The organism is Streptomyces sp. SudanB5_2050 (assembly GCF_964272335.1).
In the GTDB taxonomy this organism is placed as follows: Bacteria; Actinomycetota; Actinomycetes; order Streptomycetales; family Streptomycetaceae; genus Streptomyces; species Streptomyces rochei.
This window is the reverse complement of sequence record NZ_OZ186760.1, coordinates 6,820,875-6,936,217: the sequence shown is the minus strand read 5'-3', so window position 1 is coordinate 6,936,217 and position 115,343 is coordinate 6,820,875. Positions and strand designations below refer to the sequence as shown.

Sequence of the window (115,343 nt, the reverse complement as noted above, 5' to 3'; positions counted from 1 at the left end):
AGGATCCCGACATGTCCGATGCGGTAGGTGGCTGTACCCGGCCACGCACCCCTGTCACCGAGGCCGAGGTCGAGGCGCTGGTCCACGGCATCTGCTTCAAGACCGGCCCGCCCCGGCGCCTGGGCGTCGAAGTGGAATGGCTCGTCCACGAGGCGAGCGCGCCCCGGCTCCCCGTGGCGCCCGAACGACTCGAGGCGGTCTACGCCGCCCTGCGGACCGTGCCCCTCAGGTCCGCGCTGACCGTCGAACCCGGCGGCCAGTTGGAACTCAGCTCGCTGCCCGCCACCTCCCTGACGGAGTGCGTGGACGCCGTCTCCGCCGACCTCGACGCCGTCCGCGCGGTACTGCGCGAGGACGGTCTCGCCCTGGTCGGCCTCGGCCACGACCCCTGGCAGCCCACGCCCCGTCGTTTCCTGCGGCAGCCGCGCTACGACGCCATGGAGGCGTGTCTGGACCGCACCGGCCCCGCCGGGCGCTTCATGATGTGCACCTCCGCCTCCGTGCAGGTGTGCCTGGACGCCGGACACGAGGAGCCCGGCCCGCTCGGGCACGTGCGCCGCTGGTGGCTGGCCCATCACCTGGGCGCGGTCCTGCTGGCCGCGTTCGCGAACTCCCCGCTGGCCGGCGACCGGCCCACCGGCTGGCGGTCCACCCGCCAGTTGCGCTGGACGCAGATCGGCGCCGGCCGGGCCGGCGGCCCCCCGCTGGACTCCGACCCCCGCGCCGCCTGGACCCGGCACGTCCTGGACTCCCCGGTGATGTGCGTGCGCCGGGAGGCCGGCCCCTGGGAGGTGCCGGAGGACCTGACCTTCCGCGAGTGGACCCGGGGCCGCTCGCCCAGGCCACCCACCCGGGAGGACCTGGACTACCACCTGACCACGCTCTTCCCACCGGTCAGACCGCGCGGCCACCTGGAGCTGCGCATGATCGACGCGCAGCCCGGGGAGGACGGCTGGATCGTGCCGCTCGCCGTGACGGCGGCGCTGTTCGACGACCCGGAGGCCACCGAGACGGCCTACCGGGCGGTGAAGCCGCTCGCCGAGCGCACCCTCGGCCTGCCCGCCCCGCACAACCCGCTCTACCAGGACGCGGCCCGTCTCGCCCTCACCGACCCGGAGTTGCGCGAGGCCGCCGCCACCTGCTTCACCGCGGCGCTCGCCGCACTGCCCCGGATCGGGGCCGCGCCCGCGATCACGGAGGCCGTCGCCGGGTACCTGGAGCGCTACGTCCTGCGGGGCCGCTGCCCCGCCGACGACCTGCTGGAGATGCCGGACGGCGCGAGCCGTGGCCCGTACGGGAGGGAGACCCGCACATGACCGACCCCGCCGTGGACACCGCCACCGACACCGCCACCGGCCCCCGGTCGGCCGCCGGGGCCACCGCCGAGCAGCCCGCCGACGCCGAGGCGCTGCGCGAGCGGGCCCTGGCCACCCTGGTCACCGCCCGAGAGCGCACCACGCTGCTGACCAGTTGTGTGGAAGGCCCCGACCTGACCGCCCAGGTGTCGCCGCTGATGTCCCCGCTGGTGTGGGACCTGGCGCACATCGGCAACCAGGAGGAGCAGTGGCTGCTGCGCGCCGTCGCCGGGCACAAGGCGATACGGCCCGAGATAGACAGCCTCTACGACGCCTTCGAGCACCCGCGCGCCGAGCGGCCCAAGCTGCCGCTGCTCTCGCCGGAGGAGGCCCGCCGGTACGCGGCCGACGTGCGCGGACGGGCACTGGACGTGCTGGAGGGCACCGCGTTCCACGGGACCCGGCTGACGGAGGCCGGCTTCGCCTTCGGGATGATCGCCCAGCACGAGCAGCAGCACGACGAGACGATGCTCATCACGCACCAGCTCCGCAAGGGCCCGCAGGCGCTGACCGCGCCGGACCCGGACCCGGTGCCCCTGTTCACCGGCCCGGCGGAGGTCCTGGTGCCCGGCGGGCCGTTCGTGATGGGCACCTCGACCGAGCCGTGGGCCCTCGACAACGAACGGCCCGCGCACCGGCGCGAGGTGGCCTCCTTCCACCTCGACACCACTCCGGTGACCAACGGCGCGTACCAGGCGTTCATCGACGACGGCGGCTACGACGACCCGCGCTGGTGGGCGCCGGAGGGCTGGGACCACATCCGCCGGCACTCCATCACCGCCCCGCTGTACTGGCGGCGCGACGGCGGGCAGTGGCTGCGGCGGCGCTTCGGCGTCACCGAGGTGGTGCCGGCCGACGAACCGGTGGTGCACGTGTGCTGGTACGAGGCCGACGCGTACGCCCGCTGGGCCGGGCGGCGGCTGCCGACCGAGGCGGAGTGGGAGAAGGCCGCCCGGTACGACCCGGCGGGCGACCGGGTGATGCGCTACCCGTGGGGCGACGCCGACCCCGGCCCGGAGCACGCCAACCTCGGTCAGCGGCACCTGCGCCCGGCGCCCGCCGGCAGCTACCCGGCCGGTGAGTCGCCGCTCGGCGTACGGCAGTTGATCGGCGACGTCTGGGAGTGGACGTCGAGCGACTTCACCCCGTACCCGGGCTTCAGGGCCTTCCCGTACAAGGAGTACTCGGAGGTGTTCTTCGGCTCCGACCACAAGGTGCTGCGCGGCGGTTCCTTCGCCGTGGACGCGGTGGCCTGCCGGGGCACGTTCCGCAACTGGGACTATCCGATCCGGCGGCAGATCTTCTCCGGGTTCCGCACCGCCCGGTCGGCGGAGGTCTCCTGATGTGCCGTCACCTGGCCTACGTGGGGCCCCGGGAGGCGATCGGCCGGCTCGTGGTGGCGCCGCCGCACGGCCTGTACCGCCAGTCCTGGGCGCCGCGCCACCAGCGGTACGGCACGGTCAACGCCGACGGCTTCGGCGTCGGCTGGTACGCCGAGGGCGACCCGGTGCCGGCGCGGTACCGCAGGGCCGGGCCGATCTGGGCGGACCAGTCCTTCGCCGACCTGGCCCGGGTGGTGCGGACCGGCGCGCTGCTGGCCGCCGTACGGGACGCGACGCTCGCCGGCGCCGACGCGGAGGCGGCGGCGGCCCCGTTCGCCGCGGGCACCTGGCTGTTCAGCCACAACGGCGCCGTGGCCGGCTGGCCCGGTTCGCTGGCCGGGATCGCCGGGACGCTGCCGGCCGGGGACCTGCTGGACCTGGAGGCCCGCAACGACTCGGCGCTCGTGTGGGCGCTGGTGCTGGCCCGGCTGCGCGCCGGGGACGACGCGGGCCGGGCGCTCGGCGAGACGGTGACGGAGGTCGCCGCGGCGGCCCCGGCCTCCCGGCTCAACCTGCTGCTGACCGACGGCGCCACGGTCACGGCCACCACCTGGGGCGACACCCTGTGGTACCTGGCGCGGCCCGGCGGCGGCACGGTCGTCGCCTCGGAGCCGTACGACGACGACCCGCGCTGGCGGGAGGTCCCCGACCGCACCCTGCTCACGGCGAGCGGCACGGAGGTGCTGCTCACCGCCCTCAAGGACCCGGGCGGCGACGCCCTCGCAGACGCTTACGCCTCCCCGAAGGAGCCCCGCACGTGAGCCCGTTCCGTGTCACCCGCACCCTGCCCGAGGACGCCACGGACGCCGCCCTGCGCGACGACGTCCTGGCGGGGCTGACGAGCACGCCGAAGTGGCTGCCGCCGAAGTGGTTCTACGACGCGCGCGGCAGCGAGCTGTTCGAGGAGATCACCGCGCTGGACGAGTACTACCCGACCCGCGCCGAGCGGGAGATCCTGGTCGACCGGGCCGGCGAGATCGCCGCGGCGACCGGTGCCCGGACCCTGGTGGAGCTGGGCTCGGGGTCGTCGGAGAAGACGCGGTTCCTGCTCGACGCGCTGACCGGGCTGCGCGGCTATGTGCCGGTCGACGTCAGCGAGAGCGCGCTCACCCAGGCCGGACGGGCGCTCGCCGCCGAGCGCCCGGACCTGCGGGTGCACGCGCTGATCGCCGACTTCACCGCGGAACTGACGCTGCCCGACACGCCGGGCCCCCGGCTGGTGGCGTTCCTCGGCGGCACGATCGGCAACCTGCTGCCCGACGAGCGCGCCGCCTTCCTGTCCGGCGTCCGGGCCCTGCTCTCCCCCGGCGACGCCCTCCTGCTGGGCGCGGACCTGGTCAAGGACGAGCGGGTGCTGGTGCGGGCGTACGACGACGCGGCCGGGGTGACGGCGGCGTTCAACAAGAACGTGCTGTCCGTGGTCAACCGGGAGCTGGACGCCGACTTCGACCCCGCCGCCTTCGCGCACGTGGCGCTGTGGAACGCCGAACGGGAGTGGATCGAGATGCGGCTGCGCTCCCTGAGCGCGCAGACGGTCAAGATCCAGGCGCTCGACCTGGCGGTGGACTTCGCGGCCGGGGAGGAGCTGCGCACCGAGGTGTCCGCGAAGTTCCGCCGGGAGGGCGTGCACGCCGAGCTGGCGGAGGCCGGACTGGAGCCGGCCCACTGGTGGACGGACGCGGCGGGCCGGTTCGCGCTGTCGTTGAGCGTGGCGCACTGAGCGCGGGGCGCCGAGCCCGGCCGCGCGGTCGACCGGCCGCGCGGGCCGGCGGCCCGGCCGCGCGGGTCAGCGGGCGTCCAGGTCCAGGAGTTCGGTGATGCGGTCGGAGGTCCTGCGGGCCTCCGACTCCGCGTCGCTCCCGGTGAGCACCTTCGTCATGTACTCCTTGATCGGGTTGTCCGCCTCGACCGCGCCCCACCGGGGCGTACCGGGGGTCGCCCGTCCCCGGGCGGCGCCGGCCGCCATCGCGGCCACCCCCTCCTCGCCCGCGACGGCGTCGGCGAGCGATTCCTTGTTCGGGACGTAGTTCATGGTGCGGGCCAGTTCGGTGTTCCACTCGGTGCCGGCCAGCGCCTCGACGACGGCGAGGGCTCCGTCGTGTTCGTCGGTGTTCTTCGGCACGACGAGGTCCGAGCCGCCGGTGAAGACGGCGCCGGGCCGGCCGGCGGTCTTGCCCGGCACCGGGAAGAAGCCCAGCTTGCCCTGGAGCCCGGGGTTCTCCTTCAGGATGGTCTGGGCGAGGCCCGGCACGGCGACGATCTGCGCGACGCTCCCCTTGGCGAACACGCCGGCCTGCGGGGGGTGTTCCTCGTCGGCGTCGACCGGGCCGTCGCCCAGGGCCTGCAGCTCGCGGTAGAAGTCCATGCCGCGCAGGGCGGCCTCGGAGTCCAGGGTGCCCCGCCAGGTACCGCCCTCCTCCACGGCCAGTTCGCCGCCCTCCTCCCAGATGAAGCCGGAGAGCGTGTACCAGTCCTGGCCGGCCAGGTAGATGCCCTGGGTGCCGCCCGAGTCGAGCTTCTCGGTGACGGTGAGCCACTCCTCGCGGGTGCGGGGCGGCTCGTCGACCCCGGCCCGCTCGAACAGGTCCTTGCGGTAGATGACCACGCGGTTGGCGGCGTACCAGGGGATGCCGTACTGCTGGGACATCCACTTGCCCGGTTCGGCGAGGCCGGGCAGCCAGTCCTCCATCCCCCAGTCCCGCATCGACTCCAGGGTCAGGTCCTGGAGCCGGCCGCCCTCGGCGTACTGGGGGACCTGGGTGTTGCCCACCTCGATGACGTCGGGTCCGTCGGTGCCGTCGGCCTTGAGGGCGGCCTGCACCTTGTCGCCGATCCCGGTCCACTCCTGGATCCGGACGTCGAGGTCGAGGTCGGGGTGCGCGCGCTCGAAGTCCTCGGTGAACCGCTTCAGGAAGTCGTCGGAGGCGCTGCCCTTCATCAGCCAGAGGGTGACGGCACGTCGCTCGCCCCCGTCCTCCTGCGACATCAGACCGCAGCCGCTGAGCAGGGAGGCGGATACGCAAGCGAGGGCGAGGAGGCGACGTCTCACGGAGGGTCCTTCTGTCTGACGCACAGGGCGCGGACGCGGACACGGGTGTCCTGCGCACGCGAAGGGTGACCCGACGTGGGGGACGAGCCCGAAGCTCGAACGGGTGTGATGTCAGGGATTTTGGTATGTACCAATGCGGAGGTCAAGGGGTGACCGTCGGTTGCCCCGCCGGGCTCCGACGCCTCGCGCCGCGTCGCGGCTTGGGGCACGGTGGAAGGACACGGCACACCGCCGCCCCGCGGAAGGGAGCACCCGCATGTCGAACCACACCTACCGGGTCACCGAGATCGTCGGCACCTCGCCCGACGGCGTCGACCAGGCCGTCCGCAACGGCATCGAGCGTGCCTCGCGGACGCTGCGCAAGCTGGACTGGTTCGAGGTGACGCAGGTGCGCGGTCAGATCGAGGAGGGACGGGTCGCGCACTGGCAGGTCGGCCTGAAGCTCGGCTTCCGCCTGGAGGAGACGGACTGACGGCGGCGGGACCGCGCGCTCAGGTGCGGCCCTCGCGCTCCTGGGCCACCCGCAGCTCGGCGGACCGGGCCGCCCACCGCGCCCGGACCACGGTGAAACCGGCCCGTTCGGCGTCGTCGCAGACCAGTTCGTCGTCGTCCACCAGGACCCTGATCTCGCGGGTGCGCGCGAGCCGTCGCAGGATCTCCAGCTTGGTGCGCCGGGCGGGCCGCCGGTCGGCGTCGCCCCGCATGTGCACGGGCCCGTCCGGCAGACCGTGGGCGGACAGCCAGTCGAGCGTGTCGCGCCGGCAGCGCTCGGGACGCCCGGTCAGATAGACGATCTCGCACTCCTCGGCGCTCTCCCGCACCAGCGCGACGCCCTCCGCCAGCGGCGCGTCGTGCGGCGCGGCGGCGAAGAACGCGTCCCAGTCGCGGGGGCGGCGCTCCAGGAACCGCTGCCGGTGCGCGGTGTCGGCGAGGGTGTTGTCCAGGTCGAACACGGCCACCGGAGGCTTGTCGGTGCGGGTCATCCGCCCACCCTAGAACGGCTGCCGGGAATCCTGGCGCCGCGCGGGCGTTAAACCCGGTGTGAGTTCAGTGATCGCGTCCACCCGCCTCTCCGTCCTCGACCGCTCCCGCGTCCGCGAGGGACACACCGCCGCCGAGGCGCTGCGCGACACCGTGGCGCTGGCCCGGGAGGCGGAGCGGCTTGGCTACCACCGGTTCTGGGTGGCGGAGCACCACGGCGTGCCCGGCGTGGCCGGTTCGGCGCCGACCGTGCTGGCCGCCGCGGTCGCCGGTGCCACCCGCCGCATCCGGGTCGGCACGGGCGGCGTGATGCTGCCCAACCACCGGCCGCTGGTCGTCGCCGAGCAGTTCGGCGTGCTGGAGTCGCTCTTCCCCGGACGGATCGACATGGGGCTGGGCCGCTCGGTGGGCTTCACCGACGGCGTGCGCCGGGCGCTGGGCCGGGACAAGGAGGACGCCGAGGACTTCGACGCCCAACTGGCCGAGCTGCTCGGCTGGTTCCGGGGCACCTCCCCGACCGGCGTGCACGCCCGCCCGGCGGAGGGGCTGACCGTGCCGCCGTTCGTGCTGGCCATGGGCGAGGGCGCGGCCGTCGCGGCCCGGGCGGGACTGCCGATGGTCATCGGGGACCTGCGCGACCGCGAGCGGATGCTGCGCGGCATCGAGCGCTACCGCGCCGGGTTCCGCCCCTCCGAGTGGAGCGCGGAGCCGTACGTCGTCGTGTCCGGCACGATCGCGGTGGCCGACAGTCCCGAGGCGGCCCGGCGGCTGCTGCTGCCGGAGTCCTGGTCCATGGCGCGGGCACGCACCCGCGGTTCCTTCCCGCCCCTGCCCCCGGCCGAGGAGGTCGAGGGGCGGCCGATGACCGCCAAGGAGCGCGACCTGTACGAGTCGGGTCTCGCCGGGCACCTGGCCGGCACCGAGGAACAGGTCGCCGAGGCGCTGGAGTCGCTGATCGGGGCGACGGGCGCGCAGGAGGTCCTGGTGACCACGAGCACCTACGACCGCGGGGCCCTGCTGGACTCCTACCGGCGGCTCGCCCGCGTCACCGGCAGGGAGCCGGTCGCCGTCCCGGCGTAGAATCGCGGGGTTTGTCCCCTCCCCCGGTTCCGGCCCGGGGCCGAAGAGCGTACGGAGTTCCCCGCGATGCACAGCCCCCACGATCCGTACGTCCGGGTGCGCGACGCCCGTGAGCACAACCTCAGGGGCGTGGACGTGGACATCCCCCGCGACACGGTGGCGGTGTTCACCGGTGTCTCGGGGTCGGGGAAGTCGTCGCTGGCCTTCGGGACGGTGTACGCGGAGGCGCAGCGGCGCTACTTCGAATCGGTCGCGCCGTACGCGCGCCGGCTGATCCACCAGGTCGGCGCCCCGAAGGTCGGCGAGATCACGGGCCTCCCGCCGGCCGTCTCCCTCCAGCAGCGCCGCACGGCGCCGACGTCCCGTTCGTCGGTCGGCACGGTCACCAACCTCTCCAACTCCCTGCGGATGCTCTTCTCCCGGGCCGGCGACTATCCGCCGGGCGCGCCGCGGCTCGACTCGGACGCCTTCTCGCCGAACACGGCGGCCGGGGCGTGCCCGGAGTGCCACGGCCTCGGGCGGGTGCACCGTACGACCGAGGAGCTGCTGGTCCCGGACCCCTCGCTGTCGATCCGGGACGGTGCGATCGCCGCCTGGCCGGGCGCCTGGCAGGGCAAGAACCTGCGGGACGTCCTCGACGCGCTCGGGTACGACGTGGACCGGCCCTGGCGCGAGCTGCCGGCCGAGCAGCGTGAGTGGATCCTGTTCACGGACGAGCAGCCGGTGGTCACGGTGCACCCGGTGCGGGAGGCGGGCCGCATCCAGCGGCCGTACCAGGGCACGTACACGAGCGCCCGCCGCTATGTGCTCAAGACCTTCTCGGACACCAGGAGCGCCACGCTGCGGGCGAAGGCGGAGCGCTTCCTGACCAGTGAGCCCTGTCCCGTCTGCGGCGGCGGGCGGCTGCGGCCCGAGGCCCTGGCGGTGACCGTCGGCGGACGCACCGTCGCCGAGCTGGCCGCGCTGCCGCTGACCGAACTCGCCGGGGCGCTGCCGACGGACGGAGAGACGGCCCGGGTGCTCACCGCGGACCTCACCGCCCGGATCGCGCCCGTCGTCGAGCTGGGCCTCGGCTATCTGAGCCTGGACCGCCCCACGCCCACGCTGTCGGCGGGCGAGCTGCAGCGGCTGCGGCTGGCGACGCAGCTGCGCTCCGGCCTGTTCGGCGTGGTCTACGTCCTGGACGAGCCGTCGGCGGGGCTGCACCCGGCGGACACCGAGGCGCTGCTGACGGTGCTGGAACGGCTCAAGGCGGCGGGCAACTCGGTGTTCGTGGTCGAGCACCACCTCGCGGTGATGCGCGGCGCCGACTGGATCGTGGACGTGGGCCCGCGGGCGGGCGAGCACGGCGGGCGGGTGCTCTACAGCGGTCCCGTCGACGGGCTGGCCGGCGTGGCGGAATCCGCGACGGCCCGTCACCTCTTCGACCGCTCCCCCGCTCCCGTCCGCACGCCGCGCACCCCGCGGGGCTCGGTGACCGTCGGCCCGGTCGTCCGGCACAACCTGCGCGGTGTGACCGCCCGCTTCCCGCTGGGCGCGCTCACCGCGGTGACGGGCGTGTCCGGCTCCGGGAAGTCGACGCTCATCGGCGAGATCACCGAGGAGCTGCCGGGGGTGGGCCGGCTCGTCTCGGTCGACCAGCGGCCGATCGGACGCACCCCGCGCTCCAACCTGGCGACGTACACGGGACTGTTCGACGTGGTGCGCAAGGTCTTCGCCGCCACGGACGAGGCGCGCGAGCGGGGTTACGGCGTCGGCCGCTTCTCCTTCAACGTGTCCGGGGGCCGCTGCGAGACCTGCCAGGGCGAGGGATTCGTCAGCGTGGAGCTGCTGTTCCTGCCCAGCACGTACACGCCGTGCCCGGACTGCGGCGGGGCGCGCTACAACCCCCCGACGCTGGAGGTCGCGTACCGGGGGCGGAACATCGCCGAGGTGCTGGACCTGACGGTGGAGGGCGCCGCGGAGTTCTTCGCGGACACGCCCGCGGTCGCGCGCAGCCTCGCCGCCCTGCTCGACGTGGGGCTGGGCTACCTGCGGCTCGGTCAGCCGGCGACGGAGCTGTCCGGCGGGGAGGCGCAGCGCATCAAGCTGGCGAGCGAACTGCAGCGGGGGCGGCGCGGGCACACCCTGTACCTCCTCGACGAGCCCACGACCGGGCTGCATCCGGCGGACGTCGAGGTGCTGATGCGGCAGCTGCACGGGCTGGTGGACGCGGGGCACACCGTGGTCGTCGTGGAGCACGACATGACCGTGGTGGCGGGCGCCGACCACGTCGTCGACCTCGGGCCGGGCGGCGGTGAGGCGGGCGGCCGGATCGTCGCCGAGGGTTCCCCGGCGGAGGTGGCGCGGGCCGACGGGAGCGCCACGGCGCGGTATCTGGCCGAGGCGCTGCACGGTGGGGGGCGCCGGTGAAGCCGGGCCACCGGCGCCCCGCCCCGCGGTGAGGGGCGCGGAGGGCTACTCGCGGCCCGGCCGCCTCTCGTCGTCGAGGCGTGCCGACTCGTCGTCGAACCGCGCCGCGTCGTCGTCGAAGCGCTCCGTCTCCGCCTCGATCCGCTCCTTGCGCACCCGGCCGCGCACCACCTCGTCCTCGACGTGCTCCTCGGTGACCATCCGGACGCGCTCCACCGGGACCGTCTCCGTCTCCACGACGGGGCGCTCCTCGTGCAGCGTGACCTCGTGCTCGGCCTCGCTGATCTCCGGGCCGGCCAGCGCGTCACCGCGGTTGGCGTCGGTGATCGGCTCGCGCTCCACCCGGACTTCCTCGTGGCTCACCGGAACGGTCTGCTGGACCTCTTCCGTCACCACGTACTTGCGCAGCCTGGCCCGGCCCGACTCACGCCGTTCGACGCCGACGTGCATCTGCTCCTCGGAGCGGGTCATGGCGTCGTCGCCGCGCATGCCGGTGCGGTCCGCGCCTTCCTGACGGCCGGTCATGCCGCCCGCCGTACCGGCGGTGCCGGCCATGCCGGCCGTGCCCGCGGCTCCCGCCGCTCCCGCGGCCGAGGCGGTGCCGGCCGGTCCGGGGCCGGCGGCGAAGCGGCCGTCGTCGGTGCGCTCGGCCTCCGAGAGCACGCTGTCCCAGTTGATGCCGTAGTAGTCGTAGAGCCGGTGCTCTTCCGACTCGGACAGATGGCCGCCCGCGTCGACGTCGACATTGGGTGCGTCCTTGACCTGCTCCTTGCGGTAGGGGACCTCCAGGTGGTCCTGCACCACCGCGGCGTCGCGGATGGGGATGAAGGACTCGTTGGAGCCGAACATCCCCGTCTTGACGCTCACCCACTCGGGGCGCCCCGTCATGTCGTCGAAGAAGACGTGCTTGGCGTCGCCGATCTTGTTGCCGTCCCCGTCGTAGACCGGATGGTCCAGGACGTTGGCGATCTCTTCACGGGTGATCATCTGGCATCACCCTCCTTCCGGAGTGCCTGCCTTCCGGATGTCCGCATCAGAAGCAGAAAAACGGAACATAAGTCACAAAGTACGCATACTTTTCGAGTGTGCTTTCCCCGGGTGACCGCGGCCCGGCGGCTCCGCGGCCCCGGCGAGCGACCGGCGGTCGCGGTACCGGCCGGGCGGCAGGGCCGGGAGCACCTCGACCTCCGCGGTCAGGCCCCGTGCCGACGCCACCCGCCACAGCGAGGCGAGCAGGGTGTCCTCGCCCACGAACGCGGGTGCCGTGCTCACCGTCCGCTCCCCGCCCCGGTAGCCGATGCGGACCGGCTGGACCGGCACCCCCGCGTCCAGGGCGGCCTGGAACACGGCCCGGCGGAACCGGCCCTGCGCCCGGCCGCACCAGGTGCTGCCCTCGGGGAAGGCCGCGACCGCGGCGCCCTCCCGCAGCGCCCTCGTGACGGCGGCGACCGTGCCGGGCAGGGCCCGCAACCGGTCCCGTTCGATGAACAGCACGCCCGCGCGCGCGGCGAGCGGTCCCGCCACCGGCCAGCGCCGGACCTCGCTCTTGGCCAGCATCCGGGCGGGGCGCACGGCGGCGAGCAGCGGGATGTCGAGCCAGGAGACGTGGTTGGCCACGAGCAGCAGCCCCCCGGAGGGGGCGGCGGCGCCCGTGAACCGCACCCGGACGCCGGCGGCCCGCACGATCCACCGGCACCAGCAGCGCACCAGTGCGGCCGGGGCGCGGCCGCGCAGCGGCGTGAGGGCGACCGCGACGCCGGCGAGCAGCAGTACGGCGACCCCGGTGAGCCGCAGTACCGCGCGCGGCAGGGTCCGGGCGGCCGGGAGCGGTTCCACGCAGGTCCCCGGGGTGCAGGGGGCGGTGGGCAGCCAGGCGTTCATCAGGCCGGGACGAGGGAGAGGAAGTGCCGCAGGTAGCGCGGGTCGACCCGGTTCATCGGCAGCAGCACGTACAGGTCGGCGACGCCGAAGTCCACGTCGTGCGCCGGCTCGCCGCAGACCCAGGCGCCGAGGCGCAGATAGCCGCGGAGCAGGGCGGGCAGCTCGGTGCGGCCGGCGGGCACCGACGCGGCGCGCGGGACCCAGGGGAGCAGCGGCCGCACCCGGTACTCCTCGGGCGCCAGGTGCTTGGCGCGGACCCGGTTCCAGGTACCGGCGGCGAGGGCGCCGCCGTCGGCGAGCGGGACGGAGCAGCAGCCCGCCAGCCACTCGTGGCCCCGTTCGGTCATGTAGCGGGCTATGCCGGCCCAGATCAGCCCGACGACGGCGCCGTCGCGGTGGTCGGGGTGGACGCAGGAGCGGCCGACCTCGACCAGGCCGGGCCGGATGGCGTCCAGCGCCGCGAGGTCGAACTCGCTCTCCGCGTAGAGCCGTCCGGCGACCTCGGCCCGCTCGGGCGGCAGCAGCCGGTAGGTGCCGACGACCTGCCCGGTCGTCTCCTCGCGCACCAGCAGGTGGTCGCAGTACGCGTCGAAGGGGTCGATGTCGTACCCGGGCTGCGGGCTCGCCAGCAGGGCGCCCATCTCTCCGGCGAAGACGTCGTGGCGCAGCCGCTGCGCGGCCCGCACGTCCTCCTCGTCCCGGGCGAGGGTCACGGTGTAGCGGCGGGGGGAGGCGGGCTTCGGGGGGCGGTCTGCGGTCAGTACGCCGGTCATGGGTGCTCTCCTGGGGCGGTCCACTGGACGCGGGGCGGTCCGCCACAGTTCTTCCGACGCCGGCTGTACTGCGCGTGACCGGCGCCGGGAGAGCGGGTGTGCGCTTGCTGAATGCCGGGCGCGCATGCGAGACGGGGCCGGGAGGAGCACCTCTCCCGGCCCCGCCCGTCCGCACCTTCCGGCGAACGTCCGTGGGGCTACTTCCCGGCCGCCTTGCGCGTGGCCCGCAGCCACTCCTTGTTCATGCTGGTGATGGAGACCAGCGGGATGCCCTTGGGGCAGGCCGTCGCGCACTCGCCGGTGAGCGTGCAGCCGCCGAAGCCCTCGTCGTCCATCTGCGCCACCATGTCCAGCACCCGGGTCTCCCGCTCGGGCGCGCCCTGCGGCAGCACGTTCAGGTGGTTCACCTTCGCGGAGGTGAAGAGCATCGCCGCGCCGTTCGGGCAGGCGGCGACGCACGCGCCGCAGCCGATGCACTCGGCGTGCTCGAAGGCGAAGTCCGCGTCCGGCTTCGGCACCGGCGTGGCGTGGGCCTCGGGGGCGGCACCGGTCGGCGCGGTGATGTAGCCGCCGGCCTGGATGATGCGGTCGAAGGCCGAGCGGTCGACGACCAGATCCTTCACGACCGGGAAGGCGGCGGCCCGCCACGGCTCGACGTCGATGGTGTCACCGTCCTTGAAGGACCGCATGTGCAGCTGGCAGGTGGTGGTGCGCTCGGGGCCGTGGGCGTCGCCGTTGATGACCAGCGAGCAGGCGCCGCAGATGCCCTCGCGGCAGTCGTGGTCGAAGGCGACCGGCTCCTCGCCCTCGAGGATCAGCTCCTCGTTGAGGGTGTCGAGCATCTCCAGGAAGGACATGTCGGGCGAGATGCCGTCCACCTCGTACGTGGACATGGCACCTTCGGCGTCGGCGTTCTTCTGCCGCCAGACGCGCAGGGTGAGCTTCATGCGTAGCTCCGCTGGGTGGGGTGGACGTACTCGAAGACCAGGTCTTCCTTGTGCAGGGTGGGGGCCTCGCCGGTGCCGGTGAACTCCCAGGCGGCGGCGTAGGCGAACTCGTCGTCCTTGCGGGCCGCCTCGCCGTCCGGGGTCTGGGACTCCTCGCGGAAGTGGCCGCCGCAGGACTCGGAGCGGTGCAGCGCGTCGAGGCACATCAGCTCGGCCAGCTCCAGGTAGTCGACGATGCGGTTGGCCTTCTCCAGCGACTGGTTGAACTCCTCGCCGGTGCCGGGCACCTTGATCCGCCGCCAGAACTCCTCGCGGATCTGCGGGATGCGCTCCAGGGCCTTGCGCAGTCCGGCGTCGGAGCGGGCCATGCCGCAGAACTCCCACATCAGCTCGCCCAGTTCACGGTGGAAGGAGTCCGGGGTGCGGTCGCCGTCGACCGACAGCAGCAGGTTGAGCCGGTCCTCGGTCTCGGCCAGCACCTCCTGGACCACCGGGTGGTCGGCGTCGACCTCCTCCTTGTGCGGGTTGCGGGCGAGGTAGTCGTTGATGGTGGCCGGGAGGACGAAGTACCCGTCGGCCAGGCCCTGCATCAGCGCGGAGGCGCCGAGCCGGTTGGCGCCGTGGTCGGAGAAGTTGGCCTCACCGATGGCGAACAGGCCGGGGACGGTGGTCTGCAGGTCGTAGTCGACCCACAGTCCGCCCATCGTGTAGTGCACGGCGGGGTAGATCCGCATCGGCACCCGGTACGGGTCCTCGTCGGTGATCCGCTGGTACATGTCGAAGAGGTTGCCGTACTTCGCCTCGACGGCCTTGCGGCCCATGCGCTCGATCGCGTCGGCGAAGTCCAGGTACACGCCCTGGCCGCCGGGGCCGACGCCCCGGCCCTCGTCGCAGACGTTCTTCGCGGCGCGGGAGGCGATGTCGCGGGGCACCAGGTTGCCGAAGGACGGGTAGATGCGCTCCAGGTAGTAGTCGCGCTCGTCCTCGGGGATCTTGTTCGGCGGCCGGTCGTCGCCCTTGGCCTTCGGCACCCAGATCCGGCCGTCGTTGCGCAGTGACTCGCTCATCAGCGTCAGCTTGGACTGGTGGTCGCCGGTGCGCGGGATGCAGGTCGGGTGGATCTGGGTGAAGCAGGGGTTGGCGAAGTACGCGCCACGCCGGTGCGCCCGCCAGACGGCGGTCGCGTTGGAGTTCATGGCGTTGGTCGACAGGTAGAAGACGTTGCCGTACCCGCCGCTCGCCAGGACCACCGCGTCCGCGAAGTAGGTGTCGATCTTGCCGGTGATCAGGTCCCGGGCGACGATGCCGCGCGCCCGGCCGTCCACGACGATCAGGTCCAGCATCTCGGTGCGCGGGTGCATCTCGATGTTGCCGGCCGCGATCTGCCTGCTGAGCGCCTGGTAGGCGCCGAGCAGCAGCTGCTGGCCCGTCTGGCCGCGGGCGTAGAAGGTGCGGGAGACCTGGACGCCGCCGAAGGAGCGGGTGTCGAGCAGGCCGCCGTACTCGCGGGCGAAGGGCACGCCCTGGGCCACGCACTGGTCGATGATCTCGACGGAGATCTGCGCGAGCCGGTGCACGTTGGACTCGCGGGAGCGGAAGTCGCCGCCCTTGACGGTGTCGTAGAAGAGGCGGTGGACGGAGTCGCCGTCGTTGCGGTAGTTCTTCGCGGCGTTGATGCCGCCCTGCGCGGCGATGGAGTGGGCCCGGCGCGGGGAGTCCTGGTAGCAGAACTGGACGACGCGGTAGCCCTGCTCGGCCAGGGTCGCGCCGGCCGAGCCGCCCGCGAGACCGGTGCCGACGACGATGACGGTCTGCTTGCGCCGGTTGGCGGGGTTGACCAGCTTCGCCTCGAAACGGCGCGTGTCCCAGCGCTCGTTGACCGGCCCGGACGGGGCCTTGGTGTCGGCGATCGGCTCACCGGTCGTGTAGTCGGCGTAGGTTGTCATGTCAGCTCACCACTCCGGTCATGACGCCCACGGGTACGGCGACGAAGCCGATCGTGAGCAGCAGCGCGAGGACGTTCGCGGTCGTCTTCAGGGCGCGGTCGCGGGTACGGCTGCCGGCGCCGAGGGTCTGGGCGGCGGACCAGAAGCCGTGCCGGATGTGCAGGCCGAGGGCGAGCATCGCGACGATGTAGATCGTGTTGCCGTACCAGGTGGAGAAGGTGTCCACGACGTTCTGGTAGGGCTTGCCGGTCTCGAAGCCGCCGGAGTGCACCGTGCCGGTGGTCAGGTCCAGGATGTGCCAGACGATGAACAGGCCGAGGATGATCCCGCCCCAGCGCATGGTCCGCGTCGCGTAGTCGGCCCGCTTCCTCTTGTGCACGTACTTGCTGGGCCGCGCCTTGATGCCGCGGCGGCTGAGCTGGAACGCGGAGACGGCGTGGGCGACGACGGCCACGACCAGCACCACGCGGATCAGCCACAGCGTCCACTCGTAGTGCATGAACGGCTCGCCGACCGTGCGCAGCCAGTGGGCGTACTCGTTGAACTCCGTGGTCCCGAAGAAGATCTTCAGGTTTCCGATCATGTGGGCGACCAGGTAGAGCAGCATGACGAGACCGCTGACCGCCATCACTGTCTTCTTGCCGACGGTCGAGTCCCACACGGTGCGCGCCATGGACGGCCGTCGGTCCGTCCGCGTTGCCAGAGCCATGTCACAAGACGCTACGGGGACGAGGGGCCATCGGTCCAAGACATGGTCCGCCTCGTTTCCATAGGCTCTCCCTATCGCCCGGTTACGCTGGGGGCATGCAGTTGCAGCAGCTCCAGTACTTCGTCGCGGTCGCCGAGACCCGGCACTTCACCCGGGCCGCGGAGACCGTGCACGTGGCGCAGCCCTCGCTGTCCCAGCAGATCAGAGCGCTGGAGCGGGAGCTGGGCGCCGACCTGTTCCTGCGGGCGCGCGGCAACATCACGCTCACCGACGCCGGGGAGGCCCTGCTCCCGCTGGCCCGGCGCATCCTGGCCGACGCGGACACCGCCCGGCACGAGGTGCTGGAGCTGGTGCAGCTGCGGCGCGGGCGGGTCCGACTGGGCGCCACCCCGAGCCTGTGCACCGGGCTGCTGCCCGACGTGCTGCGCGCGTTCCACGACCGGTATCCCGGCATCCGGCTCATGATCGAGGAGAGCGGCTCGCACGATCTGGTGCGCGAGCTGGCGCGGGGCGCCCTCGACCTGGCGCTGGTGGTGCTCCCGCTGCCCACCGCCTCCCCGGCGCTGACCACGGTGGAGCTGCTGCGGGAGGACCTGGTGGTGGTGTCGTCACCGGAGTCACCCCGGCCGGGCGGCGGCCGGCGCGCCGTGCGCATCGCGGACCTGGAGGGCGAGCGGCTGGTGATGTTCCGGCACGGCTACGACCTGCGGGAGCTGACCGTGGCGGCGTGCCGCGCGGAGGGTTTCGAACCGGACTTCGCCGTGGAGGGCGGGGAGATGGACGCGGTGCTGGGGTTCGTGCGGGCGGGGCTGGGGATGGCGGTGGTGCCCCGGATGGTGGCGGCGCGGTCGGGGCGGGGGCTGCGGGTCACTCCGCTGGCCCGGCCGGGACTGTCCCGGACGATCGCGCTGGCGCACCGCAGTGACGTGGCTCCGCCCCGGGCGGCTCGGGAGCTGCAGCGGATGCTGTTGGAGCGGTGACGGTCTCGCTGGGCGCAGGCAGTCGGAGCGGTGACGGTCCCCCTGAGCGGAGGCAGTCGGAGCGGTGACGGCCCCCCTGGGCGCAGGCAGGGCCCGGCGGCGCCGTGGGATGGGCGTTCGCCGAGGTGCCGCGACCCGTGGCGGCGTACGCCCACGCGTCGCGGCCGCACCGTCTCACAGCCCCGCCCCCGAAGGGGGCGCTCCCCTAGGCGCCGGTGATCAGGCACCCCGGGGAGCTACGCCGTGGCGTCGACCAGCGCCAGTTCGTGCAGCCGCTCCGGCGGGCCCGGGCGGGCGTAGTACCAGCCCTGCGCCGTGTCGCAGCCGAGTATGCGGAGCTGCTCGGCCTGGGCGCCGGTCTCCACGCCCTCCACCGTGACCGTGAGGTCGAGGCTGTGGGCGAGGGAGACGATGCCCTCGACGATCTTGAGGTCGACGGGGTCGGCGGGGAACCGCTGCATGCTCTGGGTGAAGGAGCGGTCCAGCTTGAGGACGCTGACCGGGAGCCGGCGCAGGTTGGCGAGGTTCGAGTACCCGGTGCCGAAGTCGTCGAGGGCGATGTCGACGCCCATCTCGGCCAGCCGGCGCAGCGGCTTCAGCAGGTCGTCGTCGGCGCCGATCAGGGCGGACTCCGTCACCTCCAGGCACAGCGCGTCCGGGGCGACGCCCGTGCGCTCCAGGATGTCGACGGTGTCCTGGACCAGCCCGGGGTGGGTGAGCTGGCAGGGCGAGAGGTTGACGTTGATGCGCAGCGGACCGGCGGAGGTCGTCCCGCCGTACCGCTCCCGCCAGAGGCGGGCCTGCCGCACGGACTGCTCCAGGACCCAGCGGCCCAGGGGCACGATCAGCCCCGTGCGCTCGGCGAGCGGGATGAAGCGGTCCGGGCCGAGCACGCCGTGCTGCGGGTGCAGCCAGCGCACCAGTGCCTCGGCGCCGCGCACACTGCCGTCGCCGAGGTGGACCAGCGGCTGGTACTCGATGAAGAACTCGCCGCGCTCCAGGGCCGCGGGCAGCGCGGTCGTCAGCCCGTGCCGGGTGATGACGCGGGCGTCGGCCTCCGGGTCGGCCAGCTCGAAGCGGTTGCCGCCCGCCGACTTGGCCCGGTACATGGTGATGTCCGCGCTGCGCAGCACCTCCGCCGGGCTGCGCTCCCCCGCCGGGCCCTCGACGATGCCGATGCTGCCGCGCACGGTCAGTTCGCGGCCGTCGACGCTGATCGGGGCGTGCAGCGCGTTCATGATGCGCCCGGCGAGTTCGTCGACCTCGTGCCGGGTGTCGGGCCCGGTGGTCAGGGCCACGAACTCGTCGCCGCCGAGCCGGGCGACCATCTCGCCGGGTGCGGTGGCACAGGACTGCAGACGGTCGGCGACCTCCACGAGGAGACGGTCGCCGGCCGCGTGGCCGAGGCTGTCGTTGACGGCCTTGAAGCCGTCGAGGTCCAGGTAGCACAGGCCGAAGCGCTGTCCCGGTCCCGCGTTCAGGGCCTTCTCCAGGCGTTCGAAGAAGAAGCTGCGGTTGGGCAGTCCGGTCAGCGCGTCGTGCGTGGCCTCGTAGCGCAGCCGCAGGTTGAGCAGCCGGCGCTCGGTGGTGTCCTCCATCAGCGCGAGCTGGTACTGCGGCGTGCCGTCGGCGTCGCGCAGCAGGGAGACGGTGAGGTTGGTCCACAGGACGGTGCCGTCGGGCCGGTAGAAGGCCTTCTCCACGTGGTAGTGCTCGCGCTCGCCGCGGACCAGCTCCTCGTAGAGCCGCCAGGTCTGGGGCGCGTCGTCGGGGTGCGACCACTCGCGGACCCTGCGTCCGCGCATCGTGCGCTCGGTGATGCCGAACATGCGGGTCAACGCCCCGTTGACCTGGAGGATGTTGCCGTCCAGGTCGGCGATGCCGATGCCTATGGCGGCGCCCTCGAAGACCGCCCGGAAGCGGGCCTCGCTGGCGTGCAGCGCCTCGGCGACCACGCCCTGCGCCTTCAGCGCGGCCTGTGCGATGGCCTCCTGTTCGGCCAGCGTCCGGGCCCGCAGCGCTCCGGCGAAGCCGGCCGCCATGGCGTGCTGGAGCCGGGCCGAGCGGGCCCGCAGGTCCTCGGGGTCGCCGTCCTCGCCGCAGTAGAGCACCAGATAGGCGTCCACGCAGTCCAGGGTCCGGGCGAGCGCCTCGGGATCGGTGCAGTGGGAGTCGACGAGCGCGGCGCCGACCGCTCGGGCCTCGTCGGCGTCGAAGCCCCGGGCCCGCAGCGCCGCACTGAGTCTGCGGGCCAGCGGGAGCAGTTGCTCCTCGAACTCGGGCCGGGTCGACGACGTGGAGGTCACCGGGAACACGGCCCGGCTCCAGATCGTCGCGAACCGGCGCAGTCTGTCCTCCGGTCCGCCCGGCTGTGCCGTCACGCCGTACGCCCCACGCCGGCGAACCCCGAGAACGCGTACGGGTCCTCGTCCTCCGGCTCCCCCTCGGGCCGCCAGCGCGGCATCGGAACCAGTCCGGGTTCCACCATGTCGTACCCCTCGAAGAAGCGCGCGATCTCCTCGCGCGAGCGCATGATCAGCGGGTTTCGGATGTCCTTGTACACGTCCACCGCGCCCGAGGCCCGCTCGGCGGGCAGCGGAACACCCTCGTACGAGGCGTGCGTGAGGACGAGCATGCTGCCGGGCGCCAGGGCGCCGCTCAACTCGGCCACCGCACCGTACGGGTCGTCCGCGTCCTCCACGAAGTGCAGTATGGCAACCAGCAGCAGGGCCACCGGCCGATTCAGGTCGATCAGCCGCTCCACCTGGGGGCTGGCGAGGATGTCGTGCGGCTTCAGGAGGTCGGCGGCCACCACGCCCGCGTCGTCGTGGCCCGCCAGGACCGCCTCGCTGTGGGCCACCGCGACCGGGTCGTGGTCGACGTACACGACGCGGGAGCCGGGGCGGCTGCGCGCGGCCACCTCGTGGACGTTGCCGAAGGTGGGGATGCCGGAGCCGATGTCCAGGAACTGGTCGATGCCCTCGGCTGCCGCGAAGCGCACGGCGCGGCGCATGAACGCCCGGTTCGCCTGCATGATCTTGGGGAGGCCCGGCATGAACTCCATGGCCCTGCGGGCCGCTTCCCGGTCGACCTCGAAGTTGTGCGAACCGCCCAGGTAGAAGTCGTACATCCGGGACACGCTGGGCACCGAGATGTCGATGCTGCGAGGGGCCCAGGCGGGACGCTCCATCTGGCTCTCCAAGGCGTTGGCGATCCGGTGTTCGAGCTGAGGCTACTGATCGTCCGCCAAACGGGCGAGTCCAAACGGAAATTGACCGTCCGTTCCCGGTCACTGCCTGGGGCACGTGCCAGGCGCCGGGGGCGCCCCGGTCACGCCGCGGCACGCGAACGGGGCCGCCCCCTCCGCCTGGGTGCGGAGAGGACGGCCCTCGGGCCGGGCGCCGGAGCGTGACGGGCGGGAGGCCGCTACTTCTTCGGCGCGCCGACCGGCTTGCCGTCGGGCGAGACGGCGTACCACGTGCCGCCGACGCCCTGACCGTTGGTGTCGCCGGGCTTCTCGTCACCGGCGAAGGTGTAGATCGGCCAGCAGTCGACCGTCTGCTGCTCGGCGCCGTCGGGCCGGGTGAAGGTCATCAGGTCCTTCTTGACGACGCCCTCGGTGTCGTTCGGCTCCACGGGTGCCACCACCGGCCACTTCTCCAGGCAGGCGCCGGTGCAGGCCGACACGGGCTTCGGCCAGGCCTCGTCCTTCATGAAGCGGTAGACGGTCATCCCGTTCTTGTCGACGACGATCTCGCCGAGCTTCGGGTCGTTCCGGGTGGACAGTCCGGGCGCGTCGTCGGCCTGGGCCTTCTTGCCGTCGGCGGCCAGCGCGAACCACTTGCCGCCCACCCCTTGGCCCTTGACGTCGCCGGCGGCGGTGTCCTTGGCGTAGCGGTAGGCCGGCCAGCCGCCGATGGTGAGCTGCTTGGTGCCGTCGGGCCGGGTGACCTCGCCCAGCAGCTTCTCGTCGATGCCCTCGCCGGCCAGCGCGTCGTCGGCGGCCACGGGCGGCCAGGCGGCGGCGCAGTCGTTCTCGCAGGTCGTCTTGGGCGGCTCGGCGGTGTCGGCGTCGAACCGGTACAGGGTGCGTCCCGCTCCGTCGGTCACCAGCTCACCGATCTCGGCGTCGGTGGTGACGGACAGCTTGCCCGCGGGCTGGGGCGCCTTCGCCGACGCCTGCGCTCCGGCGCCGTTGCCGGTGCCCTGTCCCGCGCCGGCCCCGGCTCCGATGTCGCCGACGTCACCGGGCGCGGCCGTGGCGCCCACGTTCTGGCTGCCGGTGGCGCCGCCGCCGTCCTGGCCGCACGCCGTCGTCAGGGCCAGCACCACCGCGGCGCTCGCCACGAGTGAGGCGCTCCGCCAGGAGGTCTTCATCGTCAATCCCCGATCGTCACGAAGGTGTTGGGGCGGCTGCGCGCCGCCGCACGACACTGGGTACGCACATGGGCGCCGCTCGTGTTCAATCCGGGCGAGGATTTCTTCCGCCGCCGGGACGGGCCGACGGCCTCGCACACGGATACGCACCCCGGCGCGAGCGAAGGCGCGCAGGTCAAACCGCCGACCTCCCCGCATACCCCCTTCGGGTCAATCGTCCGGTAATCACGACTGCTTCCCCGTGCGGGGCCTTCATGATCTGCTCGTGCATGGACCCGAACCGACCCGATCCGCCTGTGCCGGACGGGTGTTGGCCCTGGTGACGCTGACGTTCACGCTCGTCGGCGCGCCGATCGGCCCGGCGCGGGCGGACGCCTGCGCGTACGCCTCGACCGGACCCGGCGGCACCGACGCCGTGGCGATCGCCGGCAGTGGCTCCTGGCCCACCTTTCCCTCGTGCCCCGAGCCCACACCGCCGCCACCGCCGCCACCGCCGCCCAAGCCGACGCCCCCGCCGCCTCCCGAGCCCACTCCCCCACCGCCCGAGCCCACTCCCCCGCCGCCTCCCGCGCCCGAGCCCCCGCCTCCGCCCGCCCCCGGTCCCGAGCCGCCACCCCCGCCACCCCCGCGGCCGGCGCCGGAACGGCCCCGGCCGGCACCGACCCCGCCGCCGGCGCCCGCCCCCGCGCCCTCGCCGGACCGGCCGGCTCCGCCCGCGCCGGCCCCGTCGACCACGCCCGCACCCACACCCCGGCCGTCGCTGAGCCCGGTGCACTATCCGCGCTACCGGGCCGCCCGGCCGCAACAGCGGTCCTCTCGCGGGGCCACCTCGCCGCTCGTCTTCGTCCTGCTCATCACGGTGCCCGCGGTGGTAGCCGTCGCCGCGCTCCGTGCGCGCTGATCCCCTGGAGCCTCTCGTGCCGGAATGGCTTGTTCTCACCCTCGCGATGCTGGCGGCGTGCGCCGTGGTCGTCCTCATCACCGTCGTACGGCACCGCCGGGCGTCCGACGACGAGGACATCACCGAGACCCCGGACGTCATCGAGTACATGACGATGTGGATCGGTGTGGTGTACGCCATCGTCCTGGGCCTGGCCATCGCGGGTGTCTGGGAGGCGCGCAGCGCCGCCCAGGACCACGTCCAGGCGGAAGCGGTCGCGCTGCACGAGATCTCGGAACGCGTCCGGGTCTATCCACCCGACGTCCGTGACCGCATCCGGGAGGATGTCAACGCCTATGTCGGACACGTCGTCACCACCGAGTGGAAGGCGATGGCCGACCGGGGCGAGGTGACCGAGCGCGGCACCGAACTCCTCGACCGGGTCCGCGCCGACGTCACGGACTACGAGCCCACGTCGGACTTCGAGGCCCAGGCGTACCAGCCGCTGGTCGACCAGGTGACCGCCGCGGACCAGGCCCGCATCGCCCGCGCCGAGTCCACCGGGGCGACGATGCCGGGCGTGGTCTGGTTCGGCCTCATCACGGGCGGAGTCGTCACGGTCGGGATGGTGTTCGCCCTGCAGATCCGGCGCACGGCACGCGAACTGGTCCTCGCCGGACTGTTCTCGGCGCTGATCGCCTTCCTGCTGTTCCTGATCTGGGACTTCGACGCACCGTTCAGCCGCGGTGTGGCGGCGTCCACGGAGCCCTTCCTGAACCTCTTCCCGGGGGCGGGCGACTGAGGAAGACCCCGCGCCGGGGGGCGTCCGACACGCCGTCGGCGTCCCCTGTGCGGCCCACACCTCTGCCCCATATGCACGACACCGATCGCGCGGGACACTCCGCCTTCCTAGCGTTTCGGGCATCGAGGTGCATTCCTGGCGCGAGCGGAACAGGTCCGCCCGCTGCTCCTCGGGGACCCGGAGGATTCACCATGCGCGCGATACCCGCCGCCTCGGTCGCACTGCTGGGCGTCGCCGCCCTCTCCGCCTGTGTACCGGCCGGGGCGGCACCGGGCCACGGTTCGACGTTCGGCTTCACGGTCTCTCCCGCCGTCGTCGCGCCGGGCGGCGAGGTGACGCTGGGGGTGGGTCGCGCCGCGGGCGGCTGCAAGGGGCGGGTCACCGTCACGTCGCCGGTCTTCGACCCGGTCGCCATCCCGCGGCACGAGTACTCGGCCACGGCACAGGTCGACCGGGACGCCCGGCGCGGAGCCGTCTACGACGTACGGTTCTCGTGCGAGGGCCGGACGGAGACCCTGGAGCTGACCATCGCGGGCGGCCACTCCGGCCACCCCACCCACGAGCCGCGCCACCCCGAGAAGGGCGTGCACGCGGGCGAGGGCGGCAGTGTCGCCGGGTTCGACGTCAAGGAGATCGGGCTGGGCTCCCTGCTCATCGCGGGTTCGGTCGGCGCGGCGTGGCACCTCTCGCGCCGCCGCACCGGCGAGGACGCGGCCTGACCCGTCCCGCGGACCCGCGGAAGACACCGCCCCCCCCCGGAACGCGCAGAACACGGAACACACAGAACGCACAGAGCACACAGAACACGCAGAGAGGTTCGCCCCGGGCAGGGAGCCCGGGGCGAACCTCTTCGTCCGTGCGGTCGTCCTCGTCCGTGCGGTCGTCCGGGAGGGCGCGCGCGCGTCGTGAAGGCCGTGGACGCGACGCCGTGCGGACCCCGCCCGTGGACGGGAGGGCCCGCACGACGACGTGCCGGGGCGGTCAGATGCGGCGCTCGGCGCGTCGGCGCATCCAGAACACGCCGCCCCCGGCGACGGCCGCGGCGACCAGCCCGCCGCCGATCGCGATGTCCGTCGAGGTGGCCCCGCTGGTGCTGCTGCCGCCGATGCCGCCGCGGACGCCGCCGATGACGGTGAAGGCGGCCGGGCGCGTCAGCCGCCTGCCCGAGCAGTTGACGGTGATGTCGTAGGAGCCCGGGCGGGCGTCCTCCTTGATGGTGGCGGTGCCCTTGGACGTCTCGTTGGCGCCCCGGACCGGGGTCAGGTGGGTCGTCCGGAAGGCGTCCGAGGTCATGGTGCCGCCCTGGGGGCAGCCGTCGACCGTGACGGTCATCTGGCCGCCCCGGGCGATCACGCTGGGCAGGGCGACGATGTTGCTCGGCTGGTTGTGGTCGCCTCCGGCGGTGGCCGTGGGGGCGGCCAGCCCGAGGACAGCGACCGCGGCGCCGGCTGCCGCGAGGGCACGAGTGTTGCGCATCTGATCCTCCGCGGAAGACGCCCCGGGACCCGTCCCCGGTCGATCGGCGAGAAAGCGCCTCCCAGAAAGACCCTCAGTTGCCGTGCCCGGCCCCGCATTTCGGGAATGGTCCGTCCTGGTGAGGGGGGTGCGGGCCCGGAAGCCCGGCGGCGGGTATCCCCGCAGGTCACGGACCGTCAGGGAATTCCGCCGGGTCCGTCCCGGATGGCTCACGCCGGGGCGCGTCCGCCACCCGTTCGCCACCGCCCCGTCGCCGGTCGGGCGTGCGGCGCTTAGCGTGCCCGTATGCGCGAACGACACGGCGACGGCCGGGTCGAGAGGGGATGGCCAATGGACGCTTCCGAGTGGGCCGAAGAGGAGGAGCGGCGCAGGAAGCGCGCTCCCTGGGGCGTGATAGCGCTGGTGCTGCTCACCGGGCTGGCGCTCATCCGGAACGGTTCGGGGGAGTTCGACCAGGGCCCGCCCCAGCCGGCGTCGGCCGCCGCCTCGGACACCCGGGTCGCTCAGGGCGACGCGGCCGCCCCGGGCCTCGCTCCCCTGCCGTACTCGGTGCCGGACCGGGTCGGCATCCCGGCCATCCAGGTCGACGCCCCGATCATGCCGGTCGGGCTCGACGCCGAGGGCTGGGTCGACGCGCCGCCGCCCGAGGACCCGAATCTGGCCGGCTGGTTCACCGGCGCGGTCACTCCCGGGGAGAAGGGCACCGCGGTCGTGGTCGGCCATGTCGACAACGAGCAGGGTCCCGCCGTCTTCTACGGGCTGGGGGCCCTGAAGAAGGGGAACAAGGTCGAGGTGCACCGCCAGGACGGGAAGACGGCGGTCTTCGAGATCTACGGCATCGAGGTGTTCGCGAAGGACGATTTCCCGGGCGACCGGGTCTACGCGTCCAAGGGCGGCCCGGAACTGCGGGTGATCACCTGCGGTGGCGGTTTCTCCAAGCAGAACGGTTACGAGGGGAACGTCGTCGCCTTCGCCCGCATGACCGAGGTCCGCTGAGCGGTCCCCGGCGCCGCGGGCGGGGCGGACGTCAGACGAGCCGTCGGCGGGGGACGGTGAGGTGGTAGCCGGAGTCCAGCAGCTCGGGAAGGTACCTGCGCAGGGCACGGACGGTCTGTGAGCGGTCGCCCCCGGCGTCGTGCGAGAGCACCACGACGCCGGGGGCGGCGCCGTCCTCGACCCGTTCGACGATGGTGCCGGTGCCCGGGGTGGTCCAGTCGAGGGTGTCGACGGTCCAGGCGAGGGGTTCCATGCCCAGTTCCGCGCCGAGCTGGAAGGCGGCGCGGTTCCACGCCCCGTAGGGGGCCCGGAACCAGCGGGGCGGCTCGCCGTAGGCCCGCTCGACGACCTCGCTGGTGCGCTCCATCTCGGAGCGGATGCGGCGCCGGGTCAGCCGGGTCAGCAGCGGGTGGGACCAGGTGTGGTTGCCGACGACGTGTCCCTCGTCGGCCATCCGGGACAGCAGGTCGCGGTTGTGGTCGGCCATCTCCCCGCAGACGAAGAACGTCGCGCGCACGTCGTACTCGGCCAGCGTGTCCAGGATGTCCGGGGTGTAGCGGGGGTCGGGTCCGTCGTCGAAGGTGAGCATCATGACGCGGCCGCGGCCCGACATGCGCAGGATCGGCTCGCTGCGCACCGGGGGCCGCCGGAGCGCCTCCCGGGGCGCGCCGTAGCCGGTGAGGGGCTGGAGGCGGTAGGCGGACGGTTCGAGCGGGCGGCGGGCCGCGGGCCCCGGGGCGGGGGCGGCCGCCGGGGCCGGTCCGTCCGCCGAGCCCACCGCCAGCGCGCCGGCGGTGCCGGCCGCTCCGACGGCCGCGGCGCCGGCCAGCAGTGCGCGGCGCCGGGTGAGCAACTGATCCTTCTGCATGACTCATCAGTCGCCCGGCGAGGGTCCGGCGCACCTGAGAAACACCGGGGCGGCGGCACGGAACCACCCGCACGGACCAAGATCGGGAGCGGCTTCGATAACCTCACCGCGTGACGGAACAGCACGCCCGGCAGTTCGAGCGGGGCACGGACGGACCCAAGGTCATCGTCGTCGGAGTGGACGGCTCCGACTCCTCGCTGCGGGCGGCGGCCTACGCCGGCGGTCTGGCCCGGCGGCAGCACGCGCTGCTCGCCGTGGTGTACGTCCAGCCGGTGCTGGCGGCGGGTGCGGCACTCGGGGCGCCGGTGGTGGAGACGACCGACGAGATCGCCGAGGAGCTGGTGGCGCAGATCCGGGAGGCGACCGAGCGGGCCAAGGGGATATTCGAGGTCCGCTGGGAGTTCCACACCTTCCGCGGCGACCCGTACAACGGTCTGGTGAAGGCGGCCGACGAGCTGAAGGCCGACGCCGTCGTCGTGGGCGCCTCGGAGCAGGCCGGGCACCGGATCGTGGGGTCGGTCGCGGTGCGGCTGGTGAAGGCGGGGCGCTGGCCGGTGACCGTGGTGCCATAGCTCCGGCCGGAGTGGCGTGTGCGTCGTGGCTTCCGTCGCGGGCGTGTGTGAGTCATCATGATCCACCGTCAGCCGTTTGCCGTTCACAAAGAGGTGAGGCGCATGGCCGGGTTCCGTATGGGCGAGGGCGTTCTCCGTCGCAAACCCATCGAGCAGATCGAGGACACGGAGGGCGGCGAGGGCTCCGGCCTGCAGCGGACGCTGGGACTGTGGCAGCTGACCGCGATCGGTGTGGGCGGCATCATCGGTGCCGGAATCTTCACCCTGGCCGGCACGGTGGCCAACGGCACGGCGGGACCGGCGGTCCTCGTCTCCTTCCTCATCGCGGGCGTCGCGAGCGCGGCGGCGGCGCTGTCGTACGCCGAGTTCGCCGGCATGATCCCGAAGGCGGGCTCGGCCTACACCTACGGGTACGCGGTCCTCGGTGAGCTGGCGGGCTGGTTCATCGGCTGGGACCTGCTGCTGGAGTACACGGCGATCGTGGCGGTGGTCGCGATCGGGATCTCCGGCTACTTCAGCTTCCTGGTCGGGGAGATGGGCGCCGACATCCCGAACTGGATGCTGGGCGCCCCCGGTACCGGCGACGGCCACCGGGTCGACCTGTTCGCCGCGCTGCTGTGCCTGCTCATCGCGTACCTGCTGAACCTGGGCATCAAGAACGCGGCCCGGTTCGAGATGGTCGTGGTGGTCCTGAAGGTGTTGGTGGTGCTGCTGGTGATCGCGGTCGGCGTCTTCCACATCGACACCTCTAACTACAACCCGTTCTTCCCGTACGGGGTCGGCGGGGCGTTCACCGGCGCGGCGACGGTGTTCTTCGCGGTCTTCGGCTACGACGCCATGTCGACGGCCGCCGAGGAGTCCAAGGACGCCCAGCGGCACATGCCGAAGGCGATCATCTACTCGCTGGTCATCTCGATGGTGCTGTACGTGGCGGCCTGTCTGGTGCTGACCGGCATGCAGCACTACACGGACATCGACCCGGAGAGCGGCTTCTCGACGGCCTTCAAGTCGGTGGGGCTGAGCGGTCTGGCCGACGTGATCGCGGTGGGCGCGATCATCGGCATCCTGACGGTGATGTTCACGTTCATGCTGGGCGTGACCCGGGTGTGGTTCTCCATGTCGCGTGACGGTCTGCTGCCCAAGTGGTTCGCCAAGACGCACCCGACGCGCCACGTGCCGACCCGGGTGACCTGGATCGTCGGTGTCGCGTCCGCGCTGATCGCCGGGTTCCTGCCGATCGGCGAGGCGGCCGAGCTGACCAACATCGGCATCCTGCTGGCCTTCGTGGTGGTGTGCGCGGCGGTGATCGTGCTGCGCTACCGGCAGCCGGAACTGCCGCGCACCTTCCGTACGCCGTGGATGCCGTTCGTGCCGGCGCTGGGCATCGTCTTCTCGATCTGGCTGATCACGTTCCTGCAGTGGCAGACGTGGGCGCGGTTCGCCGTGTGGTTCGCGCTCGGCCTGGTGATCTACTTCGGTTACTCGTACCGGAAGTCGGAGCTGGCGCGGCGGGGTTAGAGGCTGCGGAGGAAGCCCGAGACGATCTCGTCGAAGACTTCCGGCCGCTCCATGTTGGGGTAGTGCGCGGTGCCTTCCACAGTGGTGGAGCGGCCGTCCGGGACCGTGCGGGCGAGCCGTTCCGCCTCGGCGATCAGGTCGGGCGCGTCCAGGGCGCCGTTGACCGTGAGGACCGGTACGTCGATCTTCGGGACGCGGGACCAGGTGCCGGTCATCGGCACGTGGTGGTTCTCCTCGTCCGGGGTGTGCTTGGCAAGGGTGCCGAGGGCCATCTCGCGCAGCCGGGCCAGAACGCCGGGGTCGACGTCGTCGAGGGTGCGGTGCTCGCCGGGCACGAAGCGCAGGAAGGCGGTGACCCAGCCCTCGACGTCACCCGCCCCCAGCGCGCGGGCCTGCTCGGCCTGCACCTGCCGCACCCAGGGGTCGGTGTACTCGAACTCGCTGGTGGCCGCGCCCGAGACCACCACCGCACGGACCAGCTCCGGGTACTCCAGCGCCGTGTCGGTGGCGATGGCCCCGCCCATCGATACACCGACGAGCACGGCGGGCCCGGCGTCGAGGTGGCGCAGCAGCGCGGCGAGGTCGTCGGCCCAGCGGAACGGCCGGGTGGCGTTGGCCGAGGCGCCGTGGCCGCGGACATCGGGCGCGATGACGCGGTACCCGGCGGCGAGAGCCGGGATCTGTGCCTCGAAGACGCGGTGATCGACGAATCCGGAGTGCAGCAGGACGACCGGGTCCCCGGCCCCGGTGTCGCGGTAGGCGAGGTCCCCGTCCGAGGAGGGGAAGAAGCACAGATCCGACGCAGCAGTCATGACAACCAAGGTGTCATCCTGACTCCGCTTTGGCAACCCAGGTGTCATGATGGCGGGGTGAAGGACACCGACACCCCCCTCCCGCCGGACGCGCTCGCCCGGCGCCTCACCGAGGTCTACGACCTGGTCGGCCCCCTCTACCGGCGCGCGCAGCGCGGTGTCGAACAGGGCCTGGCCGCCCACGACCTGTCCGTCGGGGTCCGCGCCGTGCTGACGCTGCTCCACCGCAACGGGCCGATGACCGTGCCCCAGATGGGCCGGGCGCAGGCGATCAGCCGGCAGTTCGTGCAGCGCATGGTCAACGAAGCGGCGGCGCGGGACTTGGTCGAGAGCATCCCGAACCCGGCGCACCGGCGGTCGTCGCTGATCCGGCTGACCGGGCCGGGCCGGGACGCCATCACCGCCGTACTGGACCGGGAGCACCGACTGCTGCGCGACGTCGGCGGCGACCTGACCGACACCGACGTCGCCGCCTGCCTGCGGGTGCTCGGGGCGATGCTGACGGCCCTGGACCACGTGGACGACGCCTGACCCGCGCTACTTCCCCATCACCAGGCCGTCCTCCGCCGCGCCCCGGCTGAGCACGATGTCGCGGATGCGGTCGCGCACGGCCTTCACCTCGGCGCCCTTCTCCAGCGCGCGGTTGAGGTTCACGACCCGGCCGGCGTCGACGTCGAACAACTGCGGGACGAACTCGGCCTTCGTCACCCGCCAGCGCTCGCCGGGCCGGGCGGGCGGGGCGAAGGTGAAGCGGCCGATGGACGACTGGTTGCCGCGCGGGTCGCGTTCGCCGTCGCCGTTGATCATCTCGCCCGCGATCTGGTCGCCCATCCCGTAGACCACCCAGGTGCCGTTGACCTTCTCGTACGCCTGGGGCACATGGGCGTGCGTACCGAGGATCAGGTCGATGTCGGGGCGCTCGCCGGTGCGGGCGGCGGTCAGGCTCCGGGCCAGCGTCAACTGGTCCTGGTCGGGTTCGTCCTGCCATTCGGTCCCCCAGTGCAGGGACACGACGACGACGTCCGCGCCGGCCTCGCGGGCGGCCCGGGAGTCCGCGACGATCCGCTCCTCGTCGATCATGTCCACCGCCCAGGGCTGCCCGTCGGGCAGCGGATGGCCGTTGGTGTGGAGGGTGTAGGCGAGATGGGCGACCTCGGCCCGGCCCGCGCGCAGGACGGTCGTGGTGTGCGCCTCCGTCTCGGAGCGCGCCGTCCCGGCGTGCCGCACGCCGGCGCGGTCGAGGGCGTCGAGGGTGCGGCGGATGCCGTCGGCGCCGTCGTCGACGCTGTGGTTGGAGGCGGTGGAGCAGCCGTCGTAGCCGGTGGCGGCCAGCGCCTCGGCCACTTCCGGCGGGGACTTGAACAGGGGGTAGCCGCTGTAGTCGCCGTTCGCGCCGTACACGGTCTCCATGTGGCACAGGGCCAGGTCGGCGCCGGAGACCACGGGCCGGGCGCCCGCCAGCATGGGGCGGAAGTCGTAGCCCGCGCCGCCCGCGTCGAAGCGGGCCCGGTCGATGATCGAGTCGTGCGGCAGCACGTCGCCGGAGGCGACCAGGGTGAAGGCGCCGGTGTCCGCGGCGGACGGTGCCGGGGCCGGTGGCTTCGGCGGTTCGTGGTCGCGGGCCTGACAGGCCGCGCCCGCGGTGAGGAGGGCGGTCAGGGCCAGGGCCACCTGCCGACTGCGTGTGATCATCCGTTCACTCCGCTGGGGTCGCACACACCGGGAAAAGTCACATTTACCGACAAACAGGTAATGGGTCCCCTGTGGCCCCGGGCGGCTGCGACACGCTCATTAGCCCGTCCGGCGTGCGCGAACGGGGTGCGCCGACCGTTCGTCGAACCGTTCGTCGACGCGATCGACCGTCCGTCGCACACCCGTGCGCGCGCCCTGTCCCCCGACGGCCCCCTGCGGTGCCATACGGCCATGACGGCCGGAAACACCCTGATGGACAGGACCAGCGAGACGACCGCCGAGCACGAGCTCGCCGCACTCCAGCGCGAGCATGGCCGGCCGCTCTTCGCGCTGCTGCTGCGGCTCAGCGACGGAGACCGGCAACGCGCCGAGGACCTCGTGCAGGAGACCCTGGTGCGCGCCTGGCAGCACCCCGAGGCCCTGCGCGCCGACGACTTCGACTCCGTACGGCCGTGGCTGCTCACCGTGGCCCGGCGGCTGGCGATCGACGCGCGCCGGGCCCGGCAGGCGCGCCCCGCCGAGGTCGGCGACGCCGTGCTGGAGAACGCGCGGGTCTGCGCCGACCACGCCGAACGGGCCGCCGCCGCCCTGGACGTGCGCGAGGCTGTGAAGACTCTCACTCCCGAGCACCGTGAAGTCCTGGTGCTGGTGTATTTCCAAGGGGCGAGCGTGGCGGAAGCCGCGGCGGCCCTGGGCATCCCACCCGGTACCGTGAAGTCCCGCGCGTACTACGCGCTGCGCGCCCTGCGCAGGGTGCTACCGGGATACGCCGCCGACCTGCGGTGAAACCGACCCGATGGTCAAACCTCCGTAAAGCGCCTTGCCCGGGACCCCGGTTGAGTAATCGGCTGTCCTCATCCGTGTTCCGGACGGGGGCCCATGACCCGGGTCGGGCGACGCGCACGCACCGGAGGAAGGCAGGAAGGGATGCTGCACAGAGGTCAAGAGAGCACGGACGGCACGGGCGGCGGCGAACTGACCGTTCCCATGGCGTGGTTGTACGCCGAGTACATCGCCGACGAGCTGCTGCGGACCGGCGACCTGATGCCGCCGACGTCCTTCGAGTTCCGCGCCGGACGCGACGCGCTGGCGCTGACCGTCTTCCTGTCCGACACCGAGGACGAGCTGAGCGGCATCCGGGTCATCACCCGGCTGGAGACCTGGCTGTCGCTGACCGCCTACGACCAGCCGTGGCAGGAGTGGGTGCGCCTGCGCCTCGCCGAGGTCACGGCCGACGCCGTCGCCGCCGGCCGGCACTCGCCGGACCTGGACATGGCGCGGGCCGCCTGGCGCTGGCTCGAGGAGACCGAACTGCTCGCCCCGGACCTCGACGCGGTGCCCGGCGGAGCGCCGGTGACCGGCGAGGACGAGGGGCCGAAGGTGTGGACGCCGGCCTGGCAGCTGGGTCTGCCGCTCGGCCACCTCGCCATCCACCTTTTCTGATTTCCTCGGGCAGGGACCAATCCGCCGGCTCCGCCGCTCCGAATCCCTCGGGCGCGATTCCGCGGGTGGCTTGAGTGATTCGGCTGTCCGGTGCGTACGGGTGGGAGCACGGAGTGACCCCACCCCCACCCAACGGCACGAGGATTCGGCATGAGGTCCCTGGAGAGGCATCGTGACGTCGGCGCCTACGCGCTCGGCGTGCTGGACGAGGCGGACGCGTTCCGCTTCGAGGACCACCTCATGGAGTGCCCGCGGTGCGCGACGCAGGTGACCGAATTCGGCCCCGCCACCCGCCAGTTGATGTTGTACCGGCAGGCGACGCCCCGTCCCGTCCACCCCATGGCCAGGCCCGGCCCGCGCCTGCTGGACCGGCTGCTGGGCGAGGTCGCCGCCCGTCGCCGGTCGGGCCGCCGGCGTGTGTTGTACGCCGTGGCCGCCGCGGTCGTGTGCGCCGTGGCCGGTTCCGGCGCCGTCCTCCACGCGGGCCCGGCGGACGCACCCGGGGTGCGGCTCACCGCCACCGACGAACGGTCGGGGGTGTGGGCGCGGGTCTCGGCCGAGGACCGGGCCTGGGGCACCGGGGTGGAACTCACCGTCAAGGACGGGGCGGGCCCGCGGCCCTGCCGGCTGGTCGCCGTCGGCCGCGACGGCACCGAGCAGACGGTCACCAGCTGGATGGTCCCCGGGCGCGACGACCGGCCGAGCACGATGCGCGGCGGGGCCGCCCTGCACACCGACCAGATCGCCCGCTACGAGGTGCGGACCGCCGACGGGGAGCGTCTGGTGACGCTGCCCGTCGGGTGACAGCGCGCCGGGCGACCGTCACTTCAGCAGCCGGGACAGCCTGCGGTCCGCCAACGGCTTGCCGCCGGTCTGGCAGGTCGGGCAGTACTGGAGCGAGGAGTCGCTGAAGGAGACCTCGCGGATCGTGTCGCCGCACACCGGGCAGGGTTCGCCGGTGCGGCCGTGGACGCGCAGCCCGCTCTTCTTCTCGGACTTCAGCCGGCCGGCCGCGACGCCCCGGGAGCGCTCGACGGCCTCGGTGAGCGTGGTGCGCAGCGCCGTGTACAGCCGGGCGGTCTCCTCGTCGGTGAGCGAGGCCGCCCGTTTGAACGGGGACATCTTCGCCGCGTGCAGGATCTCGTCGCTGTAGGCGTTGCCCACGCCCGCGATCAGGCTCTGGTCGCGCAGGGCCCCCTTGAGCTGCCGCCGCTCGCCCCGGAGGAGGGCGGCGAAGCGCGCCTCGTCGAAGTCGTCGGCGAGCGGGTCGGGGCCGAGCCGCGCCACACCCGGCACCTGCTCCGGGTCGGCCACGACATGGACGGCGAGCCGTTTCTGCGTGCCCGCCTCCGTCAGGTCGAAGCCGGCCCCCGTGTCGAGGGCGACGCGCAGGGCGAGCGGACCCTTGCCGGGGCGGGGCGGGCCGTCGGGCAGGCTGTCCCGCCAGTGCAGCCAGCCCGCACGGGCCAGGTGGGTGACCAGATGCGGGCCGTCGGCGGTCTCGACGTCGAGGAACTTGCCGTGCCGGTGCACGGCGGCCACCCGGTGGCCCTCCAGCGCGGTGAGCGGCGGGTCGTACGTCTTCAGGACGCTGATCGCCACCGGCAGCACCCGGACGATCTCGCGGCCGGTCAGGTGCTCGGTCAGGAAGTCCCTGAGCGCCTCGACCTCGGGCAGTTCTGGCATACGTCCAGGGTGCCACCGGGGACCGACAGTGCCAGTGGGACGGCCGGGACTCAGCCCGTGCGGTGGGAGACCACGAACTCGGACCAGACGCACTTGCCGCCGCCGCGCGCCTCCACGCCCCACACGTCGGCGAGCGTCTCGACCAGGAGCAGCCCCCGTCCGGAGACACCGTCGTCCCCGGCCTCCCGGCGGCGCGGCAGGGCGCTGGAGGAGTCCTCGACCTCGACCCGCAGCCTGCGGTCGGTACCGGTCAGCAGCCGCAGGGTGACGACCGCCGAGCCCTCGGTGTGCATCAGGGCGTTGGTGACCAGCTCGTCGGCGACCAGCTCGATCTCGTCGCTCTGGCCCGAGGCCCCCCAGGCGCGGACGGCGGCGCGGATCATGTGCCGGGCCTCGGTCAGCGCCTCGGGATCGCCCGGGGAGACGTGCTGCTGGAGCCGGCCGAAGGTCCTCGGAGCGCCCGTGCCGTGGCGGCGCAGCAGGAGCAGCGCCACGTCGTCGTCGCCCCGGCGCTCCTCGGCCACGTCGATGAGCCGGTCCGCCAGGTCCCGCACGTCCTGCGGACCCGAGGCGACCAGCGCGGTCAGGACCTCGATGCCCTCGTCGAGGTCGGCGCCGGGCTGCTCGACCAGGCCGTCGGTGCACAGCAGCAGGGTGTTGCCGGGGTCCAGCTCGACGGTGGAGACCGGGTAGGCCAGGCGCCCGAACTCGGCGGACAGGCCGAGCGGCAGTCCGCCCTCGACCGGGGCACGGCGGCAGCTTCCGTCGCCGTACCGCACGAGCGGGTCGATGTGCCCGGCGCGGACCACCTGGACCACCCCGGTGGCCAGGTCTGCCTCCGCGTACAGGCAGGTCGCGAAGCGGTCGGTGTCCAGTTCGTGGAGGAAGACGGAGGCCCTGGCCATCACCGTGGCGGGCGGGTGGCCCTCGGCGGCGTAGGCCCGCAGGACGATGCGGAGCTGGCCCATGACGGCGGCGGCGTGCGTGTCGTGCCCCTGGACGTCGCCGATGACGGCGCCGACCCGGCCCCCGGGCAGCGGGATCAGGTCGTACCAGTCGCCGCCGATGTCCCGGCCGAGGGCACCGCCGATGGAGGCCGCGCGATAGCGGACGGCGACGTCGCAGCCGGGCACGCTGGGGATGGTGCGCGGCAGCATCGCCTGCTGCAGGCCCTCGGCGAGGTCCATCTCCTGCTCGTAGAGCATGGCCCGCTGCAGGCTCTGCGCGATGCCGCTGCCGAGCGCGACGAGGACGTTGCGGTCCTCCGCCGAGAAGCCGTACCGGTCGCTGTAGAGCAGCCCGATGGCGCCGATCGGCCGGGCCTGGGCGATCAGCGGCAGGTAGGCCGCCGCGGTGATGTTCAGATGGGTGATGTGCTGCCAGAGCAGGGGGTAGCGTTCGGCGAACTCCTCCGGCGACTCGATGAAGCGGGGGCTGAGGGTGCGCACCGCCTCGCTCATCGGGTAGGGCTCGTCGATCCGGGTGACGCGGGTGCCGGGGACGAAGGTGTTGTCGGGACCGTCGGCGACCAGCCGGATGCGGCCCGCCTCGACCAGGCCCATGACGAGGCTGGTGGCGCCCAGCCGGGTGAGGCCGTGGGTGTCCCGCAGGACCTCGATGACCTCGTCCACCGTGCGGGCGTGCGCGAGGGCGGCCGTGGCGAGCTGGACGACGTTGGTGAGCCGGCGGCGGGCCTCGTCCTGGGCGGCCTGCTCGCGACGGGCCTCGATGTCGGCGATCTCCTGGGTCGCGTCGCGGACGATCCCGATGATCCGGCGGGGGCGGCCGGTCTCGTCCCGGCGGATGTAACCCTGGGTTCGGGTCCAGCGCAGGGTGCCGTCACGGCGGCGCAGGCGGAAGTAGGTGCCGTAGTTCTCGCTGCCGTCCTTCATGGCCCGGGCGACGATGGTGTCCAGCCGGCGTCCCTCGGCCGCGGGAACGCGCACCGACAAGGACTCGGGCCGTCCGTCGTACTCCTCGGGGCGCAGGTCGAACACCTCGTGGGCCTGGGCGTCCATGTGGAACAGTCCCGTGTCCAGGTCCCAGTCGAAGCTGCCCATGCGGTTGAGCGCCAGGATCGGGTCCGGGTGGGCGGGCCAGTCGTCCGGGAGTGACGGGGCACTCGCTGCCCGATCAGCCATGCGCCCTACCTTGCCAGGATTCGTCCGATTCTTCGACTCCGGCTGGGCCGCCCGGGGCGTCGGACGAGGGGGCTCCCGGCCGGCCGGGGTACACAGTGCGTGGTGGTACGAGAGGAGCGCGCGCCGTGGAGTGGTTCACCGCACCCGAGTACGGGACGGCCCGGCTGGTCTTCCAGCGGGGTCTGGCCGTCATGTACGTGGTCGCGTTCCTGACGGCGGCCCTGCAGTTCCGTCCGCTGCTGGGCGAGCGCGGTCTGACGCCGGTGCCGCGCTTCGTCGAGCGGGTGCCGTTCAGGAAGGCGCCGAGCCTGTTCCAGCTGCGCTACTCGGACGGTCTCTTCGCGGGTGTGGCGTGGACAGGCTGCGCGGTGTCGGCGGCGCTGGCGGCGGGAGTGGACTCGCTGCTGCCGCTGTGGGGCGCGATGCTGCTGTGGCTGGTGCCGTGGGTGCTGTACCTGTCGATCGTCAACGTGGGACAGACCTGGTACTCCTTCGGCTGGGAGTCGCTGCTGCTGGAGACCGGCTTCGTCGCCGTCCTCCTCGGCAACGACGAGGTGGCGCCGCCGGTCGTCGTGCTGTTCCTGCTGCGCTGGCTGCTGTTCCGGGTGGAGTTCGGGGCGGGGCTGATCAAGATGCGGGGCGACGAGTGCTGGCGGAAGCTGACGTGTCTGGACCACCATCACGAGACCCAGCCGATGCCGGGTCCGCTGAGCTGGTTCTTCCACCACCTGCCCCGGCCGCTGCACCGTGTCGAGGTCGCCGCGAACCACGTCACGCAGCTGGTGGTGCCGTTCCTCCTGTTCGCCCCGCACCCCGTCTCCACGGCCGCCGCCGCGCTGATGATCGCGACCCAGCTCTGGCTGGTGCTCTCGGGCAACTTCTCCTGGCTCAACTGGATCACCATCGTGCTGGCCCTGTCGGTGATCCGCTTCCCGGCCGATCCGCCGGACGTCGCGGCCGCGCCGCTCTGGTACGAGGTCGTGGTCCTGGCGGTGGCGGCGCTCCTGGTGTTCCTGAGCCACCGGCCGGTGCGCAACATGATCTCCCGCCGCCAGGTGATGAACCGCTCCTTCGACTCGCTCCACCTGGTCAACACCTACGGCGCCTTCGGTTCCGTCAGCCGGGTGCGGTACGAGGTGGTGGTCGAGGGCACCGCCGACGAGGTGGCCAGGAAGGACGGCGACTGGCGCGCGTACGAGTTCAAGGGCAAACCCGGTGATCCACACCGCTGGCCGCGCCAGTTCGCGCCGTACCACCTGCGCCTGGACTGGCTGATGTGGTTCGCCGCGCTGTCGCCGTCCTACGCCGGGCCGTGGTTCGGCACCTTCGTGGAACGGCTGCTGGAGAACGACCGCGCCACGCTGCGGCTGCTGCGCCGCTCCCCGTTCCCGCCCGACGCGCCGCCGCGCTTCGTGCGCGCCCGGCTGTTCCGGTACCGGTACACGACCTGGCGGGAACTGCGGGAGACGGGCGCGTGCTGGGAGCGGACGTACGTGCGGGAGTACCTGCCGCCGACCCGGCTCACCGGGAAGCGGTGAGCCGGGTCCGCCGGAGGCGTCAGGCGCGCTTCAGCCGCAGGGTCATCAGCTGGAAGGGACGCAGCCGTACGGCGATCCGGTCGCCGTCCGCCTCGGCCGCGGCCTCCTCCCCGGCGAGCGGACGCTCCAGCAGGTCGGTGACCGCCACGCCCGCGACCGGGAAACCGGCCGTCAGGGTGGCCCGCGCCCGGCCGCCGTGGGCCTCGTGGAAGCGGACCACGACGTCGCCGCTGCCGTCGTCGGCGAGCTTGACCGCGGTGATCACGACCGCGTCCCGGTCGACCGAGACCAGCGGCGCCACCTCGCCGGCGCCGGTGACCCGGCGCTCGGGCAGGTTGATCCGCCAGCCCTCGCGCACGGCGTCGCCGATGCCCGCGCCGGGCACCAGCGCGTGCCGGAAGCGGTGCACGCCCTGGTCGGTCTCGGGGTCGGGGAAGCGCGGGGCGCGCAGCAGGGAGACCCGGACGGTGGTGGTCGTGCCTTCGTCGCCGTCGGTGCGGACGGTGCGGGTGACGTCGTGGCCGTACGTCGAGTCGTTGACGACGGCGACGCCCCAGCCGGGCTCCTCCAGGTGGACGAAGCGGTGGTTGCAGGCCTCGAACTTGGCCGCCTCCCAGCTGGTGTTGGTGTGGGTGGGCCGGTGGAAGTGCCCGAACTGGGTCTCCGAGGCGTACCGTTCGGCGTGCACGTCGAGCGGGAAGGCGAGCTTGAGGAACTTCTCCGTCTCGTGCCAGTCGACCTCCGTGTCCACCTCGAGACGCCGCTCCCCGGGCGGCAGGGTGAGCACCTGGGTGACGCGGGAGGAGCCGAAGGAGCGGACGATCCGCACCGAGGCGCCGTCGTCGCCGGGGGTCACCTCGTCGGCGTCGTTGAGGTCGGTGACCGTGTTGCGGTAGAACGCGTCGACGTCCCAGGCGTCCCACATGTTGGGGAAGTCGGGGTGCAGCTGGAGCAGGTTGCCCGCCGTGCCGGGCGCGATGGTCTCGCGGTCGGCGGTCAGGTCGTACGCCGACACCACCAGGCCGCGTGCGTCGATCTCGACGCGGAGCAGGCCGTTGTCGAGGACGTGCCCGCCGTCGGGCCGGGGGGCGAGGCCGGTGCGGCCCTCGGCGACGACGGTGGCGGCGGCGCCCGCCCGGACGCCGCTGCGGGGATGCGGGGCGGAGTTGAAGACCAGCGGAGTGTCGCCCTCCCCGGCCAGGGCGCGCTGGGCGGCGTCGACGATGCCGTTCAGTTCGGCGGCGACCCGGTCGTAGGTGGCGCGGGCCTCGCGGTGCACCCACGCGATGGAGGAGCCGGGCAGGATGTCGTGGAACTGGTGCAGCAGGACGGTCTTCCAGATGCGGTCCAGGTCGTCGTACGGGTAGGGGAACCCGGTGCGGACGGCCGCCGTCGCCGCCCACAGCTCGGCCTCGCGCAGCAGGTGTTCGCTGCGTCGGTTGCCCTGCTTGGTCTTGGCCTGGCTGGTGAGGGTGGCGCGGTGCAGTTCGAGGTACAGCTCGCCGACCCAGACGGGCGGGTGCGGGTTCTCGGCCTCGGCCTTCTCGAAGAAGGCGTGCGGGGTCTCCCACTCGACCGTCGCCGAGCCCTCCAGGTCGCGCAGGCGGGCGGCCTTGGCGACCATCTCGCGGGTGGTGCCGCCGCCTCCGTCGCCCCAGCCGGTGGGGGCCAGGGAGTGCCGGGCCACCCCCTTGTCCTTGAAGTTCCTCGCCGCGTGGGCGATCTCGCTGCCCTTCATCGAGCAGTTGTAGGTGTCGACGGGCGGGAAGTGGGTGAAGATCCGGGTGCCGTCGATGCCCTCCCAGCGGAAGGTGTGGTGCGGGAACTTGTTCGTCTGCGACCAGGAGATCTTCTGCGTCAGCAGGTACTTGGCGCCGGCCGCCTTGATGATCTGCGGCAGTCCGGCCGCGAAGCCGAAGGTGTCCGGCAGCCACGCCTCGTCGTTCTCGACGCCGAACTCGTCGAGGAAGAAGCGCTTGCCGTGCACGAACTGGCGGGCCATCGCCTCCGATCCGGGCATGTTGGTGTCCGACTCCACCCACATGCCGCCGGCCGGCACGAACCGTCCGTCGGCCACGGCCTTCTTGACCCGGGCCCACACCTCGGGCCGGTGGTCGCGCACCCACGCCCACTGCTGGGCCTGCGACATGGCGAAGACGAAGTCCGGCTCGTCCTCCAGCAGGGCGGTCATGTTGGAGGTGGTGCGGGCCACCTTGCGCACGGTCTCGCGCAGCGGCCACAGCCACGCCGAGTCGATGTGCGCGTGACCGACGGCGCTGACGCGGTGCGCGGAGGGGACGGCGGGGGCCGACAGCACCTCGGTGAGGCGGGAGCGGGCGGCTCGCGCCGTGCCGTTCACGTCCTGGAGGTCGATGGCGTCCAGCGCCCGGTCCACCGCGCGCAGGATCTCCCAGCGGCGCGGCGACTCCACCGGCAGCTCGGCCATCAGCTCGCCGAGCACCTCCAGGTCGAGCACCAGGTTCCACACTGTCTCGTCGAGGACGGCGAGGTCCATGCGGGCGAGGGTGTACTGCGGCTCGCTGCCCGCGGTGTCCTTGTCGCCGAGCGGGGTGGGCACGAAGGGGTGGTAGTCGAGGATGACCGGGTTGGAGGCCGCCTCGATGTGCAGGCGGACCTCCTCGCCGCCCTCGACGGGGGCGCCGATCCGCACCCACTGGTTGCGCGGGTTGAGACCCTTCACCGGGGTGCCGTCGGGCCGGTAGACCAGGCCCTCGCACTGGAAGCCGGGCATGTTCTCGTCGAAGCCGAGGTCGAGGATGGCCTCGACGGTCTTCCCGGCCCACTCCTCGGGCACGGTGCCGGTGACGCGGAACCAGCTGGTGCCCCAGGGCGCGCCCCAGCGGGCGCCCACCTCGACGGGTTCGGGTTCGGCCGCGAGTCCCTCCTCGACCGGCACGGGCTCGCCGGGCGCGTTCCAGACGGCCACGTCCAGGGGCACGGACTCGGGGTACACGGCGGGGCGGACGCGCTCGTCGAGGACGCGCTTGAGGCGGGCTTCGACCAGGTTGCGGTCGTCATGCATGCGGGTGCTCCGGGGTCGGTGGGGCGGGTGGTTACCAGGAGTGGGTGACGGTCGCGGGAGCGGACGTGGTGTACAGCTCCCCAACGGCGCGCACTTCGAATCGTGCGGCGCGCTCGCCGGGCTCGGGCCGGAGCCCGCCCGCGAACCAGGCCCGCTGGCAGGTGCCGCCGAGGAAGCGGCGGGTGCCGTCGGGCAGCACGCGGTGGAGGATGTGGTGGCGCAGGTCGCCCGGTGGCCGGTTCCAGGCGAAGCGCAGGTCTCCGCCGCTCGCGGCGGTGACGCGCAGGGCCGTGGGGGCGCCTGGGGTCTCCGGTGCCCGGTCGCGGACGGCGAGACCTCCCAGTCTCCATCGCACGGGCCCCTGGGCGGCGGTGAGCCGGACGCCGATGGCGTGCAGTGTGCCGGTGCGGTTCCGTCCGTCGTTGCGTCTGCCGTGTCGCGTGCCGGTCGGCGTGCCGGTTCGCGTGCCGGTCAGCCCCGTGAGCGGGACGGTCGCCGTCTGCCAGCCGTTGACCGACTTCACCGTCCTCGCCGCGGTCACCGGCAGCCACCGGTACGGCGGTGCCGCGCCCGGTTCACCGGCCTCTTCCGTGGCGACGGCGAGTTCGACCGTCACCGCGCCGGCGTCCGTGCGGTGCGTCAGCTCGACAACGGTGTTCACACCCATGGGACACCGGGTCGCGTAGAGGTCCAGTACCGTCGGCGCGTCGAGTTCACCGTCGACCAGCACGCTGCTGCCACCGCGCCAGGCGTCCGCGAAGTCGAAACCGACGGTCGGACGCGTGCCCTCGGTGCGGACCACCCATCGCCGCGCGGGCATCCGGTCCTGGAGTCCGAGGTGGTTCCACGCCGCGTCCGAGGTCACGACGCCCTCCTCGTACCACCGCAGCCCGTGCCCGGTGTTGAAGCTGCTGGCGAACGGCAGGGACGTCACCGTCGACCGGTCGGCGACCGACACGGCGGGCGCGCGCCAGGAGTCCCCGCCGTCCGGGCGGGACGGGTCGAGCGACTCGCCCGTCCAGAACCGGTCGTCGGCGGCGTGGAAGTCGCCCGGTGTCCGCCGGTCCTCGGGGAGGTGGTTGCGGGTCCACTCGGGCCGGTACAGGCCGATCGACGTCGTGTGCGCGCCGTCCCGCGGCACGATCGCGTCCCAGTTCTCGGAGGTGTTCCAGCCGTTCGCCTCCACGTCCACGCCGGCCCACAGCTCGTAGCGGCCGCGGCCGAGCCCTTCGGCCCGCTCGCCCGAGGAGGCGAGGCGGTCGGCCGTCCAGCGGAAGTCGACGAACATGGCGTCGGCGGCCTCGAAGAACGCCTGGTTCCGGTCGTTCAGGGCACCTTGCCAGCTGACCGCGCCGTCCACGGTCATCGAGTCGTACCAGGTCACCCGCTGTCCCTTGGCCGAGGCGAGGGACTTCAGCTCCCGCAGGAAGCTCCGCATGTCCGCGCCGAGCGCGGCGTCCCCTCCCCCGGTCTCCGCGTTGACGAACCAGCCGTCGAAGCCGTACGCCTCGGCGACCGCGACCAGTCGCCCGGCGAGCGGGTGACGTCCCGCGGCGTCCTTCTGCACCAGGTCGCGGGTCCAGCGCAGTTGGCCGCCGTAGGCGGCGGGCGGCAGGAAGACGTTGCCGAGGACGGGTACGCCGTGGCGGTGGGCGGCGTCGACGACGGGCGCGTTCGGGGCGAGGATCAGTCCCTCGCCCGAGGAGCCGCCCCAGAAGACGAGTTCGTCGACGTACGCCCAGTGGGTGAGGGCGTAGTGGTCGGCGGTGGCCGAGCCCTGGGAGGGGTTGCCCGCGGTGGGGCCGAAGGAGACCAGGGCCTGGATGCGGGCCTGCCCCGCGCGGGCGGTGGTGTTGGCGGGGGTCGGGGTGAAGCGGTCGGCGAGCGGCACGGAGGCGGTGTTGAAGGGGAGGTCGGGGTCGTCGGCCGCGCGCCACTGCTTGAGGCTGCGCCAGGTGATGCCGTCGCCCGGGGTGCCGGACGGCAGCGAGTCGGGGAACCAGTAGGAGGCGTACGGCTGGAGCGGTGCCGCGGACCGGGCGGGGCTCCCGGGTGCGGCGCTCGCCGAGCGCGCGGACCACAGGGCGGCGGCGGTGCCCGCGCCGGCGAGCAGGACGGTGCGTCGGGTGGGGTTCACGAGCGGGTGCCTCCTTGGCGAACCGGTGATCCGTCGGGCCCGTGCGGGGTGGGGAGTACCTGGTCGGGGGTGACGACCTCGGTGATGCCGCGCGCCGTGAGGTGGCCGGTGTCCGCGGCGCGCGTGTCGAGGACGGTGGTGGGGCGGGCGCCGTCGGCGACCAGCCGGAAGAAGGCGTCGAAGACGGCGCCGCCGGGTGCGCAGGCCGAGCGTGCGGCGGGGTCGGCCGGGACGGTCAGCGCGGTGGTGCGCGGTGCGGGGGCCGGGCGGGTCCCCGCGGCTGCCGCGCGGGCCGCCCGGGCCAGGACCCGGGCCGCTTCCTTGGGACGCCGGTCGTTGGTGAGCAGCCCGAGCCCGTACTCCAGCTCGGGGAAGTCGGCCAGCGAGCGGGACACGTCGTGGGAGCACCACCAGGTGACGCCCCACAGGTCGGGGCAGTCCAGCGCGTTCTCGACGGTCGCCTCGGTGAAAGCGGCGGCGTGCTCGGCGGGGACCAGGGGCGCGGGGGCGCCGACCTCCTGCAGCCACACCGGGCGGTGGGGGTCGTCGGCCCATGCCTTGCTCAGCTCGACCAGATAGGCGGCGTGGTGCTCGCTGGGCACGGAGGCGCGGCCGTGGCGCTGGGCGGTGCCGTTGAAGACCCAGGAGTGCACGGCCGTCACGGCGCCCCGCCGGGCGGCCTGGGCGGGGGTGAAGGGCTGGTCGTCCTGGTACCACGTCGCGTCGTACTCGGCGTGCAGGTGCGTCCGCCCGGGGGCGCCCTCCTCGCAGGCGGCGAGCATCCGCTCCAGCCAGGCGTCGATCTGGTCTTCGGTGGCCCGGTCGGGGTCGGGGTGGGGCCCGGCGGAGAACTGGTTGACCTCGTTGCCGAGGGTCATGCCGAGGAAGTTGGACCGGCCGGCCAGGGCGGCGGCGAGGGTGCGCAGGTAGGTGGCCTGGCCGTCGAGGGCGTCGGGGTCGGTGAAGAGGTTGCGGCGGTGCCAGGTGCGGGTCCAGGCCGGGAGGAAGTCGAAGCTGCTCAGGTGGCCCTGGAGGCCGTCGACGTTGACGTCGAGGCCCCGCTCGCCGGCCGCGTCGACCAGCGCCACCAGGTGCTCGACCGCCCGCCGGCGGACGAGGGAGCGGTTGGGCTGGAAGTAGGGCCACAGCGGGAAGACGCGGATGTGGTCCATGTCCAGTGCGGCGATCGAGTCGAGGTCGGCGCGTACGGAGTCGAGGTCGAAGTCGAGCCAGTGGTGGAACCACCCCTCGCTCGGGGTGTAGTTGACGCCGAAGCGCACGGCAGAAGGCATGCGGTGTCCTTGTGAGGGGGAAGCGGGTGGTTCAGCCCTTGACCGCGCCCTCGCCGACCCCGCGGAAGAAGTACCGCTGGAGGCAGGCGAAGAGGACGATCAGCGGCGCCACGGCGATGATCGTGCCCGCGGCGACGAGCCGCTCGTCGTTGGCGAAGGTGCCGTGCAGGTAGTTGAGACCGATGGTGAGCGTGAAGTTGGCGGGGTCGCTCAGCACGATCAGCGGCCACAGGAAGTCGTCCCAGGACCCCATGAACGCGAAGATCGCGACGACCGCGAGGGTGCCCTTCACGGCCGGCAGGGCGATGCGCAGGAACCGCTGCCAGACGTTGGCGCCGTCGACGTAGGCCGCCTCCTCGATCTCGTAGGGCAGGTTGAGGAAGGCGTTGCGCATCAGCAGCACGTTGAGGGCGCTGACGCAGCCGGGCAGCAGGACGCCGATCAGGGTGTTGTTGAGGCCGAGTTCCCGCATGGTGGTGAACTGGGCGATGATGATGCCCTCGACCGGGACGAGCATGGTCAGGATGAAGACCAGGGTGGCGACGCGGCGGCCCCGGTAGCGCAGCCGGGCCAGGGCGTAGCCCGCGAGCGCGGCGCCGACGCAGTTGGTCACGACGTTGGCGAGGGCGACCTTCAGCGAGTTGAGGGCGTAGTCCCAGACGGGGATGGTCTCGGCGACCCGCTCGTAGTTGTGCGGGGTGGGGTCGGAGGGCAGGAACCTCGGCGGGGAGCTGAAGATGTCCTCCGTCGGGCCCTTCAGCGAGGTCGACAGCTGCCACAGGAACGGGCCGACGGTCAGGGCGAGCACGCCGAGCAGCAGCAGGTAGCGCAGGACGAGTTCCCACACGCGTATCCGCCGGCCGTTCTCGTCGGTGATCCGGGGCTCGCGGGCGGTGGCGGCCGGCCGCTGCGGGGCGGGGCGGACCTTCTCCAGGACGCTCACGACTCCTCCTTCCGGTCGGCTCGCAGCACGAGCAGCATCAGGACGAGGGTGACGGCGAAGACGACGACGGAGATGGCCGAGGCGTACCCGACGCGGCCGGTCAGGCCGGTGCCGGTGCGCTGGACGAGCATGACGAGGGTGGTGTCCTCGCCCGCCGGGCCGCCGCTGGGGCCCGCCATCAGGTACACCTCGGAGAACACCTTGAACGCGGCGACCGAGGCCAGGGCCGCGACCAGGACCATGGTGGAGCGCACGGCGGGCACGGTGACGGAGAGGAAGCGGCGGACGGGGCCCGCGCCGTCCACCGCCGCCGCCTCGTGCAGTTCGCGGGGCACGTTGGCGAGCGCCGCGAGGTAGATGATCATGTAGTAGCCGAGGCCCTTCCAGACCGTGACGGCCATGGCGCTGAGCAGGATCAGCCACTGGTCGCTCAGGAAGCCGATCCGGCCGACGCCGACGGTCTCCAGCAGCGAGTTGACCAGGCCGCGCTCGTCCAGCATCCACACCCAGATCAGCCCGACGACCACGATCGAGGCGACGACCGGGGTGTAGAAGGCGGACCGGAAGAAGGTGATGCCGGGGATGCTCTTGTGCACGAGCAGCGCGAGCAGCAGCGGCAGCAGGACGAGCGCGGGCACGACCCCGAGGACGTACAGGGAGCTGTTGCGCAGGCCGATCCAGAACATGTCGTCGTGGAGCAGCTCGCGGAAGTTGGCCAGGCCGACGAACTCGCCCGGGACCAGGGTCCGGCGGTCGGTGAAGGCGTTGACCAGCGTCGAGACGAACGGGTAGAGGATGAAGGCGCCGGCGATCAGCAGTCCTGGCGCGGCGAACAGCCAGGGGCTGGTCGGCAGTTGGCGTCGGATCCGGCGCGCGCCGGAGGACACGGCGGTGCTGGCCATGAAGCTCAGCCCTGCTGCTTCAGGAGCCGGTCACAGCTCTTGACAGCGTTGTCAAGAGCTTCCTTCGGGCTCTGCTTGCCCTGCAACGCCTTGGCGACCTCGTTGCGCAGCTCGGTCTTCATCTGCTCGCTGAACAGCACCGGCGTGTAGTTGACGGCGGTCTTCAGCGACTTGGCGGCCGCGACGCGGACGCGGGTCTCGTCGGTGCCGTCCTCCTCGGTGAAGTACGGGTCGTCCAGCGAACCGGCGGTGCTCGGGAAGATGGCGACCTGCTTGGCGAACGACATCTGGTGCGCCGCGTCGGTGACGAAGTGCGCGAAGGCCACCGCGGCGGGCTTGCGGTCGCTCTGGGAGTTGACCATGAGGCCCATCACGTACATGTTGACGTGCCCGGTGCTGGTGATCTGGTCGGTGATGCCGATGTTCTCGTACAGGCTCGGCGCCTGCTTCTTGAAGTTGGCGAGGTCGAGCGCGCTGCCCGGGTTCATGGCGACGGCTCCGGTGAGGAACTTCTTGCCGGAGGACTCGGGCGTCGCCGTCAGCGCCTGCGCGTCCAGGGCGCCCGCGTCGTACAGCTCCTTGTACCGGGTGAGGAGTTCGACGCCCTTGGCGTCGTCGAACGTGAAGGCGGTGCCCTCCTCGTTCATGAGCGGTACGCCGTAGCGGCCGAAGTCCTCGATGGTGGGCACGTTGGCCAGGGTGGCGACCTCGCCGTCGGTCTTCTCGGCGATCGTCAGGGCCGAGTCGAAGAGGTCGTCGTACGTCTTCGGCGGCTGCTCGGGGTCGAGTCCGGCCTTCTCGAAGAGCGTCTTGTTGTAGAAGAGCGGGCCGGTGTTGAGGTACCAGGGGAAGGCGTAGGTGCCCTCCGTGCCCGGTATCCGGTGGCTGGCCCAGGCGCCGTCCAGGTACTCCTTCGCGTACTGGCCGGCGGCCTTGTCCAGATCGAGGGCGAGGCCGGCCTCGGCGAGCGGGGCGACGAGGTCCGGGGAGACGTTGACGACGTCGGGCAGGGTGCCGCCCGCCGCGTCGGCGCTGATCTTGTCGGCGTAGCCCTCGCCGGGCTGGTCGACCCACTTGACGTCGGTCCCGGGGTACTTCTTCTCGAACTCGGCGATCAGGCCCTCGAAGTAGTCCTTGAAGTTGGCCCGCAGGTTCCAGGTCTGGAAGGTGATGTCGCCCTCGACCTTGCCCGAGGCGTCGGTCGAGCCCCCGCCGCCGCCCCCGGAGCCGCAGGCGCTCAGCGGCAGGAGGAGGGCGGCTACGGCGGCGACGGCGAGTGTTCTGCGCGAGGTGGGCACGGTGACACGTCTCCCTGAGGACGTCGGCGGTGGGATGCCGACGACGATGCACGCCCCGTTCGGAGAAAGTCAATGGATTCACGGGAACTAATGCGCCTCAGCTCGCATTAGTCCAGGTCAGATGGGTTATAGACCGACACTTGCCATCCCTGACTAATGCGCTTTAGGATCTTTTCACTCAAGCGCTTTAGCTCACGCAGGGAAGAAAGGAACGCGCATGTCGGCCAAGCGGCCCGCCGCGCGCCGGCCGACGATGAAGGACATCGCACGGCGGGCCGGCGTATCCGAGAGCGCGGTCTCCTTCGCGCTGAACGACCGGCCGGGGGTCTCCGAGGTCACCCGTGACCGGGTCCGCCGGGTCGCCGAGCAGCTGGGCTGGCGGCCCAGCACGGCGGCGCGCGCGCTGTCCGGCGAGGGCGCGGCCACGGTCGGCTTCGTGCTGGCCCGGCCCGCGCACACGCTCGGCGTGGACTCGTTCTTCCTGCAACTGGTCTCCGGCATCCAGGAGGTGCTGGCGCGGCGCCATCTGGGGCTGCTGTTCCAGGTGGCCGAGGACGTCGAGGAGGAGTGCGGGGTCTACCGGCGCTGGTGGGCCGAGCACCGGGTGGACGGGGTCCTGGTGGTCGACCCGCGCACCGACGATCCGCGACCGGATCTGCTCGACGGACTCGGGCTGCCGGCCGTCGTGATCGGCGGGGCGCCGGACGAGCGGCACCCGGGGCTGTCGACCGTGTGGGCGGACGACGCCGGCGCGATGACCGCGCTGGTCGACGGGCTGTTCGCGCGGGGCCACCGGCGGATCGCGCACATCGCCGGGCTGCCGGGCCTCGCCCACACCGAGCGCCGGATCAGGGCCCTGCGCGCCGAGGCGGAGCGGCGGGGGCTGACGGAGGTGCAGTCGGTGACCACCGACTACTCCGACGCCGAGGGCGCCGCGGTCACCCGCCGGGTGCTGGAGGCCCCCGCTCCCCCGACCGCCCTGGTCTACGACAACGACGTGATGGCCGTCGCCGGGGTCGCCGCCGCGGCCGGTCTCGGCTTCTCGGTGCCGTCGGACGTGTCGGTGGTGGCCTGGGAGGACTCGGCGCTGTGCCGCATGGTCAAGCCGTGGCTGTCCGCGCTGTCCCGGGACAGTGTGGAGTTCGGCCGCACGGCGGCGACGGAGCTGACCGCCCTGCTGGACGGCGGCCCCGCCCGCACCGTCCGGGTCCCGGTGCCGCGGCTGATCGAACGGGACAGCACGGGCCCGGCCCGGCGGGCCTAGGCGGATGTGACCGGTCCGCGGGTCCCGCGCTCTCGACGCGGAGGTGTCCGGACGGGCAGAGTGCATCCTGCGTACTCGCCAGTAATCCCGTCCCTCCGCATCCCGAGGAGCCCCCGTGACCGACTGGGCCGGCCGGACCGCCGCCGAGATCGCCGCCGCCGTCCGCGAGAAGCGGGCCACGCCCCGCGAGGTGGTGGCGCGGCACCTGGCCCGGATCGAGCGGCTCGACGGCCGGATCGGCGCCTTCCGCGCGGTGCGGGCCGAGGCGGCGCTCACCGAGGCCGACGAGGTCGGCGCCCGCGGCGACCTGGGCGAACTGCCGCTGGCGGGCGTACCGGTGGCGGTCAAGGACAACCTCGCCGTGCGCGGGGAGTCGGTCCGGGTCGGCTCCGCCGCGACGCCGGACGCGCCGGCCGGGTCCGACCACGTCACCGTGGCCCGGTTGCGGGCGGCCGGCGCGGTGGTGGTGGGGTTGACCAACGTGCCCGAGTTGTGCGTGTTCGGCACCACCGACGGCGTGCACGGCACCGCCCGCAACCCGTGGGACCCGGCCCGCTCGGCGGGTGGTTCCTCGGGCGGCAGCGCTGCGGCGGTGGCCGCCGGGATGGTGCCGCTGGCGCTCGGCAACGACGGAATGGGCTCGCTGCGCATACCGGCGGCCAACTGCGGCCTGGTCACCCTCAAGCCGGGGCACGGCGTGGTCCCGGCCGGCATCGGCGACGGCGACTGGTTCGGGATGTCGGAGAACGGCCCGCTGGCCACGACGGTCGAGGACCTGCGATTGATGCTCGCGGTCCTCGCGGACACCGCCCTCCGGTCCCGCGAGGACCCTGGCGCCCTCCGCGTCGCCGCCTCGCTGCGCAGCCCCCTGGCCGGCGTCACCGTCTCCCGCCCGTACGCCGACGCCGTACGGGAGGCGGCCGGGGTGCTGATGAAGGCGGGGCACCAGGTGCGCCGGGCCGAGCCGCCCTACCCGGCGTCGCTGGGCGCGAGCGCCCTGGCCCACTGGACGGCCGGCACGTCCGTGGACGCGCGGGAGCTGGACCGGCGGCTGCTGTCCCGGCGCACGAGGGTCCACGCGGCGCTCGGACGGCCCCTCGTCCGCCGGGCCGCCGCCGGCGCGGCCCGGCAGGCGCTGCGCGATCGGCTGGAGCCGTTCTTCGCCGAGTACGACGTCCTGCTCACCCCGGCGCTGGCCCGCCGCTCCCCGCGGGCCGCCGCCTGGCACGAGCGCGGGTGGCTGCGCAACATCGCGGCCAACTCGGCGTACTCGCCCTTCACGCCGCCGTGGAACCTGACCGGCTGGCCCGCCATGGCGGTGCCGGTCGGGACCCTGCCCTCGGGCGCCCCGACGGCCGTGCAGCTGGTGGGGCGGCCCGGGTCGGAGGCGACGCTGCTGGAGCTGGCGGAGCGGATCGAGGCGCTGCGTCCCTGGCGGCGGACGGCGCCGCTGGACTGACCGGCGCCCTACAGCGCCCGGTACATGACGTGCAGGCCCACCCGCCCGTGGCGCGGGTGCTCGAAGGCGTCCGGCACGGTACCGAGGACGGTGAAGCCGAGGAAGGTCCACAGCCGCACGGCGGGATTGGTCTCGACGACGGCGTTGAAGACCATGCCCCGGTATCCCTCGGCGCGGGCGGCGGCCAGGACGTGCTCCGCGAGGGCGCGTCCGGTGCCGCGGCCGGCCCGGTCGGGGTCGACCATGAAGCCGGCGTTGGCGATGCGGGCGGCGGGGCCGCCGTAGTTGGGAGTGAGGTAGGCGGAGGCGACGACGGCTCCGGTGCCGTCCTCGGTGACGTAGACGCGTTTGGCGGGGTTCATCCACAGGGCCCGGGCGTCCTCCTCGGAGGTGTCCGGGTCCCAGGCGTAGGTCTCGCCGGCGGCGACGATGCGGTGCCAGAAGGGCCAGATGTGCGGCCAGTCGTCGGCCGTCGCTTCCCTGATCAGCATGGGCGTGAGTCTCGCACGCCCATGCGCGCGGCACGTCCGGTGGGTTCAGTCCACGCTGGGCAGGATGTGCGGCTCGGCGAGGTCCTCCTCGTAGCCCGCGAGGCGGATGGGGGCGGACCTGGCCCACACGTCGAGGCTGCCGATCTCGCCGGGCCTGCGGCCCGCGCGCTCGGCGCGTTCCTTGGGGCGTTGTTCTGGACTCGTCGTCTCCGGTGTCACCGCGCACTCCTTATGTGTCGGGTCACCCTCGGGGCCCGCAGGCCGGTCTGCCGTCCGGCGCCCGGCGCCCGCTCGGGTGTGGTCGAATGCAGTTCGGACGCGGTGGCGCCGGCAACTCGTGCGGGAGCGGGCCGGGGTGAACCGGCTCGTCCCGTGACGGACCTCGGGTGTGGGCCCCGGGTGTGGGTAGGACCCTGTGCTGGCGTCCGTCCGCTCCAGATTAACCAAATGAGCGGGGGTGCGCTCTATGGGGCTCAAAACATGGGACAACCATTGCCCTTGACTCCCCGCGCAGTTGACCCGAGTATGGCCCGTTTCGCCCGCTTGTGCACCGCACGTAACTCACCCGTTCGGCCCACCACGGCGACCACACTTTCGCATGCCGACGGCGCCGGGTCGCGCAGTTCAGACGCCGTTGGCTGGGGCGCAAGCTCGCCATGTTCTGCTGCCGGTCGGCAACGGCTGTCTCGTGGGAGGACCGAGGCATGGAACTGCGCAGCGTCGAGGAGCTGATGGACCTGCTGTACGCCTGCCGGGGCGAACAGCCCGCCGGGGAGCACGGCGGCGGGCCGGGGGACCCGCACGGGCACGCGCTGCGCACCGCCGCGCTGCTGCGCCGCCGCCGTCCCGCCGACAAGGAGCTGCAGGTGGCCGGCCTGGTCGCCCCCGTGGGCCGGCTGCTGTGGCCGGACGGTCCGGCGGGACGGGCCGCCGAGGCGGTGCGACCGCTGCTCGGCGCCCGCGTCGCCCGTCTGCTGCGCCGCGGCGCCCGCCCCGGGGACTGGGCGCACGACGACGACCTGTCCACCCTCCGTCAGGCTCAGGAGGAGGCCCGCACGGCGGTGTTCGACGCCGGGGTCCTGGAGGACTGGCGCACGGTGCTGGAGCTGACGGCCGCGCGCAACTCGCGGCTGGGCGCGGTCGACTGAGGGACGCGCCGGGAGGGCGCGCGGAGTGCCCGAGGTCCGGGTGGCCGCGCGGTGCCCCCGACGGGCGCAGGCCCCCGGGCGGGCCTGTATGGGATCGAACCACGAAGTACGCGTGACCGGCGCACCGGGCACACCGGCGCTCGCCCCACGGTAGCGGCGGCAGGGGCGGGCGGGCCAGGGAATTGACACGCCCGGTCCGCCGCCGCGCTCACCACTTGCCGGGCGCGTAGTCCTTCAGGAAGACGCCGTACAGGTCCTCGCCCGCCTCGCCGCGCACCACCGGGTCGTAGACGCGGGCGGCGCCGTCGACCAGGTCGAGCGGGGCGTGGAAGCCGGCCTCTGCCAGGCGCAGCTTGTCGTAGTGGGGCCGCTCGTCGGTGATCCAGCCGGTGTCGACCGAGGTCATCAGGATGCGGTCGGTGTCGAACATCTCCTGGGCACTGGTCCGGGTCACCATGTTCATGGCCGCCTTGGCGGCGTTGGTGTTCGGGTGGCCGGCGCCCTTGTAGCCGCGGGCGAACACCCCTTCCATCGCCGAGACGTTGACGACGTAGGCGCGTCCCGAGGCGGCCCGGCGCGCGGCCTCGGCCATCGCCGGGCGCAGCTTGCTGATGAGGATGAAGGGCGAGGTGTAGTTGCACAGCTGGGTCTCGAGCAGTTCGACCGGGGAGATCTGCTCGATGGTCTGGACCCAGGTGTTGGTGTCGACGACGTCGGGCAGCAGCCCGCCCGCGTCGATGGCGGTGCCCTCGCGGTGCCGGACCACGCTGGCGTTGCCGGCGACCAGCGCGAGGTCGGCCACCTTCTGCGCGTCCAGGCCCGAGGTGCCGACGGGCAGCGCGGCCAGGCCGTCCACCGCACCGGAGTTGAAGGCGCCGATGACGTGGTGGGCGGGCAGTTCCCCGGCCGGCAGCGGGGCGCTCTCACCCTCGACGAGCGCCGCGTAGGCGGAGGGCAGGCGCCGTACCGTCTGGGTGGCGTTGTTGATCAGGATGTCGAGCGGGCCCTGCTCGGTGACCTGGTCGGCCAGGGCCACGGCCTGGGCGGGGTCGCGCAGGTCGATGCCGACGACCTCCAGGCGGTGGATCCAGTCGGCGGAGTCGTCCATGGCCGTGAAGCGGCGGATGGCGTCCTTGGGGAACCGGGTCGTGATCGTGGTGTGGGCGCCGTCGCGCAGCAGCCTGAGCGCGATGTACATGCCGATCTTGGCCCGGCCGCCGGTCAGCAGCGCGCGCTTGCCGGTGAGGTCCGCGCGCGCGTCGCGGCGGGCCCGGTTCTCGGCGGCGCAGTCCTGGCAGAGCTGGTGGTAGAAGTAGTCGACCTCGACGTACCGCGCCTTGCAGACGTAGCAGGAGCGGGGACGCTGGAGTATCCCCGCGATCGTGCCCTCCTCCGTGCGGGAGGAGGGCAGGATGCCCTCGGTCTCGTCGTCGATGCGCTGGGCGGAGCCGGTGGCGGTGGCCTCGGTGACCGCCTTGTCGTGGGCGGTCTTGGCGGCCCGGCGCTCCTGGCGGCGGCGCTGCTTGACCATGCGGTAGATGTGCGAGGTGGCCCGGCGGACCGCGATCGCGTCCGGGTGGTCGACGTCCAGCTCGTCGAGTTCCTTGAGCACGTCGAGGCAGACGGCGAGCCGTTCGGGGTCGATGCCGGGGCCGTACGCGGACGGGGTCACCTCGTCCGTGGTCGCCGAACCGTCCTGTGTCACCGTCATCGCCGTCGCCGTTCCCTGATCACCGTCGCGGCGCTCCGGGAGGCGACCGCTGTCGAACAGCGGATTTTATTCAGCGCCGGGCCCGGAACCAAACCCGCGGGGGTCAGGGACGGCAGGCCGTGAGCAAGGTCTCCACCTCCTCGGTCAGGGCCCGGGCGAACCGGTCGAGGTCCGGCACGGCCTTCGCGTCGGCGACCAGGCCGTAGTGGACCCGTCCGCGGTACGTCGAGACGGCCACCGCCAGGGCGTGGCCGCGGGCCAGCGGCGCCAGCGGGTAGACCTCGGTGAGCGGGTGGCCGCCCAGGCGCAGGCCGAGGCTGGGCAGGGGCACGCTGGTGACCAGGATGTCGAACCAGAGCCGGGCGGCGCCCGAGACCAGCGGCCCGCCGAGCCGGTGGCCGAGCGCCGGGACGTGGTCGGCGAGCAGGGCGACGGCGCCGGCGCCCCGGCCCGGGCCGGCGTCCTTGTTGCGGTCCATGGCGGAGCGGACCGTGCCGAGGCGGGAGAGGGGGTCGGGGTCGCCGACCGGAAGCCGTATCAGGTACCCGGAGAGCCGGTTGCCCTGGGGGTGGGCGGTGCGCGGACGGCGCTTGGAGACGGGGATCAGGGCGCGGGGCGCGACGCCCTCGCTGCCGTCGCCGCGCTCGTCCAGCCAGCGGCGCAGGGCACCGGCGACGACCGCGATCAGTACGTCGTTGACGGTGCCGCCGGTGCTCTTGCGCACGTGGTGCACGTCGTCGAGGTCCACGGCGACGCCGGCGGTGCGGCGGGTGCCGGAGGACGCGGCGGTGAGCGCGGGCGAGGAGCGCACGTCGAGGGTGGACAGGGCCGCGGCGGCGCCGATGTCGAGGGCGCGGCCCGCGTCGGACAGGGCGCCGCGCAGCCGCTCGGGCAGGGCGCGGACGTCCGGCAGCAGTCCGCGCGGCGGCTCCTCGGGGCGGGGCCGGGGGGCGGGCAGGTCCATCGGGTCGAGGACGCCCGCCGCGAGGGAGAGGGCGCGCAGGCCGTCGGCCAGGGCGTGGTGGAACTTGAACAGCACGGCGAAGCGGTCGCCGTCCGCGCCGGGCAGCACATGCGCCTCCCACGGCGGCCGGCCGCGTTCCAGCGGGCGTTCCATGAGGCGGCCGGCCCGGGCGTGGAAGTCCGTCGTCGGGGCGTGCAGCCGGACGTGGTCGAGCGGGTCGAAGTGCGGGTCGGGCTCGCGGGTGGCGCCGCCGAAGGCGAAGGGGCGGCGCAGTGCGAGCGGCGGCTGCCAGGTGTCCCTGATCCTCATCCGCAGGCCGGGCACCGCGGGGGCGCGGGCCGCGAGCAGGTCGGCGGCGTGGGCGCCCGCGGTGGGCGAGCGGGCCGTGAAGACGCCGAGCGCGCCGAGGTGCATGGGGTGCGCGGCGGACTCGATGTTCCAGAACGCCAGGTCGAGGGGAGCGAGCGGATCGGAAGTCAAGGGCGTGCCTCGCAAGGACGTCGGGTGAACAAGCAGTCAATCGCCCTTCGCCGATTACGGTCAAGTACGATCAGGCTACGCACAGTTAACAGCAGATTAAAGTCCCGCCCCTGGGAAAGGGGCGGGACTGCGGTGATCACTGGGGCGGGCGCGCTCACTCCTGTGCGGGCGGCGCCGTCCGGCGCGAGGTTCCCACCCGGACGGCTGCGGGCCGACCGTGGACCGAGCGCGCCGGTCGACGGTCGGACCCGCCGGCCGCTCAGGCGGTCGGGCAGCCCGCGGGAACGGGCCGGGACGCGTCCTGGATCAGGGCCTCGTGGGCGGCCTTCACCCGCTCCACGTCCGGCTTGAGGACCTTGCGGTCATAGGTGGTCAGGCCGTTCAGCTCTCCCTCGACATCCGAGATCTGGGTGTAGACGGCGCCGTTGCTGCCCCGGCAGACCAGGGCGCGCACCTCGTCGAGCTTGGTGAGGTAGTCGTCCGTGTACGTCTCGGGGTCGACGTCGACGTACGACTGCTGCACCGACCAGGCGTGCCCGGGCACCGCGAGGCCGAGACCGCCGTACTCGCCGGTGACCAGGGCCCGTCGGCCGTCCGGGGAGGGCGGCAGGGCGGGGCTCGGGTAGCCGTGCTCGTCCATGAGGTCGCCGGCGCCGCCGTCGGCCCCGAGGTTCAGGCCGGACTGGTTGTTGACCAGGCGGGTCGGGTCCCAGGACTTGGCCTGCTCGGCGACGCGCTTGATGTCGTACTGGCCCCAGCCCTCGTTGAAGGTGACCCACATGATCACCGACGGGCTGCTGATGTGCTCGTCGATCATCTCCTTCATCTCCCGCTCGTACTGGGCACGGGCGGCGGTGCCCGGGTTCTTCCCGGCCGTCATCGCGGGCATGTCCTGCCACACCAGCAGTCCCAGCCGGTCCGCCCAGTAGAACCAGCGGTCGGGCTCGACCTTGATGTGCTTGCGCACGGAGTTGAAGCCGAGCCGCTTGTGCAGCCTCAGATCGTGCGCAAGGGCCTCGTCGGTGGGCGCGGTGTGCAGGCCGTCCGGCCAGAAGCCCTGGTCGAGGGTGGCCATCAGGAAGACCGGCTCACCGTTGAGCATCGTGCGCGGCACGCCGTTCACCTTCTCGACGGCGACGGAGCGCATGCCGAAGTAGCTGTCGACGCGGTCCCGGCCGACGGTGACCTTCAGGTCGTACAGGAACGGGTCGTCGGGCGACCACAGGCGCGGGTCGCGGATCCTCAGGGTCAGCGGCTCGCCGGTGCGTCCGCTCACCGTGGCGACCTTACGGTGTCCCGCGTACGCCGTGGCGCGGACCGGTACGCCGTCGCGCACGCCCTGCGGCTCCACGGTCAGGGTGCTCGCGGCCCCGTCGACGCGCGGGGTGAGCTTCAGGGAGTCGACGTGGTCCGGGGCGACCGGCTCCATCCAGACGGTCTGCCAGATGCCGGAGCTGGGCGTGTACCAGATGCCGCTCGGGTCCAGGCGCTGCTTGCCGACCGGCGGGTTCTCGCCGTCCGCCGAGTCGGTCGGGTCGTGGACGCCGACGATCAGCTCCTGCGTACGGCCGGGCTTCAGCGCGTCGGTGACGTCGGCGCTGAACTTGTCGTAACCGCCCTTGTGGTCGGCGACCTCGACGCCGTTGACGTACACCTCGGAGTGCCAGTCGACGGCACCGAAGTTGAGCTTGAGGCGCTTGCCGTGACCGATGTGCCAGTCGCGGGGCACGGTGAAGGTGCGGCGGTACCACATGCGGTCCTCGTGCCGCTGGATGCCGGAGAGCTGGGACTCCACCGGGTACGGGACGAGGATGCGCTCCTTCAGCTCCTTGCCGACCGGCGGCTCCTCGCCGGCCTCGGCGGCGGCGAACTGCCAACGGCCGTTGAGGTTCTGCCAGTCGTCGCGGGTCAACTGCGGGCGCGGGTATTCCGGGAGGGCGTTGTCCGGGCCCACCTCGTCGGCCCAGTCGGTGCGCAGTTCGTAGGTGGACTTGTTGCCGCCACTGCTCCAGAAGGCGCTGACAACGTTGCCCTCGGCGTCGGCGAGGCCGCCCTCGCCGTCGTAGCGGACGTCGGCGGTGCCGGGTGCGTCGCCGTCCTTGTTGCCGACGACGGGCTGGTCGAGAGCGACGAGGAGGGCGGTCGGGTCGGCCGGGTCGACCTTCGCCTCGCCGAGCGGCCACCGGGCGCCGCCGATCACCGCTTCGAGGTGGTCGGCGAGGCCGGCGGGGGCGGTCGCGAGCGGGCGGGGGAAGTCGAGCTTGAGGGTGCGGCCGGTGGCGGTGACGGTGGTCGCGGTGGCGCCGTCGTAGTCGAAGCCGTCGGGCAGGCGGAACGCGGACTGCGGGACGGGCTCCTTGCCGCCGCCGGGCTCGGTCCAGCGCAGGTGGAGGTTGGAGCCGCCGTAGTGCTCGAAGTACTCCAGCTTGATGTCGTAGGACCGGCCGGCCGTCAGCTCGACGGGCTCGGCGAACTGTTCGCGGTCCCAGTCGTCGACCCAGTGGTCGATGGCGAGCCGCCCGTCGATCCAGAGGCGGAAGCCGTTGTCGCCGGTGATCGAGAAGGTGTGGGCGCCGGTCTTCTCCGGCACCAGCTTGCCGGTCCAGCGGACGCTGACGTCGTCCGACTGCCCGGTGGCGAAGCTCAGACGCGGTTCCAGGGTGTCGAAGTCGAGCTGCGGGTCGAAGCCGGTGGCCTTCAGCTCGTGGAAGTCGAAGGCGCCGGGGGCGGACTGGGTGTAGTACTCGCCCTTCAGGCCGTGGATCTCGGCGGTGTCGTCGGCTGCCGCGCTCGCGTGCGGCACGGCGGCGAGTGTGCCGACACCGAGTGCGGCGGCCAGCAGTAACGCCAGGCGGTCTCTGAGTCGTTTGGTGCGCACGGACCCTCTCCTCGGAACGGGTGGTGGCCGATGGCTCAGGACATCGATGTCATACATCGATGTAACGCAGAGGTGCAGAGGCATGACAGCACGGAATCCGCCCGACGTCCAGGGACATGACAACAGCCCCGGGCGTCACGCGCGTTCCGCCCCGCCCGGGGCCGCCGTCCGGCCCTCACGGCACCCGCTGCCCCTTGCCCAGCGCGATCACGCCCCCCTTGGAGACGGTGTACAGCTCGGCGTCCCGTTCCGGGTTGACGCCGATCGTCGCGCCGGGCGGCACGTCCACGTTCTTGTCCAGCACCGCCCCGCGCACCACCGCGCCCCGCCCGATGTGCACGTTGTCGTGCAGCACCGAGCCCTGCACGACCGCTCCGGGGTCGACCACCACGCCCGGCGAGAGCACCGACCGGGTCACCTGCCCCCGCACCAGACAGCCCGCGCTGATGATCGACTCGCCGGCGATGCCGCCGGCGTTGAAGCGGGCCGGGGAGAGCTGGGCGGAGTGGGTGTAGATCGGCCAGTCGCGGTTGTAGAGGTTGAAGGCGGGCCGCTCGGCGATCAGGTCCATGTGGGCGTCGTAGTAGGAGTCGAGGGTGCCGACGTCCCGCCAGTAGCCCTGGTCCCGGGTGGTCTCCCCCGGCACGTGGTTGGCGCTGAAGTCGTAGAGCGCGGCCTCTCCCCGGTCGGTGAGCTGCGGCAGGATCGAGCCACCCATGTCGTGCACCGAGTGCTCGTCCTCGGCGTCCCGGTGCAGGGCCTCGACCAGGGCCTTGGTGGTGAAGACGTAGTTGCCCATCGAGGCGAAGACGCACTCGGGGTCGTCGGCCAGACCGGGCGGGTCGGCGGGCTTCTCCAGGAAGCCCGCGACGGTACGGCCGTCGGAGCCCGGTGTGATCACGCCGAAGGACGAGGACTCGCCGCGCGGGACCCGTATCCCGGCGACGGTCACGCCCGCGCCGGACTCGATGTGCTGGGCGAGCATCTGACGCGGGTCCATCCGGTACACGTGGTCGGCGCCGAACACCGCGACGTACTCGGGCTGTTCGTCGTGGACCAGGTTGAGGGACTGCAGGATGGCGTCGGCGCTGCCCAGGTACCAGCGCGGGCCGAGACGCTGCTGGGCGGGGACCGGGGTGACGTAGTTGCCGAGCAGGCTGGACATCCGCCAGGTGGTGGTGATGTGCCGGTCCAGGGAGTGCGACTTGTACTGGGTGAGGACGCAGATCCGCAGGATGTCGCCGTTGACCAGGTTGGACAGCACGAAGTCGACAAGCCGGTACGTGCCGCCGAAGGTGACCGCGGGTTTGGCGCGGTCCGCGGTCAGGGGCATCAGGCGTTTGCCCTCCCCGCCCGCCAGCACGATCCCGAGCACCGAAGGACCTCCACGACGCATGGCCGCTCCCCTCACCCTCGTTCACCCCGACTGCCCCGGGCGGGGCGGCCTAAGCCTGCTTGAGGATCTCCTCGTAGAGCCGGACGGTGCGGCGGGCCACCACGTCCCAGCCGAACTCCGCCACCGCCCGCGCCCGGCCCGCCTCGCCCATCCGCCGGGCGGCGTCCGGGTCGCCGAGGAGGGAGTCGAGGGCCCGGGCGAGACCCGCCTCGAAGTCGCGGTCCACGTCCGCGGTCCCGGACGCGTCCCTCGGGACCAGCACCCCCGTCTCACCGTCCGCCACGACCTCGGGGATGCCGCCGATCCGGGAGGCCACGACGGGCGTGCCGCAGGCCATCGCCTCCAGGTTCACGATGCCGAGGGGCTCGTACACGGACGGGCAGACGAAGACGGCGGCGTGGGTCAGCAGTTGGATCACCTCGGGGCGCGGCAGCATCCGGGGGATCCAGTGCACACCCTCCCGGGACCGGCTCAACTCGGCGAAGAGCTCCCGGAACTCCCGGTCGATCTCCGGGGTGTCCGGGGCGCCGGCGCACAGCACGAGCTGCGCGGCCGGATCGATGGCGCGCGCGGCGCGCAGCAGGTGCGGCACGCCCTTCTGGCGGGTGATGCGGCCGACGAACAGGACGTACGGGCGGGAGCGGTCGAGGCCGATCCGGTCCAGGGCGTCGGTGCCGGGGTCGGGCCGGTAGAGGGTGGTGTCGATGCCGTTGTGCACGACGTGGACCCGGTCCGCCGCGATCGCCGGGTAGCAGGCGAGGACGTCCTCGCGCATGGCGCCGGAGACGGCGATCACCGCGTCGGCGCTCTCCACGGCGGTGCGCTCGGCCCAGCTCGACAGCGCGTAACCGCCGCCCAACTGCTCGGCCTTCCAGGGGCGCAGGGGCTCCAGCGAGTGCGCGGTCACCACGTGCGGCACGCCGTGGAGGAGCTTGGCGAGGTGGCCGCCGAGATTGGCGTACCAGGTGTGGGAGTGGACCAGCTCGCGGCCTTGGAGGGCGGCGGCCATGGCGAGGTCCACGGAGAAGGTGCGCAGCGCGTCGTTGGCGCCGTCGAGGGCGGACCAGGAACGGTGGCGCAACACCCCTTCGGTGCGGCCCTCGCCCCAGCAGTGCACGTCCAGGTCGACCAGGCGCCCGAGTTCGCGGGCGAGGAACTCCACGTGGACGCCCGCGCCGCCGTAGACGTCCGGCGGGTACTCGCGGGTCAGCAGTCCCACACGCACCCGGAACCTCCCGTGCTCGGCGGCTGGTCCCCTCATGGTCACCCGGACGGGGCGTCTGGGGAAGGGTGCGTGAGGGGTGAGGACCGAGGAGGCGCGGGCGGAGAGGGGAAACAGCAGTCGCCGCAGACCCCCGATCCGGGCACCCGGTAGTAGAGGCAGCAGCTGCGGCGCCGGAAGGCGATGCCGTCCCGAGCGGCGGTCAGGGTGCCGGTTCCGGCGAGCAGGGGGTGGGCGAGGAGACCGGCGGTCAGGGCGCGGGCGCGTTCGGCGGTGTCCGGTCGGCCGGCGCGGCGGGCCCAGCGGTCCAGTTCCCGGCCGGCGCCGGCCAGCGCGGAGGCCGCGTTGCCCCACAGCAGCCCGGTCGCGACGCGGTACCGGGCGTGCACGGCCGCCGTCAGCGGCGCGATGTGGTCGCGGAGCACGACGCCCGCGGCGGTGGCCGCGTCGCCGGGCAGGGGTCTCACACCGGTGAGCCAGAGGTCGTCGGGGGCACTCGCGTCGGGGTCCCAGCGCAGCAGTCGCGGAGCGAGGTACGGGACCCGGCCGTAGAGCGCGGCGCACCCCAGCGTCACCGACCACAGCCGGGCCGCGAGCCCCTGGTGAGCCACGGAGGCGGCGACCCGGGGCTCGGGGGCACACAGTGCCGCGGCGACCTTCCGGACGCGGAAGGTCAGGGGGTTGTGAGGGTGCGGGGGGTGGGGGTGGGGCGTGGGGTGCGGTCGGGGGTTTATCGCGCCGTCGGCGTCGGTGCCAGGGACGGTGTCGGCGTAGGCGTCGGCGAGGGTGGGGAGCGGCGGGCTGCCCGGCTTCGGTGGCACCGTGTGCAGGAGGAAGAAGCCGCCGAGGGGGCGGAGGGCCGCGAGGCCGGGGTCCAGGTCCATGTCCGATTCCGAGTCCGAGTCCGTGTCGGGGGCCGCTCCGGGGGCCGCGTCGAGGCCCTGGTCGGGGCCGCGTCGCAGTCCGCGTCGAGGTCCACGGGGAGCAGTAGTATCAGGGCCCCTAGGGACTTAGGTCAGGGGCCCGGGCCGTCAGGCGCCCACCCTGGGGAGGACGGCGGCGCTGTCGTACTCCATCGGCAGTAGGACCCAATGAGTGCTCAGGGACGACGACGGGAAGCTCCCGGGACGGCATCGTGTTGTCCATGGAAGACGACCGTTCGCCGCGTCGGGCCGAGAGCCCCCGCCTCACGCAGAGGAGCAGCCGATGAGCGCCCTCGCGTTGTCCGTGCTGCTGTCGCTCGTCTCCGCCGTGGCGTACGCGGGCGGAGCGATCGTGCAGGAGCAGGTGGCGGCGTCCTCCCCCGGTGCTCAGTACGCTCCGCTGCGCCGGCCCGGCTGGTGGGCGGCGGTCGCGCTCAACGGCCTCGGCGGCCTCCTGCACGTCGTGGCCCTCGCCCTCGGCCCGCTGAGTCTGGTGCAGCCGCTGGGTGCCCTCACCATCGTGTTCGCGCTGCCCATGGCGGCGCTCTTCGTGGGCCGCAGGGCCGGAGCGACGGCCTGGCGGGGCGCGTTGATGGCGACGGTCGGTCTCGCCGGTCTGCTGGCCCTGGTCGGCGCGTCCGACGCGCAGTCGCTGGACACGGCGCAGCGGATCGCCACGGCCGGGGTCACCGGCGCGGTGGTCGTCGCCCTGATGATCGCCGGGCGGGCCGCCCACCGGCATCCGGCGGTGCGCAGCATCCTGCTGGCCACCGCGTCCGGCATCGCCTTCGGCATGTCCTCGGTCTTCACCAAGTCCGTCGCGGTCGACTGGACCGGCGGCGTGTCGGCCGCCGACCTGCCCTCCATGGCCGTGATCGGTGTGCTCGCCACGGCCGGCATGCTCCTGTCCCAGGCTTCGTACCGGGGCGCCGGTCTCGCCGCACCGCTGGCCACGCTCACGGTCGTGAACCCGGTGGTGGCGGCGGTGGTCGGCATCACGATGTTCGGCGAGACGTTCCGCTACGGCACGACGGGCACCGTGCTCGCCCTGGGCTGCGGCGTGGTGGCCGCGGGCGGGCTGATCCTGCTGACGACGGAGCGGATCGCGCGGGAGGCCGCCGAGGAGGCGGCGTCGACCGCAGCTCCGGACGGGGTGATCGTGCCGGACGAGGTGGTCGTGCCGACCGGTGCGGTCGTGTCAGCTGAGGCGGTCGTACCGGCTGAGGCGGTCGTGCCTGTGGCCGAGACGGTGGCGGCCGGGGCCGCGGTGGCAGGGACCCCCGTGGCAGCCGCTCTGGCAGGGGCCGCGGTGGTCCCGGGCCCCGCCGAGGAGCGGTATGAGGGGCGACGGGCGCCGGTGCGGAGCGAGGCTCCGCTACCCGTCCCTCAGGTCTCGTACGGTCCCTTGTACGGAGGCCCCTTCATCCCGCCCACCGTGTTCGACCGGCACCGGGTGCGGATCAGATCCTGACCCCGCCGGCCCGCAGGTACGCCACCGGGTCGACGTCCGAGCCGAAGCCGGGCCCCGTCCGCACCTCGAAGTGCAGATGCGGGCCCGTGCTGTTGCCGGTGGAGCCCGAGCGCCCGATCCGCTGCCCGGCGCCCACCGACTGGCCGTCCTTCACGGAGATCGCCGAGAGGTGGGCGTACTGCGAGTAGCGGCCGTCCTCGTGCCGGACGACCACCTGGTAGCCGTAGGAGCCGCCCCACCCCGCGCTGACCACCCGGCCCGCGGCGACCGACTTGACCGAGGTACCGGTGGGCACGGCGAAGTCGACGCCGGTGTGGTAGCCCTTCGACCAGGAGGAGCCCGCCTTGCGGTAGGGCGTGCCGGTGGAGGCGTCGACGGGGGCGACGACGGCCTGGTGGGGAGCGGCCTTCGCGGCGGACTTGGCGGCCTTCTGAGTACCGCCGTCGGGAGCCGACTTCTTCGGCGCCTTCTCCGGCTTCTGCTTCTGCTGTTGCTTCGGCTTCTCCTGTTGCCTCGGCTTTTCCTGTTGCTTCCGCTCCGGTTCGGCCTGCCGTTTCCGCGGGGATTCCGGGCGGGGCGCCGTGGCGGTCCGCCCGTCGCGGAGGGCCAGGCGCTGGCCGGGCAGGATCAGGTCGGGGTCCGCCCCGATCTCGGCGCGGTTGGTCTCGTACAACCCGTGCCAGCCGCCGCGCACCTGCTGGGCGTCGGCGATGCCCGACAGGGTGTCGCCGGTGACGACCGTGTACATCTGGGCCTTGCCCGCCCGGGACTGCGGTGTGGTCTGTGGCTTGACGTCCTGTACCGGGTCGGACTTCCGGGTGGGGGACTTCCGGGACTCGGACTTGCCGGAGCCGGACTTCGCCGGGCCGGACCTGTCGGACTCCCCGGTGGACGGGGCGGACGCCGGACGGATATCGGGCGCGGCACCGCCCCGGGCCAGTCCGGCACGCTGGGAGCACACCGGCCAGGCACCGGGGCCCTGCCCGTCCAGCACCTTCTCGGCGATGGCGATCTGCTGGTCCTTGGTGGCCAGGTCCGCGCGCGGGGCGTACCGCGTGCCGCCGAACGCCTCCCAGGTGGACTGGGTGAACTGCAACCCGCCGTAGTAGCCGTTGCCGGTGTTGATGTCCCAGTCGTTGGTGGACTCGCAGGCGGCGACCTTGTCCCAGGTCTCCACGTCGGCCGCCTGTGCCGTGCCGGTGCCGACGAGCGGGAGCGCCAGTCCGGCGCCGCCCGCGGTGACGGTCAGGGAGGCGCGGTTGATCCTGTTCGGCTGATACCGGCGGTGCCGGCCGCGTACGGCCATGGGGGTCCCCCTCGACAGTGCGTCAGGAGCCGCAAAAGTATGCGCCGGTAACAGGCCATGACAAGACGGCAATCGGCCGGTTGGCCACCGCAAGTGGCGGATAACGGACTCCGGTTGGCCGATCGGAGGTGAGCCGGGTGAGGCTTCCGGCCCCCTTAGCGCGTACTGGATTCCGCCGGGCCAGGAGGTGCGTCCGGCGTACCGGCACGTCAGGATGGTCGGGCGACGGAACCGGCCATACTGGCGGGCACGAACGGCACCACGGACACCAAGGTCACTAGGAGCCATCCTCATGAGCAAGACAGCGCAGATCGGCGTCACGGGCCTCGCGGTCATGGGCCGCAACCTCGCCCGGAACTTCGCCCGCAACGGCTACACGGTCGCGTTGCACAACCGGACCGCGTCCCGCACGCACGCGCTGGTGGAGGAGTTCGGGAGCGAGGGCGACTTCGTGGCCACCGAGACGGCCAAGGAGTTCGTGGCGGCGCTGGAGCGGCCCCGGCGTCTGGTCGTCATGGTGAAGGCCGGTGACCCGACCGACGCGGTGATCCGTGAGTTCGCCCCGCTGCTGGAGCCCGGTGACATGATCATCGACGGCGGCAACGCCCACTTCGCCGACACCCGGCGCCGGGAGCGCGAGCTGCGCGAGCAGGGCATCCACTTCGTCGGCACCGGCATCTCGGGCGGTGAGGAGGGCGCGCTGCACGGCCCGAGCATCATGCCTGGCGGCTCGAAGGAGTCGTACGACTCGCTCGGCCCGATGCTGGAGAAGATCTCGGCCAAGGCGGCCGACGGAGCGCCGTGCGTCACGCACGTGGGCCCCGACGGCGCCGGACACTTCGTGAAGATGGTGCACAACGGCATCGAGTACGCCGACATGCAGCTGATCGGCGAGGCGTACCAGTTGCTGCGGGACGTAGCCGGGTACTCCCCCGCCCGGATCGCCGACATCTTCCGCACCTGGAACACCGGCCGCCTGGACTCGTACCTGATCGAGATCACCGCCGAGGTGCTCTCGCACGTGGACGCGGCGACGGGCAAGCCGTTCGTGGACGTCGTGGTCGACCAGGCGGAACAGAAGGGCACGGGCCGCTGGACGGTGCAGATCGCCCTCGACCTGGGCGTGCCGGTCTCCGGCATCGCGGAGGCGGTCTTCGCCCGCTCCCTGTCCGGTCACTCGGCGCTGCGCGACGCCTCCCACGGCCTGGCGGGTCCCAAGGCGGCGCCGCTCGGCGAGTCGGAGGCCGGGGCCTTCGCCGACCGGGTGGAGCAGGCGCTGTACGCGTCGAAGATCGTCTCCTACACCCAGGGCTTCCACGAGATCGCGGCGGGCAGCGCGGAGTACGGCTGGGACATCGACCTCGGTGCGGTCTCCGCCCTCTGGCGCGGCGGCTGCATCATCCGGGCGGCCTTCCTGGACCGCATCCGCGCCGCCTACGACGCCCGCCCGGACCTGCCGAGCCTGCTGTCGGACGACACCTTCGCGCGGGAGATCGCCGAGGCCCAGGACGACTGGCGCGAGGTACTGGTCTCCGCAACCCGCCAGGGTGTACCCACGCCGGGCTTCGCCGCCGCCCTCGCCTACTACGACGCCCTGCGCGCCGAGCGGCTGCCGGCCGCGCTGACGCAGGCGCAGCGGGACTACTTCGGGGCACACACCTACCGGCGCACCGACCGCGACGGCGCGTTCCACACGCTGTGGGGCGGGGACCGGTCGGAGGTCGACGCGTAGGCCGTACCGGTCGTACGGCCGCCTAAGACGTACCGGTCGTACGGACCTGCTCCCCGTACGGATCCCCTCCCCGTACGGATGCGGACCGTCGCCGCTGCGTCCGCGCCCTGCCGCGTCAGGTGAGCGGCGGCCCCGGCTCCGGGTCGGGCACCGGCTCCGGTCCCGGCGGGATCGGGGACGGAGAGGGCTCGGGCGGGCCCGGGTGCGGGGGCGGTGGCTGCGGACCGGGGCCCGGAGGCTGAGGCGTCGGCTGCGGTCCCGGGCCGGGAGGCTGAGGCGTCGGCTGGGGTCCGGGGCCCGGAGGCGGGGGCGGGGGCGTCGGTTCCGGGCCGGGGCCGGGGGTCGGCACCGGGTCCGGGTGCGGCTGGGGCTCCGGGTCCGGCCCAGGGGTGGGTCCCGGTGTGGGACCGGGCGGGACGGGATCCGGATACGGGTTCGTCATGGCTGCTGTCCTCCGGCCAGTCGGTCGACGTCGGCTCTGGACTTGTCCCCCGCCTACCCGGGGGCCGTCTCCCCACTCACCCCTCCGCGCGAACGCGCCGGGCCCAGGTGGCTCAGAGGTACAGGGCTCAGCGGCTCATAGGTACCGGGACCGAGCGGCTCGGACGCGCTGGGCCCAACGGTTCAGAGGTACTGAGACCAGGCGGTTCGAAGACGAGGGCGGGCTTCACCGAGGGGCCCGCGCCGTCCGGTCCTCACTCCGTCCGGTAGTCACTCCGTCCCGTACTCACTCCGTCCGGTACTCACTGCCGCCGCCGCAGCGGCCAGTCCGGGGCCGGGGCTGGCCAGCACCGGCACGGCGGCCCCGGTCCGCTCACCGGCCGGTGCCATGGATGCCTGCGCCAGGACGATCACGTCGGCGTCGGTGACGGCGTCCGCCGCGTCGGCCACCAGCCGCAGGTAGCCCTCGGTGTCACCGGCCTCGAAGCGCTCCCACGCGCCGTCGACCAGGCGGGACCGCACCTCGACGGCACGCCCGGCGCGCCGGGCCTCGTCCTCGACGAGCGCGGCGGTGGGCGCGAGCGTGCTCCGGAGGGCGGCCAGGACGACGACGCGCGAGCCCGCGACCACCGCCGCGGCGGCCATCGGCCGGTCCACCCGCAACACCGGCGCCCCGGCGTCGCCGGCGACCGCCTCGGCGACCTGGCCGATGGTCGAGCAGGTGCACAGAACGGCCCGCGCCCCCTCGCCGACGGCCCGCAGCACCGCCTCCCGGACGGCGCCGGTGACCGCCGCGGGCCCGTCGCGCCGCGCCACGTCCAGCAGCTCGGCGGCGACGTGGTGGCGCAGTTCCAGACCCGGGTGCGCCGCGTCGCGCAGGGCGTCGAAGACGGGGACGTGCACGGCGGAGGTGTGCAGCAGCGCCAGCAAGCATGCCCCCCGTGTCAGTCGGTCGTCGTCGGCGTCAGAAGCGCCCGGGGTGGGCCACGAGCCATTCCTTCGCCGCGCGCAGCAGCTCGGGGTCGGCCGCGGGCGCCTCGTCCGGATGACGCTCGGCCCACTTCACGACGTACGGGCACAGCGGCGCCACGACGACGCCCTCGCGCCGGGACAGCGCGTACAGCTCGCGCGCCAGCGAACCGGCGATGCCCTTGCCCTCGTGGGCCGGCTCGACGATGGTGTGCACGGGGACGAGGGCGCGCTCGGGGGCGTCCAGCACGAAGTACTCGATGCGGCCGACGACCTCGCCGTCGCCGATCGCCTCCAGGCGGCCCGCCGCCCGGTCGTCCCGGATCTCGATGTCGCTCACGGCCACGCTCCTCGTCCGCGCAGTTCGGTTCGTCAGGCCGAGACGGCCTGCGGGCTGCGTTCCTGGTCCGACCCCGGCACTGGTGCGGACGGGTCGGCGCCGAGGGCGACGATACGGTTGTCGCCGTCCACGTGCACGACCCGCGGCCGCAGGGACCGCGCCTCGGCGTCGCTGACCTGAGCGTAGCTGATGATGATCACCAGGTCGCCGGGGTGGACGAGGTGGGCCGCGGCCCCGTTGATCCCGATCACCCCGGACCCCCGCTCCCCCTCGATGACGTAGGTCTCGAGCCGGGCGCCGTTGGTGATGTCCACGATGTGCACCAGCTCGCCGGGCAGTAGATCGGCGGCGTCCAGCAGATCGGCGTCGATGGTGACGGAACCGACGTAGTGCAGGTCGGCCTGGGTGACGGTGGCGCGGTGGATCTTGGACTTGAACATGGTGCGCAGCATGTCGGACTCCTGGAAGACGGCTCCCTGCCTGCTTTGTGCAGGTCAAGGGCACGCTCGACCTTACACCGGTACCCCCCTCCGATGTTTGTGAGGAACGTCGCTCCAGTCGGACTGGATGGCTTCCCAGGGCCTGTGTCAGGGACGGTGCCCTTGCGGCGAGGAGTTTGATCACGCTCTGTACGTTGGCGTAAGCGGTGCCTTCGCTGATCCGGAAACCCGCGGCGAGCTTCGCGTAGGTCGTGTGCTCGCGCAGGTAGACCAGGGTGATGGGCGCCTGCGGAAGCGTGCCTCGCCCGGGTTCTTGTGGCTCAGGCCAGGACTTCGGTGCAGTTCGTCATGCAGACGGACGGCTCACCTGCGATGCATGGGCGTGCCCCGGAAGGCGGACCACCAATTGACGGAAGCCGGTCTCGCAGCCGCCCTCTGCTCACGCCTCCGGCAGGGTCGGCTGCGACCACTGCACCGGTTGCACCGGGCCCCCACCCAGCAGGCTGCGCAGCACGTCCCCGTCCCCCTCGCCGAATGGTCGCAGGAGGCGGAGCGCCGTCCCCAAGAGATCGGCGTAGATGAGCAACGCCCGAGCGCCTGGTGGGCCGGCCGTCTGCGTGGAGAAGTTACACCTCAGGGCATACCCTCCGGGTGTCACGGCCAGGGCCTCCACGACTCCTTCCTCCTGCCCCAGTGCCGCGCTGATGCCGTCCAACTGCGGGTCGTTGGTGACATCTTCACCGGGCGAGTCATATCCGATACTCCGGTTCGGCGTCATCATGCGAATCGACGTGAGCGTGATGCCGTGCCTGTTCGCCCGCTCACGTACCTCCGCCAGTAACGGAACCTCACGCTCCTCAGGAAACTCCAGGTCCTTGCGGCTGCCGGCGATGTACGCGACGAAATCCGGACCTCGCAGGGCCAGTCGCCCTCGGTCCACCGTCCAGCGCCAACCGCCGCCCGCCCCACGCCCCTCGACGACCATGCAGACATGGGCCTTCCAGACACCGACAGCGCTACGCATGAGGTGTTGCAGGTTTTCGGTGTCCGTGATGCCGCTGTCGAGCAGCGGCTTGATGTCCACAAGCGGCTGGATACGCCGCCAGAAATCTTCGTCTTCGATCTCCTCCGAGGACAGCAGCAAATTCAATGACGTGGCATCAAGGGACGAGCGCAGCGGCACATCACCCGGGAAGTCCGTCATCGATCGGCCGCTGCCTTGCCACATCGCGGCCATGAAAGTGGCAAGCCGATGCGCCACGCCCGGGGTCGTGCGACGGCTGAGCGTGGTGAGGGCGGCACGCGTCGGGGCCTCCCGGCCCTCACGGGCCGCACCGACTCCCAGGTCCACCGAGGCGAGGAACTGTTCCACTTGTTCCTGTCTCATGATCCCGCGGCCGCCTTCGACGATCGCGTCGGAAGCCAGTGCAACCGGCGAGCGGGTCGTCGAGTGGGGAGGCAGGGAACCGAGTCCGAAGGGGTCCAGAACGAGCGTCTGTCGCTCCCCCGCGATGTCGTCCAGTCGGGTCCATGAAGGGCCCTGCCCGACCTGCCCCAGCGGCACGACGAGCGGTTGCTGCTCTCGTTCGAGCAGCAACACATCGTTGGCGAGGAGAATCGGATCGGATGAAGTCCGGAGATAGACGCGCCGTTCAGCCACACCGCGACCGTTCCTCCACCTCATCAACAGGTCCGGAACGTAAGTGTGGTTGAAGAAGGGGGTTCGGACGATCTTGGCGGAGGGATGCACTGCAAGCAGTCGGCGCTGCACCACGTCCTTGACCCGTTCAACGGCCTCGCGGGGGTCAGGGTGGTCAAGTGCGCGATCGATCTCGGGTGCGACTGGTGTCACCATGACGTCTTCCCCTGGCTGTTGTAGAAGCGGGCTACGACTCCACGCCAGTCGTCAAGCGGAACGAGCTTCTCCTGCTTCTCAGACATGACCACGATCCAGAGCCGCGCCGACAGCTCATCGACGATCTCGTCCTTGATCAGTTCCCGGGCTTCGTCTGGATCTTCCGTGCCCAAAGCACGAGCCGACTCGGCGAGAACGGCTTCCCGGACCGTGTCCGGAGCCGTGAGCACATCCCAATCGCGTGCGCGGAACGGCGCCCAGCTGATCCACATGTAGTGATCACCGAGCATATAGTCCTTGCTGAGCGCGACGTAGCACTTGGCCAGAAAGCTCTTGTACTCCGTACCTTGATCACTTGAGTTCCGTCGCCATTTGATCTCGGCACAGAACATCTGGCCATCCCAGTCTCCGCCACGCATGACCCCGCCGAGGTCGTAGGAGAACTGCTTCTCATTGCCGTGCGGCCAGTGGAGGGTGAGTTTTTTCGCCCAAGCGCCGTCCGTATTGGTGTACGACTGGGCCACGCGCATGGTGCCCTCAAGCCATCTTTTCGCCCGCTGGACAGCCTCTGCACCTACAAGGTGCGCTTCTTCACCTGGCACCGGAAAAGGGTGCCCCAGCAAAGTTTCCGCTTCAAGTGGTCGAAATCGGCCAGCCGCTCACCGGCTTGCGGCGTGCGCCCCGCCGCGTACTGCGCGCCACAGAGCGGTGCACTCGGACCATGCCCTACCCCCTGCGTCTGCACGCCACATGGCCCTCTGCCGGGGAGAATCAGCCTGCCCTGCGGAGTGTCTGGGAAAATCGACCGTGTAAACTGATCGTTTCAGAATGAGTTCAGCCGCGAGTCTTGTGCTCGACGATCTTGGTCGGCAAGGTGTCCCTGGTGCGCGCTGATCTCGTTCCTGACGACCTGTGGGAGCGGGTGGCCCCGCTGCCGCCGCCCGCTCCCGAACGGCGCCGTCGCCACCCCGGGCGGCTGCGCGTTCCCGACTGAGTGGCACTCGCCGACGTCATGTACGCACTGCGGACCGGTGTTGCATGGCGTGATGTCCCCGCGGAGACGGTGGGCTGCTCCGGGTGACGGCTTGGCGCCGGCTGCGCGAACGAACTGAGGCTGGCGTCTGGCCGCGCCTGCACGCTGCCCTGCTGACCGAACTGCGCCGCGCCGATCTGCTGGACCTGGACGACCGCTCCGTGGACGGCTCGCACGTCCGGGCCCTCAAAAGGGGAGGACCACGTTGGACCCTCGCCCGTCGACCGCGCCCGCCCCGACTCCAAGCACCATCTGATCGTCGACCGCCACGGCGCCCCGCTCGCCGTCACCCTAACCGGCTGCAACCGGCACGACGTCACCCAGCTTGTGCCACTGCTTGACGCCGTCCCGCCGATACGGGGTCTGCGGGGACGCCCCCGCCGCAAGGCCCGGCTCCTGTGTGCCGACCGGGGCTACGACTTCGACAAGTACCGCCGCCTGCTGTGTAAGCGCGGCATCAAACCCATGATCACCCGACGCGGCGTCGTCCACAGCTCCGGACTGAGCAAGGTGCGCTGGGTGGTCGAACGCGCCTTCGCCTGGCTGCACCAGTTGAAATGGCTCCGGACCCGCTACGAGCGACGTGCCGAACTCCATCAGGGCCTGCGCGAACTGGCCTGCAGCCTAATACGCCTCCGTCGCCTACGAACCTCATCCTGAAGCGATCAGTTGGCTACGCTGAACCACCCCGGCCGCACCTCGGTCAGAAGCGGTTGCAGCGACCGCACTGCGGTCCACAGGTCCTCGTCCGTGACGTCAACAGGCTCCGGCAGGCTCAGCCCATACAAGCGCAGCCGCCAGAGGTCGAAGACTTCGCTCCCGTCGGCTGCGAAGTCCACATCGACCTCGGTGCCGTCGTAGCTCACGAATCGACACCCTGCCCCATGAACCTTGTAGGAGTAGGTGCCGACATACCCATTCCGGCTGATGATCCGGCGCGAACGGACCAGGCCGAGGACATCTGCGAGTCGCTCAAGCGAGGGGATCGCCGCCCTCATGGCCTCGTCAATTGCGTTCAGAGCGTGGACGTAACCAAGCACGAGCTCCCGTGCAGCCCCAACCTGTTCCATACGGCGTCATCCCCCCTGAGCCCGTGGCTGAAAGGATTGTTCCATGGGACCGCCAGCGTCTCCGCAGGACGGCATTCTAAAACGATCAGTAAGACAGCGACATCGTGAAATCCCCGGCAATCCGAAAAGCCGCAATTCAGCCCAGCTCGTGCAAACCTTTGCACAGGTCAGCGGGGTGAAGGCGACGACTTCAAGAAGTTCTCCTTGCCCACCTCAAGAGCCAGACGTCACCGTTTCTTCCATCAGGCGGCTGCCCAGAGGCCGGCGCCCAGGGTCCGGCGCGCCTTGGTGATCATGCCCGGCATCACGTGCCGGTAGGTGCGGTACGTCTCCTCGGAGCAGATGGACGCGATGACCGCCTCTCAGGCGTTCTCGTCATGGATCCGTGCGCCCAGGCCCTCCGCCCATTCCAGCGCCCACGCCTTGAGTTCTTCGATCTGCCGGGGGGTGAGCCCGTACGCGGTGTAGTCCTCATCCTCGTACCAGTCCGCGCCGATCAGCCGGTCCCGGAGGTCTTCAAGGCTGAACTCGTCGTGAGCGCGACGGCGGCCCAGGGATTCGAGGTCGGCGGTGGAGCGGTGGCGGGAGGCAGCCTGGACGTCGATGAGGTCGCGGACGGTGCCGCGGTCGGCGAGAGCACGGACCTTGGTGCCGATCACGTCGTCGAGGGAAAGAACGGGGCCGTAGGGGGTCTGGGCAGGCGGAGCCCAGAACGCCTCCTTGAGGACGTCGACCTCACACTCCTCGCCGGTGCCCGGATCGGTGACGAGAAACCGGCCGCTGAGCGGATCTGTCTGGACGTGCGTGGTCCGCCATCCGCGCGCGCTGAGGCCGGCTGTGAGTGAGGCGACGATCTCCTGCATCGGAGCGGGGTTCTCGGTGGCGACGTCGAGGTCACGGCTGAAGCGTTCGACCAGACCGTGGGCCTGCACGGCGTATCCGCCGGTGAGGACCAGGGGGTAGGGGGAGCCGAGGTCGAGGATGTCGGCGAGGAGACGCTCGTGGAGCGGAGTGAGCTTCACGCGGCGCTGGTGTCGGCCGGAGCAGTGCGGAGCAGCTCGGGGAAGGCATCCTCCCAGACCTCGCGGATGTAGGGACTGATCAAGCGCCGCAGCACGGGCCACTGCTCGGTGAGCAGCCGGTGGTGCAGGAGGGCCATCAGGTCCTCGCGCAGTCCTTCGGCGAGGACGGTCCGGTAGAGCGTCATGCGAGACTTTGGACGGTCCAGGCTGTAGCTCGTCCGCCCGGACCAGACGATGTGGAGCGGCAGATCCACGTCGCCCTCGACGGGGCCGGTCAGCTCCTGCAAGCGCTCGGGCAGCCGGCTGCGGTAGCGGTCCCGCAGCACCTCGGCGCGGGGGGCGGTGAGCGTCGTGTCCATGCATCCAGTATTGCTGCTGGGAGGCGGCGGCATGGCGGATACGGGGGTGCCTGTCGTACGTACGGGTCGGGCGCCCGCCCTCCCCTCGACCATCTCAGCGAGGGCGCGCTAGCGCATCATCGCCTACCCGTGCAGGCCCGGGCAGCCCGCCCACAGGCGCGGGTGATCATGACACAGCAGGTCATGCGGAGGGTCGCCGCGGTGGAGTCGGCTGCGGCTTCGGTCTCGGTATCGGAAATGACGACGGTGCCGAAGCCGAGGCCCATGGCGCCAGCGCATGCCGCGGACGAGCTGTCGAGTAACGCAGCGAACGTCCCAAGCGGGAGCCAGGCACCTGTGTCCAGGTCCCCCGTCATGGCGGCCACCTGGTCAGCAAGCTGGGATGCTCCCGCGCCCGATGCTGACCGTTTGCTGACCTGAGTGGGGTCATCAAGCCTCTGACCTGCAGAACGCCCAAATGCTAGATCTTGGACTTGAACATGGTACGAAGCACGGAGAAACTCCCGATGTGTCTGCTCCCTGCCTGCTTCTGCCGGTCAAGGGCGGTGTTCGAAACGGTTCAGGGCGGGTCACCGGGCCGCTCGGGAGCGTCGCCGCGGGGGCGTAGGGGGCCTTAGGGGTTGGCCGGGGGTGCCTCGTGTCCGCAGCATGGCCGGTGATCGTGCGGCCAGAGAGGAATCAGCCATGGCGGGAGCCACCACCGACGGCGCGAGCTGGGTCCGGCTCTATCACCCTTCGCCGGCGCCCAAGGCGCGGGTCGTGTGCTTTCCGCACGCCGGCGGGTCGGCGTCCTTCTTCCACCCGGTGTCCAGTGCCCTGCGGCCCGACATCGAGGTCCTGGCGATCCAGTACCCCGGGCGCCAGGACCGGCGCGGGGAGGCCCCGATGACCGACATCGGCGAGCTGGCCGACCGGGTCTTCGAGGCGCTGCGCCCCCAGCTCGTCCGTGAACCGCGGCCTGCGTTCTTCGGCCACAGCATGGGCGCCACGGTGGCCTTCGAGGTGGCGGTGCGCATGCGGCGGGAAGGGCTGGCGCCCACCGTGCTGATCCCGTCCGGGCGCCGTGCTCCCTCCGAGCGGCGTTCCGAAGACGTCCACCTGCGGGACGACGCCGGTCTGGTGGCCGAGATCCGCAAGCTGAGCGGCACCGACACCCGGCTGTTGGACGACGAGGAGATGCTGAGCGCGATTCTCCCCGCCGTGCGGGCCGACTACCGGGCCATCGAGCGGTACGTCGGTGCGGCCGACGCCGTCGTCGACTGCCCGGTCGAGGTGTTCGTCGGCGACACCGACGAGCAGGTCACGCTCCAGGAAGCGGACGCCTGGCGCCGGCACACCATCGGCGACTTCGCCGTCCATGTCTTCCAGGGCGGCCACTTCTACCTCACCGCTCGCGCCGCCGAGACGATCGAGCGGCTCGCCGCCACGGTACGGGCGTACGCCTGACGGGTGCGGCGGGGCTGAGGTACTGGCTGCGGCGGGTCGGCGCTGTTTCTCGATCACCCGTCTGACCAGCCATGTCGTCGTTTCCGTGGGCTGTTCCGGGCGGCCGGCCCTAGGGGTGGTTAGGGGTGTTTGGCCGCCTTAGCCGAATCTAGCCTGACGCCGAGGTGGCGCGTCTTGACGACCCCTTCCTCAGAAGTGTGCACCGCGGTGCTGCGCGATGAGTGCTGTGCGGTGCTGTGCGGCAATTCCTCACGTACCGGAACAGTGGAGTGCGCGGATGAGCGAGTCCAGGGATCTCATTCCTGACGAGGTGGCGGGCGGCGAGGGGCCGGGCGACGGGGAGGCGCTGGTCCGGCGGTTGCGGAGTCTGCCGGCCTCGGCCCGTGAGGCCCTGGTGCTGGACCTCGTACGCACCCGTGCGACTGCCGTCGTGGCCGCGCTGGCCCCCGGTGACGTGGACACGGTGGAGGCCGAACTACCGTTCCAGGAGCTGGGGTTCGACTCGCTGGCCGCCGTCGAACTGCACGCGCAGCTGGTGTCCGCCACCGGGGTGGACCTCCCGGTCACCATGGTCTTCGACCATCCGACGCCGCTCGCGCTGGCCCGCTTCCTGTCCGGTCGGCTGCTGGGCGACGACCCTGCCGCGAGGACGGCGGGGTCGGGTTCTCTCGCCCCGGTGGACGTCGATCCGCACGAACCGATCGCCATCGTCGGCATCGGCTGCCGCTTCCCCGGCGGCGCGACCTCGCCCGACGCCCTGTGGCGCCTGGTGGCCGAGGAGCGTCACGCCCTGTCGCCGCTGCCCACAGACCGCGGCTGGGACGTGGACGACCTCTACGACCCCGACCCCGCCACGCCCGGCAAGAGTTACGTACGCGACGCCGCCTTCCTGGAGGGCGCGGGCGGCTTCGACGCCGAGTTCTTCGGCATCGGCCCGCGCGAGGCCTCCGCCATGGACCCGCAGCAGCGGGTGGTGCTGGAGCTGTGCTGGGAGGCCCTGGAGCACGCGGGCGTCGATCCGCACTCCCTGCGCGGCAGCCGCTCGGGTGTCTTCATCGGCGCGGAGCCCCAGGAGTACGGCTTCCGCCTGCACGAGGCCCCCAACGGCCTGGACGGTTACCTACTCACCGGCATCGCGCCCAGCGTGGTCTCCGGCCGCGCCGCCTACACGCTGGGCCTGGAGGGACCGACCCTCACCGTGGACACGGCCTGTTCGGGCTCCCTGGTGGCACTGCACCTCGCCTGCCAGTCCCTGCGCCAGCGTGAGTGCGGCCTCGCCCTGGCCGGCGGTGTCGCCGTCATCGGCAGCCCCGGCGTCTTCACCTCCTTCAGTCGGCAGCGCGGGCTCGCCCCGGACGGCATCTGCAAGCCGTTCGCGGCGGCGGCCGACGGCACCGGCTGGGGCGAGGGCGCCGGTGTGCTGGTCCTCATGCGGCTGTCCGACGCCCGCCGTGCCGGCCGTCGCGTCCTCGCGGTGATCCGCGGCTCGGCCGTGAACCAGGACGGTGCGTCCAACGGCCTGACCGCGCCCAACGGCCCCTCCCAGCAGCGGGTCATCGAGCAGGCCCTGGCGGCGGCGGGCCTGGACCCGGCCGACGTGGACGCGGTGGAGGCGCACGGGACGGGCACGACGCTCGGTGACCCGATCGAGGCCCAGGCACTGCTGGCGACGTACGGGCAGGGGCGGCCCGGGGAACGTCCGCTCCGGCTCGGCTCGCTCAAGTCGAACATCGGGCACACGCAGGCGGCGGCCGGCGTCGCGGGCGTGATCAAGATGGTCATGGCCATGCGGCACGGCCTCCTGCCGAGGACGCTCCACGTGGACCGGCCCACCCCGCACGTGGACTGGTCGGCGGGTGCGGTGGAACTGCTGACCGAGTCCCTGCCGTGGACGGCGGAGGGACGCCCGCGGCGCGCCGGTGTGTCGTCGTTCGGGATCAGCGGTACCAACGCCCATCTTCTGGTGGAGGAGGCGCCGCGGGAGCAGGACGAGGCGCCGCGGGAGGAACAGGTCGAGGCACCGCGCGCGGAGAAGGCTGGGGAGTCTGGCGAGGAGTGGGGCGACGCGTCGCGCGAGGAGTGGGGTGACGCGTCGCGCGAGGAGTGGGGTGACGCGTCGCGCGAGGAGTGGGGCGAGGCGTCGGGCGAGGAGTGGGGTGAGGATTCCGCCGCCGATGGCGAACTCCTGCCGGTACCGGTGCCCTTGGTGGTGTCGGCCCGGAGCCGGGCGGCGCTGCGGTCCCAGGCCGAGCGGCTGCGCGCCACGCTCGCCGCGAGTGAGGGTGACCGGGGGGAGCCCGGCGACGAGGAAGTCGCTCTGGGCGACGTCGGCTACACCCTGGCCGTCGGCCGGGCCGCGTTGGAGCACCGGGCCGTGCTCCTGCCGTACGGCAGGGAGGAGGCGCTGCGCGGCCTCGCCGCGCTGTCGGCCGGGGCGGAGGACTCCGTCCTGGTCACCGGGGCGCCCGTCGAGGGACGTACCGCCTTCCTGTTCTCCGGCCAGGGCAGCCAGTGGGCCGGCATGGGGCGGGAGCTGTACGCGCGCCACCCGGTCTTCGCCTCCGCCCTGGACGAGGTCGTGGGGCACCTGGACGTGCAGCTGGACCGCCCCCTGCGGGAGGTGATGTGGGAGACCACCCCGTCGGAGGACGGTGGGCGGCTGCTGGACCGGACGGAGTACACGCAGCCCGCGCTGTTCGCCTTCGAGGTGGCGCTGTACCGGCTGCTGGAGCACTGGGGCGTGGTACCCGACCTGGTGGCGGGCCACTCGGTCGGCGAGTTGGCAGCCGCCCATGTGGCGGGCGTGCTCTCCCTGGAGGACGCGGCCATGCTGGTGGCCGCCCGGGGCAGGCTGATGCAGGCGCTGCCGGAGGGTGGGGCCATGGTGGCCGTGCGGGCCTCCGAGGCGGAGGTGCGCGCGGCCCTCGGTGACCGCACGGACGCCGGTGTCGCCGCCGTCAACGGTCCGGCCTCGGTGGTGCTGTCCGGCGCGGCCGACTCCGTGGCCGAGGTCGCCGGGCAGTTCGACCGGACCGTCGCGCTACGGGTGTCGCACGCCTTCCACTCCCCTCTCATGGAGCCGATGCTGGACGAGTTCCGGCGAGTGGCCCAGGTCCTGGACTACCGTCCGCCCACGATCCCGCTGGTCTCCACGGTGCTCGGCGCCGAGGCGGAGGCCGGTGACCTGTGCGACCCCGAGTACTGGGTACGCCACGCCCGTGAGGCGGTGCGCTTCCACGACGGTACGACCGCCCTGGCGAACGCCGGTGCCACCGTCTTCGTGGAGGTCGGTCCCGACCGGACCCTGACCGGCCTGGTCCAGGAGTCGGTGACCGGCGAGGACGTGCTGGCGGTCGCCCCGCTGTGTCGCGAACGGCCGCAGGAGCCCGAACTGCTGTCCTGCCTCGCCCAGCTCCACGTGAGCGGCCGGACCGTCCGGTGGGGCGCGGTCCTCGAACGGAACTCGGCCGGCCGGCCGCTCCGGCAGGTGGATCTGCCGACGTATCCCTTCCAGCACCGGCACTACTGGCTGCACGCCCCCGCCGCCACCGGCGACGCCACCGGCTTCGGCCAGGCCGTCGACGAGCATCCCCTGCTGGGTGCCATGGTCGCGCTGCCCGGCTCGGACGGCCTGGTGCTCACCGGGCGGCTGTCCAGCCGAACGCATCCGTGGCTGGCCGACCACGTCATTCTGGACACCGTCGTGCTTCCTGGTACCGCCTTCGTGGAACTGGCCGCGCACGCGGGCGAGCTGACCGGTTGCCCGACGATCGACGAACTGACCATCGAGGCGCCGCTCGTGGTCCCCGAGCGCGGTGGCGTGGCGCTCCAGGTGACCGTGGGCGGTCCCGACGGGACCGGGCGCCGCTCGCTCGCCGTCCACTCCCGTCCCGAGGACGCCGGGGACGCCGGGGACGACGCGGAGGACGTGGCGTGGACCCGGCACGTGTCCGGCGTGCTCTCCCCCGCCGAAGCGGCCACGGAAGCCACGGATCGCGCGGTGGTCGTGGGGACCCCGGACGCCGACGTGTGGCCACCGCACGGCGCCGTCCCCGTCGACGTCTCCACCCTTTATCGCGACCTCGCCGCCCTGGGGTACGGCTACGGAACGCCGTTCCAGGGCGTGCGGGCCGTCTGGAGGCACGCGGACGCGGTGTACGCCGAGGTCGCGCTGGACGACGCGACGGCCGTCCACGCGTCCGCCTACGGTCTGCACCCGGCCCTGCTGGACGCCGCCCTGCACAGCGCCGACTTCCTCACCTCCGACACGCTTCCGCAGGACGCGCAGACCGGCATCCCGTTCGCCTGGTCCGGTGTGCGGCTCCACGCGAGGGGTGCGGCGCACGTGCGGGTACGCATCACCGCTGCGGACGGTGGCGCTTCCGGCGACGGCGAGTCTGCCGGTGGCGGGTCCATCGGTGAGGGGTCCGGTGGTGGGTCCACCGACGGTGGGTCGATCGGTGGCGGGTCCATCGGTGGTGGGTCCGGGAGCCTCGCGCTGGAGATCACCGACCCGTCCGGTGCCCCGGTGGCGTCGGTCGCCTCGCTGGTGTCCCGCCCGGTCCCCGCCGGACGGCTGGCCGCCTCCGGAACGGACCGGCGCCCCGTGTACGGCCTGACGTGGCAGCGCGGCCCGGCCGTTCCCGTGTCGTCGGCACCGGGCACGTGGGCCGAGGTCTCCGGCGCGGCCGAACTGGCCGCTCTGCTCGACACACCCGCTCGCCTGCCGGGCGTGGTCCTCGCCGAACTCCCGGTCGCGGAGCCCGGAGCGGGCGGTACCGTCCCGGACCGGGTGCGGTCCGCCACCGGATGGGCGCTCGGGCTCCTGCGGGCCTGGCTGGTCGAGAAGGACGAGGACCGCGCCGGGAGCCGTCCCCCCGGGACACGACTGGTGTTCGTCACCCGGGGCGCCGCGGCGGTGGGCTCCGACGAGGAACTCACCGACCTGGCGGGAGCCGCCGTGCGCGGTCTCGTGCGTTCCGCCCAGGCCGAGTACCCGGACCGGGTGGTGCTCGTGGACGACGACGCGGCGCGGCACTCGTCGGCGAGGGTCCTCGCGGCGGCCGCCTCCACGGCGCCGGAGGCGGAGATCGCGTTGCGGCAGGACGCGATCTGGGTTCCGCGCGCGATGCGCGTGCCCGGCGGGCCGGACGGTGACCCCGAAGCCCCGACGACCGCCTGGGACTCGACGGGCACCGTACTGATCACCGGCGGAACGGGCGGCGTCGGCCGGGAGATCGCCCGCCACCTGGTGACCCGTCACGGGGTACGCCATCTGCTGCTCGCCGGACGCCGCGGCGGGGCCGCCCCCGGAGCCGCCGAGCTGGTGGCCGAACTGGAGACCCTGGGCGCCCACGTCCGCGTGGCCGCCTGCGACGTGGCGGACCGGGCCTCCCTGGCCGGCCTCCTGACCGGCATCGACCCCGCACACCCGCTCACCGGGCTGGTGCACGCGGCCGGGGTCCTGGACGACGCCCTGCTGGCCGGCCTGACCACCGACCGCGTCGACGGCGTGCTGGGCCCGAAGGCCGACGCGGCCTGGCATCTGCACGAACTGACCCGCGATGTGCCGCTGACCGCGTTCGTCCTCGTCTCCTCGACCTCCGGCCTGCTCGACGCTCCCGGGCAGGGGAACTACGCGGCCGCCAACGCCTTCCTGGACGCCCTCGCCCATCACCGCCGGGCGCTGGGCCTGCCCGCACAGTCCCACGTGTGGAGCCTGTGGGCGGGCGGTGAGGGCATGGGCACCACCCTCGGTTCCACCGCTCTGCGGCGCATCGAACGCCAAGGACTGGCGCCGCTCACCCCGGCGGAGAGCCTGGCCCTGTTCGACCGTGCCTGCGCCGCGTCCGGCACTCCGGTCGCCCTGACGGTGCGCGTCGACGCGGCCGCCGTACGGGCACGTCCGGACGGCATTCCGCCCCTGCTCCGGTCCGTCGTGCGGCCCGCACGGCCGACGCGGTCGGCAGCGTCGGCCCGGTCAGCCGGATCAGCCGAGCCGGCGGGACACGCGGTGGGCTCCGGGCCCGCCGCCGGAGCGCGGCCCGGCGGCCCGGGGGAGGAACTGCCGTATGCGCACGCCCTGGTGGCCCTCCCCGAGCCCGAGCGGGAGGGACACGTACTGGAACTGGTACGGGACCGGGTGGCCGCCGTCCTCGGTCACGAGGAAGCGACCGCCGTCGAGCCCGCCCGCGCCTTCAACGAGATCGGCTTCGACTCCCTGGCCGCGGTCGAACTGCGCAATCTGCTCAACGCCGCGACCGGTCTGCGCCTGCCCTCCACCTTGGTCTTCGACCACCCCACTCCCCGCGCCCTCGCCGCGCACATACTCCGCGCTTCGCTGGACACGCTGCCCGGGACAGCCGCGGCGATGACCGCGTCCGAGGCGGGCGCCACGGCGACGACCGCCGCAGCGCGTGCCGACGACGAGCCGATCGTCATCGTCGGGATGAGCTGCCGGTACCCGGGGGGCGCGGCCTCCCCGGAAGGGCTGTGGGACCTCGTCGCCGGGGGCGGGGACGGGGTGTCCGCGTTCCCCGGGGACCGCGGCTGGGACGTGGCGAACCTCTACGACCCCGAGCCCGGCACTCCCGGCCGGACCTACACCCGTGAGGGCGGATTCCTCGAGGACGCCGCCGGCTTCGACCCCGCCTTCTTCGGTATCAGCCCGCGCGAGGCCCAGGCCATGGACCCGCAGCAGCGGCTGCTGCTGGAGACCTCCTGGGAGGCGCTGGAACGCGCCGGCATCGACCCGGTGTCCCTGCACGGCAGCGCGACCGGTGTCTTCGCCGGCGTCATGTACCACGACTGGGGCACCCGGCTGCGGCACGTGCCGGAGGACGTCGCCGGCTACCTGGGCAACGGCAGCCTGGCCAGCGTCGTGTCCGGGCGGGTCGCCTACGCACTGGGTCTGGAAGGCCCCGCGGTGACCGTGGACACCGCCTGCTCGTCCTCGCTCGTGGCACTGCACTGGGCGATCCAGGCGCTGCGACGCGGAGAGTGCACGCTCGCGCTCGCGGGCGGGGTGACGGTGATGTCCACCCCGGACACCTTCGTGGACTTCAGCCGTCAGCGTGGCCTGTCGGCGGACGGCCGCTGCAAGTCGTTCTCGGCCACCGCCGACGGCGTCGGCTGGTCCGAGGGTGTGGGTGTGCTGGTGGTCGAGCGTCTGTCGGACGCGCGGCGCAACGGGCACCGGGTGCTGGCGGTGGTGCGGGGCTCGGCGGTCAATCAGGACGGTGCGTCGAACGGGTTGACGGCGCCGAACGGTCCGTCACAGCAGCGGGTGATCCGGCAGGCGTTGACGGCTGCGGGGCTCAGCGCTGCGGATGTGGACGCGGTGGAGGCGCACGGTACGGGGACGACGCTGGGTGATCCGATCGAGGCGCAGGCGCTGCTGGCCACGTACGGGCAGGAGCGGCCGGAGGACGGTGCGCCGTTGTGGCTGGGGTCGCTGAAGTCGAACATCGGGCACGCGCAGGCGGCTGCGGGCGTGGGCGGTGTCATCAAGATGGTGATGGCGATGCGGCACGGGGTGCTGCCGCGCACCCTGCACGTGGAAGAGCCGTCGCCGCACGTCGACTGGTCGGAAGGGGCGGTAGAACTTCTCACCGAGGCCCGGCCCTGGGAGAGCGACGGGCGGCCCCGCCGGGCGGGTGTCTCGTCCTTCGGTATCAGCGGGACGAACGCGCACGTCATCCTGGAAGAAGCACCGGTTCGGGAAGAGGCAGAAGAGGAAGCTGCGACGCCGCTGCCGGTGATTCCGTGGGTCTTGTCGGGACGTAACGAGGCGGCCCTGCGGGCCCAGGCCGACCGCCTGGCCGAGCACGTGGCAGCGGGGGAAGAACTGTCCCCGCTGGACGTGGCGTTCTCGCTGGCCACGACCCGGAGCACGTTCGATCACCGGGCTGTCGTAGTAGGCCGGGACCTCGAGGAACTGCTGAGCGGGCTTGCCACGGTCGTCTCCCGTGGGACGCCGGTGCAGGGCAAGACGGCGTTCGTGTTCTCGGGGCAGGGCAGCCAACGTGTCGGAATGGGGCGTGAGTTGTACGACGCCTTCCCGGTCTTTGCGCAGGCGCTGGACGAGGTGATCGAAGCTCTTGGGCTTCCCCTTCGTGAGGTGATGTGGGACGGCGAGGGCCTGGACCGGACAGGGTTCACGCAGCCGGCCCTCTTCGCCCATGAGGTGGCTCTGTACAGGTTGTTGGAGTCGTGGGGTGTCCGACCGGACATGGTGGCCGGGCATTCCGTCGGCGAACTGAGCGCTGCCCATGTGGCCGGGGTGCTGTCCCTGGCCGACGCGGCAACCCTGGTGGCGGCTCGGGCGCGGTTGATGGACGCCCTGCCGGACGGCGGGGCGATGATCGCCGTACAGGCCACGGAAGAGGACGTCCGGGCGCGTCTGGTCGACGGTGTGGACATCGCCGCTGTCAACGGGCCACGGTCCGTGGTCATCTCCGGTGCTCTGGAGGCGGTCACGGAGGTGGCCGGTCACTTCGAGCGCACCACCCGGCTCAAGGTCTCCCACGCCTTCCACTCGCCGCTCATGGAGCCGATGCTCGATGAGTTCCGTCGGGTGGCTTCCGGGCTGACCTACCACGCGCCGGCTGTCCCGGTGGTGTCGAACGTGACCGGCCGACTCGCCGAGCCGGGCGACCTCCAGGACCCGGAGTACTGGGTCCGCCATGTCCGTGGCACCGTCCGCTACCACGACGGCATCCGCGCCCTGGAGGGTGAAGGCGTACGCACCTTCGTCGAGGTCGGCCCCCAAGCCGTCCTCGCCGGACTCGGCTGCGGCGACGACGCCGTCTTCCTCGCGTCCCAGCGCCGCGACCGCCCCGAAACCGGCCAACTCGTCACCACCCTCGGCGAACTCCACACCCGAGGCGTCACCGTCGACTGGCAGGCGTTCTTCGCCGGTCGCGGTGCCCGCACCGTCGACCTCCCCACCTACGCCTTCCAGCACAAGCGCTACTGGATCGACGCCACCGCATCCGGCCACGACGACCCCGTCGGGCTCGGTCAACTGCTGGTCGAGCACCCTCTGCTGAGTGCCGCCGTGCCTCTTCCCGGTACCGGAGGGCTCGTCCTCACCGGGCGCCTCGCGGGGGACGCCCAGCCCTGGCTCAACGATCACGTGGTGAGGGGCACCGTGCTCTTCCCCGGCACCGGATTCGCCGAACTGGCGCTCCAGGCCGGTCAGCACACCGATTGCCCCGTGGTCGAGGAACTGACCCTCCACGCGCCCCTCGTGCTGCCGGAGGGCACCGCGGCCGCCCTCCAGGTTGTGGTGGGGGCACCGGACGCGGCGGGCCGTAGGTCCGTGGAGATCCACTCCCGTCCGGAGGACCGAGCCGCCGGCGCCGATTACAGCGACTCGTGGATCACTCACGCCGTCGGTTTCCTCAGCCCCCTCCGGCCGGCCCCCGAGTTCGACCTCACCCAGTGGCCGCCGCCCGGTGCGGCTCCCCTGGACGTCACCGACGCCTACGCGCTGTTGGCCGACCGGGGTTACGCCTACGGTCCGGCGTTTCAGGGGCTGCGGGCCGCTTGGCGGGACGGCGAGGAGATCTACGCCGAGGTGGCCCTGCAACCCGGTGACGTCGCCGAGGCGGCCGACTACATCGTGCACCCCGCCCTGCTCGACGCCGCCATGCACGTCGACCTGCTGGACGGGATCGACGGCCCGGTGCTGCTGCCGTTCGCCTGGACCGGGGTGGCCCCGCACGCGGCCGGAGCAGCCGGCCTGCGGATGTGGATCACTCGTCTGGACGGAGCCGAGGCGTCCGTGATGCGGATGGCCGACGCCGAGGGACGGCCGGTGGCCACCGTGTCGAAGCTGGTGTCACGGCCGGTCGACCAGGAACGGCTCTCTGAGGCCGCCGGACAGGCTGCCGAGATCCCGCTGCACCGGGTGGAGTGGCAGGCCGTGACGGCTCCGCCGCCCGCCGACGACGATCTGCGATGGGCCGTACTGCGCTCCGGCGCCCCGGCGGCGGCCGGTCCGATGCCCGCCGCTTCCGGCTCGGGCGAGGCACCCGGCCTCGGCCAGGTGCCCCAGTACGCCGACGTGTCGGCCCTGGCCGCCGCCGTCGCCGACCCCACCGCCGGCCCGGCTCCGCGGACCGTGGTGTTCCCGGTGCCGGAAACCGAGGGGGACGGCACGGAGGTGCCGGGCCGTGCCCGGGCGCTCACCCACCAGTTGCTGGCCCTGCTCCAGGCGTGGCTGGCCGAGGACCGTCTCGGCGCCGTCCGCTTGGTCGTGCTCACACGCGGCGCGGTCACCGGCGGCGTCGAGGGGGACGCAATCGATCTGGCGCAGGCCCCGCTGTGGGGTCTCGTACGTGCTGCCGCCGAGGAGAATCCCGGCCGGTTCGCCGTCCTGGACATCGACGGCACCGACGCCTCGACGCATGCGCTGCCCGCCGCCCTCACCCTGGGCGAGCCCGAGTCCGCGCTGCGTCTGGGGCAGGTCCGCGTACCCCGCCTGGCCCGGGTCACCGGCACGCTGCCCGCCGGGACCGCCCCGGCCGCGCCCGTGTGGCGGACGGACGGCACGGTCCTGATCACGGGCGGCACCGGTGGCCTGGGGGCCGTCCTGGCCCGGCATCTGGTGACCGAGCACGGTGTACGGCACCTGCTCCTCACCAGCCGCCGCGGCCCCGACTCCCCCGGCGCCGACGCCCTGCGCACCGAACTGACCGACCTCGGCGCCCACACCGTCACCCTCACCGCCTGCGACACCGGCGACCGAGCAGCACTCGCCGAACTCCTCGACCGCATCCCCGCACAACACCCCCTCACCGCGATCGTCCACGCCGCCGGAGTGGCGGACGGGGGCCTGATCACCTCCTTGTCCGAGGAGCAGACCGAACGGGTGCTGCGGCCGAAGGTCGACGGGGCATGGCATCTGCACGAACTCACCCGCCACCTCCCCCTGACCGCCTTCGTCCTCTACTCCTCCGCCGGCGGACTCATCCTCGCCGCCGGACAGGCCAACTACGCCGCCGCCAACGTCTTCCTCGACGCCCTCGCCCACCACCGCCACCACCTCGGCCTCCCCGCCCACTCCCTCGCCTGGGGACTGTGGAAGGAGAGCAGCGGGATGGGCGACCCCGACAAGGCCGACCTGCGCCGCATGGACCGGCTGGGACTGCCCGCGCTGGATCGGGAGCAGGGCCTGGCCCTGTTCGACCGCGCGCTCGCTCTGTCCCCCGCCGAGGCCGTGGTCGTTCCGGTGCGAGTCGACGCTGCGGCGCTCCGGGGCCGTGGAGACGACCTGCCACCGCTGCTGCGTGGTCTGTCACGGACGCCCGTCCCTCGGGCCTCGAACGCCGCCCCCGGACACTCGACGGGTTCCGTCACCGGCGGCAACTCCCTCGTCGAGCGGCTGACCGGCCTGTCCGACGCAGAGCGCGCGCGGGAGCTGCTGGAACTGGTGCGCGGTCAGGTGGCCGGCGTACTCGGGCACGACGGCGTGGACGCGGTCGAGCCGGAACGCGCCTTCCGCGAGCTGGGCTTCGACTCGCTGGCAGCGGTCGAGCTGCGCAACGCCCTGCGCGGCACCACCGGCCTGGCGCTTCCCGCCACCCTCGTCTTCGACCACCCGACGTCGCAGGCCGTGGCCGAGTTGCTGAGGCGGGAGCTTTTCGGCGCACCGGACGCCTCGGCCGCGGACTCGGCCTCGGGCATCGAGGCGGGGACGGCCGCCCGGCCCGGCCGGTCGCGGTCGGACCAGGCGGACGATCCCATCGCCATCGTCGGGATGAGCTGCCGGTATCCGGGCGATGTCAGCAGCCCCGAGGACCTGTGGCGTCTCGTCGCCGACGGCATCGACGCCGTGTCCGGATTCCCCACCGACCGAGGCTGGGACACCGACCGGCTGTACGCGTCCGAACCCGAGGACGGCAAGAGTTACGTACGGGATGGCGGCTTCCTGCGCGACGGCGCCGAGTTCGACCCGGACTTCTTCGGTATCAGCCCCCGCGAGGCCCTGGCGATGGACCCGCAGCAGCGACTGCTGCTCGAGGCCGCCTGGGAGGCGTGCGAGCGTGCCGGCATCGACCCGGTGTCGCTCCGCGGCAGTCAGACCGGCGTCTTCGCGGGTGTCATGTACGACGACTACGCCACCCGCCTGGGCAACGACGTCCCTGCGGACGTGGCCGGCTACCTCGCCAACGGCAGCGCCGCCAGCGTGCTGTCCGGACGCCTCGCCTACCTCTTCGGCCTGGAAGGGCCCACCGTGTCGGTCGACACGGCGTGCTCGTCGTCGCTGGTCAGTCTGCACCTGGCGGCCCAGGCGCTGCGCAACGGCGAGTGCACCATGGCTTTGGCTGGTGGCGTCACCTTCCTCTCCACGCCCGACGCCTTCGTGGACTTCAGCAGGCAACGGGCACTGTCCCCGGACGGCCGCTGCAAGGCATTCTCGGCCACCGCCGACGGTGTCGGCTGGTCCGAGGGTGTGGGTGTGCTGGTGGTCGAGCGTCTGTCGGACGCGCGGCGCAACGGTCACCGGGTGCTCGCGGTGGTGCGGGGCTCGGCGGTCAATCAGGACGGTGCGTCGAACGGGCTGACGGCGCCGAACGGTCCGTCGCAGCAGCGGGTGATCCGGCAGGCGTTGACGGCTGCCGGGCTCAGCGCCGCGGACGTGGACGCGGTGGAGGCACACGGTACGGGGACGACGCTGGGTGACCCGATCGAGGCGCAGGCGCTGCTGGCCACGTACGGGCAGGAACGGCCGGAGGACGGTGCGCCGTTGTGGCTGGGGTCGCTGAAGTCGAACATCGGGCACGCACAGGCCGCTGCGGGTGTGGGCGGTGTCATCAAGATGGTGATGGCGATGCGGCACGGTGTGCTGCCGCGCACCCTGCACGTGGACGAGCCCTCACCGCACGTCGACTGGTCGGAAGGGGCGGTGGAACTACTCACCGAGGCCCGGGAATGGGAGACCGACGGACGGCCCCGCCGGGCGGCTGTCTCCTCCTTCGGCATCAGCGGGACCAACGCCCACGTCATCCTGGAAGAAGCACCGATTCAGGACGAGACAGAAGAGGAAGCTGCGACGCCGCTGCCGGTCGTTCCCTGGGTGTTGTCGGCGCGTGGTGAGGGTGCGTTGCGGGCGCAGGCGGAGCGGCTGGCCGAGTACGTGGCCGAGCGGGATGACCTGTCCCCGCTGGACGTGGCGTTCTCGCTGGCCACGGCCCGGAGCGTGTTTGAGCACCGGGCTGTCGTCGTGGGCCGGGACCGCGAGGAACTGCTGAGCGGGCTTGCCACGGTCGTCTCCGGTGGGACGCCGGTGGCGGGCAGGACGGCGTTCGTGTTCTCCGGGCAGGGCAGCCAGCGGGCCGGGATGGGGCGTGAGCTGTATGACGCGTTCCCGGTCTTCGCGCGGGCGCTGGACGAGGTGGTCGAGGCGCTGGGGCTGCCGTTGCGTGAGGTGATGTGGGACGGCGAGGGCCTGGACCGGACAGGGTTCACGCAGCCGGCCCTCTTCGCCCACGAGGTGGCTCTGTACCGGCTGTTGGAGTCGTGGGGTGTGCGCCCCGACATGGTGGCCGGACACTCCGTCGGCGAACTGAGCGCTGCCCACGTAGCGGGTGTGCTGTCGCTGGAAGACGCGGCGACGCTGGTGGCGGCTCGGGCGCGGTTGATGGAGGCGCTGCCGGACGGCGGGGCGATGATCGCCGTACAGGCCACGGAAGAGGACGTCCGCAAGCACCTGAGCGAGGGTGTGGACATCGCCGCCGTCAACGGTCCCGCGTCCGTGGTCGTCTCCGGTGCCGTGGAGGCCGTCACGGAGGTGGCGGCGCACTTCGAGCGCACCACCCGGCTCAAGGTCTCCCACGCCTTCCACTCGCCCCTGATGGAGCCGATGCTGGCGGAGTTCGGGAAGATCGCCGCCGAGCTGACCTACCACGCGCCGGCTGTCCCAGTGGTGTCGAACGTGACCGGCCGCCTCGCCGAGCCGGGCGACCTCCAGGACCCGGAGTACTGGGTCCGCCACGTCCGAGGAACCGTCCGCTACCACGACGGCATCCGCACCCTGGAAGACGAAGGCGTCCGGACCTTCGTCGAGGTCGGCCCCCAGGCCGTCCTCGCCGGACTCGGCTGCGGCGACGACGCCGTGTTCCTCGCGGCCCAGCGCCGCGACCGTGCCGAGGCGATCCAGCTCGTGACCACCCTCGGCGAACTCCACACCCGAGGCGTCACCGTCGACTGGCAGGCGTTCTTCGCCGGTCGCGGTGCCCGCACCGTCGACCTCCCCACCTACGCCTTCCAGCACAAGCGCTACTGGCTCGACGCCACCGCGTCCGCCCCCAGTGACCCGACGGCTCTGGGGCAGGCACCCGCCGCCCACCCGCTCCTCGGCGCTGCCATCACGCTGCCCGGGACCGGTGCGCTCGCCTTCACCGGGCGGCTCGGCGTCGACAGCCACCCGTGGCTGGGTCACCACGCCGTCCACGGGACCACCCTCCTGCCCGGCACCGCGCTGGTCGAGCTGGCCCTCCACGCCGGCCATCACGCCGGCACCCCCGTCCTCGACGAACTCACCCTCCAAGCCCCCCTCACCCTCCCCGACCGCACGGCCCTCGCCCTCCAGGTCACCGTTGGCGCTGCCGACGACTCCGACCATCGCGGCGTGGAGATCCATTCACGGGACGCGGACGACCCGACTGCCCCGTGGACCCGGAACGCGGTGGGCGTCCTGGCCCCCGCGCGCCCTCACGAGGCAGTGGCGCTCGCGGAGGACGCCACCGCCTGGCCGCCGGCGGATGCCACCCCCATTCCGGTGGAGACCCTGTACGAGGAGCTGGCCGGCCAGGGGTACGACTACGGACCGATGTTCCGGTGCGTACGGCGGGCTTGGAGGCACGACGGGGCTGTCCTGGGAGAGATCGCACTGCCCGAGGAAGCACTCGACGCGGGCGAGTACGGAATCCATCCGGCGCTGCTGGATTCGGCGCTCCACCTGACGGACTTCCTGAACGGCGACGGTCCGGCCGACGGTGATCAGGAGACACGGATCCCCTTCGCCTGGACCGGCACTTCCCTGCGCACGACAGGCGCCGCCGCTCTCCGGGTCCGCGTGCGGAGCACGGGCAACGGCGGAGTCTCCCTGGAGATCGCCGACCGGAACGGCGAGCCCGTGGCGACCGTGGGCTCCTTGGCCCTGCGTCCCGTGACGGCTCAGCAGTTGGGCGGCTCGGCGCTGCCGCTGTACCGCGTCGAGTGGCGGCCTCTGCCCGGCTCGGACGGGACGGGTCCCGCCGCGGGCCCGGCGGTTCCGGTGACGGTGACGTTGGCCGAGTGGGAGAAGACGCGCGACGGTGGGACGGTGCCGGAGGTGGTCACCCTCTCCGTGGCGTCCACGGGCGAGGATGCGACCGTGCCGGCCCTGGTGCGGGGGTCGGTCCATGAAGTACTGGCCGCGATGCGTGCCTGGCTGGACGACGACCGGTGCGCGTCGTCCCGGCTGGTGGTCGTGACGCGCGGCGCCGTGTCCGTGGACGCCTCGGACCGGTCGATCGACCTGGGCGCGGCGCCGGTCTGGGGTGCGGTCCGGGCGGCGCAGGAGGAGAATCCCGGCAGGTTCTCGATCATCGACACCGACGGCTCCCCCGCGTCCCTGCGTGCGCTGCCTGCGGCGGCGGCCCTGGACGAGCCCGAGATCGCGCTGCGCGACGGCGTGGTCCGGGTGCCTCGACTGGTACGGACGACGACGCCGACGGCAACCGGGGAACCGGCCGTGGAATGGCCGACGACCGGTACGGTGCTGGTCACCGGTGGGACCGGCCTGTTGGGCTCGCAACTGGCCCGGCATCTGGTGACCGAACACGGTGTACGGCACCTGCTCCTCACCAGCCGCCGCGGCCCCGACTCCCCCGGCGCCGACGCCCTGCGCACCGAACTCACCGACCTCGGCGCCCACACCGTCACCCTCACCGCCTGCGACACCGGCGACCGAGCAGCACTCGCCGAACTCCTCGACCGCATCCCCGCACAACACCCCCTCACCGCGGTCGTCCACGCCGCCGGAGTGATGGACAACGGTGTGGTGGACGCCATGACACCGGAGCGGGTGGAGGGGGTGCTGCGGCCGAAGGTCGACGGGGCCTGGCACCTGCACGAACTCACCCGTCACCTCCCCCTCACCGCCTTCGTCCTCTACTCCTCCGCCGGCGGACTCATCCTCGCCGCCGGACAGGCCAACTACGCCGCCGCCAACGTCTTCCTCGACGCCCTCGCCCACCACCGCCACCACCTCGGCCTCCCCGCCCACTCCCTCGCCTGGGGACTGTGGGAGGGGACGGCGGGTGACGGTGACGCCCAGGCCGTGGACGCGGGTCGCATCCGCCACCTCGGCGTACGCGAACTGTCGGCTTCGGAAGGGCTGTCGCTGTTCGACGCGGCGATCGCTTCGGACGAGGCGGTGCCGGTCCCGGTGCGGTTCGACATGGAGGCGTTGCGGGCGAGGCCGGACGACCTGCCGGCGCTGCTGCGCGGTCTGCTCCCGGAAGGGGCGCGGGTCGGTACGCGGCCGGGGGCGGACCCGGAACGGGGCCTGACGGCGGAGGACGGACGATCCGACGCGGCCGGGGCCTCCACCGCGCCCCTCCCCGAGCGTTCGCTCGCCGAGCAGCTCGCGGACCTTTCCTGGGAGGACGCGGGACGCCTGCTGCAGGACATCGTCGCGACGCATGTGGCGGCCGTGCTCGGGCACGACGGTCCCGGAGCCGTGACGGCTGAGCGCGGTTTCCTGGACATGGGGCTGGACTCGCTGGCCGCTCTGGAACTGCGCAACCGGCTCTCCGGTGCCACCGGGGAGCGGCTTCCCGCCACGCTGATCTACGACTGCCCGACCGTGGTGGCCGTGGCGGAGTTCCTGCGTACCGAGATGGTGGGCGAACGGCCGGAAACGGCGGCCCACGCCGCCGGGACGACCGGGGCAGCCGCAGCCGGCGGAGTGGCCGTCGGCGTCGATCTGACGTCGTTGGACGCGGACTTGTCGCGGATCGAGCAGGCGCTGTCCGGGGTGGCGGCGAATGCGGACGAGGCGGCCCGCATCGAGCAGCGGCTGCGGTCACTGGCCGCCAAGTGGGCGGATACCCACCGCGTCACCACGGTTCCGCCCGTCGACGACGAGGGGCTGGCAGCGGCCACCGCGGACGAGTTGTTCGAGATGCTCGACGGTGAGCTGGAGGCCTGAGTCACCCCTCGCACCGTTCGGCCCGTCACCGCTCCCACGGAGGGTGACGGGCCGAACGGTTTCCGGGTGCCGGGGCTCGGTTCCGCTCGCGGTGGGGAGGGCCGCCACTGACTCTGCCTCTGTGTCCGTCCCCGCGCCCGTCTCGGCGTCCGTCTCGGCCTCCGTCTCCGCCGGCCGGTCGTACTCCACCGGTGCTCCGACGCTGCTGCGCTGCCGCGCTGCCGCGCTCCGGACGAGAAGAAGGGCCGGGCTCCATGAGCCCGGCCCTTCTTCTCGTCCTGGTCGTCGTATCGGTTCCGGTCCTTGTCTTCGCCCTCGCGATCGAGGTCAGTCCAGCGACGTCAGCCAGTCGTCGATGACCTCGGCCGTGCGGTGCGCCTTGGACTCGACCATCGTCAGGTGGTCGCCCTCGACGTCGACGACGGTGTGAGCCGTGTCCCAGGAGGTGCGCCAGGCGTCGGTGGCGGTCGTCGTGTCCGCGTCGCCCGCCCAGTCTCGGGGCCGGGCGAAGAGGATCGGTGCGGTGATGCCGTCGAGGTCGCAGTCCTCCATCAACTGCCCGTACCAGGCCATGGCCGTCAGGCGGGCGTTGGTGAACGGGCCGAACAGGGCTTCCTTCTCGAAGAGACCGGCGAACATCTGGGCGATCAGCCCGACGAGGCCCTCGGTCTTCGGATGGTAGGTGTCCAGCAGGACGACCGCTCGGGGACCGGTACCGGTCTGCTCCAGGAAACGGGCGGTGGCGTGCGCGAAGATTCCGCCCGCCGAGTAGCCCAGCAGGACGTAGGGCTTGTCTCCGGCCGCCGCGCGAATCTGCTGGGCGCAGCCCTCCACCACGGTGGCGAAGGTCGCCGGGAGGCTCTCGTTGTCGGCGAAACCCGGCAGCGGGACGGCGGAGACGTCCCGTTTGCCGCGCAGCGCCCCCGCGATCCGCAGGAACTGGTGGGCTCCGCCCATGGCCGCCGGTGACGGGAAGCAGAACAGGGCGGGGTCCTGCGGTCCGCTCGCCAGCCGGACGGCGGAGGGCAGCTCGGGCAGATCGGCCGGGGTGGCGTACGTAGGACGCAGCCCTGCGGCCAGGTCGAGGATGGCGACGCCCTGGTCGAGCATGTCGCGGTCGATGGCCTGGCGGAACAGCGCGCTCAGTGATTCCCCCGCCGCGTCGCGTCCCCGCCCGGCGGGGTTCCCCTCACCGCTTCCCGGAAGCGCTGAGCCGTGCCCTCCCTCACCCGTGTCCGTACCCGCCTGCGACGCGGTCTCCGTGAGGATCCAACCGGCCAGGGCGCGGGCGCTGGGGTGGTCGAAGACGATGGTGGCGGGCATCGGGATGCCCGCGGCACTCTTGAGACGGTTGCGGAGTTCCACCGCCCCGAGGGAGTCGAAGCCCATCTCCAGGAAGGGGCGGTCCGGTGCGACGGCCTCGGGACCGGCGTGACCGAGCACCGCGGCCACATGGGTGCGGACCAGGTCGACCACGGCGTGCTCACGGTCCTCGCCCGACAGTCCGGCGAGGCGCTGGGCGAGCGACGGTCCCTGGGCGATGCCGGTGGCGGCCGCGGTTCGGGCCGCACCACGGCGCGCGGCGGGCGCGGCCGTCTGCACCAGCCCCAGCAGCAGGGACGGAACTCCGTCGGCGCGCTCCCGGATCGCCATCGGATCCAGATGCGCCGGCAGCTGCGCCGGGACGGGGCGTCGTACGGCGGTGTCGAACAGTTCCAGGCCCTCGTCGGCGGTCAGTTCGGTCATGCCCCAGCGACGGATGCGTTCGATGTCCACGGGTTTGAGGCTCCGGACCATGCCGTGGCCTTCCCCCCACAGGCCCCAGGCCAGGGCGTGGGCGGGCAGTCCGAGGGCGGCGCGGTGTTCGGCCAGTCCGCCGAGGAACAGGTTGGCGGCGGCGTAGTTGCCCTGACCCGGACCGTCCACCACACAGGAGGACGAGGAGAACATGACGAAGGCCGTGAGCGGCAGGTCGCGGGTCAGCTCGTGCAGGTACCAGGCGGCGTCGGCCTTGGGGCCGAGGACATGATCGAGGTACTCGGGGGTCAATGCGCCGGTGACGGCGTTCGCGGCGACACCCGCCGTGTGGACGACGCCGGTGAGCGGGTGCTGCGGATCGATGCCGGCGATCAGTGCGGCGAGTGCGTCGCGGTCGCCGACGTCGCATGCCTCGATACGGACGTCGGCACCCGACGCGCTCAGTTCGGCGGCCAGTTCCGCTGCGCCCTCGGCCTCCGCTCCCCGTCGGCTGACGAGGAGCAGGTGACGGACACTGTGCTCGCCGACGAGGTGGCGGGCGACGAGGCTGCCGAGGCCGCCGGTGCCCCCGGTGATGAGCACCGTGCCGTCGGTGTCCCAAGGAGCGGGCCCGTCGTCGGCGGGTCCGTTCCGGCCGGCGCGGGACAACCGGGGAACCAGGAGCCGGCCGCCACGGATCGCGAGTTGCGGTTCACCACTGGCCACGGCGGCCGGAAGGGCGGCCAGCGAGCGGGGGTCGTCGTCGAGGTCGACCAGAAGATGGCGGCCCGGGTTCTCGGCCTGGGCCGAGCGGACCAGGCCCCATACGGCGGTCCCCGGCAGGTCCGCGCCGGGGTCCTCGCCCGGCTGTGCCGCGACAGCGCCCCGGGTGACGACCAGCAGGCGGGACGCTTCGAACCGTTCGTCCGCGGCCCACGACTGCAGCGCCGCGAGCACGGACCCCGTCGCGGAGCGGACTCTGTCCGGCATGGGCGCGCCGGAGTCGGTGACACAGCCGAGCACGGCGACGGCCGGCGGCTCCGCCGACCCGTCGGACGCCGTCGCCAGATCCGGATACCCGAGCCCGAGGACGTCCGGTCCGAAGCACGCCCACGGGGCCGCGCCGGAAGTGTCCAGGTCGACGGCCACGGAGGGGCCCGGCAGCCAGCTCACCTCGAAGAGGGAGCGATGGACGGCTGCGGAACGGCCACTGAGCTGCTCGGGCGCGATCGTCCGGGCGGCCAGCGACTCCACGGTGACCACGGGGGCGCCCGTGCTGTCGACGGCATCCAGACGCAGCCCGGCACCGACTCCGGTCACGCGGACCCGGAGCATCGAGGCGCCCGTCGCGTGCAGGCGCACACCGTTCCAGGCGAACGGAACGGACGGTGCGGTGTCCGACTCCTCTTCGAGGAAGCTGGTGTGCAGCGCGGCATCGAGCAGCGCCGGGTGCAGTCCGTAGCCGGTGGCGTGGTCCGACGCGTCGTCGAGCAGGGCGACTTCTCCGTACAGGGCGTCGGAGTCCCGCCATGCCGCACGCAGGAGGCGGAAGGAGGGACCGTATTCGAGGCCCTTCGCCTCGAGTTGTGCGTAGAAGCCGTCGAGCGGGAGGGCCTCAGCACCCTCGGGCGGCCAGACCTCCATCCCCGTCGGCCCCGGCAGCCCCGCCTCCACCGCCAGCAACCCCTCAGCATGCAGCGTCCACTCCCCCTCACCGGCCACACCCTCGACCCGGGAATGCACCCGCACCGACCGACCGCCCCCACCACCCGGACCATCGACCGCCACCTGCACAACCACCCCACCACGCTCCGGCACCACCAACGGCGCATGAAGCGTCAACTCCTCCAACAGACCACAACCCACCTCATCACCGGCACGAACCGCCAACTCCACAAACGCCGTACCCGGCAACAACACCGCACCCAAAACCCCGTGATCCACCAGCCACGGCTGCCCCTCACGCGACAACCGCCCACTGAGCACCACCCCACCCGACACCGGCAGCTCCACCACCGCACCCAGCAACGGATGCCCAGCCACCTCCAAACCCGCCAACCCCACATCCACACCACCAGCACCACCAGAGCCAAGCCAGTAACGCTGACGCTGGAAGGCATACGTCGGGAGGTCGACGGTGCGGGCACCGCGACCGGCGAAGAACGCCTCCCAGTCGACGGTCACGCCACGGGTGTGCAGCTCGCCGAGGGTGGTGACCAGCTGGCTCGCCTCCGGACGGTCGCGGCGCTGGGACGCAAGGAAGACAGCGTCGTCGCCGCAGCCGAGTCCGACGAGGACGGCCTGCGGGCCGACCTCCACGAACGTACGTACGCCCTCGTCCTCCAGAGTCTGGATGCCGTCGTGGTAACGGACGGTCCCACGGACATGACGGACCCAGTACTCCGGGTCCTGAAGATCACCCGGCTCAGCGAGCCGGCCGGTCACGTTCGACACCACCGGGACAACCGGCGCGTGATAAGTCAGCCCGGCGGCGATCTTTCCGAACTCCGCCAGCATCGGCTCCATCAGAGACGAGTGGAAAGCGTGGGAGACCTTGAGCCGGGTGGTGCGCTCGAAATGGCCAGCCACCTCCGTGACCGCCTCCACAGCACCCGAGATCACCACAGACCGGGGGCCGTTCACAGCCGCGATGTCCACACCGTCGATGAGATGCCTGCGGACGTCGTCCTCGCTGGCTTGTACGGCGATCATCGCGCCACCGTCCGGAAGCGCCTCCATCAGCCGGGCGCGGGCGGCCACCAGCGTTGCCGCATCCTCCAGGGACAGCACACCGGCCACATGGGCAGCGCTCAGTTCGCCCACCGAATGCCCGGCCACCATGTCGGGGCGCACACCCCACGACTCCAACAGTCGATACAGCGCCACCTCCTGGGCGAAGAGGGCCGGCTGCGTGAACCCTGTCCGGTCCAGGCCCTCGCCGTCCCACATCACCTCACGAAGGGGAAGCCCGAGAGCGTCGATCACCTCGTCCAGCGCCTGCGCGAACACGGGGAACGCGTCGTACAGCTCGCGCCCCATCCCCGCACGTTGGCTGCCCTGCCCGGAGAACACGAACGCCGTCCTGCCCTGCACCGGCGTCCCACCGGAGACCAGTCCCGCGAGCCCGCTCAGCAGTTCCTCGCGATCCCGGCCCACGACGACAGCCCGGTGCTCAAACACGCTCCGGGCCGTGGCCAGCGAGAATCCCACGTCCAGCGGCGACAGTTCTTCGCGTACTGCAACGTGCTCGGCCAGGCGGTCGGCCTGGGCCCGCAGGGCCGCCTCGTTACGTCCCGACAAGACCCACGGAACGACCGGCAGCGGCGCCGCAGCTTCCTCTTCTGTCTCTTCCTGAACCGGAGCTTCTTCCAGGATGACGTGCGCGTTCGTCCCGCTGATACCGAAGGACGACACACCCGCCCTGCGCGGACGCCCGTCGCTCGCCCACTCCCGGGCTGCCGTCAGAAGCTCTACCGCCCCTTCCGACCAGTCGACGTGCGGTGACGGCTCGTCCACGTGCAGCGTGCGAGGCAGCACACCGTGCCGCATCGCCATCACCATCTTGATGACACCGCCCACACCCGCAGCCGCCTGCGCGTGCCCGATGTTCGACTTCAGCGACCCCAGCCACAACGGCGCACCACCGTCCGGCCGCTCCTGCCCGTACGTGGCCAGCAGCGCCTGCGCCTCGATCGGATCACCCAGCGTCGTCCCCGTGCCATGCGCCTCCACCGCGTCCACATCCGCGGCACTCAGCCCCGCAGCCGTCAACGCCTGCCGGATCACCCGCTGCTGTGACGGACCGTTCGGCGCCGTCAACCCGTTCGACGCACCGTCCTGATTCACCGCCGAGCCCCGCACCACCGCCAGCACCCGGTGACCGTTGCGCCGCGCATCCGACAGACGCTCCACCACCAGCACACCCACACCCTCGGCCCAGCCCGTGCCGTCCGCACCGGCCGAGAACGCCTTGCACCGCCCGTCAGGAGACAGACCACGCTGGCGACTGAACTCCACGAAGGTGTCCGGGGTCGACATGACGGTCACGCCGCCGACGAGGGCCAAGGAGCACTCACCGCGCCGCAGCGCCTGGCCGGCCAGGTGGAGACCGACCAGTGACGAGGAGCAGGCGGTGTCCACCGACACGGCCGGGCCCTCCAGGCCGAGGGTGTAGGAGACGCGGCCCGAGATGATGCTGCCCGCGCTCGCACCGGTCGGGTAGTCGTGGTACATGACGCCGGCGAACACTCCGGTGGCCGTGCCCTTCAGGGCCGAAGGCCGGATGCCCGCGTGCTCCAGGGCCTCCCAGGCCGTCTCCAGCAGCACCCGCTGCTGCGGGTCCATCTCTTCGGCCTCGCGCGGGCTGATGCCGAAGAAGTCCGGGTCGAACTCGGCGGCGTCGTGCAGGAAACCGCCTTCCTTGACGTACGTGGTGTACGGCCGCGTGTTGTCCGGGTCGTAGAGGCGGTCGGTGTCCCACCGGCGGTCGGTGGGGAAGTCGGTGACGCCGTCCCGGCCTTCTGCGACCAGCCGCCAGAGGTCCTCGGGTCCGGTCACGCCGCCCGGGTACCGGCAGCCCATGCCCACGATCGCGAGCGGTTCGTCGTCCGTGTCGGTGTGCTGCCGGCGGGATCCGTCGGACGCGGGGGTCGTACGCTCACCGAGGTCGGTCAGCTGGTCGAGCAGGTGCCGCGCCAGCGTGGTGATGTCGGGGTAGTCGAAGACGAGCGTCGCCGGGAGCCGCAGGCCGGTGGCCGAGGCCAGTCCGTTGCGGAACTCCACCGCGGTGAGGGAATCGAAGCCGAGCTCCTGGAAGGGCCGGTCGGTGTCCACGTCCGTACCGGAGGCGTAGCCGAGTACGCCGGCGGCGTGGGATCGGATCAGCTCGCCGACAGCGGGGAGGCGTTCCTCCGCGGGCAGGCGGCTGAGGCGTTCGGCGAAGCCCGTGGTGCCCGGCGCGCGTCCTGCCGCGGCACGGCGGCGTGCGGTGGTGCCGTCCACGAGTCCCTGGAAAAGGGCCGGGAGTTCTCCGTCCGGTCCGCTCCGGGCGCGTACGGCGTTCAGGTCGAGCCGTGTCGCCAGCAGTGCCGCGGCGGACGCCTCGACGGCGGTGTCGAAGAGGGCGAGACCCTCGTGCGCGGCGAGCGGCAGCAGGCCGGAGCGGGTGAGACGGGAGCGGTCCCGGTCGGCGAGACCGCCCGCCATGCCCGCCTCCGCCGCGCGGTCCACGTCCCACGGCCCCCAGGCGAGCGACTGGGCCGGCAGCCCGAGTACGGAACGGCGGTGATGGGCGAGGGCGTCCAGATACGCGTTGGCAGCGGCGTAGTTGGCTTGTCCGGGGGCGCCGAAGGTGCCGGCGACCGAGGAGAACAGCACGAAGGCGGTGAGTGGCAGATCACTGGTGAGGCGGTGCAGATGCCATGCGGCGTCGGCCTTGGGGCGCAGTACGCGGTCGAGGCGCGCGCCGTCCAGGGACGCGAGCACTCCGTCGTCCAGGACGCCGGCGGCATGGACGACGCCTCGCAGGGGGTGTTCGTCCGGGACCTGCGCCAGCAGTTCGGCGAGCGCGTCCGGGTCGGCCACGTCGCAGGCGGCGACGCGGACGTCGGCGCCGAGCCCGGTGAGCCGGCTCCGCAGGTCGTCGGCGCCGGGGGCGGCCGGGCCTCGGCGGCTGATCAGCAGCAGGTGTCGGACGCCGTGTGCGGTGACGAGGTGTTCGGCGACCAGAGCACCCAGGGCGCCCGTGGCTCCCGTGATCAGTACGGTGCCGTCGGGGTCGAAGACCGGGAGTTCGGCGGTGGCGGCTCCAGGTGTCGGGCCGTCCCCCGGGCGGAACCGGGTGAGACGGGCGCCGAAGGGCACACCTGCGCGGAGCAGCAGTTCGGACTCGGTCGCGCCCGCGAGCAGGGGGAGCAACGCGAGGGAATCGGGGTGACCGTCCAGGTCGGCCAGGACCACGTGGTCGTCGTTCTCGATCTGGGCGGAACGGACCAGGCCCCAGGCGGCCGCACCGGCCGGGTCGGTGGCGTGGTCTTCTCCCGGACCGGCGACGGCACCGCGGGTGGTGACGACCAACGTGGTGTCGCGGAAGCGGTCGTCGGCAGACCAGGTCTGCAGGAACTCCAGTACCTGCTGGGTGAGGCGGCGTGCGGCCGCCGCATCAGGACGCCCGACGCCTTCCTCCGGGGCACAGTCCAGTACGACCACGCCCGTCGTCTCACCCAGCGGGGCGAGGTCGCTCAGGGAGCGGACCACCAGGGGCTCGGACGTGGCTCCGGTCTCCGTGGCGAGCTGAACGGGAGTCCAGTCCAGCCGGAAAAGGTCGTCGCGCCGCGGCTTCGGGGCCGACTGCGCCCCGAGGCTCACCGGGCGAACGGCCAGGGAGTCCACGGTCGCCACAGGAGCGCCCTCCGCGTCGGCGACTTCCAGCGTGACCGTGGAGGGCCCGGTGGGCCGAAGACGTACCCGTGCTGCCGAGGCACCGGTCGCGTGCAGGGTCACCCCGCTCCACGCGAACGGCAGCCGTGGACCACCGTCGCCACCGTCCTCGTCACGGGCGGTGGCGTCCAGCGCCATCGGGTGCAGGGCGGCGTCGAGGAGCGCCGGGTGCAGCCCGAACTCCTCGGCCTTCTCGGCGACGTGCTCGGGCAGGACCACTTCGGCGAACAACTCGTCACCACGCCGCCAGGCGGCACGCAGCCCCTGGAACGCGGCCCCGTAGCGCAGTCCGTGGGAAGCGAGAAGGGAGTACGCGTCGTCCACGGGCAGCGGTTCCGCTTCCGCAGGCGGCCACTCGGCGAGCGCACGGCTGTCCTCGGGTGCACCGACGGCAGCGGGCCGCAGCACTCCGGAGGCGTGGCGGGTCCAGAACACTTCGGCGGCGGGATCGTCGGAACGGGAGTAGATCTCCACGATCCGCATCTCCGTGGACGCCTCGTCCCCTGCCCCCGGGTGAGGCTCGCAACGGGTGATGACCTGGAGGATCGCACCGGTGTCCTCGGACAGCACGAGCGGCTCTTCGAGGGTGAGGTCGTCGAGGACGGGGAAACCGGCCTCATCGCCGGCACGGATCGCCAGCTCTACGAACCCGGTGCCGGGGAAGAGAACGGTGCCCGCCACGGCGTGATCGGCCAGCCAGGGGTGGGCACTGAGCGAAAGCCGCCCGGTCAGGATCACCTGCTCGGAGTCGGCCGAGCGCACGGCGGCGCGTACGAGGGGGTGCCCTGCCGGCTCCAGCCCCGCGGCGGAGACGTCGGCGACGGCATCGGGGGCCTCGAGCCAGTAGTGCTTGTGCTGGAAAGCGTAGGTGGGGAGGTCGACGGTGCGAGCGCCGCGACCGGCGAAGAACGCTTCCCAGTCGACGGTGACACCACGGGTGTGCAACTCACCCAGCGCGGTGACCAGCTGAACCGCCTCAGCACGGTCGCGGCGCTGGGACGCCACGAACACGGCGTCCTCGCCGCAACCGAGTCCCGCGAGGACGGCCTGCGGGCCGACCTCGACGAAGGTCCGGACGCCTTCACCCTCCAGGGTCCGGATGCCGTCGTGATAGCGGACGGTGCCACGGACATGACGGACCCAGTACTCCGGGTCCTGAAGATCACCCGGCTCGGCGAGCCGGCCGGTCACGTTCGACACCACCGGGACAGCAGGCGCGTGATAGGTCAGCCCGGACGCCACCCGACGGAACTCATCGAGCATCGGCTCCATCAACGGCGAGTGGAAAGCATGCGACACCTTCAGCCGGGTGGTGCGCTCGAAGTGGCGGGCCACCTCCGTAACAGCCGCAACGGCACCCGAGATCACCACAGAACGCGGCCCGTTCACAGCCGCGATGTCCACACCGTCGACCAGACACGCCCGGACTTCCTCTTCCGTGGCCTGTACGGCGATCATCGCCCCGCCGTCCGGCAACGCCTCCATCAGCCGGGCGCGGGCGGCTACCAGGGTTGCCGCGTCGGCCAGGGACAACACCCCGGCCACATGCGCGGCCGCCAGTTCACCCACCGAATGCCCGGCCACCATGTCCGGCCGCACACCCCACGAATCCAACAACCTGTACAGCGCAACCTCGTGAGCGAAGAGAGCCGGCTGCGTGAACCCCGTACGGTCCAGCCCTTCCCCCTCCCCCTCCCACATCACCTCCCGCAACGGCAGCCCAAGCGCCTCGACCACCTCGTCCAGCGCCCGAGCGAACACCGGGAACGCGTCATACAGCTCACGCCCCATCCCCGCGCGCTGGCTCCCCTGCCCGGAGAACACGAACGCCGTCCTGCCCTGCACCGGCGTCCCACCGGAAACCACCCCGGCGAGCCGCTCAGCAACTCCTCGCGGTCCCGGCCCACCACAACAACCCGGTGCTCCAGCACGCTCCGCGTCGTAGCCAGCGAGAATCCGACATCCAGCGGCGACAGGTCATCCCGCCCGGCCACATACCCGGCCAGCCGCTCCGCCTGCGCCCGCAACGCACCCTCACCACGTGCCGACAACACCCAGGGGGTGACGGAGAGTTCGGGGGCGGCGTTTTCGTTCTCCGCCGGAAGGGGGGCCGACGTGTCGGCGGGGGCCTCTTCGAGGATGACGTGGGCGTTGGTGCCGCTCATGCCGAAGGAGGAGACACCTGCGCGGCGGGGGTGGCCGGCTCGGTCCCAGGGGCGGGCCTCCGTCAGAAGCTCGACCGCGCCCGCCGACCAGTCGACGTGCGGCGAAGGCTCCTCCACGTGCAGGGTGCGCGGCAGCATCCCGTGACGCATCGCCATCACCATCTTGATGACACCGGCGACACCCGCGGCCGCCTGCGCGTGCCCGATGTTCGACTTCAACGAGCCCAGCCACAACGGACGCTCCCGCGACCGCTCCTGGCCGTACGTGGCGAGGAGCGCCTGCGCCTCGATCGGGTCACCCAGTGTGGTCCCCGTACCGTGCGCCTCCACGGTGTCGATCTGGTCGGCGGGCACCCTGGCGTTGGCGAGGGCCTGCCGGATGACGCGTTCCTGCGCGGGGCCGTTGGGCGCGGAGAGGCCGTTGCTGGCGCCGTCCTGGTTGACGGCCGACCCGCGCAGCACGGCCAGTACGTCATGACCGTTGCGGCGGGCGTCGGAGAGCCGTTCCAGGACGAGGACGCCGACGCCCTCGGACCAGCCCGTGCCGTCCGCGTCGGCGGCGAAGGAACGGCACCGCCCGGAGCGGGAGAGGGCGCCCTGGCGGCTGAACTCCACGAACATGTCGGGGGTGGACATCACGGCGACGCCGCCGGCCAGGGCCAGGGTGCACTCCTTCTGCCGCAGTGCCTGGGCCGCCAGGTGGAGGGTGACCAGGGAGGAGGAGCAGGCGGTGTCCACCGTCACCGAGGGCCCCTCCAGGCCGAGGGTGTAGGAGACGCGGCCGGAGACGATGCTGCCGGAGATGCCGCTCATGGCGTAGTCGTGGTACATCACTCCGGCGAAGACGCCGGTCGGCGTGCCCTTGAGGCCGGTGGGCGGGATGCCGGCGCGTTCCAGCGCCTCCCAGGAGGTTTCGAGCAGCAGCCGCTGCTGCGGGTCCATGGCCTGGGCCTCGCGCGGGCTGATGCCGAAGAACTCCGGGTCGAAGGCGGCGGCGTCGTACAGGAAGCCGCCCTCACGCACGTAGCTGGTGCCCGGGCGGCTCAGCGCCGGGTCGTAGAGCCGTGCGGTGTCCCAGCCGCGGTCCTCGGGGAATCCGGAGACGCCGTCGCGGCCCTCGGCCACGAGCCGCCACAACTCGTCGGGGCCGGTGACGCCGCCCGGGTAGCGGCAGCCCATCCCGACGATGGCGATCGGTTCCCGGGCTGCCGTGGTGAGCTTGCGGACCTGTTCCCGCAGTCGTTCCGTCTCCTTGACCGACGAGCGGAGCGCCGCGACGATCTTCTGTTCCTTGCCGGTCGTCGTCACGTCACGCCTCCTGGCTGTCGTCGCCGGAATCGGCCGCGGAACCGTCCAACGCCATGCTGATCAGGCTCTCCGTGTCGAGTGCGTCGATGTCGTCGAGGTCGTCGAAGGGGTCGTCCTCTCCCCCGTCGAGTCCGGCGGCGGCGCCGGGGTCGCCGATTCCGGCGAGTTCCAGCAGCGTGTCGAGCACTCCGGTGTCACGCAGTCGCTTGAGCGGGATGCTCCCCAGTGCCCGTCGGACGTGTTCCTCGGTGGCGGTGTCGGCACCGTCGTCGGCGGGCGCGATCTCGGCGAGCAGGGCGTCCGCGAGGGCCCGCGAGGTGGGGTGGTCGAACACGGCCGTGGCCCGGACCTGGAGTCCGGTGGCGTCCATGAGGCGGTTACGGAGTTCCACGGCGCCCAGGGAGTCGAAGCCCATCTCCTGGAAGGCGCGGTCCGGGTCGACCGCGTCGGCGGAACTGTGGCCGAGGACCGCGGCCGTGTGGGTGCGCACCAGATCGAGCACGGTACGCGTGCGTTCGGCGTCGGTGAGGCCGGCCAGCCGTTCGGCGAGGTCCGGTCCGGCGGCTCGCGGCGCGGTGCCGCCGGCCCGCGTACGGGAGGTGGCGCGGCGCCCCGGTGCCGTCGCGGCCACTTCGCGCAGCATGTGCGGTACTCCGCCGACCCGGTCACGGATCACCCCGGGGTCCAGGTGCACCGGCACCAGGGCGGGGAGTCCGGTCCCGGTGGCGAGGTCGAGGAGTTCGAGCCCGTCGGCGGGGCTGAGTTCGGTCATGCCCCACCGGCGGGTGCGTTCGACGTCCGTGGTGGTCAGGCCCTGGATCATGCCCCGCTGCTCGTCCCACAGTCCCCAGGCCAGGGCTTGGGCGGGCAGACCGGCGGCGGCACGGTGCTCGGCGAGTGCGCTGAGGAACTGGTTGGCTGCCGCGTAGTTTCCCTGGCCCGGGCCGTCCACGACGCTGGACGACGAGGAGTAGAGGACGAACGCGGTCAGCGGCAGGTCGCGGGTCAGCTCGTGCAGGTGCCAGGCCGCCTCCGCCTTGGGGCCGAGGACGTAGTCGACCTGTTCCGGGGTGAGCGCGCCGATGACGCCGTTGGCGGCGACGCCCGCGGTGTGCACGACGGCGGTGAGCGGGTGGTCCGTACCGATGCCTGCGATCAGTTCGGCGAGTGCGTCGCGGTCGCCGACGTCGCACGCCTCGACACGGACCTCGGCGCCGGCCTCGGACAGCTGCGCCACCACTTCGGCGGCACCTTCCGCGGCCATTCCGCTCCGGCTGACCAGAAGCAGGTGGCGGACGCCGTGCTCGGCGACCAGGTGACGGGCGACGAGCGAGCCCAGTCCCCCGGTACCTCCCGTGACCAGCACGGTGCCCGAGCCGACCGGCCAAGGTTCGCCTGCGTCGGGACGCTGCGGCTCGCCTTCCCCGGCCGTCACCCGGACGAGCCTGGGAACGCTGACGCGGCCCGCTCGGATGGCCAGTTGGGGCTCGCCGGTGGCGACGGCGCCCGCCAGGGCTGCCCTGGAGGCAGGGTCGTCGTCCAGGTCGGCCAGCACGAAACGGCCCGGGTTCTCGGACTGCGCCGAGCGCACCATGCCCCACACCGCGGCACCGGCGAGGTCGGTGACCGGGTCGTCGTCCACGGAGACCGCGCCCGTGGTGGTCACCACCAGGGGGTTCGGCTCCTCCTCGTTCTCCGCTCGCGCCTGGAGAGCGGTGAGGACGGCGTGCGTGGCCGAGCGCACCCGGTCCGGGACGGACGCGGTGACGTCCGTGACCACTTCATGGATCTCCATGGGCCCGGCCGCCGGTACGGCCCCTGCCGCACCGTCGGGCAGCGACGTCCAGGCGACACGGAAGAGGGACGGGTGGACGGCGGCCGGGGTGCGGCCGTCTCCGGTGGAGAGCTTGTCGGGCGTCACCGTGCGGGTGACCAGCGAGTCCACGGTCAGGACGGGTGCGCCCGCGCCGTCGGCGGCGACGATCCGTACGGCGCCCGAGTCGGACTGCTCGGGGGTCACCTTGACCCGCAGCAGGGAGGCCCCGGCGGCGTGCAACCGGACGCCGTTCCAGGCGAAGGGGATCGACGCTCCGACGTCACCCGCGTCGGCGTCGTCACCGGTCAGGAAGAACTTGGTGTGCAGGGCGGCGTCGAGCAGGGCCGGGTGCACCCCGAACGCCGCGGCGTCGCCGGCGCCTTGCTCCGGCAGGGCCACCTCACCGAAGAGGTCGTCGCCCCGCCGCCACACCTTGCGGACGCCCTGGAAGACGGGGCCGTAGGCGAACCCGTGCTCGGCGAGTTGTTCGTAGAAGCCGTCGAGCGGGAGGGCCTCAGCGCCCTCGGGCGGCCAGACCTCCATCCCCGTCGGCCCCGGCTGCCCCGCCTCCACCGCCAGCAACCCCTCAGCATGCAGCGTCCACTCCCCCTCACCGGCCACACCCTCGACCCGGGAATGCACCCGCACCGACCGACCGCCCCCACCACCCGGACCATCGACCGCCACCTGCACAACCACCCCACCACGCTCCGGCACCACCAACGGCGCATGAAGCGTCAACTCCTCCAACAGACCACAACCCACCTCATCACCAGCACGAACCGCCAACTCCACAAACGCCGTACCCGGCAACAACACCGCACCCAAAACCCCGTGATCCACCAGCCACGGCTGCCCCTCACGCGACAACCGCCCACTGAGCACCACCCCACCCGACACCGGCAGCTCCACCACCGCACCCAACAACGGATGCCCAGCCACCTCCAAACCCGCCAACCCCACATCCACACCACCAGCACCACCAGAACCAAGCCAGTAGCGCTGACGCTGGAACGCGTAGGTCGGGAGATCGACAGTGCGGGCACCACGACCAGCGAAGAACGCCTCCCAATCGACGGTCACGCCACGGGTGTGCAGCTCGCCGAGAGTGGTGACGAGCTGGCCGGCTTCGGGACGGTCCCGGCGCTGGGACGCAAGGAACACAGCGTCGTCACCGCAACCGAGCCCGGCCAGGACGGCCTGCGGACCGACCTCCACGAAGGTACGTACGCCTTCACCCTCCAGGGTGCGGATGCCGTCGTAGTAGCGGACCGTGCCACGGACATGACGGACCCAGTACTCCGGGTCCTGGAGGTCGCCCGCCTCGGCGAGCCGGCCGGTCACGTTCGACACCACCGGGACAGCCGGCGCGTGATAGGTCAGCCCTGCGGCGATCTTCCCGAACTCCGCCAGCATCGGCTCCATCAGAGGCGAATGGAAGGCGTGGGAGACCTTGAGCCGGGTGGTCCGCTCGAAGTGACCAGCCACCTCCGTAACAGCCTCCACAGCACCCGAGATCACCACGGACCGGGGGCCGTTGACGGCGGCGATGTCCACACCGTCGATGAGGTGCTTAAGGACGTCCTCTTCCGTGGCCTGTACGGCGATCATCGCGCCACCGTCCGGCAGCGCCTCCATCAGCCGGGCGCGGGCGGCCACCAGCGTCGCCGCATCCTCCAGCGACAGCACCCCCGCCACATGGGCAGCGCTCAGCTCACCCACCGAATGCCCGGCCACCATGTCGGGCCGCACACCCCACGACTCCAACAACCTGTACAGCGCCACCTCGTGGGCGAAGAGGGCCGGCTGCGTGAACCCCGTACGGTCCAAACCCTCCCCGCCCCACATCACCTCACGAAGGGGAAGCCCAAGCGCCTCGACCACCTCGTCCAACGCCTGTGCAAAGACCGGGAAGGCGTCGTACAGCTCACGCCCCATCCCGGCACGTTGGCTGCCCTGCCCGGAGAACACGAACGCCGTCCTGCCCGCCACCGGTGTCCCACCGGAGCCGACCGTGGCGAGCCCGCTCAGCAACTCCTCGCGGTCCCGGCCCACCACAACAGCCCGGTGCTCGAACACGCTCCGGGTCGTGGCCAGCGAGAATCCCACGTCCAGCGGCGACAGGTCATCCCGCCCGGCCACGTACTCGGCCAGCCGCTCCGCCTGCGCCCGCAACGCACCCTCACCACGCCCCGACAACACCCACGGAACCACCGGCAGCGGCACCGGAGCAGGAGCCGGAGACTCTTCCGCCTCCACCTCCGCATCAGCCAGGACCGGCGCCTCTTCCAGGATCACGTGCGCGTTCGTCCCGCTCAGACCGAAGGACGAGACACCCGCCCGGCGCGGACGCCCGTCGCTCTCCCAGGGCCGGGCCTCGGTGAGTAGTTCCACCGCCCCCGCCGACCAGTCGACGTGCGGCGACGGCTCGTCCACGTGCAGGGTGCGCGGCAGCATCCCGTGCCGCATCGCCATCACCATCTTGATGACACTGGCGACACCGGACGCGGCCTGGGTGTGTCCGAGGTTCGACTTCAGCGAGCCGAGCCAGAGGGGCCGTCCCTCGGGTCGGCCCTGCCCGTAGGTGGCCAGCAGCGCCTGTGCCTCGATCGGGTCGCCGAGGGACGTACCGGTGCCGTGGGCTTCCACGACGTCGATGTCCGCGGCGCCGAGACCGGCGGTACCCAGAGCCTTGCGGATGACTCGTTGCTGCGAGGGGCCGTTGGGTGCGGTGAAGCCGTTGGAAGCGCCGTCCTGGTTCACCGCCGAGCCCCGGACCACGGCCAGTACCCGGTGGCCGTTGCGCCGCGCGTCGGAGAGTCGTTCCAGGACGAGGACGCCGACGCCCTCGCCCCAGCTCGTACCGTCGGCGGCGGCCGAGAACGCCTTGCAGCGGCCGTCCCGGGACAGCGCGCCCTGGCGGCTGAACTCGGTGAACATGTCGGGGGTCGCCATGACGGAGACGCCGCCCGCCAGGGCCAGCGAGCATTCGCCCTGGCGCAGCGCCTGGGCGGCGAAGTGCAGGGCGACCAGCGAGGAGGAGCAGGCCGTGTCGACGGTCACCGACGGGCCTTCCAGGCCGAGGGTGTAGGAGACGCGGCCCGAGATGGTGCTCCCCTGGATGGCGCTGGTGACGTAGTCGTGGTGCATGAGGCCGGCGTACACGCCGGTAGGGCTGCCCTTGAGGGTGCCGGGTGCGATGCCGGCCCGTTCGAACGCCTCCCAGGACGCTTCCAGGAGCACGCGGAGCTGGGGGTCCAGCCGGTGCGCCTCGCGGGGGCTGATGCCGAAGAAGTCGGGGTCGAAGTCGGCGGCGTCGTAGAGGAATCCGCCGTCCAGGACGTAGGTCGTCTCGGGGCGGCTCAGCTCGGGGTCGTAGAGCCGCCCGAGGTCCCAGCCCCGGTCGGTCGGCGGGTCGGCGGTGACTCCGTCGACCCCGTCGACGACCAGTTGCCAAAGACCTTCCGCGTCGGTGACTCCGCCGGGGTAACGGCAGGCCATGCCGATGATGGCGACGGGGTCCTCGTCGGCGCCGGCGTGCGCGGCCACGCTCGACGCGATGTGGGCCGCGTCGACGTCGGTGCCCGAGACCTCCGCGAACAGGAAGTCGGCCAGCACCCGCGAACTGGGGTAGTCGAAGACCACGGTGGCCGGGATGCGCAGGCCGGTGGTGGCCTGGAGGCGGTTGCGCAGTTCCACTGCGGTGAGGGAGTCGAAGCCCAGTTCCTGGAACGCGCGGTCCGGTTCGACCGTGTCGGCGCTCTCGTGACCGAGCACGGCCGCGACTTCCGCCCGCACGAGTTGCAGGACGGCACGTTCACGTTCCGTGTCGGGCAGCCCGGCCAGCCGTTGGGCGAGCGCGGTGTCGTCGGACGCGGTGCCTGCCGACGCGGGGGGCCGGGAGGAGGCGGTCCGTCGCGCGGGTGCGGCGCTGACCAGGCCGCGGAACATCGCGGGGATGCCTTCGGCGCGGTGCTGGACGGCGGTCTTGTCGAGGTGGAACGCCACCGGGGCGGGTGTGCCGGTGGCGAGGGCCGCATCGAACAGGCGGAGTCCCTCGTCGGCGGCGAGTTCGATCACGCCCCAGCGGTTGACGCGGAGGACGTCGGCACGCTTGAGCCGCTGGATCATGCCCTGGTTCCCGCCCCACAGGCCCCACGCGATGGAGTGGGCCGGCAGGCCGGTGGTGGCGCGGTGCTCGGCGAGGGCGTTGAGGAAGAGGTTGGCGGCAGCGTAGTTGCCCTGGCCGGGACCGTCCACCACGCAGGAGGACGAGGAGAACATGACGAAGGCGGTCAGCGGCAGGTCGCGGGTCAGTTCGTGCAGGTGCCAGGCGGCGTCGGCCTTCGGGCGGAGCACGTAGTCGACCTGGTCGGGGGTCAGCGCCTCGATGACGCCGTTGTCGGCGACGCCCGCGGTGTGCACGACGGCGGTGAGCGGGTGGTCGGTGCCGATGCCGGCGAGCAGGTCGGCGAGCGCCTGCCGTTCGGCGACGTCGCACGCCTCGACCCGCACGTCCGCGCCCGCCTCGGACAACTCGGTGACCAGCTCCGCGGCGCCGTCGGCGGCCATGCCGCTTCGGCTGGTCAACAGCAGGTGGCGGACACCGTGCTCGGCGACCAGATGACGGGCGACGAGCGAGCCCAGCCCTCCGGTGCCGCCGGTGATGAGCACCGTACCGTCGGGGTCCCACGCGGGCGCGGCCTGGGTGTCGCCGCGTTCGGCGGGGGTGGGCAGCGCTTCCAGCCTGGGGACGCGCAGGGCTCCCGCCCGGATCGCCACTTCGGGCTCGCCGGTGGCGACGGCGGCGGCCAGCGCGGCCTCCGAGGCGGGGTCCTCGTCCAGGTCGACGAGGACGAAGCGGCCCGGGGCCTCGGCCTGTGCGGAACGCACCAGCCCGCGGACGGCCGCTCCTGCCAGCCGGAGTGCCGTCGAGCGTTCGACACCGTCGTCCTCCGAAGCGCCGGGGACGTCGAGCGCGTCGTGGGTGACGACCACGAGCCGGCCGGGGCCCTGCCACTGCTGGAGGGCGGCCAGGACATGACGGGTCACCGCACGGACCTGAGTGAGCGGCTGCGCCTCCGGCTCGGGGACGGGAAGGTCGGGCAGCTCGGACAGGCGCAGCACGGTGAAGTCATGGGCCGCGTCGGTCGCGTCGTCCGTGCCCTGCGGTGCGGGGACCCAGCCGACGCGGTAGAGGGTTTCCTCATCGCCACGGAACGCCTGGAGCTGTTCCGGTGAGACGGGCCGCGCGATCAGCGACTCCACGGTGACCACGGGGGCACCGGCCGGGTCGGCGACGGTCATCCGCAGCCCCGCCCCGTGCGGGGAGACCTGGACGCGGACAGCGGTGGCCCCGGCCTTGTGCAGGGTCACCCGGTTCCAGGCGAACGGGATGGAGGTCTCCCCCATGCCCTTGCCGTCCGGCCCGCCGTCGTCGAGGAATCGGGTCTGCAGGGCGGCGTCGAGGAGCGCCGGGTGCACCCCGAAGCTCGCCGCGCCGGACGGCGAGTCGTGGGCGGAGTCGGTGGGCAGGACGATCTCCGCGAAGAGGTCCTGGCCCCGCCGCCAGGCCGCCCGCAGTCCCTGGAAGACGGGACCGTAGGAGAAGCCCTGTTCCACCAGACGCTCGTAGAGACCGTCCACGGCGAGGGGCGAGGCGTTCTCCGGGGGCCACTGCGTCAGGTTGTCGCCGTCGCCGTCGCCGCCGCCGTCGGAAGAAGGCTCGGCGGCGGTCAGGAGACCGGCGGCGTGACGCAGCCAGGGGCCGGTCTCGGCGTCCTCGTCACGGGAGTAGACGGCCACCGATCGAGTGCCCGCGCCGTCCGGGGGGCCGACCAGGACCTGGAGCATGAGGCCGGCCCGCTGGGCGAAGACGAGCGGCGCCTCGATGGTCAGCTCCTCGATGACCGAGCAGCCCACCTCGTCACCGGCGCGCACCGCCAGCTCCACGAACCCGGTGCCGGGCAGCAGCACCGTGCCCATGACGGCGTGGTCGGCGAGCCAGGGGTGAGTACGGAGGGAAAGGCGCCCGGTGAGGACGATGCCGTCCGAGTCCGCGAGCGGAACGACGGCACTGAGCATGGGATGGTCGATGGTGCGCTGGCCGATGGACGCCGGGTCGCCGGTCTGGACAGCCGGGTTCACCCAGTAGCGCTTGCGCTGGAAGGCGTAGGTGGGGAGGTCGACGGTGCGGGCACCGCGACCGGCGAAGAACGCCTCCCAGTCGACGGTGACACCACGGGTGTGCAGCTCACCGAGGGCGGTCACGAGCTGGCCGGCTTCGCGGCGGTCGCGGCGCTGGGACGCCACGAACACGCCGTTCTCGCCGCAGCCGAGTCCGGCGAGGACGGCCTGCGGGCCGACCTCCACGAAGGTCCGGACGCCTTCACCCTCCAGGGTGCGGATGCCGTCGTGGTAGCGGACGGTGCCACGGACATGACGGACCCAATACTCCGGGTCCTGGAGGTCGCCCGGCTCAGCGAGCCGGCCGGTCACATTCGACACCACCGGAAGAGCCGGCGCGTGATAGGTCAGCCCGGACGCCACCCGACGGAACTCGTCCAGCATCGGCTCCATCAGCGGCGAATGGAAAGCGTGAGACACCTTGAGCCGCGTGGTGCGCTCAAAGTGACCAGCCACCTCCGTGACCGCCTCCACAGCACCCGAGATCACCACAGACCGGGGGCCGTTGACAGCGGCGATGTCCACACCGTCGACGAGGTGCTTGCGGACGTCCTCTTCCGTGGCCTGTACGGCGATCATCGCGCCACCGTCCGGCAGCGCCTCCATCAGCCGGGCGCGGGCGGCCACCAGCGTTGCCGCATCCTCCAGGGACAGCACACCGGCCACGTGCGCGGCCGTCAGTTCACCGACGGAATGCCCGGCCACCATGTCCGGCCGCACACCCCACGACTCCAACAGTCGATACAGCGCCACCTCGTAGGCGAAGAGAGCCGGCTGCGTGAACCCCGTCCGATCCAGGCCCTCCCCCTCCCACATCACCTCACGCAACGGCAGCCCAAGCGCCCCGACCACCTCATCCAACGCCCGCGCGAACACCGGGAACGCGTCATACAGCTCACGCCCCATACCCGCACGCTGACTCCCCTGCCCCGAGAACACCACGGCCGACTTTCCGGGCCGCAGGGTGTCCGTGTGGAGGCCGGGAGCGGATTCGTCCGCGGCGAGGGCGGTGAGTGACCGGGTGAGTTCTTCGCGGTCGGCCGCGACGACGGACGCGCGATGCTCGAAGGAGGCGCGCGTGGTGGCGAGGGCATAGGAGAGGTCGGTGAGGTCGAGGTCCGGCTGCTCGGCGAGGAAGGCCGACAGGGCGCGGGCCTGGTCGCGCAGGGCTGCGGGGCCCTTGCCGGAGATCAGGAACGGCGGCAGCAGGTCCGTCCGCGTCCTTTCCGCCGTCTCCTCCGGGTCGGCCTGCGGGAGCGGGGCCTCCTCGATGATCAGGTGTGCGTTGGTACCGCTCGCGCCGAAGGAGGAGACACCGGCGCGGCGCGGACGCCCGTCGGTCTTCCAGGGGCGGGCCTCGGTCAGCAGTTCGACCGCGCCCGCGGTCCAGTCGACGTGCGTGCTCGGCTCGGTGACGTGCAGGGTCTTGGGCAGCACCTCGTGCCGCATCGCCATGACCATCTTGATCACACCGGCGACGCCAGCCGCGGCCTGGGTGTGGCCCAGGTTGGACTTCAGGGAGCCCAGCCACAACGGCCGGTCCGCCGGGCGCCCCTGTCCGTAGGTGGCGAGAACGGCCTGGGCCTCGATCGGATCGCCGAGTGTGGTTCCGGTGCCGTGCCCTTCGACCACGTCGATGTCGCCGGTCGTCAGACGGGCGTCGACCAGGGCCTGCCGGATGACGTCCCGCTGGGCGGGTCCGTTGGGTGCGGTGAGGCCGTTGGAGGCGCCGTCCTGGTTGACGGCCGAGCCGCGGATGACGGCCAGTACCCGGTGTCCGTTGCGCTCGGCGTCGGAGAGCCGTTCCAGCATCAGCACGCCGACGCCCTCGGACCAGCCGGTGCCGTCGGCGCTGTCGGAGAACGGCTTGCAACGGCCGTCGGCGGCCAGGCCGCCCTGTCGGCTGAAGGCGACGAAGGGTTCGGGTTTGACGAGCAGCGCCACCCCGCCCGCCAGGGCGAGCGAGCACTCCTGTCGGCGCAGTGCGTGGCAGGCGAGGTGCATGGCCACGAGGGAGGAGGAGCAGGCCGTGTCCACGGTCACCGCCGGCCCTTCCAGACCGAGGGTGTAGGCGACCCGTCCGGTGATGACCGAGCCGGAGCTGCCGGTCATCATGTAGGCCTCGGCCACCTCGGGCCGGGTGGCGACGAGTTCGCCGTAGTCGTGGCCGCCGGAACCGGTGAAGACGCCGACGGGTGCGCCGCGCAGCGCGTGGGGGTCGATGCCGGCGCGTTCGAACGCCTCCCAGGCCACCTCCAGGACCAGCCGCTGCTGGGGGTCCATGGCCAGTGCCTCGCGGGGGCTGATGCCGAAGAAGCCGGGGTCGAAGCCGGCGATGTCGTCGACGAAGCCGCCCTCACGGACGTACGAGGTGCCCGGGCGGTCCTGGTCCGGGTGCAGCAGGGCGTCCAGGTTCCACCCCCGGTCGTCGGGGAAGGGGCCGATTGCGTCACCGCCCTCGGCGACCAGCCGCCACAGGTCCTCCGGCGAGCGCACACCGCCGGGATAGCGGCAGCTCATCGCGATGATGGCGATGGGCTCCTGGTGTCGGTCCTCGGTCTGTCGCAGCCGCTGACGTGTCTGATGCAGCTCTGCGCTCACCTTCTTGAGGTAGTCGAGAACCTTCTTCTCGTCCTGCACCAAGGTCACCCCACTGCGCAAATAATGACGAACCACGATCAATGGCTATGAATGATCAATGACTAAGAATTCAGTGCGGCGTCGGGGCCGCCTACCCCTAGTCGCCCCTACAAGCACCGTGCCCCGGTGGTAGCACCGCCGGGGCACGCCCCGGCGGTGGTTCCGGTCGGACCGGGTCGGCTCAGCCGACGCCGAGTTCCTTGTCGATGAAGGCGAGTACGTCGTCGGCGTCCGCGTCCTCGAGACGGCTGGCCACATCGGTGGCGTCCCCGGCGTCTCCGGGTGGTGCGCTCGTGTCCGTGCTGCCGCTGCCGGCGAGGAGGCGGGAGGCCAGGGCTTGCAGGCGGGCGGCGAGCCGGTTGCGGTCGATCTCCTCCTGGGGGAGGCCCGGCGCGGCGGCTTCCAGCCGGTCCAGGTCGGCGAGGACGGCGGTGAGCGGGTCGGCGTCGGGCCCGAGGAGTTCCGACCTCAGGTGACGGGCGAGCGCGGTGGGAGTGGCGTGGTCGAAGATCAGGG

At 72.5% G+C, this 115,343-nt stretch carries 70 protein-coding genes and 1 pseudogene (1 of these 71 only partly in view); 26 read left to right on the top strand and 45 right to left on the bottom strand.

Annotated features, from left to right (window positions below):
• Positions 1-11 precede the first annotated feature (11 nt).
• The 4 genes from egtA to egtD are packed head-to-tail and all read left to right on the top strand — an operon-like array spanning position 12 to position 4,457.
• Positions 12-1,316, top strand: a complete 1,305-nt coding sequence (gene egtA, locus ACFZP7_RS30350) for an ergothioneine biosynthesis glutamate--cysteine ligase EgtA (protein ID WP_385637106.1) — start codon at positions 12-14, stop codon at positions 1,314-1,316.
• Complete coding sequence (egtB, locus tag ACFZP7_RS30345; protein ID WP_385637103.1) at positions 1,313-2,698, top strand: ergothioneine biosynthesis protein EgtB; 1,386 nt, start codon at positions 1,313-1,315, stop codon at positions 2,696-2,698. Before egtA ends, egtB begins: the two co-directional genes overlap by 4 nt.
• Positions 2,698-3,498: an ergothioneine biosynthesis protein EgtC gene (egtC, locus tag ACFZP7_RS30340; RefSeq protein WP_385637100.1), complete on the top strand. Its 801-nt coding sequence runs from the start codon at positions 2,698-2,700 to the stop codon at positions 3,496-3,498. The genes egtB and egtC overlap by 1 nt, the downstream gene beginning before the upstream one ends.
• Positions 3,495-4,457, top strand: a complete 963-nt coding sequence (egtD, locus tag ACFZP7_RS30335; RefSeq protein ID WP_385637097.1) for an L-histidine N(alpha)-methyltransferase — start codon at positions 3,495-3,497, stop codon at positions 4,455-4,457. The genes egtC and egtD overlap by 4 nt, the downstream gene beginning before the upstream one ends.
• Positions 4,458-4,523: 66 nt before the next feature.
• Here the strand turns inward: egtD and ACFZP7_RS30330 are convergent, their stop codons facing one another.
• A complete protein-coding gene (locus tag ACFZP7_RS30330; RefSeq protein ID WP_385637094.1) occupies positions 4,524-5,786 on the bottom strand; it encodes an extracellular solute-binding protein in 1,263 nt (420 codons plus the stop codon).
• 256 nt (positions 5,787-6,042) lie between these two features.
• Between ACFZP7_RS30330 and ACFZP7_RS30325 the strand changes: the two genes are divergently transcribed.
• Positions 6,043-6,258 (top strand): dodecin, encoded by a 216-nt coding sequence (locus ACFZP7_RS30325; RefSeq protein ID WP_019330446.1) that lies wholly within the window; start codon positions 6,043-6,045, stop codon positions 6,256-6,258.
• A 19-nt stretch (positions 6,259-6,277) separates the two neighbouring features.
• Here ACFZP7_RS30325 and ACFZP7_RS30320 read toward each other — a convergent pair whose 3' ends face one another.
• Complete coding sequence (locus tag ACFZP7_RS30320; protein ID WP_030978043.1) at positions 6,278-6,769, bottom strand: HAD family acid phosphatase; 492 nt, start codon at positions 6,767-6,769, stop codon at positions 6,278-6,280.
• A gap of 58 nt (positions 6,770-6,827) precedes the next feature.
• Between ACFZP7_RS30320 and ACFZP7_RS30315 the strand changes: the two genes are divergently transcribed.
• Together ACFZP7_RS30315 and ACFZP7_RS30310 are read left to right on the top strand one after the other, a co-directional pair.
• The gene (locus ACFZP7_RS30315; protein WP_385637092.1) at positions 6,828-7,847 is read left to right on the top strand and encodes an LLM class flavin-dependent oxidoreductase; all 1,020 of its coding nucleotides are present in this window, start codon (positions 6,828-6,830) and stop codon (positions 7,845-7,847) included.
• 66 nt (positions 7,848-7,913) lie between these two features.
• Positions 7,914-10,259, top strand: coding sequence for an ATP-binding cassette domain-containing protein (locus tag ACFZP7_RS30310; protein WP_385637089.1), 2,346 nt, complete (start codon positions 7,914-7,916; stop codon positions 10,257-10,259).
• 45 nt (positions 10,260-10,304) lie between these two features.
• Here ACFZP7_RS30310 and ACFZP7_RS30305 read toward each other — a convergent pair whose 3' ends face one another.
• The 6 genes from ACFZP7_RS30305 to ACFZP7_RS30280 all read right to left on the bottom strand — a co-directional run bounded on the left by ACFZP7_RS30305 (position 10,305) and on the right by ACFZP7_RS30280 (position 16,479).
• On the bottom strand, positions 10,305-11,246 hold the full coding sequence (locus ACFZP7_RS30305) for a PRC and DUF2382 domain-containing protein (RefSeq protein ID WP_355513452.1): 942 nt from the start codon (positions 11,244-11,246) through the stop codon (positions 10,305-10,307).
• 72 nt (positions 11,247-11,318) lie between these two features.
• Entirely contained in the window at positions 11,319-12,140 is an 822-nt protein-coding gene (locus ACFZP7_RS30300) for a 1-acyl-sn-glycerol-3-phosphate acyltransferase (RefSeq protein WP_086876671.1), read from the bottom strand.
• On the bottom strand, positions 12,140-12,913 hold the full coding sequence (locus tag ACFZP7_RS30295; RefSeq protein ID WP_031016006.1) for a GNAT family N-acetyltransferase: 774 nt from the start codon (positions 12,911-12,913) through the stop codon (positions 12,140-12,142). The genes ACFZP7_RS30300 and ACFZP7_RS30295 overlap by 1 nt, the downstream gene beginning before the upstream one ends.
• A 197-nt stretch (positions 12,914-13,110) precedes the next feature.
• The gene (locus ACFZP7_RS30290) at positions 13,111-13,860 is read right to left on the bottom strand and encodes a succinate dehydrogenase/fumarate reductase iron-sulfur subunit (protein WP_019330439.1); all 750 of its coding nucleotides are present in this window, start codon (positions 13,858-13,860) and stop codon (positions 13,111-13,113) included.
• The gene (locus tag ACFZP7_RS30285) at positions 13,857-15,806 is read right to left on the bottom strand and encodes a fumarate reductase/succinate dehydrogenase flavoprotein subunit (RefSeq protein WP_127432198.1); all 1,950 of its coding nucleotides are present in this window, start codon (positions 15,804-15,806) and stop codon (positions 13,857-13,859) included. Before ACFZP7_RS30285 ends, ACFZP7_RS30290 begins: the two co-directional genes overlap by 4 nt.
• 1 nt (position 15,807) lies before the next feature.
• Complete coding sequence (locus ACFZP7_RS30280) at positions 15,808-16,479, bottom strand: succinate dehydrogenase (RefSeq protein WP_125773358.1); 672 nt, start codon at positions 16,477-16,479, stop codon at positions 15,808-15,810.
• Positions 16,480-16,610: 131 nt separating this feature from the next.
• Between ACFZP7_RS30280 and ACFZP7_RS30275 the strand changes: the two genes are divergently transcribed.
• Positions 16,611-17,495: a LysR family transcriptional regulator gene (locus ACFZP7_RS30275; protein ID WP_019330436.1), complete on the top strand. Its 885-nt coding sequence runs from the start codon at positions 16,611-16,613 to the stop codon at positions 17,493-17,495.
• Between the two features lie 236 nt (positions 17,496-17,731).
• Here the strand turns inward: ACFZP7_RS30275 and rmdA are convergent, their stop codons facing one another.
• The 3 genes from rmdA to ACFZP7_RS30260 form a co-directional block, all read right to left on the bottom strand.
• The gene (gene rmdA, locus ACFZP7_RS30270; protein ID WP_127432197.1) at positions 17,732-19,876 is read right to left on the bottom strand and encodes a cyclic Di-GMP phosphodiesterase RmdA; all 2,145 of its coding nucleotides are present in this window, start codon (positions 19,874-19,876) and stop codon (positions 17,732-17,734) included.
• A complete protein-coding gene (locus ACFZP7_RS30265) occupies positions 19,873-20,685 on the bottom strand; it encodes an SAM-dependent methyltransferase (RefSeq protein WP_046248266.1) in 813 nt (270 codons plus the stop codon). Before ACFZP7_RS30265 ends, rmdA begins: the two co-directional genes overlap by 4 nt.
• A gap of 236 nt (positions 20,686-20,921) precedes the next feature.
• Complete coding sequence (locus ACFZP7_RS30260) at positions 20,922-21,872, bottom strand: SCO0930 family lipoprotein (protein ID WP_086878766.1); 951 nt, start codon at positions 21,870-21,872, stop codon at positions 20,922-20,924.
• A 917-nt stretch (positions 21,873-22,789) separates the two neighbouring features.
• Here ACFZP7_RS30260 and ACFZP7_RS30255 point away from each other — a divergent pair.
• Both ACFZP7_RS30255 and ACFZP7_RS30250 read left to right on the top strand, forming a co-directional pair.
• Positions 22,790-23,554: a DUF4239 domain-containing protein gene (locus ACFZP7_RS30255; protein ID WP_078912191.1), complete on the top strand. Its 765-nt coding sequence runs from the start codon at positions 22,790-22,792 to the stop codon at positions 23,552-23,554.
• A gap of 191 nt (positions 23,555-23,745) precedes the next feature.
• Complete coding sequence (locus ACFZP7_RS30250) at positions 23,746-24,273, top strand: hypothetical protein (RefSeq protein WP_385637085.1); 528 nt, start codon at positions 23,746-23,748, stop codon at positions 24,271-24,273.
• A 262-nt stretch (positions 24,274-24,535) separates the two neighbouring features.
• Here the strand turns inward: ACFZP7_RS30250 and ACFZP7_RS30245 are convergent, their stop codons facing one another.
• Positions 24,536-25,030, bottom strand: a complete 495-nt coding sequence (locus ACFZP7_RS30245; RefSeq protein WP_031022040.1) for a hypothetical protein — start codon at positions 25,028-25,030, stop codon at positions 24,536-24,538.
• Between the two features lie 330 nt (positions 25,031-25,360).
• Here ACFZP7_RS30245 and ACFZP7_RS30240 point away from each other — a divergent pair, with 330 nt between their 5' ends.
• Positions 25,361-26,026, top strand: coding sequence for a class F sortase (locus tag ACFZP7_RS30240; RefSeq protein WP_385637082.1), 666 nt, complete (start codon positions 25,361-25,363; stop codon positions 26,024-26,026).
• 31 nt (positions 26,027-26,057) lie between these two features.
• Here ACFZP7_RS30240 and ACFZP7_RS30235 read toward each other — a convergent pair whose 3' ends face one another.
• Positions 26,058-26,894 carry a polysaccharide deacetylase family protein gene (locus tag ACFZP7_RS30235; RefSeq protein ID WP_385637079.1) on the bottom strand — a complete coding sequence of 279 codons (837 nt, stop codon included), beginning with the start codon at positions 26,892-26,894 and terminating at the stop codon, positions 26,058-26,060.
• Positions 26,895-27,004: 110 nt separating this feature from the next.
• On the opposite strand from ACFZP7_RS30235, the gene ACFZP7_RS30230 reads away from it, so the two are divergent.
• Both ACFZP7_RS30230 and ACFZP7_RS30225 read left to right on the top strand, forming a co-directional pair.
• Positions 27,005-27,466, top strand: a complete 462-nt coding sequence (locus ACFZP7_RS30230; RefSeq protein WP_019330426.1) for a universal stress protein — start codon at positions 27,005-27,007, stop codon at positions 27,464-27,466.
• Between the two features lie 102 nt (positions 27,467-27,568).
• A complete protein-coding gene (locus ACFZP7_RS30225; protein ID WP_030975505.1) occupies positions 27,569-28,984 on the top strand; it encodes an amino acid permease in 1,416 nt (471 codons plus the stop codon).
• Here the strand turns inward: ACFZP7_RS30225 and ACFZP7_RS30220 are convergent.
• Entirely contained in the window at positions 28,981-29,796 is an 816-nt protein-coding gene (locus ACFZP7_RS30220) for an alpha/beta fold hydrolase (protein ID WP_385637076.1), read from the bottom strand. The genes ACFZP7_RS30225 and ACFZP7_RS30220 overlap by 4 nt on opposite strands.
• 57 nt (positions 29,797-29,853) lie before the next feature.
• Between ACFZP7_RS30220 and ACFZP7_RS30215 the strand changes: the two genes are divergently transcribed.
• On the top strand, positions 29,854-30,327 hold the full coding sequence (locus ACFZP7_RS30215; RefSeq protein WP_220670972.1) for a MarR family winged helix-turn-helix transcriptional regulator: 474 nt from the start codon (positions 29,854-29,856) through the stop codon (positions 30,325-30,327).
• Between the two features lie 6 nt (positions 30,328-30,333).
• On the opposite strand, the gene ACFZP7_RS30210 is transcribed toward ACFZP7_RS30215, so the two are convergent.
• Positions 30,334-31,488: a CapA family protein gene (locus ACFZP7_RS30210; RefSeq protein WP_385637073.1), complete on the bottom strand. Its 1,155-nt coding sequence runs from the start codon at positions 31,486-31,488 to the stop codon at positions 30,334-30,336.
• 231 nt (positions 31,489-31,719) lie between these two features.
• On the opposite strand from ACFZP7_RS30210, the gene ACFZP7_RS30205 reads away from it, so the two are divergent.
• From ACFZP7_RS30205 to ACFZP7_RS30195, 3 genes are all read left to right on the top strand, one after another.
• On the top strand, positions 31,720-32,274 hold the full coding sequence (locus ACFZP7_RS30205) for a sigma-70 family RNA polymerase sigma factor (protein WP_031022048.1): 555 nt from the start codon (positions 31,720-31,722) through the stop codon (positions 32,272-32,274).
• Positions 32,275-32,415: 141 nt separating this feature from the next.
• Entirely contained in the window at positions 32,416-32,931 is a 516-nt protein-coding gene (locus ACFZP7_RS30200) for a hypothetical protein (RefSeq protein ID WP_019330419.1), read from the top strand.
• Between the two features lie 150 nt (positions 32,932-33,081).
• Complete coding sequence (locus ACFZP7_RS30195; RefSeq protein ID WP_355163867.1) at positions 33,082-33,735, top strand: zf-HC2 domain-containing protein; 654 nt, start codon at positions 33,082-33,084, stop codon at positions 33,733-33,735.
• An 18-nt stretch (positions 33,736-33,753) separates the two neighbouring features.
• Here ACFZP7_RS30195 and ACFZP7_RS30190 read toward each other — a convergent pair whose 3' ends face one another.
• The gene (locus ACFZP7_RS30190; RefSeq protein ID WP_127432191.1) at positions 33,754-34,617 is read right to left on the bottom strand and encodes an Fpg/Nei family DNA glycosylase; all 864 of its coding nucleotides are present in this window, start codon (positions 34,615-34,617) and stop codon (positions 33,754-33,756) included.
• Positions 34,618-34,667: 50 nt separating this feature from the next.
• Entirely contained in the window at positions 34,668-36,758 is a 2,091-nt protein-coding gene (locus ACFZP7_RS30185; protein WP_210952678.1) for a SpoIIE family protein phosphatase, read from the bottom strand.
• Between the two features lie 125 nt (positions 36,759-36,883).
• Here ACFZP7_RS30185 and ACFZP7_RS30180 point away from each other — a divergent pair, with 125 nt between their 5' ends.
• Positions 36,884-38,296, top strand: coding sequence for a lipase maturation factor family protein (locus ACFZP7_RS30180; RefSeq protein ID WP_220670967.1), 1,413 nt, complete (start codon positions 36,884-36,886; stop codon positions 38,294-38,296).
• Positions 38,297-38,315: 19 nt separating this feature from the next.
• Here the strand turns inward: ACFZP7_RS30180 and ACFZP7_RS30175 are convergent, their stop codons facing one another.
• From ACFZP7_RS30175 to ACFZP7_RS30150, 6 genes are read right to left on the bottom strand one after another with little or no spacing between them, the layout of a single operon-like run.
• Positions 38,316-41,339 carry an alpha-mannosidase gene (locus tag ACFZP7_RS30175; protein ID WP_385637069.1) on the bottom strand — a complete coding sequence of 1,008 codons (3,024 nt, stop codon included), beginning with the start codon at positions 41,337-41,339 and terminating at the stop codon, positions 38,316-38,318.
• Between the two features lie 31 nt (positions 41,340-41,370).
• Positions 41,371-43,476: an endo-beta-N-acetylglucosaminidase gene (locus ACFZP7_RS30170; protein ID WP_385637066.1), complete on the bottom strand. Its 2,106-nt coding sequence runs from the start codon at positions 43,474-43,476 to the stop codon at positions 41,371-41,373.
• A complete protein-coding gene (locus ACFZP7_RS30165) occupies positions 43,473-44,768 on the bottom strand; it encodes a glycosyl hydrolase (protein WP_385637063.1) in 1,296 nt (431 codons plus the stop codon). The genes ACFZP7_RS30170 and ACFZP7_RS30165 overlap by 4 nt, the downstream gene beginning before the upstream one ends.
• Before the next feature lie 31 nt (positions 44,769-44,799).
• The gene (locus tag ACFZP7_RS30160; RefSeq protein WP_385637061.1) at positions 44,800-45,711 is read right to left on the bottom strand and encodes a carbohydrate ABC transporter permease; all 912 of its coding nucleotides are present in this window, start codon (positions 45,709-45,711) and stop codon (positions 44,800-44,802) included.
• The gene (locus tag ACFZP7_RS30155) at positions 45,708-46,613 is read right to left on the bottom strand and encodes a carbohydrate ABC transporter permease (RefSeq protein ID WP_019330410.1); all 906 of its coding nucleotides are present in this window, start codon (positions 46,611-46,613) and stop codon (positions 45,708-45,710) included. Before ACFZP7_RS30155 ends, ACFZP7_RS30160 begins: the two co-directional genes overlap by 4 nt.
• Positions 46,614-46,618: 5 nt before the next feature.
• Complete coding sequence (locus tag ACFZP7_RS30150) at positions 46,619-47,911, bottom strand: extracellular solute-binding protein (protein ID WP_210952683.1); 1,293 nt, start codon at positions 47,909-47,911, stop codon at positions 46,619-46,621.
• Positions 47,912-48,128: 217 nt separating this feature from the next.
• Between ACFZP7_RS30150 and ACFZP7_RS30145 the strand changes: the two genes are divergently transcribed.
• Together ACFZP7_RS30145 and ACFZP7_RS30140 are read left to right on the top strand one after the other, a co-directional pair.
• Positions 48,129-49,175, top strand: coding sequence for a LacI family DNA-binding transcriptional regulator (locus ACFZP7_RS30145; RefSeq protein ID WP_046249884.1), 1,047 nt, complete (start codon positions 48,129-48,131; stop codon positions 49,173-49,175).
• 115 nt (positions 49,176-49,290) lie between these two features.
• Complete coding sequence (locus ACFZP7_RS30140; protein ID WP_385637057.1) at positions 49,291-50,634, top strand: amidase; 1,344 nt, start codon at positions 49,291-49,293, stop codon at positions 50,632-50,634.
• An 8-nt stretch (positions 50,635-50,642) separates the two neighbouring features.
• On the opposite strand, the gene ACFZP7_RS30135 is transcribed toward ACFZP7_RS30140, so the two are convergent.
• Both ACFZP7_RS30135 and ACFZP7_RS30130 read right to left on the bottom strand, forming a co-directional pair.
• Positions 50,643-51,125 (bottom strand): GNAT family N-acetyltransferase, encoded by a 483-nt coding sequence (locus tag ACFZP7_RS30135; RefSeq protein ID WP_385637054.1) that lies wholly within the window; start codon positions 51,123-51,125, stop codon positions 50,643-50,645.
• A 45-nt stretch (positions 51,126-51,170) separates the two neighbouring features.
• The gene (locus ACFZP7_RS30130; protein ID WP_019330403.1) at positions 51,171-51,344 is read right to left on the bottom strand and encodes a hypothetical protein; all 174 of its coding nucleotides are present in this window, start codon (positions 51,342-51,344) and stop codon (positions 51,171-51,173) included.
• A 485-nt stretch (positions 51,345-51,829) separates the two neighbouring features.
• Between ACFZP7_RS30130 and ACFZP7_RS30125 the strand changes: the two genes are divergently transcribed.
• Positions 51,830-52,273, top strand: coding sequence for a hypothetical protein (locus tag ACFZP7_RS30125; protein ID WP_031022067.1), 444 nt, complete (start codon positions 51,830-51,832; stop codon positions 52,271-52,273).
• Positions 52,274-52,481: 208 nt separating this feature from the next.
• Here ACFZP7_RS30125 and ACFZP7_RS30120 read toward each other — a convergent pair whose 3' ends face one another.
• The 6 genes from ACFZP7_RS30120 to ACFZP7_RS30095 all read right to left on the bottom strand — a co-directional run bounded on the left by ACFZP7_RS30120 (position 52,482) and on the right by ACFZP7_RS30095 (position 61,808).
• A complete protein-coding gene (locus ACFZP7_RS30120) occupies positions 52,482-53,984 on the bottom strand; it encodes an SDR family NAD(P)-dependent oxidoreductase (RefSeq protein WP_385637051.1) in 1,503 nt (500 codons plus the stop codon).
• A gap of 103 nt (positions 53,985-54,087) precedes the next feature.
• Complete coding sequence (locus ACFZP7_RS30115) at positions 54,088-55,428, bottom strand: wax ester/triacylglycerol synthase family O-acyltransferase (RefSeq protein ID WP_385637048.1); 1,341 nt, start codon at positions 55,426-55,428, stop codon at positions 54,088-54,090.
• Between the two features lie 259 nt (positions 55,429-55,687).
• The gene (locus ACFZP7_RS30110; RefSeq protein WP_385637046.1) at positions 55,688-58,306 is read right to left on the bottom strand and encodes a PA14 domain-containing protein; all 2,619 of its coding nucleotides are present in this window, start codon (positions 58,304-58,306) and stop codon (positions 55,688-55,690) included.
• 175 nt (positions 58,307-58,481) lie between these two features.
• Positions 58,482-59,702 (bottom strand): glucose-1-phosphate adenylyltransferase, encoded by a 1,221-nt coding sequence (gene glgC, locus ACFZP7_RS30105; RefSeq protein ID WP_127441631.1) that lies wholly within the window; start codon positions 59,700-59,702, stop codon positions 58,482-58,484.
• Positions 59,703-59,751: 49 nt separating this feature from the next.
• Positions 59,752-60,927: a glycogen synthase gene (gene glgA, locus ACFZP7_RS30100; protein WP_385637043.1), complete on the bottom strand. Its 1,176-nt coding sequence runs from the start codon at positions 60,925-60,927 to the stop codon at positions 59,752-59,754.
• A gap of 38 nt (positions 60,928-60,965) precedes the next feature.
• Positions 60,966-61,808: a (2Fe-2S)-binding protein gene (locus tag ACFZP7_RS30095; RefSeq protein WP_385637041.1), complete on the bottom strand. Its 843-nt coding sequence runs from the start codon at positions 61,806-61,808 to the stop codon at positions 60,966-60,968.
• A gap of 322 nt (positions 61,809-62,130) precedes the next feature.
• Here ACFZP7_RS30095 and ACFZP7_RS30090 point away from each other — a divergent pair, with 322 nt between their 5' ends.
• Positions 62,131-63,318: a DMT family transporter gene (locus ACFZP7_RS30090; protein WP_385637038.1), complete on the top strand. Its 1,188-nt coding sequence runs from the start codon at positions 62,131-62,133 to the stop codon at positions 63,316-63,318.
• On the opposite strand, the gene ACFZP7_RS30085 is transcribed toward ACFZP7_RS30090, so the two are convergent.
• Positions 63,308-64,624, bottom strand: a complete 1,317-nt coding sequence (locus ACFZP7_RS30085; RefSeq protein ID WP_385637036.1) for a transglycosylase family protein — start codon at positions 64,622-64,624, stop codon at positions 63,308-63,310. The genes ACFZP7_RS30090 and ACFZP7_RS30085 overlap by 11 nt on opposite strands.
• Before the next feature lie 292 nt (positions 64,625-64,916).
• Here ACFZP7_RS30085 and gndA point away from each other — a divergent pair, with 292 nt between their 5' ends.
• A complete protein-coding gene (gene gndA, locus ACFZP7_RS30080) occupies positions 64,917-66,356 on the top strand; it encodes an NADP-dependent phosphogluconate dehydrogenase (protein ID WP_086878732.1) in 1,440 nt (479 codons plus the stop codon).
• Between the two features lie 711 nt (positions 66,357-67,067).
• On the opposite strand, the gene ACFZP7_RS30075 is transcribed toward gndA, so the two are convergent.
• The 6 genes and pseudogenes from ACFZP7_RS30075 to ACFZP7_RS30050 form a co-directional block, all read right to left on the bottom strand.
• Entirely contained in the window at positions 67,068-67,727 is a 660-nt protein-coding gene (locus tag ACFZP7_RS30075) for an aspartate/glutamate racemase family protein (protein WP_385637033.1), read from the bottom strand.
• Between the two features lie 34 nt (positions 67,728-67,761).
• Positions 67,762-68,106: a GNAT family N-acetyltransferase gene (locus ACFZP7_RS30070; RefSeq protein ID WP_019330390.1), complete on the bottom strand. Its 345-nt coding sequence runs from the start codon at positions 68,104-68,106 to the stop codon at positions 67,762-67,764.
• Between the two features lie 32 nt (positions 68,107-68,138).
• The gene (panD, locus tag ACFZP7_RS30065) at positions 68,139-68,558 is read right to left on the bottom strand and encodes an aspartate 1-decarboxylase (protein ID WP_385637030.1); all 420 of its coding nucleotides are present in this window, start codon (positions 68,556-68,558) and stop codon (positions 68,139-68,141) included.
• A 154-nt stretch (positions 68,559-68,712) separates the two neighbouring features.
• Positions 68,713-68,820 (bottom strand): annotated as a pseudogene (locus ACFZP7_RS30060) (transposase family protein); the annotation flags it as partial.
• A gap of 165 nt (positions 68,821-68,985) precedes the next feature.
• Positions 68,986-70,401, bottom strand: coding sequence for a hypothetical protein (locus ACFZP7_RS30055; RefSeq protein WP_385637027.1), 1,416 nt, complete (start codon positions 70,399-70,401; stop codon positions 68,986-68,988).
• A complete protein-coding gene (locus ACFZP7_RS30050; RefSeq protein ID WP_385637025.1) occupies positions 70,395-71,003 on the bottom strand; it encodes a hypothetical protein in 609 nt (202 codons plus the stop codon). The genes ACFZP7_RS30055 and ACFZP7_RS30050 overlap by 7 nt, the downstream gene beginning before the upstream one ends.
• 566 nt (positions 71,004-71,569) lie before the next feature.
• Between ACFZP7_RS30050 and ACFZP7_RS30045 the strand changes: the two genes are divergently transcribed.
• Positions 71,570-72,094, top strand: a complete 525-nt coding sequence (locus tag ACFZP7_RS30045; protein WP_385638546.1) for an IS5 family transposase — start codon at positions 71,570-71,572, stop codon at positions 72,092-72,094.
• Positions 72,095-72,099: 5 nt separating this feature from the next.
• Here the strand turns inward: ACFZP7_RS30045 and ACFZP7_RS30040 are convergent, their stop codons facing one another.
• The 3 genes from ACFZP7_RS30040 to ACFZP7_RS30030 all read right to left on the bottom strand — a co-directional run bounded on the left by ACFZP7_RS30040 (position 72,100) and on the right by ACFZP7_RS30030 (position 73,885).
• The gene (locus ACFZP7_RS30040) at positions 72,100-72,504 is read right to left on the bottom strand and encodes a DUF6896 domain-containing protein (RefSeq protein ID WP_031022379.1); all 405 of its coding nucleotides are present in this window, start codon (positions 72,502-72,504) and stop codon (positions 72,100-72,102) included.
• Between the two features lie 362 nt (positions 72,505-72,866).
• Positions 72,867-73,526, bottom strand: coding sequence for a nucleotidyl transferase AbiEii/AbiGii toxin family protein (locus ACFZP7_RS30035; protein ID WP_385637022.1), 660 nt, complete (start codon positions 73,524-73,526; stop codon positions 72,867-72,869).
• A complete protein-coding gene (locus ACFZP7_RS30030; RefSeq protein ID WP_127440587.1) occupies positions 73,523-73,885 on the bottom strand; it encodes a hypothetical protein in 363 nt (120 codons plus the stop codon). The genes ACFZP7_RS30035 and ACFZP7_RS30030 overlap by 4 nt, the downstream gene beginning before the upstream one ends.
• A gap of 684 nt (positions 73,886-74,569) precedes the next feature.
• Between ACFZP7_RS30030 and ACFZP7_RS30025 the strand changes: the two genes are divergently transcribed.
• Both ACFZP7_RS30025 and ACFZP7_RS30020 read left to right on the top strand, forming a co-directional pair.
• The gene (locus ACFZP7_RS30025) at positions 74,570-75,331 is read left to right on the top strand and encodes a thioesterase II family protein (protein WP_385637019.1); all 762 of its coding nucleotides are present in this window, start codon (positions 74,570-74,572) and stop codon (positions 75,329-75,331) included.
• 310 nt (positions 75,332-75,641) lie between these two features.
• The gene (locus tag ACFZP7_RS30020; protein WP_385638544.1) at positions 75,642-92,537 is read left to right on the top strand and encodes an SDR family NAD(P)-dependent oxidoreductase; all 16,896 of its coding nucleotides are present in this window, start codon (positions 75,642-75,644) and stop codon (positions 92,535-92,537) included.
• Positions 92,538-92,864: 327 nt separating this feature from the next.
• Here ACFZP7_RS30020 and ACFZP7_RS30015 read toward each other — a convergent pair whose 3' ends face one another.
• The 4 genes from ACFZP7_RS30015 to ACFZP7_RS30000 all read right to left on the bottom strand — a co-directional run.
• Positions 92,865-102,503: an SDR family NAD(P)-dependent oxidoreductase gene (locus ACFZP7_RS30015; RefSeq protein WP_385637016.1), complete on the bottom strand. Its 9,639-nt coding sequence runs from the start codon at positions 102,501-102,503 to the stop codon at positions 92,865-92,867.
• Positions 102,413-104,185 carry a type I polyketide synthase gene (locus ACFZP7_RS30010; RefSeq protein ID WP_385637014.1) on the bottom strand — a complete coding sequence of 591 codons (1,773 nt, stop codon included), beginning with the start codon at positions 104,183-104,185 and terminating at the stop codon, positions 102,413-102,415. Before ACFZP7_RS30010 ends, ACFZP7_RS30015 begins: the two co-directional genes overlap by 91 nt.
• Before the next feature lies 1 nt (position 104,186).
• On the bottom strand, positions 104,187-114,827 hold the full coding sequence (locus ACFZP7_RS30005) for a type I polyketide synthase (RefSeq protein ID WP_385638542.1): 10,641 nt from the start codon (positions 114,825-114,827) through the stop codon (positions 104,187-104,189).
• Positions 114,828-115,008: 181 nt separating this feature from the next.
• Positions 115,009-115,343, bottom strand: the final stretch of a protein-coding gene (locus tag ACFZP7_RS30000) for an SDR family NAD(P)-dependent oxidoreductase (protein WP_385637011.1). The gene runs 4,504 nt beyond the window's last position; 335 of the gene's 4,839 nt are visible here — the last part of the coding sequence; the start codon falls outside the window, past its right edge — the gene reads right to left on this strand; the stop codon is at positions 115,009-115,011.

Coding starts and splice junctions, on each gene's coding strand:
- ACFZP7_RS30320 (WP_030978043.1), bottom strand. CDS start 6,769: ATGACCCGCACCGACAAGCCTCCGGTGGCCGTGTTCGACCTGGACAAC.
- ACFZP7_RS30235 (WP_385637079.1), bottom strand. CDS start 26,894: ATGCAGAAGGATCAGTTGCTCACCCGGCGCCGCGCACTGCTGGCCGGC.
- ACFZP7_RS30265 (WP_046248266.1), bottom strand. CDS start 20,685: ATGGAGCGTCCCGCCTGGGCCCCTCGCAGCATCGACATCTCGGTGCCC.
- panD (WP_385637030.1), bottom strand. CDS start 68,558: ATGCTGCGCACCATGTTCAAGTCCAAGATCCACCGCGCCACCGTCACC.
- ACFZP7_RS30015 (WP_385637016.1), bottom strand. CDS start 102,503: ATGGGGCGTGAGCTGTATGACGCGTTCCCGGTGTTCGCTCGGGCGCTG.
- egtC (WP_385637100.1), top strand. CDS start 2,698: ATGTGCCGTCACCTGGCCTACGTGGGGCCCCGGGAGGCGATCGGCCGG.
- ACFZP7_RS30135 (WP_385637054.1), bottom strand. CDS start 51,125: ATGCTGATCAGGGAAGCGACGGCCGACGACTGGCCGCACATCTGGCCC.
- ACFZP7_RS30120 (WP_385637051.1), bottom strand. CDS start 53,984: ATGACGGTGACACAGGACGGTTCGGCGACCACGGACGAGGTGACCCCG.
- ACFZP7_RS30190 (WP_127432191.1), bottom strand. CDS start 34,617: ATGCCAGAACTGCCCGAGGTCGAGGCGCTCAGGGACTTCCTGACCGAG.
- ACFZP7_RS30055 (WP_385637027.1), bottom strand. CDS start 70,401: ATGGTGACACCAGTCGCACCCGAGATCGATCGCGCACTTGACCACCCT.
- ACFZP7_RS30285 (WP_127432198.1), bottom strand. CDS start 15,806: ATGACAACCTACGCCGACTACACGACCGGTGAGCCGATCGCCGACACC.
- ACFZP7_RS30125 (WP_031022067.1), top strand. CDS start 51,830: ATGGAACTGCGCAGCGTCGAGGAGCTGATGGACCTGCTGTACGCCTGC.
- ACFZP7_RS30155 (WP_019330410.1), bottom strand. CDS start 46,613: ATGGCCAGCACCGCCGTGTCCTCCGGCGCGCGCCGGATCCGACGCCAA.
- ACFZP7_RS30210 (WP_385637073.1), bottom strand. CDS start 31,488: ATGATCACACGCAGTCGGCAGGTGGCCCTGGCCCTGACCGCCCTCCTC.
- ACFZP7_RS30220 (WP_385637076.1), bottom strand. CDS start 29,796: ATGACTGCTGCGTCGGATCTGTGCTTCTTCCCCTCCTCGGACGGGGAC.
- ACFZP7_RS30205 (WP_031022048.1), top strand. CDS start 31,720: ATGACGGCCGGAAACACCCTGATGGACAGGACCAGCGAGACGACCGCC.
- ACFZP7_RS30195 (WP_355163867.1), top strand. CDS start 33,082: ATGAGGTCCCTGGAGAGGCATCGTGACGTCGGCGCCTACGCGCTCGGC.
- gndA (WP_086878732.1), top strand. CDS start 64,917: ATGAGCAAGACAGCGCAGATCGGCGTCACGGGCCTCGCGGTCATGGGC.
- ACFZP7_RS30185 (WP_210952678.1), bottom strand. CDS start 36,758: ATGGCTGATCGGGCAGCGAGTGCCCCGTCACTCCCGGACGACTGGCCC.
- ACFZP7_RS30030 (WP_127440587.1), bottom strand. CDS start 73,885: ATGGACACGACGCTCACCGCCCCCCGCGCCGAGGTGCTGCGGGACCGC.
- egtA (WP_385637106.1), top strand. CDS start 12: ATGTCCGATGCGGTAGGTGGCTGTACCCGGCCACGCACCCCTGTCACC.
- ACFZP7_RS30175 (WP_385637069.1), bottom strand. CDS start 41,339: ATGCATGACGACCGCAACCTGGTCGAAGCCCGCCTCAAGCGCGTCCTC.
- ACFZP7_RS30310 (WP_385637089.1), top strand. CDS start 7,914: ATGCACAGCCCCCACGATCCGTACGTCCGGGTGCGCGACGCCCGTGAG.
- glgC (WP_127441631.1), bottom strand. CDS start 59,702: ATGCGTCGTGGAGGTCCTTCGGTGCTCGGGATCGTGCTGGCGGGCGGG.
- ACFZP7_RS30290 (WP_019330439.1), bottom strand. CDS start 13,860: ATGAAGCTCACCCTGCGCGTCTGGCGGCAGAAGAACGCCGACGCCGAA.
- ACFZP7_RS30165 (WP_385637063.1), bottom strand. CDS start 44,768: ATGCCTTCTGCCGTGCGCTTCGGCGTCAACTACACCCCGAGCGAGGGG.
- ACFZP7_RS30250 (WP_385637085.1), top strand. CDS start 23,746: ATGCGCGCGATACCCGCCGCCTCGGTCGCACTGCTGGGCGTCGCCGCC.
- ACFZP7_RS30295 (WP_031016006.1), bottom strand. CDS start 12,913: ATGACCGGCGTACTGACCGCAGACCGCCCCCCGAAGCCCGCCTCCCCC.
- ACFZP7_RS30040 (WP_031022379.1), bottom strand. CDS start 72,504: ATGGAACAGGTTGGGGCTGCACGGGAGCTCGTGCTTGGTTACGTCCAC.
- ACFZP7_RS30275 (WP_019330436.1), top strand. CDS start 16,611: ATGCAGTTGCAGCAGCTCCAGTACTTCGTCGCGGTCGCCGAGACCCGG.
- ACFZP7_RS30240 (WP_385637082.1), top strand. CDS start 25,361: ATGGACGCTTCCGAGTGGGCCGAAGAGGAGGAGCGGCGCAGGAAGCGC.
- ACFZP7_RS30145 (WP_046249884.1), top strand. CDS start 48,129: ATGTCGGCCAAGCGGCCCGCCGCGCGCCGGCCGACGATGAAGGACATC.
- ACFZP7_RS30245 (WP_031022040.1), bottom strand. CDS start 25,030: ATGCGCAACACTCGTGCCCTCGCGGCAGCCGGCGCCGCGGTCGCTGTC.
- ACFZP7_RS30025 (WP_385637019.1), top strand. CDS start 74,570: ATGGCGGGAGCCACCACCGACGGCGCGAGCTGGGTCCGGCTCTATCAC.
- ACFZP7_RS30200 (WP_019330419.1), top strand. CDS start 32,416: ATGCTGCACAGAGGTCAAGAGAGCACGGACGGCACGGGCGGCGGCGAA.
- ACFZP7_RS30090 (WP_385637038.1), top strand. CDS start 62,131: ATGAGCGCCCTCGCGTTGTCCGTGCTGCTGTCGCTCGTCTCCGCCGTG.
- ACFZP7_RS30225 (WP_030975505.1), top strand. CDS start 27,569: ATGGCCGGGTTCCGTATGGGCGAGGGCGTTCTCCGTCGCAAACCCATC.
- egtB (WP_385637103.1), top strand. CDS start 1,313: ATGACCGACCCCGCCGTGGACACCGCCACCGACACCGCCACCGGCCCC.
- ACFZP7_RS30300 (WP_086876671.1), bottom strand. CDS start 12,140: ATGAACGCCTGGCTGCCCACCGCCCCCTGCACCCCGGGGACCTGCGTG.
- ACFZP7_RS30085 (WP_385637036.1), bottom strand. CDS start 64,624: ATGGCCGTACGCGGCCGGCACCGCCGGTATCAGCCGAACAGGATCAAC.
- ACFZP7_RS30095 (WP_385637041.1), bottom strand. CDS start 61,808: ATGGACCTGGACCCCGGCCTCGCGGCCCTCCGCCCCCTCGGCGGCTTC.
- ACFZP7_RS30280 (WP_125773358.1), bottom strand. CDS start 16,479: ATGGCGCGCACCGTGTGGGACTCGACCGTCGGCAAGAAGACAGTGATG.
- ACFZP7_RS30305 (WP_355513452.1), bottom strand. CDS start 11,246: ATGATCACCCGTGAAGAGATCGCCAACGTCCTGGACCATCCGGTCTAC.
- ACFZP7_RS30260 (WP_086878766.1), bottom strand. CDS start 21,872: ATGAAGACCTCCTGGCGGAGCGCCTCACTCGTGGCGAGCGCCGCGGTG.
- ACFZP7_RS30325 (WP_019330446.1), top strand. CDS start 6,043: ATGTCGAACCACACCTACCGGGTCACCGAGATCGTCGGCACCTCGCCC.